This window comes from Aquitalea magnusonii (assembly GCF_002217795.2).
In the GTDB taxonomy this organism is placed as follows: domain Bacteria; phylum Pseudomonadota; class Gammaproteobacteria; order Burkholderiales; family Chromobacteriaceae; genus Aquitalea; species Aquitalea magnusonii_B.
This window is the reverse complement of record NZ_AP018823.1, coordinates 342345-457687: the sequence shown is the minus strand read 5'-3', so window position 1 is coordinate 457687 and position 115343 is coordinate 342345. Positions and strand designations below refer to the sequence as shown.

The following is a 115343-nucleotide window of genomic DNA, read 5'->3' as shown; positions in this document are numbered from 1 at the left end:
TGCTGCCCATCCTGTTTGGCATCGACATCCCCGGTGTACTGACGGTGATTGCCGCCCTGGCACTGATTAACGCCGCCTATCTGAGCCAGTCAGTGCTGGCCGGGATTGAGGCCATCGGCAAGGGCCAATGGCTGGCTGGTGCGGCACTGGGCATGAACCGCTGGCAGACCTTGCGCTACATCATCCTGCCGCCGGCCTTGCGCCATATGCTGCCCTCCTTCGTCAACCAGTGGATCACCCTGCTGAAGGACAGTTCGCTCGCCTATGTGGTTGGCGTGGCGGAGTTCACCTTTGTCGCCACCCAGATCAATAACCGCGAACAGGTATACCCCCTGCAGGTATTCGGCATTGTTGCCATTGCCTACCTGCTGCTGTGCTCCACGCTGGAGTGGACAGGACGCCGACTGGCCAGAGCCCATCCCTGATTGGCCTGGCGGTTGCGGCAGTCCGGCCTTTACCTGGCGCATATCAGCGCTCCCTGCCAGGACTATCATGGTGCGGATGCACAAACCAGGCCGGAGCGACGGTACACTACCGGCATCCGCAGGTCGTCACTGCGGCGCGATGTCGCGCCATCGGCTACACTGCAAAGGGCTTCATGCCGCACCTTTGCAAGGGGAGACACATGCACGTCAAGGTTCTGGGATCATCATCCGGCCACGGTCAGGCAACACGCACCACCTGCTTTGTGGTGGATGACAATTGCCTGCTCGATTGTGGCAGCGGCATTGTCGATCTGGATGCACAGGCACTACTGCAAATCGACACCGTGCTGCTCACCCATAGCCATCTGGATCATTGCAGCGGCCTGCCCCTGCTGGCGGATACCCATATCAGCCATGGTGGGCGCGGCGTGGATGTCTATACCCAGCAGGAAACCATCGATGCGCTGAAGCAACAGATGTTCAACAGCCAGCAATGGCCGGACTACACCAAGGCGGCAGCGGGCAATGTGCCCTGGCTGCGTCTGCATGCGGTGGAGGTGGGAGATGCGGTTTCGCTGCCGGACGGAATTGCCACCGCCTTGCCGGCAGAGCATAAGGTGCCGACAGTCGGCTGGCTGCTGGAAGGACCATGGCGGGCGCTGGCGTTTACCGGAGATTCCGGGCCTTGCCTGCCGTTCTGGCACTGGATCAGTCATGTGCCTTCACTGACCGATGTGATCTGCGAGCTGAGCTATCTGAATGAGAACTCCAGCAAGGCCATGGTGGATGGCCACATGTCACCGGCCTTGCTGATTCCCATGCTGGAAATCCTGCCGCCCAATGTCCACGTCTGGATTACCCATACCGACAACAGGCAGCGCACCCAGTTGCTGGAACAGGTACGCAAGGAGCTGCCATCGCTGCTGCATCTGCACCCGCTGGAACAGGGCATCAGCATCGAACTGTAGCCGGGCGGCCTGTTCAGCGGCCATAGATGCGGTTAAGCGGGGCCATGATCCGTGCCAGACTGCCATTGCGCCGGGTTTGCTCGAAGCCTTCCCGCACTTTCTGCACCAGCGCATCGCTGGTATCACGGTTGAACACCATGTACAGCGCCGACTCCAGCTCACCCAGCACATACACCGGCTCGATGCCACTGCAATCCAGTCCGTGTGGCGCACATTTGGCCAGGCCCAGCGGCACCAGATCGATACGGCCGGCATGCAGCATGGGTAGTAACAGATCGCTGGAACTCACCACCATCAAAGACTTGCCATCCACATCGCTAAAACCCTTGCGGCGCAGATATTCTTCGCGGAAGTCCATATTGACCACGCCAATGCGGTAACGCCGGGCATCATCCAGGCTGTGTACCACCACGTCGCTGCGCCCCTTCTTGCGGAACAAGGCAATGCGGTTGGCCACCAGCGGGCCTATCCACTTGAACTTGTTTTCCCGCTCCGGTGTCCGGGCGATGGGAAACATCAGTGTCCCCGGTTTGGACAAGGTGGTGGTGTAAATGCGCGCCCAGGGCTGGATATCAATCTGGTATGGCAAACGGGCGACATCCAGCGCGGCGCGCACCGCCTCGGTGCAATAGCCTTGTATGCTGGCATCCTGCCGGTAAGAGAAAGGCAGGTTTTCCTCAGCCAGTACCGACAGGGCTGCTGCCTGTGCCGCATGGCATGCCATGACCAGGCCGCAGCAGGCGGCCAGCCTTCCAATCCAGATACCCATTATCGCTTCATGTCACGGCGCTGTAGCGCTGCTGTATAAATGAAGATGCCGGCCTGAAGACCGGCATCCTTGATGACGAGAGTATAAGTGTTTCTACGCTATGCGGGTACTGATTCTGTCAGTTGGCCGCCACGACATCAAAGCCAGCGTCTTCCACCGCGGCAGCCAGCTCTTGCGGCGAAACCGTGGCCGCATCGTAAACGATGCTGGCAGCCTTGTCCTGCAGGCTGACTTCGGCGCTGCTGACGCCAGCCATGGTGGAAAGCACCTTGCTGATGCTGTTGGCGCAGCCGCCGCAGGTCATGCCTTCGATTTTCAGTTTCAGTTCGCTCATGATTATTCCTTTCCGTTTATTTCCAGCGGCGCAGCAGCAGGGAGTTGCTGACGACCGACACCGAACTCATCGCCATGGCAGCCCCCGCCACCACCGGGTTCAACAAGCCCAGCGCAGCCAGCGGAATACCCAGCACATTGTAGAAAAAGGCAAAAAACAGGTTTTGCCGGATCTTGCCCAGCGTAGCCCGTGACAGGCGGATGGCATCCGCCACATGCAGCACATCACCCTGCATCAGCGTGATGTCGGCGGTTTCGATGGCCACATCAGAACCCGCCCCCATGGCAAAGCTGACATCGGCAGCAGCCAGTGCCGGCGCATCGTTGACACCGTCGCCCAGCATGGCCACCTTATGGCCAGCCGCCTGCAACTGCGCAATCTCCGCGGCCTTGTCTTGCGGCCGCAGCCCGGCCCGGTAATCGGCAATGCCGGCCTCGGCGGCGATCGCCGCGGCGGTTGACGGGTTATCACCGGTCAGCATGATGACCTGCACCCCCATCTGCTGCAAGGTTTTTACCGCCTGTGCCGCGCCGGGGCGCAAGGTGTCGGCAATCGCCAGCAGCCCTAACAGCCGCTTAGCATCAGCCAGCGCAATCATGCTTTGCCCAGGCAGTGGCCAGCCGGCGGGCAAGGCCGCGGTGCTGGCCCAGTCCGGTCGTCCCAAGCGCAGGCTGCCATGGCCGTCGATGGTTGCCATCACGCCCTGCCCTACCTCGGCCCGGAACGACTGCACGGACAACAGGCTGACACCACGCTCGGCGGCTTGCTGCACAATGGCGCGGGCCAGCGGATGTTCTGAGCCGCTTTCCATGCTGGCAGCCAGTTGCAGCACCCGGTCTTCAGCGCCGTCCGCCGCCCAGATGGCCGTCACCACCGGCTTGCCCGCAGTCAGGGTGCCGGTCTTGTCCACCACCAGGGTATCGATACGTCCGGCGGTTTCCAGCGCAGCAGCATTGCGGAACAGCACGCCGCGCCCGGCCCCCTTGCCCACGCCCATCATGATGGCGGTGGGGGTTGCCAATCCCAGCGCGCAGGGGCAGGCAATCACCAGCACCGCCACGGCACGGATCAAGGCCTGGCTCCAGTCGCCCAGCCACCAGCCGTTGAGCAGCAGGGTCAACAGCGCGATGGCGGCCACCACCGGCACGAACACGCCGGCAATGCGGTCGGCCAAACGCTGGATGGGTGCTTTAGAGCCTTGTGCCAGCCCCACCAGCCGGATGATTTCGGCCAACTGGGTCTGGCTGCCGACACTGCTGGCCCGCACCTTGAGCATGCCTTGCTGATTGCGCGTGGCGGCAAATACCTTGTCACCCACGCTTTTGCTGACCGGCAGGCTTTCGCCGGTGAGCATGCTTTCGTCGAGGGCGGCCTGCCCTTCCACCACCACGCCATCCACCGGCAGGCTTTCGCCGTGGCGTACCACCACCACATCGCCCACTTGCAACTGTTCAACCGCAATATCCTGCAACTGGCCGTCACGCTCGATACGCGCCTGACGCGGTGCCAGCCGGATCAGGCTGGCAATGGCACCGGATGTCTTGCCGCGCGCGCGCGCCTCCAGCAGCTTGCCCAGCAACACCAGCGTAATGACTGCCGCACTGGCTTCAAAATACACATGCTGTTGCTGCCAGCCGCTAAGCGTAACCACGGTGGACAACAGCCAGGCCATGCTGGTACCCAGTGCCACCAGTACATCCATATTGGCACCGCCAGTCCTGAGCGCATGCCATGCACCGCGATAAAAACGCCAGCCGATGATGAACTGCACCGGGGTGGCCAGCGCCAGTTGCAGGCTGCGCGGCAGCATCAGCTGATGCCAGCCAAACAACATGGCCAGCATTTCCAACAGGAAAGGCAGGGTAAGCAGCAGCGACAGGCCAAACCAGCCCAGTTCGCGGCGGTACTGGCGTGCGTGCTGCTGTTGCAGCTCGTCGTGCGAGGCGTGCTGAGGCGGGCTGGCCGTGAAACCGGCTTTGCGCACCACCGCCAGTGCATCCGCCAGTTGCAGCGTGCCGGCTGCGTACTGCAACTGGGCAGAGTGGGTGGCAAAATTCACCTGCGCACTAACTCCCGGCAAGCGATTGAGCACCTTTTCCAGCCGCACCGCACAGGCAGCGCAGCTCATGCCCTCGATCTCCAGCGACATCTGCTGTTGTGGCACGGCGAAACCGGCTTTGACGATGGCATCCTGAATTTGCTGCAAGCTACTTTGTGACGGGGCATAGCTGATTTGCGCCTGTTCGCTGGCAAAGCTGACGCTGGCGCTGACACCATCCAGCTTGCCCAATACCTTTTCCAGCCGCGCGGCACAGGCGGCACAGTGCATGCCGGCAATCGGCAGGGTAATGACGGTTTGGCTCATGATGAACTCCTTGCCTGCAGTATATACCCCCAAGGGGTATATGAAAACCATCCATCCTCCGCCACGGGCGTAAAAAAGCCGCAGCACCCAAGGCGCTGCGGCTATAGGGAATGCACAGGCGGATCAGATCCAGTTGCGCCGGGAAAACAGCCAGATCAGCCCGATGGCAATGCTTGCCATCAAACCCAATACCGCAAAATAGCCATAGTGCCAGTGCAGCTCCGGCATGTTTTCAAAGTTCATGCCGTAGATGCCGGCAATCAGGGTGAGCGGCATGAAGATCATGCTGAATACGGTCAGCACCCGCATCTGCAGGTTCAACCGGTGGGATTGGGTGGAAAGGTACAAGTCCAGCATGTCAGACACCATCTCACGCGACATTTCCAGAGATTCGATGACATGCATGGTGTGGTCGTAAGCATCACGCAGATAAACCTGGGTATCCGGCTGGATCAGCCGGTATTCACCACGCATCATCGTCAGCAGGATTTCGCGCAGCGGCAGAATCGAGCGGCGCAGCTTGAGGCAGTCGTGCTTGAGGCGTTGCACCTTGTGCAGCACGCCCTGTTCGTGGCCATGCAGCAGCATCTGGTCGGTGCGCTCCACGTGCTCGGTAAATTGACTGAGCACACCGAAGTAGTCATCGATAATGGCATCGATCAGGCCGTAGGCCAGGTAATCCGCACCTTTACTGCGCAGGGCGCCGCGACAGCTACGCAGACGCTCACGCACCGCTTCGAATACTCCGGTGGGCTTTTCCTGAAAGGAAAGCACGAAATCCTTGCCGATCACCAAGTACATCTGGTTGTAGCGCAAGCGACCGCCATTGGGCGGAAAGTCGAATACCCGAGTGGCGATGAACAGATAGTCGCCGTAGTCTTCCAGCTTGGGGCGCTGCCGGTTGTTCAGAATGTCCTCCTGCACCAGCGGGTGCAGGCCAAAACGCTCGCCAATGGCCTGCATCACGCCAACATCGTGCAGGCCATATACATTCAGCCAGCGCACTGGCTGACTTGACTGGTGGGCCAGCCCCGCGGCCACCGACTCAAACCGGGTTTCGCACAGCTCCTGTGGGCCGAATTCCAGCAGGGTGATGCTGCTGGCTTCCACTTTGGCGTCCCCGACAGGCAGGAGGGTTCCTGGCGGTTCACCCAGCGTAGGCACCCGCTGTTTTACCTTGGCATGGCGCATGGTCAGATCTGGTTGATTTCGAGTTCGAAACCAACATTCTTCCACTGCAGCACTTCCTGGCGGAAGGCACTGGCCGTCAGCGGATTATCTTTCAGCCAATTCTTGCTGACGCTCAGCACGAAACCTTTGGCTGCCGACTTCAGATCCAGCAGATCGGACAGCGGTATCGGATGGCGGCTGCGATAGAACAGCACCGCCAGTCGAAGCGCCACCACGGCCTGCCACAGCGCGGAGTCATGCACCACCTGCTGCATTTTGCCCATGTCCCCACGATGCCCCAGCACAATGGTGGCCAGCATGGCCTGCTCACGCTTGGAAAAGCCCGGCATGTCGGCATTCTGCAGGATGTAGGCCGAATGCTTGTGATAGGCGGTGTGGGCGATGGTCAGGCCGATTTCATGCAGCCGTGCAGCCCAGACCAGGCGCTTGAGCATGTCCTGGTCGATATCCTCGCCAGCCACCATGCGGTACAAACGTTCGGCCAGCAATTGCACCCGTTCGCTCTGCTGCACATCAACGTGGTAGCGGCGTTTGAATAGCTGCACCGTGCTTTCACGCATGTCCTTTTCACGCTGGCGACCCAACAGGTCGTACAGCACACCATCGCGCAGCGCACCTTCAGCCACCGTCATCTTGCTCACTCCCAGTTCTTCGAAGATGGCAATCATGATGGCCAGCCCGCCAGGCAGTACCGGCAGGCGGTCTGCCTTCAGACCATTGAGGCTGACATTTTTCAGGTTTTCCCGCTTGATGAGTTCGGCTCGCAATTGCAGCATGCCATCCAGCGTGATATCCGATGCCGACCAGTCGTTGATTTCCAGGATGTCACGCAGGGAACGGGCGGTGCCGGAAGTGCCGACCGCCAGTTGCCATTCCTCCGGGCGGTACTCGCTGGCAATGCGCTGGATTTCGTTGCGCGCGGCCAGGGTGGCATCGGCAAAATTGCTACGGCTCAGCTTGCCGTCGGCAAAGTAGCGCAGGCTGAAGCTGACACAGCCAAGCGGCAGGCTTTCCGTCACATGCGCCTTGAACTGGCTGCCAATGACAAATTCGGTAGAGCCGCCACCGATGTCCACCACCAGGCGTCTTTCCTTGGTGGCGGGCAGGGAATGGGCGGCACCGATATACACCAGCCGTGCTTCTTCGCGACCGGCAATGATTTCAATCGGAAAGCCCAGCAGCGCCTCAGCCCGCTGGATGAATTCGGCCGAGTTCTTCGCCACGCGCAGGGTGTTGGTGCCCACAATACGCACCTGCCGCGGACTGAAGCCGCGCAGACGTTCGCCAAAGCGTGCCATGCAGGCCAGCGCCTTTTCTTGTGTGACATCGTCCAGGTATTTGTCGGCAGTCAGGCCGGCCCCCAGGCGGACGGTTTCTTTCATCGCATCCAGCGGGTAGAGCTGGTCTTCTACAACACGTGACACTTGCAGGCGGAAGGTGTTGGACCCCAGATCGACCGTGGCCAGCACATCAGGGGTGGGCAGGGTTGTGGTCAAAGGCTAGCCTTTTCCAATATGGTTTGCTGCGGAGTCAGGACGGACTGCATGGTCTGGGCACTGCTCCGCCATGGATTATTCAATAAAAAATGGCAGTAACATCCGGGATGTTACCGCCATTTGTGCAATTGCGTCATTGCGCTTGATCAGTGACCCAGCGTTTCCCGCTTGATGGTTTCCAGCGAGGTATGACGGATGTCCTTGCCCTTCACCAGATACACCACATATTCCGAGATGTTCTTGGCGTGGTCGCCAATGCGCTCGATGGCCTTGGAAATGAACAGGGTGTCGATGGACATGCTGATGGTGCGCGGGTCTTCCATCATGAAGGTAATCAACTGGCGCAGTTCGGCGGCGAAATCGTCGTCCAGTCGCATGTCTTCTTCGGCCAGCTCCAGCGCTGCGGTGGCATCCAGCCGCGCAAACGCATCCAGTGCGCGGCGCAGCATGGCCAGCGCCACTTCCGCCATCTTGCGGATTTCGCGGAAGCGCGGCATCTGGTAACGCTCGGACTGATAGATGGTTTTACCCATGCGGGCAATCTTTTGCGCTTCATCACCAATGCGTTCCAGATCGGTAATGGTCTTGATCACGGTGATGATGATGCGCAGGTCGCTGGCGGCCGGCTGGCGACGGGCGATGATGTGCTGACAGTCGTCATCGATGGCCACTTCCATGGAGTTGACCAGCGCGTCTTCGGCAATCACCTTGTCAAACTTGGCGATGTCACCGGACATGAGCGCATCGATAGCAGACAGGATCTGTTGTTCCACCAGGCCACCCATTTGCAGTACGCGGGTACGGATGGTTTCCAGTTCCATGTCGAACTGCTTGGAGATGTGTTCTGCCATGTCTGCCTCTTGAACGAATGCGAAATTCAGGTAAAGGGGGATGATAAGCTGGCCAGATGACAGGCTGATGACATTTAATCAAGACGGGCCTGTCAGGCTGCTGACAAAGTAAGTTGGTACGATTGCACTTGACCCGGCAAAGCCGGGCCTTTCCACTTGCTTATTTCTTCCGCAGCCTACCCATCTATTCCCAATCCCCCCGCCCTTTCCTTGCAAGCGAGATGGGCTTGGTCAATAAGCTGAACAGGTCCACAGCGGTGCGGCATTAACGGATCACTTCCACACCGTTCTGGCGGCCCAGCACCAGCACGTCGGCGCGACGGCGGGCAAACAGACCACAGGTGACGACACCGGCGATATGGTTGATGGCTTCTTCCAGCTCCACCGGCGTGTTGATGGTGAGGCCGTGTACGTCAAGAATCAGATTGCCGTTGTCGGTGACGACGCCCTGGCGCAGTTCCGGATGGCCACCCAGCGCCACCAACTGACGGGCCACCGAGCTGCGTGCCATCGGAATGACTTCGATGGGCAGCGGAAACGCACCCAGCTTCAGCACATACTTGCTTTCATCGGCAATGCAGACAAACTGTTCGGCCACGCTGGCAACAATCTTCTCACGCGTCAGCGCCGCGCCACCGCCCTTGATCATGTGCAGGTGATGGTTGATTTCATCGGCACCATCGATATACACCTCCAGTTTTTCCACGTCATTCAGCTCGAAAACCGGAATGTGGTGCGCCTTCAGCCGGGCAGTGGAGGCTTCCGAACTGGATACGGCCCCCTTGATGCGGCCCTTGATGCTGGCCAGTTCTTCAATGAAGAGGTTCACCGTGCTGCCGGTGCCCACACCGATGATGCAGTCGTCCGGCACGAATTCCAGCGCCTGTTTGGCGACAGCCAGCTTGAGTTGGTCTTGGGTCAGCATGTTGATACCTCCATCAGTAAGTTCGATTGCACATCCTGCGGTGGATTATCCCACATCAGCTTGCATCTGTCGGGTGAAACGCCATCAAGCCAAGGGCATCAACAGGCAGATGGCTTGCGCCTCTATGGCCTCGGCTCGGCCAAGATAGCCCAGCTTTTCGTTGGTCTTGCCTTTCACATTGACCGCCTTCACCGCAATCCCCAGATCGGCGGCAATCGTCGCGCACATGGCATCGATATGCGGTGCCAGCTTGGGTTGCTGGGCAATCAGCGTGGCGTCCACATTCACCACCTGCCAACCTGCGGCGCGCACACGGGCAACGGCTTCGCGCAGCAGCACGCGGCTGTCAGCCCCTTTGAACCGTTCGTCAGTATCTGGGAAATGACGGCCAATATCGCCCAGGGCCGCCGCGCCCAATACCGCGTCGGTAATGGCGTGCAACAGGGCGTCGGCATCGGAATGGCCCAGCAGGCCGTGGCTGTGCGGAATCGTCACCCCACCCAGGATCAGCGGGCGGCCTGCCACCAGTTGGTGTACATCGTAACCTTGTCCAACTCGGAACATGGGGTTCAGTCCTTTCGTGAAGCCAGGATCGCCCGGGCCAAGGCCAGGTCGCGCGGGTAAGTCACCTTGAAGTTCTGTGCATCGCCTTCCACCAGGCGTGGCTTGTGTCCATGCCGTTCGATGGCCGAGGCTTCGTCAGTCACTTCATCCGCCACACTGCCGGCCAGCGCGCGCGCCAGCAGGCCGGCACGGAACATCTGCGGGGTTTGGGCCAGCCACAGGCCCTGGCGCGGCACGGTGGCGCTGATGCGCCCCTCGGCATCGGCACGCTTGACCGTATCGGGCACCGGTAAGGCCAGCAGGCCACCCACCTGGTCATCTGCCAGCGTGGCAATCAGCCGCTCTACCGCCGCCACCGACAGGCAACAGCGGGCGGCATCGTGTACCAGCACCCAATCTTGCTCACCAGCCGCCATGGCTTCCAGTCCGTTGCGCACGCTTTCCGCCCTGCTCGCCCCGCCTACCCGGTGTACCCGCAACTTGGGCAGGTCCCAGTCAAAGTCGTCAAACCACTCATCACCCGGCGACAACACCAGCACCACTTCGCTGATGGCCTCAACCTGGCTGAGTGCTTGCAAGGTATGCCACATCAGTGGGCGACCATTGAGCTGCAGATACTGTTTGGGGCTGGGGCCGCCAAAGCGGCTGCCAGAGCCGGCAGCGGGCACCAATGCCAGATAGCGCGTCATGCAGCATCTCCTGCAGGTGGGTTTTCCAGGGTGCGCCACAGGCAGCTACCCTTGACCGCCTTGTCCAACTCACCCAGATAAGCCTGATGCGCAGCCAGCTCTTCCGCGCTGGCACGTTTGACCAATAGCGGCTTGCGCTCGAACTGGATATCACCGCCCTGCGCATTGCCGGTATCCACGTCGATATCCATCACCAGGCTTTCCTGGCCACGGGTCATCCACAAATACACTTCGGACAGCAGTTCGCAGTCGATCAGCGCGCCGTGCAGGGTACGGTTGGAACGGTCGATATCAAAACGGTCACACAGGGCATCCAGGCTGTTACGCTTGCCGGGAAACTGGTCACGCGCCATGGCCAGGGTGTCGGTCACCTGGGCAACCAGCTGATTGATTTTGGGCAGGCCCAGCCGGTCAAACTCGGCGTTGAGGAATTTGACGTCAAATGGCGCGTTGTGAATGATCAATTCGGCATCACGCATGAAATCAGCCATCTGCTCTGCCACCTGGGCAAAGCGCGGCTTGCCTTCCAGCGAAGCCAGCGAGATGCCGTGTACCCGCTCGGCATCCGGATCGATATCACGCTCGGGGTGGATATATAGATGCAGGTGCTGGCCGGTGAGCTTGCGGTTGATCATTTCCAGACCGGCAAATTCGATGATGCGATGGCCCTGGTCCGGGTCAAGACCGGTAGTTTCAGTATCGAGAATAATCTGTCTCATGCTGCTTTCTGGCGGACCGGCTTGCACCGGTCCCAATCAATAAGGAGGCAAAACGGTTTACAGGGATTCAACACCACGGTTGGCCAACTGGTCGGCCCGTTCGTTGAATTCGTGGCCGGCATGGCCTTTGACCCAGCGCCAATCCACATGGGTGTGGCGGTTACGCTCGGCGTCCAGCATCTGCCACAGATCGGCGTTCTTTACCGGTTCCTTGGCTGCCGTTTTCCAACCACGGGCCTTCCAGCCATGAATCCACTCCGAAATACCCTTCTGAACATATTGCGAGTCGGTATAGACCACCACATGACAGGGCCGGTTCAGTGCCGCCAGGCCGCGGATAACGGCCAGTAGCTCCATACGGTTATTGGTGGTGCCGCGTTCGCCGCCAAACAACTCCTTCTCCTTGCCCTTGAAGCGCAACAGCGCGCCCCAGCCACCGGGACCGGGATTTCCTTTGCAGGCACCATCGGTATAAATCTCGACACAGTCTTCAGTTGTCATGTTTCTCTGTTCTGTTGGCCCCACCCATCAAGGGCTGGGCTGATTCAATCAGGTCCGTTCAATCCTGATCACCGCCAACCTGGCGATGGCTGGATGGCGTTTGCCTGCGGCTGGGGTGACGTTCATTGCCTCCGGCCACCACCAGTCCCTTGGCCGGCTTGGCGGTCTTCCACGCCGGCGTGAGCAGACGCATGCCACGCTGGCGCTTGACCGCTTCTATCCCGTACACACCAGCGGCCAGCGGCCACCATTTGTCCCCGGCACGCTCCATAAAGCCAAAGCGCTCCAGCCAGCCTTGTTGCGACAACGGCGGGGCATAAGCCATGAAGCAACCGGCAACCGGTTCGAGGTCCAGCAGCTTCAGCCAGTCGCGAATGCGGATCAAGGGGAAAAAATTGCCACGCCACGGGGTATCTGCGCGCCCCTGAATCAGACGCCGCACGCCCCACAAGGATACCGGGTTGAAACCGGTCATCAGTAAACGTCCCTCCGGCATCAGTACACGCTCCACCTCGCGCAGAACCTGATGCGGCTCGGTGGTAAAATCCAGCAGATGGGGCATCACCAGCAAGTCCAGGCTGCGCGATTCAAACGGCAACTGCGTCGGCTGGCAGATGATCTGCGCCTTGCCGCCCTCGGCGGCATGGCATTGCCAGGGAATGCGGTTGGCGGCAAGGAAGTCCACCTCGGGCAGGCCCATCTGTACAGCATGAAAACCGAAAATATCGGCGACCGCCCGATCGAAAAATGCCTGTTCACACTGCAGCAGGTAATGTCCCAGCTCGGTTGTGGTCAGCCACGTGGAAAACGCTTGCATCATTGAAGGAGTCCGATCCGACCATGTTTACCGTTACCCCCGTTCGGGCATTTGCCGACAATTATATCTGGGTTTTGCAACAGGGCACCGGTGCACTTGCAGTCGACCCGGGAGAAGCCGCGCCGCTGATCACCGTTCTGGAGCAACGCGGCCTGGCACTACAAACCATTCTCATCACCCACCACCATGCCGATCATTGCGGCGGCTTGGCTGAACTGTTGCAACGCTGGCCACAAGCACGGGTGTATGGCCCGGCGGGCATTGCCGGCGTCAACCAGCCCGTGATGGAAGGTGCCACGGTGCATTGGCATGGCTATGCATTTGAAGTGCTGGCCCTGCCCGGCCATACGCTGGATCACCTGGGCTATTACGGTCATGGCCAACTGTTTTGCGGTGACACCCTGTTTGGCGCTGGCTGTGGCAGGCTGTTTGAGGGTAGCCCGGCACAAATGCTGGCTTCGCTGGACAAGCTGGCCGCATTACCGGATACCACCCGCTTTTACCCGGCGCACGAATACACCTTGTCCAATCTCAAATTCGCCCTTGCCGTGGAGCCGGACAATGACGAAATCCAGCTCAGGCAGTTGCTGGACCAGAAACAAATTGCCATGGGCCTGCCCACCCTGCCCACCGAACTGGGACTGGAAAAAACCACCAACCCCTTTATGCGCAGCGGTATCAGCAGCGTACAAGACATGGCCAGCCGCCATGCCGGACAAGCGCTTTCCCAACGGGTCGAGGTGTTTGCGGTGTTGCGCGAATGGAAGAACAATTTCCGCTGACATGCATTCCGGGTAGATCATTCTTAACAAAAGCCTGACCGCTGTAATCAATTATCAGCAAGGACCTATTCGCGCAAAGCTCATGAAATGATTTGTCTTTTTTCATTGACACACCATGGGGTGGTGTTTAGCATCGGCCCAGATCAGAAATCCGGGCCGGCCAGATGAAAAGAATCACCCCATTGGCACTTTCGCTGTCATTTGCATTTTCCTTGCCATCGTTGGCGCATGCCGATTCCGGCGCATTTCGCCAGTCGGTAGGGGTGGATGAAGCCCAGGCGGCAGGCCTGGACATGATGCTGCTCAACTCCAGTTTGCTGCGTAATGGCGACAACGTCTGGGAACGCGCACGCGAAGGTTTCCAGCTGCCGGAAGTCAATGCCGAGATCGTGCGCAAGCAGGAACGCCTGTACAGCAGCAAGCCGGAATACTTCAAACGCATTCTTGATCGCAGCCACAAATACTTGTTCCACATCATGAATGAAGTGGAACGACGCGGCATGCCGACCGAAATTGCTTTCCTGCCGGTGGTGGAAAGCGCTTTTGTCCCTACCGCCAATTCGCCGGTAGGCGCTGCCGGCCTGTGGCAATTCATGCCAGCTACTGGCCGTCACTATGGCCTGGAACAAACCTGGTGGTATGACGGCCGCCGCGACATCATGGAAGCCACCCGCGCCGCGCTGGACTACCTGCAAAACCTGTATGCGCAGTTTGGCGACTGGAATCTGGCACTGGCCGCCTACAACTGGGGCGAAGGCAATCTGGCACGCGCCATTGCACGCGCCCAGGCTGCCGGACTGGAGCCGACCTACGAAAACATCAAGATGCCGAACGAAACCCGCAATTACGCGCCCAAGCTGATTGCCGTTCGCAACATCCTCAGCCAGCCGGAAAAATACGGTATCCGGCTGGATAAATTCCCCAACAAGCCCTACTTCATTGCGGTATCCACCGGGCGTCACATGGATATCGAAGTGGCCGCCAAGATGGCAGGCATGTCGGTCGCCGAATTCAAGGAGCTGAACCCGGCTTTCAATCTGCCGGTCTATGCCCACAAGCCAGGCCGCCAGATGCTGATTCCGCTGGCCAAGGCCGACAAGTTCGATTACAACCTGTCGCACTGGGACAAGCCACTGCTGAGCTGGCAGGTATATACCCCGACGGCGGATGAAAACGTAGCCAGTGTGGCCGAACGCTATGGCATGAGTCCGGGTGAACTGCAAAACGTCAACAAGCTCGGTTCGCGTAATCTCACCGCAGGCCGCCCGGTGCTGGTTGCGCTGCGCGGCAAGAGCGATGGTGCCACCCCGCTTGCAACCCCGCTTGATGGTACCGACAACAATCTGGCAGCCAGTGACAGCCTGATTGCCAGCGCCAAGCCGCAACCAGTCACCGCAGTTGCCATGCAAGCCAAGCCTGTTACGGTTGCCGTGAGCACTCCGGCAGTAACCAAGCCGCAAACCCTGGTGGCCAGCATTCGTCCGGTGGCGCAAACCAGCAGCCCAGCCATTACTATCGCATCGGCTGACAAGAGCGTGACGCCGAGCACATCAACGGTAGCCGCGGCAAGCACCAGCGCCACTCCGGCTGCCAATACGGTCGCCACTGCAGCGGCCAGCACGGCTGATGTGGCAGAAGCCGCTGCGGCAAACCCTGCTAGCAAGCCGCTGGTAGTGGCCAAGGCCGAAGCACCCAGCCTGCCGTCCAGCACCACCCCGCCGCCCAAGCCGCTGGAAGCGCGCCTGGCCAGTGTCAACCCGGCAGCCAGCCAACACACCGTGGTCAGTGGCGATACCCTGTTCAATATCTCGCGTCGTTACAATGTGAGCGTGGCTGATCTCAAGTCCTACAACAACCTGAGTGACAGCACGGTGAAACTGGGCCAAACCATCCGCGTCAAGCCCAACCCGCTGGCCAGCAACACCATGCTGGCCGAGGCGGTGGCAGCACCGTCCGCGCAGGATGAAGCGCTGGTCAAGGTCAGCAGTGGCACGACGGCGGCCACCGGTGCCGTGCCGGCCGAATATGTCGTGCAACGTGGCGACACCGTATACAGCATTGCGCGTCGATTTGGTGTGAACCATGCCGACATCCAGCGCTGGAACGATGCCAACCAGCTCACCCGCCTGCAGCCGGGACAGCGCGTCCGCATCGAGACCCAGGGCCTGTAATCCCTTGACCACCATCCATGAAAAAACCCGCCTTGGCGGGTTTTTTATTTCCGTTCAGCCAGTCCTGCGCTCAGGCACTTATTCCGGATTCCGGCTGTCCAGCAAAATGGTGACCGGGCCGTCATTCACCAGACTCACCTTCATATCTGCCCCAAAAATCCCCGTCGGCACCACGCGGCCAATCGCCCGGCTCAGACTGTCAACAAACTGTTCGAACACGGGACGGGAAATATCACCACGCGCAGCACGGCTGTAGGACGGGCGATTGCCCTTGCGGGTAGAGGCAAACAGGGTGAACTGGCTGACCGCCAGCGCCTCTGCACCACAGTCCAGCAGGGAAAGATTCATCACCCCTGCATCATCATTGAAAATCCGCAACTGGCTGATCTTGCGCACCAGCCAGTCGATATCCTGCTGCGTATCCACTTCTTCCACCCCCACCAGCAATAGCAGGCCGGCAGCAATCTGCCCGCATGTTTCACCTGCCACTGTCACCTTCGCTTCGCTTACCCGTTGAACAAGCACCCGCATGCCCACATCTCCTGAAATCTGACGTGCCATTCTACCCGGCGGGAGCCTGTGATGAATATTCTGAAGATTGCCGCATTTTCCGATGGCGACAGCGGTGGCAACCCGGCCGGTGTAGTGCTCCAGCCCAGCCTGCCCAGTGATCGCGAAATGCAAAGTATTGCCGCACGACTGGGCTTCTCGGAAACCGTATTTGCCATGCCGCAAGGCCAGGGCTGGCGGGTGCGCTATTTTTCACCAGAAGCAGAAGTCCCGTTTTGCGGCCATGCCACCATTGCACTGGGAGCGGCGTTGGCCATGCAATACGGTAATGGGGATTTTCCCTTGCAACTGAATCAGGCCAATATCAGCGTCAGTGGCCAATACCAGGCAGGCCAGCTCAGCGCCGCCCTGCAATCGCCACCGACACGCAGTACTGCGGCACCTGCAGCCTTACTGCAAGAAGCACTCGACCTGTTCGGACTAAGCGCCGACCAGCTCTGCCCAAAGCTGCCTCCTGCCCTGATCCATGCCGGAGCAGACCACTTGCTGCTCGCGGTACAAGAGCGTGCCACGCTATCCGCCATGCGCTACGCGCAACTGGCAGGCCGCGACTTGATGCGCCGTGCCGGTCTCACCACCATCCTGCTGCTGTGGGCAGAGAACCGGCAACGCTTTCACAGCCGCAATGCCTTTGCTGCCGGCGGCGTCTATGAAGACCCGGCCACCGGAGCGGCCACCGCCGCCCTGGCTGGTTATCTGCGCGATATTGGCTGGGAGCATGGCGGCCATATCGCGGTGATACAAGGCGAGGACATGGGCCAGCGCTCTTGCCTGCATGCCGCCATTCCAGCAGCACAAGGCAGCTCGATTCGCGTGTCCGGCACCGCCAGACTCATGGAAGCGGCGCACTAAGCCGCCGTCTCCGCTACAATCCCACCTTACTTCGCTGCAAGGATTTGCCTCATGTTGATGGTACTCTCGCCAGCCAAAACGCTGGACTACACCACGCCACCACACACCACGCGCTACAGTCAGCCAGATTTTCTGGCCGACAGTCAGCAACTGATCACGGTATTGCGCGAAAAAAGCCCGGCGGATATTGCCCGCCTGATGAGCATCAGCGATGCGCTGGCCACACTGAATGTAGGCCGCTATCACGACTGGACTCCCGACTTTACACCTGACAATGCCAAGCAAGCCGTACTGGCCTTTATGGGGGATGTTTACGAGGGACTGGATGCCGCCAGCCTGAACGAAGCCCAGTTGGAGTATCTGCAAAACCATCTGCGCATTCTATCCGGCCTGTATGGCCTGCTGCGGCCACTGGACCTGATGCAACCCTACCGCCTGGAGATGGGAACCAAACTGGCCAATCCGGGCGGTGCCAACCTGTATGCTTTCTGGGGCCAGCGCATTACCAATGCACTGAACACGCTGCTGGATGGGTCGGACAAGCCGGTGCTGGTGAATCTGGCATCCGATGAATACTTCAAATCGGTCAAGACGGACAAACTGCATGGCCGCCTGATCACCCCGGTATTCCAGGACTTCAAGAACGGCCAGTACAAGATCATCAGCTTTTATGCCAAACAAGCGCGCGGACTGATGGCACGCTGGGCAGCCCTACATGCGGTAGACACGCCAGAAGCGCTGCAGGACTTCAAGCTCGCGGGCTATCAATTCGACAGCAGCGAATCGGACACACAGCGCTGGGTGTTCCGGCGCAGGCAGGACTGAGCGCCAGCCAGCTCAAACCTTGTTATCGAGCTGACTGCCCCGCTCGAAAGCCGTCGCATTCGCCAGTGTGGTTTCGGCGATATTGTCCAGCGCCTCACGTGTCAGAAATCCCTGATGTGCTGTCACCAGCACATTGGGGAAGGTGAGCAGGCGGGCCAGTTGATCATCTTGCAGACCAACTTCGGAGTGGTTCTCAAAAAACACGCCCTCCTCCATCTCATACACATCCAGCCCCACGCCCGCCAGGCGTCCATCCTTCAACGCGGCAATCAGCGCTGCGGTTTCAATCAGTCCGCCGCGGCTGGTATTGATCAGCACTGCGCCGGGCTTCATGCCGGCCAGTGAGGTGGTATTGATCATGTGTTGTGTCTCTGCCGTCAGTGGCAAATGCAGGCTGACCACATCACACTCGGCCAGCAAGCGCGGCAGCGAAACATATTCAAAGCCCAGCTTCTCATCCAGCCCGGCCTGCGGGTACACATCAAATGCCAGCACCCGCATGCCAAAGCCCTTGGCAATGGCAATCGTGGCCTGGCCAATGCGCCCGGTGCCGACCACGCCAATGGTCTTGCGGTACAAATCAAAGCCCACCAGCCCGTCCAGCGAGAAATCCATTTCACGCACCCGGACATAGGATTTGTGAATACGCCGCACCACGGCCAGCAACAGCGCAAACGCATGCTCAGCCACAGCATGGGGTGAATAAGCGGGAACGCGCGTCACCGTGATGCCATGCTGACGACATGCCGCCAGATCCACCCCATTGAAACCGGCACAGCGCAAGGTAATGAGGCGCACGCCACGCGCAGCCAGACTGGCAATCACTTCGGCATCCAGCCTGTCATTGACAAAAGGGCAGACCGCATCCACACCGTGTACCAGCTCCAGCGTGTCACGGTTCAAGCGGGGCTCGAAATAGCTCAGTTGATGACCGAACTGCTGATTGGCACCATCCAGGCTTTGGCGGTCGTAATTTTTGGTATCGAAAACAGCAATGCGCATGGTGGTTATGCCTGAAAGTGGGAGAACTTTCAGTATAACGCGGACCGCACGCCACCCCGGAAGCAGGCTGCCTTGATGGAAGGCCGACAGGCATGGCCAGGAGCAATGAAAAAGCCCCGGCAAGCATTGCTTGTCGGGGCTTTTTCTACCATGCAGCACGCTGCAGGGAATTGGTTGCGGGAGCAGGATTCGAACCTACGACCTTCGGGTTATGAGCCCGACGAGCTACCAGACTGCTCCATCCCGCGTCAGTGTTCTGTCGCTGTCTTCTGCGTCTTTGCTTCAGAAGAGGAGTGCATAGTACAAGTTGCCGCATGTGCTGTCAACAATTTCTTAAAATTTTTTTAATATGACAGCCGACTCATTTGTAAAACTTATTAACATTTGCCCGGATGCCTGACACATCTCCTCAATATCCCTGGCCTAAAGTACGTATTGTGTTACCGCCAGTCACTTCTGCCCCATGAGTGACTAGCAGCCTGCCACACATCCCGTCGTCTTCCCCGTAGGCGAACGTGCAGCAGACAGGTAGCCAGTGCAGTTTGAATCGTTCTGCGCCCACTCAGGTGATGTGCAGCGCGTATTCTCCTAAGTGTTCATCACGGAAATTCAAGGCCGCCTCCCCGGGCGGCCTCTTTTTTTGTGCTTGCTCCATCATGCCGGTGCAGCCTGTGCGCGCAACAGCAGACGCCCGCGCCAGGTCAACAGCAGCATGACGCCCATCAGGCCATAGCTGACCAAGGGCGACAACAACAGAAAACGCTCCACCGGCATGCTAGAGACCATCACGGCACGCAAGGCGGTTTCCAGTGTCAGGCCACACCCCCACAGCAGCGTCATCAGCCGGATGCCGCGACGAAAGCCCGCCTCCTGCCAACGCTGTTCAAAACGGCGTAGTCCCTCATCCGACTCGCGCGCCACCGTGGCGCGCGCCAGGTAGAACACCAGCGGCTTGCCACCCAGCAAGGACAGCAGAAAAGCCACGCCAAACAGTCCGGACAGCAAGGACTCCCGCATCAGCAGAACACGCGGACTGCCGCCCAGCAACATGGCCAGCAAGGACAGCAGGATGCCGGCCAGTACCAGCAGGCTGAGCGCATCAACACGACGAAAACGCAGTAACTCGATGCCACTCCACAACAAGGGCGGCATGGTGGATGCAATCAGCGCACCGACCTCCCCCCATTGCGGCAAGGCCCAGCGGTAACACAACCAGGGCAACAGAAAATTGGCAATCAGCTCGGGCAGCAGTGGGCGCAAACGGGACATGGTCGGGCAAATTGATCAAAAGGCAATGATAAGGCAGAAGCGGCGGCGGCAACATGCAAGGCTTGCGGCCTGCCAGAATACAAAACCCCGCCAGCGGCGGGGTGGGTTGAATTGTTTTGACCCGATGGAGTCGGGTCCTTGCCGAATCAGGCGGCGGCGTGAATAAAGCCGTTGGCCGGATAAAAGGCAGAAGCCAGACCAAGTACGGACTGGAAGGTGACTTCGAACATCTTGCCTACCTGGCGGATACTGACCACGGTGTAGTGGACGATGTCGCCACTGTCTTTATGCTCAAGTACGGTGTAACCCGGTTTCAGTTGAGAGATTTGCATTTTTATATTTCCTTGTTTTTTTTATCATTGCGACAAAATTTTAGTTTGATCTAAAGGTTTAACACGTTATTGACAAATAAGCCAACAATATAGTTCCACATCGTTATGAGGAATCACTCTAACAGTCCGAAATGACAGGTTCGTGACGTTTTTCTGGCACAGCAAAGAAAAAAGCCCTGCCACATCAAGGGCAGGGCTGTATGGGGGCGAAACGCAGTCCGCTTAACCGATACGCATGCCGGGTGCCGCGCCCTGATCCACATCCAGCAGGAACAAGCCGGAATTGTCGTCGGCACCGGAGGCGCAGACGATCATGCCTTGCGACACGCCAAAGCGCATCTTGCGCTCGGCCAGATTGGCCACCACCACCACATTGCGGCCCACCAGCTTTTCCGGCTCCTGATAGGCGGAGCGGATGCCGGAGAAGATGTTGCGCTGTTCAAAGCCCAGGTCCACGGTGAACTGCAGCAGCTTGTCCGAACCTTCAACAAAGTTGCAGGCCAGTACCTTGCCGATACGCAGGTCTACCTTGGCAAAGTCGTCGATCTTGATGGTATCGGCCAGCGGCTCGTAAGCAGCGGCAGCCGGGGCGTTGCTGGTGGCTTGCATATTCTGTTTGTTTGCTTCGATCAGTTTGTCGATCAGCGCCGGGTCGATGCGCTGCATCAGGTGCTGATAGGTGTTGATGGTGTTGCCCAACAGCAGGCTGTCGGCATCGGACCAGGCCAGCGGGGCCACGCCGAGGAAGGCTTCCACGCCTTCGGCCAGCTTGGGCAGTACCGGCTTGAGGTAGATGGTGAGCAGGCGGAAGGCGTTGATCAGCACGGTGCAGACTTCCTGCAGACGCGCATCCTGCCCTTCCTGCTTGGCCAGCTCCCACGGCTTGTTGGCGTCGACATAGGCATTTACCTCGTCGGCCAGCGCCATCACGTCGCGCAGTGCCTTGGCGTATTCGCGGGCTTCAAACGCGGCAGCCAGTTCCGGCGCAGCCGCTTGCAGCTTGTGCAGGATGGCGGTGTCCGCCACGCTGTCGGCCAGCTTGCCGCCAAAGCGCTTGCTGATGAAACCGGCAGAGCGGCTGGCGATGTTGACGTACTTGCCCACCAGGTCGGAATTCACCCGTGCCACGAAGTCATTGAGGTTGAGGTCGATGTCTTCGATACGGCCATTGAGCTTGGCGGCCATGTAGTAGCGCATCCACTCCGGGTTCAGGCCGCAGTCCAGATAGCTCTTGGCCTGGATGAAGGTGCCGCGCGACTTGGACATTTTCTGCCCGTCCACGGTGAGGAAGCCGTGGGCAAACACGCCGGTGGGCGCGCGCAAGCCGGAGTAATGCAGCATGGCCGGCCAGAACAGTGCGTGGAAGTACAGGATGTCCTTGCCGATGAAGTGATACATCTCGGCGTCCGAATCCGGTTTGAACCAGGCGTCAAAATCGATGCCCTTGCTGTCGCACAGGTGCTTGAAGCTGGCCATGTAACCAATCGGCGCATCCAGCCACACATAGAAGTACTTGCCCGGCGCATCCGGAATCTCAAAACCGAAATACGGTGCATCACGGCTGATGTCCCAGTCCTGCAGGCCGCCTTCGATCCACTCGTTCATCTTGTTGAGCGACTCGGGCTGCAGGTGCGGCTGGCTCTCGCCATCGGCACGGGTGCTACTGCCGCTGGTCCAGCCCTTGAGGAAGTCGGCACACTCGCCCAGGCGGAAGAAGTAGTGCTCGGAGGTTTTCAGTACCGGCTTGGCACCGGACACCGCCGAGTACGGGTTTTTCAGTTCGGTCGGGTTGTAAGTAGCACCGCACACTTCACAGTTGTCACCATACTGGTCCTTGGCGGCGCACTTGGGGCATTCGCCCTTGACGAAGCGGTCCGGCAGGAACATCTGTTTTTCCGGATCGAACAATTGCTCGATGGTGCGGCTGGAAATCTTGTCATCCGCCCGCAGGGCCTTGTACACCTGCTCGGCAAATGCCTTGTTTTCCGGACTGTTGGTGCTGTAGTAGTTGTCGTGGCCAATCAGGAAGCCCTGCGAATCGGCCAGGTGCAGTTCGCGTACTGCATCCACCAGCTGGGTCGGGGTGATGCCCTGCTTTTCGGCGGCCAGCATGATGGGGGCGCCGTGGGTGTCGTCCGCGCACACGTAATAGCATTCGTGCCCGCGCATTTTCTGGAAACGCACCCAGACGTCGGTCTGGATCTGTTCCAGCATGTGGCCCAGATGCAGCCCCGCGTTGGCGTAAGGCAGTGCACTGGTTACCAGAATCTTGCGTTTGCTCATTGTGGGTGTTCCTGATGGTAAGCGATCTCAAGCCGTCGATTATAGAGCCGTATCGCCTTACCGGTCACGGCACTGTTCGGCAAAAACCCGGTGGATGGACGACAAAAGCCATCACACCGGGTGCCTGGAGAGAGAAAATCGTGGTTCAGCTGTTCTGGCCCTGCAACTCCAGCGGCAGGTAATCAGCCGGTGCGGCGCGCTCGGCCATGGCCTGCGGCACGGTACGGCGCGCCAGCAGCACGAACAACACGGCAGTCAGTACCGAGCAAGCAGCAAAGCCGGCAATGCCGCCAGCCATGTAGGCTAGACGGAACAGCTCGATGCCCAGCGCATAACCCGCCATCGATAGCATGCTCATGGCGGCCGATACCGTGCCCTTGGCCACTGGCGAGGACATCAGGGCAAAGCGGTACAGCACGCCAAAGCTCAGTCCTTCGCCAAAACTCATCAGGCTCATGCCGGCCACCATCAGCCACACCGGTTCGGCGGTAAACAGCACCCCGCAGAGCATCAAGAGCAGGCCGCCAACAATCGGCCCCATGCCGACAAAGACCGAACGCCCCAGCGGCCAGCGTTCCGCCAGCAACACCAGCGCAAAATTGCCGCCGATCAAACCACCAAACACCGGCAGTTGCATCAGGCCGTATTGCAGGGTGCTCATGCCCAGGTCCTGCACCAGCAAGACCGGCGAGAGGGCAATCCAGCCCATCAGCGGCAGTGCCAGCAGCGGAATGCACAGCGCAGACAGCACAAAGCGCGACTGTTTGAGCAAGCGCAGGTAATCCGCCCCCATCTGCGCCAAGGGCTGGCGGTTTTGCCCCGGCACCACGGTTTCCGGCATTTTCCACACCAGCCCCAGCAGGGCCAGGCCGGCCATGAGCGCAATCAGCAGGAAGCAACTACGCCAGGGGGCGATTTCCACCAGCGCGGCACCGGCCAGCGGCCCCACCAGCGGCGCAATCAACGCCACATTGGCCATCAATGCAGTCACCTTGACTGCCGCGGTTTCCTCAAACGCCTCTTGCACGGCGGCATAGCCCACCGCATTGATAAAGCACAGCCCCATGCCCTGCACCACACGCAGGGCAATGAAGCCTTCGATGGAATGGACCAGATAAGTGGCCAGGCAGGACAGCATGAAAAAGCCGACGCCGAACAACAGTACCGGGCGACGGCCGATGCGGTCGGACAAGGGGCCGGTCAGCCAGGGCAGCAAGGCACCGCCAACCAGAAAGGCCGTCATGGAGGTGGGAACCCAGCTACTGCCCACCATGAACTCACGGGTGACTTGCAACATGGCGGGCTGCACCATGTCGTTGGCAATGTAAACAGCGAACTCGAACAGGACCAGTGCCAGCGGAAACAGCAAATTGGCCGCACTGAGGGAAACATGTTTGGACTGCAAGACAACAACCTTTCTTGACAACAAAGAACGCAGCCACGGCCTGACAGGACCGAGCCCGGGCTTGCGGCAGCTTTTGAGAACAGCCGCGCCAGCGCGAAAAAAGCCGTAAATTCTACATAGATCAAGTGCTTGCGGCAAATTATTTCAAGATGAAGCGATTATTGCAGCAACAACTTGCCCAGGGCCAAGCCCATAGCCAGCGCCAGCAGGCGGGAGTAACATGCCCTCTTCCGGGAGGGACAACACAGCTGTCCCAAAAACATAGTAAAATTGTCGGGTATTCACCCACTTCCATCGCCCCCATGCTCTCCAAACTGACCAAGCTGTTCGGCAACAAGCCGGACGCAGATAGCGCAGCCGATACCATGACCCTGACCGACGCCCAAGTGCTGGAGGCCGTTGCCGGCCTGACCGACAGCAATACCGGTAAAACCTATGCTGCCGCCAAGGCAGTGAAGAAGATCCAGATCAGCGCGGATCAACTGGCGCTGGAGGTGGTACTCGCCTACCCGGCAGCCAGCCAGTTTGCGCTGATTCGCAGCCAGTTTGAAAGCGCGCTGCAAGCCATTGCAGCAGGCCGTACCCTGCAGGTGACGGTACGCAGCCAGATCACCAGCCACGCCGCCCAGCGCGGCGTTCCCCTGTTGCCTGGCGTGAAAAACGTGATTGCGGTGGCATCCGGCAAGGGCGGTGTGGGCAAATCCACCACCGCCGTCAACCTTGCCCTGGCCTTGCAAGCCGAAGGCGCACGCGTTGGCATTCTGGATGCTGACATCTATGGCCCCTCGCAACCGCTGATGCTGGGCCTGCAAGGCCAGCGTCCGGAAACACCTGATGGCAAAAGCCTGCAACCCATCATCAATTACGGCATCCAGACCATGTCCATCGGCTATCTGGTAGATGCCGATCAGGCCATGGTGTGGCGCGGCCCCATGGTGAGCCAGGCACTGCAACAACTGCTGAATGACACCCGCTGGGACAATCTGGATTATCTGGTCATCGACATGCCGCCGGGTACCGGTGACATCCAGCTCACCCTGTCGCAAAAAGTGCCGGTGACGGGGGCCTTGATTGTCACCACGCCGCAAGACATTGCCCTGCTGGATGCCCGCAAGGGTGTCACCATGTTCCAGAAAGTGGGCGTACCCATTCTGGGCATGGTGGAAAACATGGCCATCCATATTTGCAGCAACTGCGGTCATGCCGAACACATCTTCGGCGAAGGCGGTGCAGCGCGCATGGCGGCCGACTTTGGCGTGGAGGTGTTGGGCTCGCTGCCGCTGGACATGGGGATCCGCCTGGCGGTAGACCAGGGCAAACCCACCGTCGCCGCCGATCCGGATGGCGGCGTGGCTGCCTTGTACAAGGACATTGCCCGCAAGCTGGCGGTGAAGGTGGGCGAAAAAGCCCAGGACTTCTCCGGCAAGTTCCCCAAGATCGTCATCCAGAACAACTGATTGCTGCCGTATGATCGCTATGCACGACTCCGGCCTGGGCGGGCTGTCCATCTGGCGCGCGGTGCGCGCCGCCCTACCCGACTGGCCGATTACCTATCTGGCCGACCAGGCCTACTGCCCCTACGGTCCACGCAGTCGGCAGCAGATCATCGACCGCAGTCTGGCCATCGGCCATTACCTGATGAGCCAGGGTGCCACCATTCTGGTGGTGGCCTGCAATACCGCCACCACCGCCGCCATCAGTGCCTTGCGGCGTGAACTGCCCATTCCCATCGTGGGGGTGGAGCCCGCCATCAAGCCGGCCGCCGCCGCCAGCCGTACCGGTCGCATCGCGGTACTGGCCACCCAGGCCACCCTGGCCAGCGAACGGGTTCAGACCCTGCTGGACACCCATGCCAACGGAGTGGAAGTCCTGCGCCGCCCCGGTCATGGCTGGGTTGAGCAGGTAGAGGCGGGCGAACTGGATAGCACGCTCACCCGTCAGCTTGTTGCCGATGTGGTGCTACCGCTGTTGACGCAAAACATCGACCATATCGCCCTGGGCTGCACCCACTATCCATTTTTGGCACCGGTGATCCGCGAACTGACCGGCGAGCAGATTGCGCTGTACGACCCGGCCGAGGCCATTGCCCGGCGCGTGGTGTCGCAACTGCAGCAGCATGGCAGTGACTGTCAGGCTGATGCCAGCTACCGCTTCATCACCACCGCAGCGGACACCCTGCCCATGGCCAGCATGCTGCCATTGCTGATCGGTGACAGGTATGCTGTCGAATCCCTGATGCTGGAGTAAATCATGTCGCTACGCTGCATTATCCAAGGGGTGCTGCTGGCCACCCTGCTTGTTCCTGCCGCCCAGGCCCTGCCGCTGTGCAGCACAGTCGCCGCCAGCATCAATCAGCAGACTGGCAATAAACTGGACACTGCAGAACTGGGCGGGGTGCTGCAATCGCTGACCCATAGCGGCCAGTTGCCTGACAAATTCATCAGCAAGCGCCAGGCGCAGGCGGCCGGCTGGCAGCCCGGTCGCAAGCTATGGAGCGTTCCGGGCCTGCAAGGCAAATCGATAGGTGGCGACCGCTTCGGCAATTACGAGCAGCAACTGCCCAAGGGGCAATGGCAGGAGGCAGACTTGAACTATAAAGGAGGGAAGCGCGGTGCCTACCGGCTGGTATTCTCCCGCACAGGTCAGCGCTTTGTCTCTGTCGACCATTACCAGCGTTTTATCGAGGTGCCTGCATGCCAGTAACCGTTTGCCAGTTGCAACACATCACTTCGCTCGAACAGTTTTACGACGAAATCACTTACCAGTTGCACCTGCCCGCCCACTTTGGCCGCAATCTGGATGCACTGTACGACACGCTCAGCAGCGATGTGCGTGGCCCGTATGAGATTGTGTGGCGCAATACTGAGCAATCGCGTCACATGCTGGGTGCCGACCTGTACGCCACCTTGCTGGAAATCCTGCAATCCGTGGCCGAAGAGCGTGGCGACGTCACGCTGGACATTCATCATTAAAATCCGGCGCAGCCAAACAGCCGGCCACAGCATGCAAGCACAAGCAGTACCTTAACTGTTGGCTGTTGACGGTTCTGCTCTGGCTGGGACGCGGCCAACATCGCCTGGCCTGCATCGCGGCGGCTTGCCAGCGCCGCGGACTCAAGCACCTGCCTTATGACAAGCTAGCCATGCCGTTTGCGGTGGTGAGCAGGCGTACGCCTGCGGAGGTGGCCAAAGCAATGTCATGTATATCAGGCACCCAGCCCTGCGCCGGATGACGCAAGGCCCTTGCGCGACATACCTGCAGCTCATTGAGCAAACAGGAAACATGACCGACATATTCCCTGCCAAGCCTCAGCGCTTGCATGCGCCGCCACGCCCACACCACACCGGCGTAATCAGGCTGCGCCAGATACCAACAGCCTTAGCGGTATACCTGGATCATCTCCACGGTTTTCAGCGCAGATAGATCGCGGCCACCGGCATAGCTCACCGAGGACTGCAGATCTTCCTTCAGTTCGCGCAGCAGCTTGCCGATGCTGCCCTTGTATTCCACCAGGATCTTCTTGCCTTCCACATTGACATAGGCGCCCTTGTTGAACTGCGAGGCACTGCCAAAGTATTCCTTGTAATGCTTGCCGTTGATTTCAACAATCTCGCCCGCCGACTCGTCATACCCGGCAAACAAGGAACCCGCCATGATCATGCTGGCACCGCAAGCCAAGGCCTTGGCCATGTCACCGTGCTCCACGATGCCACCATCGGCAATGACCGGCACGCTGACGGCTGTTGCACAGTCACGCACGGTGGAAACCATCGGGCGATGAAAACCGGTCTTGTTCTTGGTAATGCACACCCGGCCACCAGCAATGCCAGCCTTGATGGCATCGCAGCCCCAGCTTTCCAGGTCGCGCGCGGCCTCTGCCGTGGCAATATTGCCGCCAATCAGAAAACTGCCAGGAAAGGCATCCTTGATGTGCTTGATCATGCGCTCGGCCTTGACGCACCAGGCATTGGCCACGTCCAGGGTAATGTACTCTGGCGTCAGACCGGCAGCCTTCAGCTCGGCCAATTGCTGCAGGGTATCTTCGTTAACGCCGACACTGATGGAGGCGAACAGGCCCTCTTCCTGCATGGCGGCGGTAAAGCGGCAAGCATCCACATTGAAGCGGTGCATGGTGTAGAACCAGCCCAGGCGGGCAAATGCGGCACAGGTTTCTTCATCCACCACCGACTTCATATTGGACGGATAGATGGGCATGTCGAAACGGCGGGGCCCGAATTGCACCGAGGTATCGCATTCCTTGCGGCTGTCGACAATGGTTTTTCTGGGGACGAGATACACGTCGCCATAGTTCAGTTCGGTAGTCATCATGCAAGTATTCCCTTCAGGCGGTAGATGATAAAAATGCAGGGGCCCCAATAAAAAGCGGGAGCCACATGGGCTCCCGCTTACGGATTCTCCTGCGCCGCCGTCGTTTGGCTCGCACGCAATTACCGGACGAATCTACGCTCACACTATCTTCACGTCAAGCATTTATTTCTTCATGTGAAGATTTATTTATCAAACCAGCACGCCTCATCCGGTTCACCCAGCCAGCGCAGGATGGGCTGCCAGGCATCCCTATCCTTCTGGGTGCGCGATGCGGGCAGATCAAACAGCGTCATGCCCGATGCCGCGGCCTGCACGTATAACTGGGTGTCTCGCAGCCAACTGAGCACCGGCACATCATGATCGGCCAGAAAACGTTCCAGCTCTCGGGCCGAACGGGTACGCGGATCAACCCGCATCCCCACCACGGCCATGAACACCTTGTTTTTGCGCACAGCCTTTTCCGCCAGCAACTGCTCAAAAAACTCACCACTGGCCCACATATCAAAAGGAGATGGCTGAATGGGGATGATAATGCGTTCCACCCGAGACACCAGCGTCGCCATCTTCTTGCCATGCAGGCCAGCACCGCTATCCAGAATCACCACCTCGGTTCCCTTGGGCGGCTTGGCAGCCTCCCCGGCAGCCACTTCCCAGCCCTGAATGCGCGGCAGGCTGGTAGAACGCTGCTGCAGCCAGCGTAGTGACGATTGCTGGCGATCCACGTCGCCCAGCATGACGTTGCGACCGGAACTGGCAAAGTAACCGGCCAGATTGGTGGCTAGAGTGGACTTGCCACTCCCGCCCTTGGGATTCGCTACCAGCACAGACTGCACAAGGACTCCTGATTGCTTGGTGATCAGGCCACTATACCAGAGTCATTACCCTTGCAGGCAGCCGCCTGCCGCATTAGGCTGACACCCTGGAGGAAAGCAAAGCAATGAAACCAAGCATGCAAGCCATTCTGTTTGATATGGATGGACTGATGATCGACACCGAGAGCATCAGCGGTCAATCCTGGCTGCGCGCCGCCGCCGAGGTGGGTGTGGAGATTCCCGAAGCGGTGATCCTGGGCATGGTAGGCCTGTCGGTCACCAAGAGCCTGGACTATGTGGCCGCGCATTTTCAGGACCGCACCCTGGCAGAAACCCTCAGCCAGCACTGCCGCCGCCATTACCGAGAACTGCTGACCCATGGGGAACTCAAGCTCAAGCCTGGCATCATCGAGGTGCTCGATTGGGTGGAAAGCCGCGCCCTTCCCCACGCCGTGGCTACCTCTACCCAACGCCAGATGTGTGATCTCAAGCTGCGGCGCAGCGGGCTGGGACCGTATTTCCAGCACACGGTTGCCGGCGACGAAGTGGCCAATACCAAGCCGGCACCGGACGTCTATCTGGCAGCCGCCGCACGGCTCAACATCCAGCCGGCAAACTGTATTGTGCTGGAAGACTCGCTCACCGGCATGCAGGCCGGCCTCGCAGCCGGCATGCGGGTGATCCTGGTTCCCGATATGGAGAAACCGGAGGCACACCAGACCAGTGATGCACTGGCTGTCTGCGATGATCTGCACCAAGCGCTTCAACTGCTCAAAACGCTGTCACACCCCGCCAAATAAGGGGCTGCAACAAAACCAGATACCCGGCGCGCGCCTGCTTGGTCAACACCGGCAGGCATCCTTCCAGCCGCCTGATTGATTCCCGCCAACCAACTACACCATCCCGCCAATGCGCCGTACCGCTTCGGCCAAACGTTCGCTATCCGTGGTGTAGGCCACCCGGACATGTTGTGCCGCACAGAACTGGCCAAAATCCGCACCGGGGGTGATCGCAACATTCACCTCCTCCAGCAGACGCGCACAATAAGCAAAACTGTCGTCCGTTACCGCGCTGACATCGGCATACAGATAAAACGCCCCTTCCGGCTGTACCGGCAGCTTCCAGCCCAGTTGCGGCAAGGCCTGCAGCAGATAGTCGCGGCGGCGGCCAAACTCGGCGCGGCGCTGTTCCAGCTCGGCAATCACCGGCGGCTGGAAAGCCGCCAAAGCCGCATATTGCGCCATGGCCGGCGGGCACAGAAACAGGTTCTGCGCCAGGCGCAATGCCGGTTCGACATAATCATCCGGCACCACCAGCCAACCCAGCCGCCAGCCCGTCATCTGGAAATACTTGGAGAAGCTGTTGATCACAAATACATCCGGGTCCACCGCCAGCGCAGTGGCCGCATCACAGCCATAAGTCAGGCCATGATAGATTTCGTCCACAATCAGGCTGCCGCCATGGCGCTTGCAACTGGCACTCAGCGCCGCCAGCTCCGCGGCACTCAACAGCGTGCCGGTCGGGTTGGCGGGGCTGGCCACCATGGCTGCCACCGTTCGCTCGGACCAGGCAGCATCCACACCATCGGCCAGCAACTGATAGCGAGTCTCTGGCCCCACCGGCAGGCAAACCGGCTCACCCCCCAACAGGCTGACAAAATGCCGGTTACAGGGATAGGTGGGGTCGGCCATCAACACCTGATCATCCTGATTCACCAGCAAGGACAAGGCAATCTGCAAAGCACCCGAGGCCCCCGGCGTCACGATGATGCGGCGCGCATCCACCGCCACGCCATAGCGCTGCTGATAAAAGCCGGCAATCGCCTCACGCAATTGCGGCAGCCCCTGGGCCGCGGTATAGAAGGTGTGGCCATCGGCCAAGGCCTGCCGCCCGGCCTCGACAATGGCCTTTGGCGTGGCAAAATCCGGCTCGCCCACTTCCAGATGAATCACATCACGGCCTTCTGCCTGCAAGGCACGCGCCCGCTCCAGAATGGCCATCACCTGAAACGGTGCCACGCCATCCATTCTGCTTGATAGTTTCACTGCCATCCCCTGTGCTGCAGCCTGCTTTCTCGGCAGCTGCCTGATAAGCCGCTGAGTGTAGCAAGCCCACTGCAAGCCCACCACCAAGAGGTCCGAGCGGCATCCGCCGGGGCCACTACCCGCCACCGGCACAGCCCTTTCATGCAGATACTATTGACAGGAAGCACCTCCACCAATAAACTGCGCATCTCTGAGTCGGAGAGGTGGCAGAGTGGTCGAATGTACCTGACTCGAAATCAGGCGTACGTGCGAGCGTACCGAGGGTTCGAATCCCTCCCTCTCCGCCAGACCCATCTAAAGTGTTGTTTTTACAGTAAATTCAGGTTCTGCAAGGCTTTTTTGCCCCTGAGTTCTACACAACACTCCTACACATTGGCGGTAATGAGTTCAGTTTTCTTCCTGGTTCCCTATACTCTGGATCGGAACTACATGAACCATGCCAATGTTACCTACCGGCCTGCAACGCCACCCCCAATCCGGCACCTACTATCTTCGTCGTCGCATCCCGACTGACATTCTTGTTTGCTATCCCGGCAAAAAAGAAATCACGTTTTCGCTACGCACCAAAGACTACCGCACTGCTGTCGCGCGCCATCGCGCCGAAGAAGCCCGTCTGACCTCTGAGTGGGAGGAAAAACGACAGCGGCAGGCGGAGCGTTACGCACGTACGCAACTCGCCGCCATCACTCACATCGACGCACTCACCCCCGAAGCCATCGACGCCATCTGCCTGCATGCAGAGTCGGCCAGCCTGGCTGGGGATGAAGCACGCCGCGAAAACGGCCACTACACGCTGGACGAAATTGAGGAATACCAGACCGGCTACACCGAGGCCAATCGCATTCTCAAGGGTGCAGTAGCCATTGGTGACTACGAGCTACTGCGTGGCCCACTGGAACAATTCCTGCGGCTGTACCGCTACCAGCTCAAAGCCACCGAGCCGGAAATGCGCCGCTTGGCACTGGCCTATGGCCGCATGGCCATCCGCACCAACGAAAAGCTGCTCAGTCGCTATGACGGCAAGGAAGTGCCGACGCCAGTCATGGCTCAGCGGCTGGAAACGCCGATGCTGTCGGAGGTGACCCAAAGCTATCTGGCCTACTATCAGAAGCTGGACAAGGTGGCGATGCTGCGCAAGGTCACGGCGGTGATGCCGCTGCTGGTGGATATCATCGGTGACAAGCCCATCGGCCTGCTCAAGCAAACCGACCTTGAGGCCTACTTCGAAGCGGTGCAAACCCTGCCCCCACGCTGGAAAGACATCTGCCGTCAGGAAAAACTGCGCCCACTGGAACTGGCCAAACAGCAACGCGGCGAGATGAGCAAAGGGACCTTCGACGGCACCTACCTTGCAGTCATGACCCCATTTATCAAATACTGCCGCCGTAAGTGGCAGGACCATGGCTGGCCGATGACACTCACCACCGAAGGCGTGCAATACCTCGGCTCTCGCCGTGACCCCGAAGGCGGGCAACGCGCTTTTGAGTCCTCTGAGCTGAAGCGCCTGTTTGAAGGCCCGGAAATGGCACGCTTTGCCCGACGGCCAGCCATGGCACATAAATACTGGCTACCCCATCTGGGCCTGTTCACCGGCGCACGGGTCAATGAGCTGTGCCAACTGAATCCACAAGTCGATATCACGCAGGATGCCCAGACTGGTACCTGGTATATGGACATTACCGACGAATCCGAAGGCGATGCCCGCATCGACAAGTCAGTGAAAACGGGCGGCTCGAAGCGCAAGCTGCCCATCCATCCCAAACTGATTGAGCTGGGTTTCCTCGACTATGTGGCAGCAGCCAAGAAACGTGGCGACACTTTGCTGTTCCAAGCCTTCCCGACCGCCGCTGGCCGTGCCTCGCCCAAGGCAATGAAGTGGTTCACCGAATTCCTGCAGGAAATCGGCCTGCGCGACGAAACCCCGAATGCCCGCATTGTCGGCATGCATGCTTTCCGCTCCACCTTCCTGCACCGGGCGATGGTGCTGGGCGTGGTGAGCGCGGAAACCATCACCGGCCATGCCAGCAATATCACCAGCATTGAGACCATTCAGAACGGGCAGGTGAATCAGGAAGCGTCAGCAGTGGTGAAGAAATACCGGGGTGAACTGCCGGTCGACAAGAAGCTGGAAATCCTGTCGCGCATCACCTTCCCGGAGGTGGAGTTCATTCGGGCGGACAAGCCGTAGAGATGAACCAGTGAAGATACTGCTTTTCCCATACATCAAGTGCCCTAGCCTGACCTAACAACGAACGGATGCTAGATGTCTGCCAAGAACGAAATTCGACTGACCTACTAACATCTATTTCTTCTCTTGGAAATGATATGATGAACATTCCTGATGAATATCATTTACCATACAAATATTCGCTTAGATGGCTTAAAAATGAACAAAAACAGCTCTGAAAAATTAATATTCATATGCAATCGCACACTTTCAAACTGCGATGTTTATTTTAGAAAAAACAAAAACATCCTAATCCCAAAAAATGAGGATGTAGCCATACTATCAACATTCATTTCCGGCGATTTATTACCAGAACACAAGAGAAGAGTTATAGAGGATGAAATTCATCACTTAATAACAGACGATATAAAGTCAGAACTAACCAACACCGAAGATAGCAACAAAAGAAAATTATCTGAAATTGAAATTATTTCACTAGCAAAGGCATTGCACTCAAGAATTACCAGCTATCCCAATAAATATAAAATCACCGTTCCGATTTGCACTGCAAAAAATATTGCATTTAAAAATACAGTAAAAATTTCAAACAATATTGAATTCCACCCAAGCAAAGACACGAACGGAGAAGACACATCAAACATTTCATTTATCTACACAGGGGCGATAGGAGGTTATGACTTTTCGGAAGTAGAGGATTACATCGGGACTTGCATATACATACTGAGAATGCTAGGAATTCTAAGAGCAAATTTTAGTAATTTGCGATACATGTTCGAAAAAAGAAATGACGAATATACAATACAAAATATCACCTGCAATAGAATTATTGCGAATTTAATTCAACCAGCACACCTATTCCACTTCCATCACAATTTAAACTTAAATAATTCATCAATAAATAAAGAAAATGAATTATTGCTAACAAAATACTTTAGCATAAATGAAACTCATGCAACTCAAATCAATAATTCAATAAAATGGCAAATCGAAGCCAATAGCAACTTAAATTCTTTCGGCATAATTCAAACGTCAATTGCACTAGAAACACTGTTCACACGCCCAGAAGATAATGAAAACAACGCCACCTCAATCAAGAGAATTCTAGCAAGCAGATGCGCCTACTCGGCAAAAAACAAAACCGAGAGGGACCGCGTATATCATAACATTCTAAGCCTATACGATTTACGTAATAAAATTGTACATGGCAAGAAAGTAAAATTAAACAAGGAAGACATTATGACTCTTAGAATTGCTCGCGACATTCTAAAAGGCGTAACAGAAAATGAAATTCGCGCACTGTGCAATAGCTAAAATATAGATCAATTGCAATTCAAAAATCACCACGAAAATGTTCATTGTTTTCCATGAAAATCTAGGGAGTAAACCTGCAACTTGGAATTCAATCTTGTACGGATAGCAGTATGACTACCACCATCAAGTCAATGAGTACTATATTCTGATTATATGGACCATCCTATAAAACGTCAGCTTTTCAGGCTATCCCACTATAAGCCGCTCCCCATGACTTATCTTTTGCACAAAGAACAGATGCGGCAGCGGGCCATCATATCTACGCTGTAGCGCAGCCTGACATAGCGCCCATGACTGGGCTCGTACGCCATGGAAACCAGGCTGTCTGGCGATGCGCTCCAGCGTTTCCGTTATCGCGGCTGTGTTTTTCCGGTTCGCCTGCATAGCAATCAGGGCATGCAGTTCTTCCATTTCCTGTTTTGACCGTCGCCATGTCCACACAGCCCTGCCTCGGCTGGGTTGGCGTACCAGTTCATACCCAAGCCATTTGAAGTGCGGCTTATTTCCGACATCCCGCAAGGTTTCCTGCTCGAGGCCTTCCCCATCTGTTGCCAGCAGTAGCCACTCCACTTTTTCTGCAGCCAAAGGCCAGTACATGACCAACACGGCATTGGCCAGCCCTTTCCCCTTACGCGTCAGTCGCTGAGCTGACGAGCAGCCAATCCCGTACAAAGCATGAAATTTCCTCGCCAAGGCTTCTGCTTTGCTCGGGGCAACCGTGCCATACATGTAGCGGTGATAGCCTTTCGGAACACTGTCCACGATGCGGACCAGTGCTGCGGTTTTGTTGCGAGCGATGGGTGTTGAAGCAGACATACAGGTTTTCTCATTCAGTTGGTGATGCTCTGTATAGCGAAGAAAAAGTACGTCCTTGCAATGTGATTCGGTAGCTGCGACTTGCACGTAATGATGTTCCAAGATTTTCAGAGCATTTCGCTATACACCATCAGGAACGATGTGTTTTCAGGGCAGGCAGCCAGGTGAGAGTCTGGTCGGCTCGCATGCACGGTGTTCTGCGTTTTGCCCCTTTATGCTGATGAGGAGGCAAAACGCAGGACGCCAACCTGCAAACACACACATGTCGAAAGACACGCGAAAAGCTGCCAACTTTTCGTACACCGCCTTAGCTGCATGCCGGGTAACGCTGGCTGGTGCGGCTGAAACGGGCGCTAGTGGCAGACATGCCATGTTCGACCCGATCCTCCTTCGAGGTTGGGCGACACGGAAACGGGAGCTGCGGTAACGCAGACCAACCCTGCTGATATGTGAACCGGTGAAAATCCGGGCTTTGGGACGTTTGGAAATGAACGGCGTGACAAAGACTGCGCGTGTAGGCTGCTGATGCGTCAGAAATGGCGTAGGTGTACCGGGGTAAAAATAAGCAGAAGATATCAACTTCTGTCCTGGGTACATGGCACCTTCGTAATGGAAGGGTCGCTGGATAGCTTAAGCATGTAAATAGGGGTGAGAGTCCCCTTTATCGCAGTAAGAAACCTTGGGTACGCCCTGTATGGGGTGATTCATTGATGACGAGTGATGGCGGGTAAGTTGCGGCTATGGAACATCGCGCGACAGAAACCGGGCAACCGGGTAAGCGTATGCGATGCCTTCACTCTGAAATGACGTATTCCTAAATCGTGGTTTCGACACAATCAGCTAACGTGGGAATCTCTGACGGCCATTTGACCGGGCTGGCACTCGGAACGGTACAAGAGAGGGAGCGGCGGAGAGTAGAGTTTGAGCAAATCTCGAGACCTAATCAGTCAAGGGAGGCGTGAACCGGGCAACCGGTACTCGAAAACTGCCAGCGGTGGAAAAATGTGTGCACCCCTACGGGGGAAGGGCTTGGCGGCCCATTGCAGTGATGTGCCGTGTTCTCCGCTTGGCGGCGGGGGGCACGACAACTGGTCTTGGCGGATCAGTGAGCGGGATAAGGTAATGTTTCTTAGGAAATTGTTCTCTCTCAAGACCGGGCATCATGCTCGATGCCCGGTCTATCTTGACTATTCGTGCTTGCCACTCAGTTCATAGCAGACACTATGGACTTAAGGCGGCATACACCATCTTACGCTAGTGTCCACTGAGAGCGAGAAAGAGCATACATCTGTGCTTTTACATCAAACTCTTAAATCGAATTTCAAGAGTTCCAATATTATCATGCTTTTCCCAACCGTTTTTCCAACTGACCAAGAAGATAAAAGGAATCCCCAACAGTGTCGTTGTACTTGGTTAGTTGTAACTCTTCAAAAAATTTTCCGCACTCTCGAATGTGTTCCTCCCGAAGAGTCACGCCCATCTTACTAAAAGATTTATACATAATGGCCATATTTTTTGCTCGGTTGCTGAACAATAGATATCTTTCATTGCTTCTGGTATAGCCCAGAGTTCTATCTATCACAGTGGCCAACAACGTCACCGTACCATATAAAACCAAGCCGGCAATAATAGAATGCTCATAGACCAGCAAACACTTAAATGTAATCAAAATCGACAATCCAAGTAGGAGTGAAAAAAACTCCTCGCACCATTTGCTTTTACCATTAAGAATCATCAAAACAAAGCGAAGAAATAACAATCCACAAAAACTAAAAAACTGTGTAACAATAAAATCCTTCACATCCAAAATCCACTCACTTACAGACTCCATTCCAATTTCATTAGAAAATGAAGTCAGCAAACACAATGCAAAGAAAATTAAGCCTGCACTAGCATACAATGGAATTCTGCGAAATATATAACGCATCACCCTAGTTTCCCCAGCCTTTTTCTCCAACGATTTTTCAGTCTTATGCATTAATTTTGTCAAATCATCAATATTGGAAATTGAATCTTCGTCAAATAGATTTTTTTTATCTGTATTTATTTTATTCAATTTATCCTGCATATTCATCTTTCTCATTTCGTATCAAATACAGTCAGATGGTTTTGGTAAAATTGCTCGATACCATAGCGCCTTAATCTTTCCAACCATTCTTCCGCCACTGTCCTGGCTATACCCAAATCTGTAGCAGCCTCTCGTAGTAGCGAAAATTCCGTTCGCAAAGTTGTTGGCATAATTCCAGGATCATCAGTATTTACCAAAACTTTGACCGGACCGCGGCGCAAGCCATAGCGATTGTAACTCGCCCCAACAGCAAGTACCGACTCATCTGGTGGATTCCAGCGGAATATCGGATGTTCGCTATGTTTTTCCAACCGGGCTATATAGACATTTGATGTCGGATTGGTTTCAATAATCAGCCCCATCTGGTCATACTTGTCGAGCAAATAATCCTGTAGAGCAAGCATGAAGTCCAACTCTGGGGCGGAATCTATATCATCGATAATTTCCTTTCGTTCGACAGGCAGACCAAGCAGTGCCTGACAGTCCCATTCGCAGCCGCTCCTTACAACGACTAACGGTAGCTTGCTACCCGCAACCAGATGCTGATGTCGATTGTGATAAAGACTTGCAGCCACATCTTCCTGATTACTCAATACAGCGGCATCAGGCAACGCGCATTTTTCCCTCGCGCTCCTAGGCAGATCTCCATGCAGTTTTTTCCAATGAAAATGACAGTTGCGACGTAAGAGCCATGCATCAAAGAGCTCAGATGGCGATACCATTTTCGGTTTGGGCATAGACCGATAATCAAAGCAACGTTCTTTCTGACACATATCTATCTCTGGCGGCTCGTACCAACGTGTCAAGGGGAAAAGCCGGGCAATACGCCTTTCAATCACCGCCTGAACCTGTTGCGCCAACGGTAAACGACCACTGAGCACAGTAGAGTAATGCCAAAGCCAGACCAAGTTATCCAGATGCTCATCCAGCGGCACAATCATTTCACCCTGCCTTGAAACCCATTGTGCGGGGGTAATACCTAATGCCAATGCGTGCCCTAGCCGATCGCCAGCTCGCATTCCACAAAAACGTACGGTCTCGTCAATATGGCGCATACCAGATAAAGGGTGCGCATAGTCCTCCCCTGCATGAATACTGAAATGAAAGCCACTGCTAGCCTGCTCGCCATCGGGACGTGCAATAAACCCCCGTCGTAACCAGCGCAAGATGGGTGCAAACCATTCGATACGTAGATCGTTTTCATCACCCGCCACATCCAGACCACGAAACCAACGTGCGGGCTGGAAGCGAAAATGCGGATTCATATGTCCACCGAAAAACTCTGGCCGACTCCAGCCGGCATGCCTTGTCAAATTAGTCAGCAGCTCCTCTGCTGTTTTCCAGAGTTCTGGCATGTCAGCACGAGGATCGTCCCTACGAACTTTTTTTACCGACCTAGAAAAATGGCCGCAAAACTGCCAGCGTTCCATCGCCAGCAAATCCTGTTTTTCAATCTTGACGGTATCAATTTCATGCTCACCAAAGATGTATGGTGGCCTGAAACTGAACGACTGGGTTTGCTTAACAATCATCTCAGACAACTTGGCCACGCCGGCAGGCGAGAAAGCACTAGGAAGAGCCTTGATCTCTGCCACATCTCGATTACCCACGAGCAGACGTCTCACATTGTCTTGCAGTACGGAACTTCCTCCTCGCCGCAGCGGATTTTGAAAGTAGCGCTCCACAAAGCGGGTGAGCCCCTGACCATCCATGATCATCCGCCGCCGTACATCATTGAGAGTTTGAATCCAACACAAGATGGCAATACGATACTGTGGTGATGTCTCGGACTGCCGATATAAGCAGCATATATAAAGAAGTAACCACAACCAGCTGCTGGTACAGCCACGAGACATTGCTTGCGCAAACTGTCCACACACCCAATTAGCCGATGCAACTGGAGCAGAAGCATGGCTTGCGGCCAATAAGTGCCAGTCCGGTAAGGCATTATGATCGTCCATCAGATCAGATAGCACTTTGACAATGTCATCCCCGTCCGCTAAGGCTTTCGGGTTATACATGTCTCTACCGACATCTCTCTCACTTGCGTAAGCCAGTAAAAGCTTCAATAGCTTGCGTAAACGTAGAAGCTGCTTGAGCTGGTCAGTTGAGTTGCTATTTAATTTGTCTTGACTATCTTCTTTGAGTAGATAGCCGCTCAAAACAACACTCTCACTAGTAATACCACCCAAATGAACATGGCCTTCAGCAAAAGACAAGACCGGATTGGGTGGTGGTGCAAAGAATGGTGTTTGAGCAGACACCACACGGCATATATCCCCTTGCATTGGTTGCGGGCTTTCCTGTAGCCAACCACTTAAATGCCAAGCAACCAAGAGGGTCGGATCAAGCTCGGCAGCCAGTCGGACATAAGCTTGTACCTCAGTGTCGCGATAGCACACCAAGTCGCCGTTACGCAGCATCAACTGATGGAATAAAACATCTAGCCATGGCAAGTCGGGAGAGAGAAACAAACGAGCATCACACAGTCGGTCCATTAATCTGCGAATGTCGTTCAAGCGATAGCGGCGCGGGTAGCGGGTATCGACAACATTCACCAACTGTTGATAACAGTCATCCTGCAAGAATTGCAATCTGCCCTGATCAATTCTCAGTTGAGGCTGGAGCAATGTACCCCACAAGCGTACTGCCAGCTGTTCACTGCCATAAAAGCATCCACTAGCATGTTCAGTAAGAGTACGGTTTAGCATCAGCTTTGTATATTAGCCAAGGTGTTGTACGCTTTCTTTAGTAAATCCAATTGATTAGCTTTAGGATAGAGGTTGGCCATGGCTTTGATAAGTTGATCACGCTGTTCCACGGCAATCGCACCTAACTCTTCCACCAAACGCTTCTGAGTCAATGTAACGGTAGCCGCAATACCAAATTGTTCACATAACCATTGTTTCGCGGTTTTTCTATCCTTTTTTATACTATCTTTCACTGTCACAGAGGCACTAGCTACACCTTTTTTATTAACTAGTTGTGCTACAGGAATTTCATCCAACCAGATTCGCAGAGGATGATTTGCAAGGTAGTAGCTGGCAGTACGCGAACTTTCACCAAATGCCTTTTTATCTTGGTACGCCTGATGCTCTTGCTCAATCTGGCTAGTAGTTAGTGAAAACGGCAAGATATTCACACGAAAATGGTCATTTTGTTCAAAATTTCGTGGCGAATTCAAATTAACAGTAGCCACCACATCCGGCAAACCAAACAGACCACCTTTTTCAAAACTACCAAATGCTGACCAGGTTGCATAGAACACCATGCCAACCATTTCCAATGCAGTACCAATATTAGTCATACCTGTAGATAATGACTTCGAACTCGCCACTTGGCTGTAAACCTTATTAAACACTTTATAGATGAGCCATGGAGAGAAGCGTACATTATCAAGTTCGTGAACTTCGCGCCATTTTGATATTTCTCGTTGAAACTCTACTAGCTGTGTATTCAGCATATCAAAAACATAATCAGGCCTATTTTCGACATCATCGTCACCTTCGCCAATAACCAATACTTTACTTGGCTTATTCTCTAGTTCAAGTGTCTTGGTTGGTGCCAATGCACTGGTTGAATAAAATGGTGCTTCCTGAACAATACCTTGCAGGGTTGGAAAATGCAACGGACCAACAAGACTGGCAATTAGTAGCTCGAAGATGCGGCCCACATTCAACATCATGCTTTGTTTGGCCTCTGTGTAGTAATTATTATGACTTAGTAATGAAATAAGAAAAGTAGCTTTATGCTGTACACTTTCAGATGCCTGAATACGAGTGCAGTCCTCCCAATACTTCCATTTCATTGAGGAATTTACCCCCACCTCCGCGACAGGATAGGGTAGCAAGGTTTTTCTTGCATCCAGCCTTGAGAGCCAACTCTCAGGCAACTTTCCTTTCAAACGATCTTTCCAATCAGCAAGGTCCGCTTCCTTGTCGAACTGAGCTAAGTTTGCTGCATCGTGCCGTAATGGCTGGAAAAGTGGAGTATCGAAAATACTGGCTTGACGCTCATTGCTCCCAGCCAAACTCTGCCAGTGCTGATATGCCTGTAGCACTAGATAAACCGCTCCAGCCTGTGGCTCGTAACGAAAGTAGTCAATTAATGTCTTTTCCCAGCGTTTAATCTCGTCTTTACCCAGTACACTACTTACGGGTACTTGCTGACCAGCCAGCTCATTAGCCAAAACTCTATAGGCTGGCCCATATTCACGTTTCATCTCTTTACCCAGCTCTTGGTGCCTCAGATGAAATGCCTCGATTACCTCCGGTCTAAGCTTGGGCATCTGCCAAACTCGGCGAACTTGTAAAGGACTTTCAGCCTTTCGCACGGAAAGCGGTAGCTCAGGAATAAGAGCAGAACAACGATTGACTAGCTGGGTCAACGCACGCACAGAAGGAATGGGAACTGCTAAATCACTACCCTCTCGGCCATTGACCGGCCCGGCAAGAAAAATACTGAGCCAAGCATGGAAGTTAGGTAACGAGATGATGCCATTGTCTACCTTACCCAGCGTGATGTTTTGATCCTGTAGGTATTCATGCACTGGCGGCATGTTCAGCCGACGTGGTGGTGGCAATACCTTGCGCTGGTATTCATTGGCCAGATCAAGTGCTATTTCGTATGCCTCGTGCGTCCGATAATTGGAATCCTTGGTCAATCGGCCGTGAAAGTCACGCCAGGTAACCTCACGGTATAGCTCGCGATCGCCACTGACAATGGGCAACACATAAGGTGTTGTCAGATAACGACGAACAATTTCCAAATTCTCGAAAGCACGGTTGAGTGAGGTATCAACATCATCAATCGGCAACACAAGCAGCTTTTTTTCTAGCAAAACTAGTGCAGCCTTGAAAAAGTCTTGCACGCAATCTGCCAGATGCTTATTGCCGAACAGCGCCCGCAGCTTGTCCATGCCGCGCTCTTCCTTTTGCCGCTCTACCGACTCCAAAGCGTGTGCAAGTTTTTCCAATGCTTGATTCAGCCGTTTTCCAGCATCTGGATTGAAACTCTGTGACTGCTTCACCCTCTCATCTGACAGCACTGCAGCCACGATTACATGCAAGAATAACGATTCGTGGTCTTCAAGTAGGGTAGGGTCTACTGGCTCTAGAATATGGATCTGCTTTAGCGCTTCCTTATGTTCATTTTCGAGATATCTTTTCAAATTGACCAGTACCGAGGTCTTGCCGGTGCCACGCTCACCATCAATGGACACCGCATTATGACTTCGCACTTCATTGACTTTGCTTGTGAAATTAAGAGCACTTGTTCTTTGTAAGGCCTCATTGATCAGACGCGCCAAGTCTTGGTACACCGCCAAGGGAAGCAAGGTCTTTACATCAGTGAGGTTTGCAGACTCAGGGGCATCGAGAGGGATATAACGAGCCGTTGGCGTAGACATATAGAACCTTATGCATCTCTAAAATATGAAAGATGACAACATTTTACTTCAATTGCATAAAAGCTAGAAATGCAATGAAGACATATGAAGTGCTATTGATCGGATTACGTGCAAACGGCGTTACATGAGGAAGCTGTCGCTCTTCACATAAATGCCCAGTGCCTCCAAGGGCATCAACATGTCGACCATTACTCACTGCTCTACCCTAGCTTAGACTCCAAGTTGTCCAAGTAGCCTTACCTGACGTGAATACATCAGCTACAATTACATAATCAGTCCTACACAAAGGCTCTCATCTACGTGTGTAGAAGTACTGAAAAGTGCCAGGAAAACAGGGGGTTATGCGGTGAAATCCCGAATCCCTCCCTCTCCGCCAGACCAAACAGCTAAGCCCTTGAGCAATCAAGGGCTTTTTTGTTTTTCCCTTTTCCAGAACGCCGTTTTTTCTCCCTAACTGCCTTCTAATACTTCTACAAATCTGCTAATAAAGCCGTCCACGGCGCATTACAACACACTGATTTTCACGAAATTTTCTTCTGAAAATCAATCAGCTACATTTCAACAGCCACTAGCCCCATCCAACCTTCCCCCAAGCAACAGCGTCAGGCGGAGCGTTACGCGCGTAAGCAGCTTGCCACCATCACCCGTATCAACGCACTCTCGCCTGAAGCCTCCACATCATCTGCCTGCATGCCGGGTCGGTCAGCCTGGCTGGGGAGGAAGCAGGCCGCGAAAGTGGTTAGTACACGCTGGCCGCAATGCAGGATTACCAGAGCGGCGATGCCGAGCCCACCCGCTGTTGTCGTGAAGCTATTCGCTAATGCTTACAAGGCTAGCCCTTGCTCCTGCCGCAGAATCTACGCCACCCCATGACCAATCAATGAAATCGGCATAATCTAGTGCCAATGTTCTGTTAAACGCCATTGGAGTATCCATGGATGACTTTTCCCCTGCCGATCTCAAAACCATTCTGCATTCCAAGCGGGCGCATCTGTATTACCTGGAGCACTGCCACGTGCTGGTCAACGGTGGCCGGGTTGAATATGTAACGGATCAGGGCAAGCAGTCACTGTACTGGAACATCCCCATTGCCAACACCACCACCCTGCTACTGGGAACCGGCACGTCCATCACCCAGGCCGCCATGCGCGAGCTGGCCAAGGCAGGGGTGATGGTTGGCTTTTGTGGTGGTGGCGGCACGCCACTGTTTACTGCGGGCGAGCGCGAACTGGATATCGCCTGGCAATCTCCCCAATCCGAATACCGGCCAACCGAATATTTGCAATACTGGGTTGGCTTCTGGTTTGACGAGTCCAAACGGCTGGCCGCGGCCAAGCAGTTGCAACTGGCCAGGCTGGAACGCATCTGCGGGCAATGGTCGGATAACCGCCAGTTACGTGAAGCGGGCTTTAGCATTGATGAAACCCGCCTGAGCGAAGCACTGCAGGCCTCGGCGCATGCCATCACCCAGGCCGTGGACCACACCGGCCTGCTGACCGAGGAAGCCCGCCTTTCCAAACTGCTGTTTCGCCTGGCAGCCCAAGCCAGCCACTACGGCGAATTCACCCGCGCCAAGCGCGGCAACGGCAGCGACCCGGCCAACCGCTTTCTGGACCATGGCAATTACCTCGCCTATGGCCTGGGCGCCACCGCCACCTGGGTGCTGGGCTTGCCGCATGGACTGGCCATCCTGCATGGCAAAACGCGTCGAGGTGGCCTGGTGTTTGACGCGGCCGACCTGGTCAAGGACGCCATCATCCTGCCGCAAGCCTTTGTCAGCGCCATGCGTGGCGACGACGAACAAAGCTTTCGCCAATGCTGTATCGAACAGCTACTGCGCAGCGAGGCACTGGATTTCATGATTGATCAACTGAAAACCATTGCCACAACACAAGGCCGGGCCAGCGCATGAATATCCTGCTTATTTCCCAATGCGACAAACGCGCGCTGACTGAAACACGCCGTATTCTGGACCAGTTTGCCGAACGCAAGGGCGACCGCAGCTGGCAAACCCCCATCACCCAGGCCGGGCTGGAAACCTTGCACCGCCTGCTACGCAAAACCGCGCGCAAGAATACTGCCGTGGCCTGCCATTGGCTGCGCGGCCGGGACCACGCAGAACTGCTGTGGATTGTCGGCGATGCCCGTCGCTTCAATGCGCAAGGTGCCACCCCCACCAATACCACGCAGCGTAATGTGCTCAGGGCACAAGACGAAAATGATTGGTTGAGCGGCGAGGATATCCGGCTGATGGCCGGGCTGGCCGCGCTATTTCACGACCTGGGCAAAGCCTGTCAGGCATTTCAACAGCGGCTGCGCAGTGACAAGCCTCAACCCGCCAATCTCTACCGGCATGAATGGGTGTCCTTGCGCCTGCTACAGGGCTTTGTCGGCAGCGACGACGACGCTGGCTGGCTGACACGCCTGCAAAACCCCTCACAGATGACAACCGCTGTCTGGGAAAGCTGCTTGCAACAAGCCGGTTTACGCGATGGCATGGATCCGGGCGCAGCAGACAAGCAGCCGTTTCAGCCGGGGGCATTGCCACCGCTGGCCGCCGCCATCGCCTGGCTGGTGCTCAGCCACCACCGCCTGCCACTGACTAATACTGAGCCCATCACCGCCAATCAACTTGGCACCGGCCTGCAGGCACTCGATCACAACTGGAATCAGCCTTGCGACCCGGTCAGCAAAACCGACGCCACACCGTATTGGTACTTTCCCTACGGCCTGCCCTGCAACGACAGCACATGGTGTACACGGGTGGCCAAACTGGCCGGGCAACTTGCCGCCAGACCAAGCGGCACCATCTGGCTGGACGAGGTGTACCCGCTGCATCTGGCACGCCTCACCCTGATGCTGGCCGACCACCATTTTTCCAGCCAAACCGTCAAGCAAAGCTGGCAGAGCGCACAGGAAAAAAAGATTGCCTTTGCCAACACCCTGCGCCGCGACCCTGCCTTGCCAGCGGGGACGTGCCGCCGCTTCAACCAGACCCTGCCGGAGCACCTGACCGGCGTTGCCCGCCATGCCTTGCATGCCGCTGCGGCCTTGCCTGATGTCGCCCGCGCCCTGCCAGCACTGGGTCGCTGCCGGGCTTTGCTAAAGCGCAGCACCGACCCACGCTTTAGCTGGCAGAACAAGGCCCATGACATGGCCAGCAGCCTGCGCCAGCGCGCCGCCAGCCAAGGGGCTTTCATCGTCAACCTGGCCTCCACCGGCGGCGGCAAAACCCTGGGCAATGCCCGCATCATGCATGCACTGGCTAATCCGGATACCGGCATGCGCTGTGCCTTTGCCCTTGGCCTGCGCACCCTCACCCTGCAAACCGGCCAGGCCTTTCGCGAACGGCTGCAACTGAGCACAGAGCAACTGGCTATCCGCGTTGGCGGCAGCGCCAGCCGGGAATTGTTTGAACTGCAAGCGCAGGAAGCGGAAGCCAGTGGCTCGGCATCAAGCCAGCCACTGCTGGACGAAGAAAATCCGGTGCTGTTTGATGGCCAGCCCGATCACCCCTTGTTGCAACAGCTCAGTCACGATCCGCAATTCAACGCCCTGCTGGCCGCCCCGGTACTGGTGTGCACCATCGACCACCTCACCCCGGCCACCGAAGCCACGCGCGGCGGGCGACAAATCGCCCCCATGCTGCGGCTGATGAGTTCCGATCTGGTGCTGGACGAACCGGATGACTTTTCGGTGGAAGACCTGCCCGCCCTCACCCGGCTGGTTTACTGGGCCGGACTGCTGGGCAGCCGGGTGCTGCTGTCTTCCGCCACCCTGCCCCCGGCACTGGTGCAATGCCTGTTTGATGCCTATCAGGCCGGACGCCATCAATTTCAACGTCACCGTGGCATGCCGGGCCAGGCGCTCAACATTTGCTGCCTGTGGGTGGATGAGCAAAACTGCCATGCGGCAGACTGCCCGGATAGCACCAGTTTTGCCGCCAGCCATCAGCAGTTTGCCGCCAACCGTGCCCACTGGCTGGCAGGCCAGGCGGTACGCCGCAATGCAGTACTAATGTCACTTGCAGGCATTCCGCGTCAACACAGCGAGATGTTTGAACCACTGGCCAGCCTGCTACGCCAGCAATCCATACAGCTACATACACACAACCACGACACCGACCCTGTCAGCGGCAAACGGGTCAGCATCGGGCTGATCCGCCTGGCTAATATCAGCACTATTTATCCGCTGGCCCAGGCACTGTACGCGCAAGACGCACCGGATGGCGTGCAGCTTCATCTGTGTGTTTACCACGCGCAATACCCATTGCTGCTGCGCTCTGCCATAGAACGGCAGCTGGACGCCGCCCTCACCCGGCACAACCCGCAAGCACTGTTCACGCTGCCGGACATCCGCCACCGGCTGGATGGCAGCAGCGCTGCCGACCACGTATTCATTGTGCTGTCGTCCCCAGTCAGCGAAGTGGGCCGCGACCACTGCTACAACTGGGCGATTGCCGAACCCTCCTCCATGCGCTCGCTCATCCAACTGGCAGGCCGGGTGCGCCGCCACTGGCCACAGCCATGGAGCGAAGGCAATCTGCTGATATTGCAATACAACCTGGCCGCCTGGCAGGGAAAGAAACCGGCCTATTGCCGCCCCGGCTTCGAAAACAAGGATTTCCCCCTGGATGAAACGGACCTGAGCATCTTGCTGCGCGCCGAAGAATACCAGCACCCGGACTCCCGCCCGCGCCTGCTGGCCCGCCCCGAGGCAGAACAGCGCCCCACCCACAGCCTGACAGACCTGGAACACCACCGCCTGCAAGTCGACCTCAACCAGACCCACACACCGGGGCTGCGCCGCAACAGCACTGGCGAACCAAGGCTATGCGCCGCCACCTGCTGGCAATGGCCGCATGCCATGCTGCACGCCGCCCTGCAACGCAAGCAGCCCTTCCGCCTGAGCCATGGCGACGAATGGGAACTGGCATTGCTACCGGATGAAGACAGCGCCAGCGGCCTCAGCCTGTTGCGCCTGGAACAAGGCAAGCAGCGCGACCCGATCAGCTGGCTGCAAAGCAATCACCTGCTGCACCTCATTGCCGATCACACCCTGCTGTGCGGCAAGGGCATCCGCCCCTGGGGCAGCAGCGACTATCTGACCGAGCTGGAACAACTGGCCAGCACACTGGACATGCCACTGGAAGATTGCGCCCGGCGCTACGGCAGGCTGCGTTTGCGCGCCGACAAGGACAGCGATAAAGGCTGGCTGTTTCATCCGGCACTGGGGTTTGGGCGCAAACGCTAGGCACATTCAGATAAACAGCCGGCTGATCGTCGCTTTAATCCACATCAATTCCTGCCTTCATACAGATGCATCTTGCTTGAGAACATGCCAATCGGATGTTAATTTCACCTGCAAATGCCAAAGACATTGGCAGCAATACAGGCTTATCCCTCATAACCAACAGGTGGAGGCTATGGAGCAAGCACCCCCGCGCAGTCAGGCCTTGCAGCAATTGATTGCTGCATTTATCGGCAGCCGCCTTAACGACAAGCTGGACAAACTCTCCCCCGACGACCCCAAACGCAGCGAACTGAACGCACAGTATCAGCCGCACAACTGGCTGGCCGATGCCGCCCGGCGCGTAAGCCAGTTGCAACTGGTAACACACCCGCAAAAATCCACGCACCCGGATGCCCGCGGCAGCAGCCTGTTTGCTCCCCCCGACAGCCTGCCCTCCAGGCTGGAAATCGGCACCCACTGCCTGAGTGACTTTGCCAGTGACGTGGTGGGTAATGCCGCCGCGCTGGATGTCTACAAATTCCTCAAACTGGAATACCAAGGCCAAACCCTGTTGCAGATGCTGCAAGCAGACGATGCCGATCTGTTGCAGGCCCTGCATCACGACAACACAGTCGCCAGTCAGTGGCGTGCCGCCTTTTGCAGCATTACCGAGCCGGCAGGCGGCCCTGCCTCCCATGTGCTGGCCAAACAAATCTACTGGCCGGTATCGCCAGACGACTTTCCTGCCGACGCCAATGACGACAGCCATTACCACCTGCTGTCCATCCTCAACTCCAGCGCGCTCAGCCATTGGCTGTATGGCCGCATTCAGGAACACCGCTTTGGCGACGCCGCCAAGGCCGCACGCCAGGCGAAGCGCGACGGCAACAACCATCCGCACGGCTACCACGACTACCCGCAACTGGCGGAAGAGAAAAAAGGCGGCACCAAACCGCAGAATATCTCGCAACTCAACAGCGAACGCCGTGGCAGCAATTACCTGCTGGCCAGCCTCCCGCCACATTGGGACAGCACGGAAATCCGCCCGCTTTACCAACTGGACAACACCTTCCGCCGCTTTGGCAAACGCCAGCCAGTGCGCACCTTGCTGCGCGAATTTGGTGACTTCCTCAGCCACCTCAAACCAGAGCACAACAACATCCATATCCGGCAGCGGCGTGAGCGCTATCTGGCCGAGCTGTTTGACGAACTGCTGCAATTTGGCGCTGCCTACAGCAACAGCCTGTCACCAGGCTGGACTGACCACCCCGACTGCCTGCTACCCCTCGCGCAACAATGCTGGCTGGACCCCTACCGCGCCGAACAGGACGCCGACTTCAAGCAGCAATTCGAATGCCAGGACTGGCCACAACAACTGGCAACAGACTTTGCCTATTGGCTGAACCGCCACCTGGAAGGCAAAGGCCTGCAGCTGGCCGAGGCGGAATTCGACTACTGGCGGCGCGAACTGGCCCAGGACGCTGGCTGGCAAAGCCAGCTGGACCGCCTGCAACAAGGAGTACCGGCATGACGCCACACCGCCTGCCCGACATTAACGCCCTGCTGCACATTCCCCACCTGCGCATACAAAACGCCAATGCCATCAGCGGCCCGCACAGTTGGGGCCACCCCGGCCCCACTGCCTTTACCGGCCTGATGACTGCGCTGCGGCGCAAGCTGGGGCCGGAACTGGACCTGGACATGGTTGGTGTGGGCATCATCAACCACCACTACCAGGCGCAAACCAATGGCGACTACGTGCAGCGCTTCAACCTCAGCCGCAACCCGCTGAACAAGGACGGCAGCACCGCCGCCATTGTGGAAGAAGGCCACATTCACCTGGAGCTATCCCTGGTATTTGGCCTGGCACTGGGAAATACACTGTCCGGTGCCAGCCAGGCAGAGCTGGATCAACTTGCCACCCGTATCCAGCAAACACTGCACACCCTGCGCGTGGCGGGCGGCAGCATACTGCCCGGCCGCAGCCGCTTGCAGCCCAGGCTGAAACACCTGCCAGAATCGACAGAAGAGCAACAAGGCCAATTCCGCCAACTGCGCCGCTGGCTGATGCCCGGCTATGCGCTGCTGGCCCGCGACGATCTGCTACCAGCACCAGCCCAGCCGGGCGAGGCTGCCGACGGTAGCCGGCTGGACGCATGGCTGGACCAGTGCCGCCTGAACCACTACCCGGTAGCCGATGAACAAGGCCAGGTAAGCTGGCAGCACTCACGCCAGCAAGGCCAAGGCTGGATTGTGCCGCTGCCGGTGGGCTATGGCGCGCTTACGCCGCTATACCCGCCCGGCAGCGTGGCCCATTGCCGCGACGAAACCACGCCGGTGCGCTTTGTCGAAAGCCTGTATTCGCTGGGCGAATGGCTCAGCCCGCACCGCCTCACCGACTACCGACAACTGCTGTGGTACCCCAGCCACGACGCCAGCAGCGGGGTATACCGCTGCCACAACGACTACCACCTTACCCGCGCCGCCGAACCAGCCATTTTGGGAGAACTCGCATGAGCAAACTGGAAAACGCCTCCGTCCTCGCATTCGAACGCAAACTGGACCCATCCGATGCGCTGTTTTACGCCGGCCAATGGGAAGAACGCACAGCAAGCCAGCGCTGGCCACACGTGGAAGTGCGGGAAAAATCGGTGCGCGGCACCATCTCCAACCGCCTGAAAACCAAGGATCAGGACCCGCTCAAACTGGATGCCATGATTGAAAACCCCAATCTGCAAACCGTGGACGTGGCCACCCTGCCCCATGATGCCGACACCCTGAAAGTCAGCTTCACCCTGCGCGTACTGGGCGGCGTAGGCGAACCTTCGGCCTGCAACAAGGCCGACTACCGCAGCAAACTGCTGCAAACCATAGACGGCTACCGTCAGGAACACGGCTTTGGCGAACTGGCACGCCGCTATGCCACCAACCTGGCCAATGGCCGCTTCCTGTGGCGCAACCGCGTGGGCGCCGAGCAAGTAGAGATTCACATTGCCCAATGGCAAGACGGCACCGCCGTACAAAGCTGGCACTTCGACGCCCTTGCCCTCAGCCTGCGCAGCCTGGAGCGCAATGAACAAATCGACAGCCTGGGCGCATTGATTGCCGAAGGGCTGGCCGGCAGCCAGCACGTGCTGCTGCACATCGACGCCTACGTGCGCAGCGGCAACGGCCAGGAAGTATTTCCCAGCCAGGAACTGATTCTGGACCGGGGCCGTGGCGACAAAAGCAAAACCCTCTACCTGGTGCAACAAGGTAATGCCCGCATTGCCGCCATCCACTCGCAGAAAATCGGCAACGCCCTGCGCACCATCGACACCTGGTATCCGGAAGCCGCCGACAACGGCCCCATCGCCATCGAACCCTACGGCTCCGTCACCACCCAGGGCAAAGCCTACCGCCAGCCCAAACAAAAGCAGGACTTCTACACCCTGCTGGACAACTGGGTGCTGAAAGACAGTAAACCGGACACCGAGCAACAGCACTTTGTCATCGCCACCCTGATTCGTGGCGGCGTATTTGGCGAGGCCGGCTGATGGACCACTACCTGGATATCCGCCTGCTGCCGGATGCCGACTTCAACGCCACGGTTTTGCTGGCAGCCCTGTACGCCAAGCTGCACCGCGTGCTGAGCAAGCAGCAACGCCGCGACATTGGCGTCAGCTTTCCCGGCTATAGCACCGGCCAGCAGCAAGACAAAGACCCAGCCCCGCCCAGCCTGGGCGCAACCCTGCGCCTGCATGGCAGCGCCGCCGCACTGGACAGCCTGATGGCCAGCCAGTGGGCCAGCGGCTTTGCCGATTACGCGCTGATTGGCAACATCCGCCCGGTACCCGCCACCACCCAAGTCATTCGCGTACAGCGGCGGCAAGCCAAAAGCAACCCGGCACGCGAACGCGCCCGACTGATGCGCCGCAAAAACATGGATAGCGCCGAAGCATACCGCCTTATCCCTGACAGCAAGGCACGACGCCTGCCACTGCCCTACATCACCCTGGACAGCAGCAGCACCGGCCAACGCTTCTTGCTGTTTATCGACCAGCATGTAGTCACACAAGCGGTGAGCGGTGAGTTCAACAGCTACGGCCTGAGCAGCAGCGCCACCCTGCCCAGTTGGTGACACGAGGGCTTGCTGCCGGAGAACGGCGGCAACCCTTTTTTTCACGCGGCTCCGCGATCTTTAAAAATCAATCAGTTACAACACAGCAGCAAAGAAAGGTTTGCGAAGCCAGAATGGCCCACAGCCAGACTGGCCAAGCAAACCAGCGTAAAGTGGTCTAGTTCACTGCCGGATAGGCAGCTCAGAAATGCAAATCGTAGATTTACATCATGGGGCGTTCGTTCACTGCCGGATAGGCAGCTCAGAAATTGTTGGGAACGAGTAACTGGGCAATGGACATGTTCACTGCCGGATAGGCAGCTCAGAAAGCAGTCGCACCTGAACAGCCAGATGGCCCGTTGTTCACTGCCGGATAGGCAGCTCAGAAATGGTTGCGGTAGTCCATGAACATCGAGGCAAAGTTCACTGCCGGATAGGCAGCTCAGAAACTCCCAACTCTTGCAAGACGTGCATCGGTGTTGTTCACTGCCGGATAGGCAGCTCAGAAATGATTACAAGTCTCAAGGACGCGATACAAAACGTTCACTGCCGGATAGGCAGCTCAGAAAAACAGGCGAAGGCTGAAGCAGGGAAGCAGGGCGTTCACTGCCGGATAGGCAGCTCAGAAATTGCTGGGTGCCACAAAGCTATTCGGCATACCGTTCACTGCCGGATAGGCAGCTCAGAAAATTTGAGCCGCCGCGATGATCTCCATGCCCTGGTTCACTGCCGGATAGGCAGCTCAGAAAAGTTGCTCAAGTGGCGGCTACTCAAGAGTTTGGTTCACTGCCGGATAGGCAGCTCAGAAATTGCAAAGTCATTCACTATGATCAGTAATGGTGTTCACTGCCGGATAGGCAGCTCAGAAATCTTCCCCTGGCATCGATGACCCTTCTAAATGGTTCACTGCCGGATAGGCAGCTCAGAAACTGCACCAATGGCAGACTGACAGCCTGGATGCGTTCACTGCCGGATAGGCAGCTCAGAAATTTTGGTAGCCGGCGATCACCTCTGACAGCGGGTTCACTGCCGGATAGGCAGCTCAGAAAATATACGCAGCCATGATCGCCAAAGCCCCGCAGTTCACTGCCGGATAGGCAGCTCAGAAAATATTCGAGGCCAATGCATACGAGTACAAAACGTTCACTGCCGGATAGGCAGCTCAGAAAAGGTTTCGCGGTAGTCGCATGGGATGAATGAAGTTCACTGCCGGATAGGCAGCTCAGAAAGGTTCCATTGCAGTTGCGACATTTCACATCAGGTTCACTGCCGGATAGGCAGCTCAGAAAATTCAATTTCCAAGTATTTGAGGAAACGGATTGTTCACTGCCGGATAGGCAGCTCAGAAACAATCGCGCGTTGATTGCTGGCCGCATCAAAGGTTCACTGCCGGATAGGCAGCTCAGAAATTGCCATGCCCAATAGCGGCCAGTGGCATGATGTTCACTGCCGGATAGGCAGCTCAGAAATGACTGCGGCAATCAAACGCTGGATCAAGCGTGTTCACTGCCGGATAGGCAGCTCAGAAATTGTCGATGCCAAATTCCTTCACGACTTCGCCGTTCACTGCCGGATAGGCAGCTCAGAAAGTGCAAGGAGTTGATCGCGGTATTGCCCAGTGGTTCACTGCCGGATAGGCAGCTCAGAAACAGCCTTCCAGGCCGCGCAGTTGACGGGCAGTGTTCACTGCCGGATAGGCAGCTCAGAAACTCGCTGGGCATTCATTCTGCTATCTGGCCGCGTTCACTGCCGGATAGGCAGCTCAGAAAATGGTGTGAATTCAACTGCAGCCCTGCCGATCGTTCACTGCCGGATAGGCAGCTCAGAAAGTTGAGGTACCCGCTCAGCGCTTGCTTGCTCAGTTCACTGCCGGATAGGCAGCTCAGAAAATAATAAAAAAGGGAGCCGAAGGCCCCCTCCTCGTTCACTGCCGGATAGGCAGCTCAGAAAATAAAGAAAACCCTTGCCTGCATTTTTTAAAAGTTCACTGCCGGATAGGCAGCTCAGAAAGGCAAAAAAATCCACGTTCAAGTTTGAAGGCAGTTCACTGCCGGATAGGCAGCTCAGAAAATCGCCGCAGCCGAGGCGCGGGAGGGGTGCCGGTTCACTGCCGGATAGGCAGCTCAGAAAATCCCGCGCGCCATCCACCTGTTTGGCCACGCGTTCACTGCCGGATAGGCAGCTCAGAAAAACAGCCCCTGCAAGCGCGACGGGTTTACCACGTTCACTGCCGGATAGGCAGCTCAGAAAATCCCGCGCGCCATCCACCTGTTTGGCCACGCGTTCACTGCCGGATAGGCAGCTCAGAAATTGTCCTGGACAACTTGACCAGCAGGTGCGGAGTTCACTGCCGGATAGGCAGCTCAGAAATGAGAGGCCTTCATTGCCGCTTCGATTATTTGGTTCACTGCCGGATAGGCAGCTCAGAAATTGATCAGCGCCATGGCCGGGGGTGGGCTCACGTTCACTGCAGGATAGGCAGCTCAGAAAATCATTGTGCTAACTCCAGAATGCTGCGAGTGGTTCACTGCCGGACAGGCAGCTCAGAAAATTAGAGTGCCGTCGAATAATCCATGGTTGAAGTTCACTGCCGGACAGGCTGCTCATAAAGCCCCGCCCGCACAGGTACAGGATGGATGGCCCTTCACTGCCGGACAGGCAGCCCCCAATCAACCGCGCCCGGAGACTGGACATGCACCGATGACTCACCGAAGAACGGATTACCGGCGTGCCGCGCAAAACAGAGGCAATGCGCTAGCACAGGTGGGGCCTGCTTGCCGGCAAGCTGCTGCAGTAATCTGTAGCCGCATGTGCTGGCTGGCGCCTCAGTGCGTCTGTGGCTGGGTGACAAAGGTGATGCGGTTGACACCTGCCTGCTGTGCCAGCGCCATCACGGCGGCAATGGCTTGATAAGGCGTGGCTTGATCGGCTTGCAGTTGCAGTTCCGCTTTGGCTGCGCGATCTGCCTGCAGCCGCTGGGCCAGGGCTTGCTGGCTGATGCCCTGGCCGTCCAGGTGAAGGCTGCCGTCGCGTGCCAGTGTCAGTTGCAGTACCTGCGGATGCGCGGTGGCTTGGGTCGCCACCGTGCGGGGCAGATCGATGCCGATGGCCTGCTGAAACAGTGGTGCGGTAATCAGGAAGACCACCAGCAACACCAGCATCACATCCACCAGCGGGGTGGTATTGATTTCCGCCATGGGCTGTCCCAGTTGGCTGGAGGTGGAAAAACCGTTGAATGCCATGGTTCACACTCCGCGGGCGGCAGCGGCAGTTTGTCGGGCAGCCGCTGCTGGTGTAGTGGTCTGGTACTGGCGGACCCCGGCCACCAGATAGGCATGCAGGCCATGGGCAAAACCTTCCAAGCCGGCCAGCATCAGCCGGTTGCTGCGCGTGCAGGCGTTATAGGCCAGCACGGCGGGGATGGCGACGAACAAGCCGATGGCGGTCATGACCAGCGCCTCGCCCACCGGGCCGGCCACCTGGTCTATCGTCATCTGGCTGCGGCCGGACAAGCCGATCAAGGCGTGATAAATGCCCCACACCGTGCCAAACAGGCCGATGAAGGGCGCGGTGGCACCAATGGAGGCCAGTACGGTGAGGCCCTGCTCCAGCCGCGACTGCGCTTGCAGCAAAGCCTGTTGCAGCATGCGTCCCAGATACGCTCCCGCATCCAGCTCTCCACCCAGGCCAAGGCCGGATTTGGCGGCATAGGCCTGCGCCGCCTGCGCGGCCTCGGCGGCCAGCCCGGCCACCAGGCCGCTGCCATCGTGTGCCAGCAACGCCTGTTGGGCGGCCTGTTGGCTGCCGGCCTGCCAGAAGGCTGGCACGGCATGACGCAGGGCCTGGCGCACACGCCACTGTTCCAGCAGCTTGATGGTCAACAGGCTCCAACTGGCAACCGACATCAGTAACAGAATGATGGCCAAGGCATGCGATACCACATCCCCTTGCTGCCAGAAATGGGCCAGACCCAGTTGTTTATCCATGAGGTGTCCTTGCGATGAGTCTGCCCTGGTCATGCATGGCCAAGGCGAAAAGTAATGGGAACGATCACACTGGAGGCAATGGCCACTGCGCCACGCCGCGCCGGGGTGAAGCGCCAGTTGGCTACGGTCTCCCTGGCGGCCTCGTCCAGCCGGATGAATCCGCTGCTGCGGTGGATTTCCACGGTTTCAGCCTGCCCTTGCGCCGATACGTGTACCCGCAGCAACACCTTGCCTTCTTCCCCATTGCGCCGTGCGGCCGCGGGGTAGGCCGGTGCCGGATTGTGCAGGTAGTCGGCACTGAAACCAGGCTCGGTACTGACCGGCGAATGCGCTTCGACCGGGCTGGGCGACGGGGCTGCCACTGACGCAGCCTGATGCGTGGCCATGGCATCCGTGGCACGGATGGTCTGCACGGCCTGGGCAAGCGGCGGGGATGATGGCTGGGGAGTCACGGGCGCAGGCCGCACTGGGGCGGACTTTGCCGCAGCTTGATGGCGGGGCTGGTGGCTGGGCTGCTGCGGCATGGCAGCAGCAGACTTGGCCACAGCAGGCAGCGGCACCGGCTGGGCGGGTAGCCATTGCACCGCAATGCTGGTGGCCAGGGTGCGGGCAGGCGGCATCTGCGCCAAGCTGGCCAGCCAACTGGCAAGGCCGCCATGCAGCAGAACCACCACCAGCACAATCACGGTGCGCTCGGGCTTGCATCTGGCCGCGGGCTCAATCACAGGCACCCACTCTTCTCCCCTGCTGTCAGGCAAGCACCGCGCCTGCCTATCCGGGTGCCACCTTAGCAGGATTCCACGCCCACCCCGTGCGACCAATTGCCGCAGCAGGCAAAGTTCCTTACTGCGGCAATTGGTCGCATTCCAGCCGGGATACGCGCCGGGCATCATCCACGCCGCTTAACAAAATCTGACGTCTTCAAAACAAGAGCGAGCCTTCCTGATGAGACACTGCGCAGCGTTTTCCCGTAACCGGCTGGTACTGGCCGTCACCCTGGCCCTGGGGCAGATCAGCCTGGCCCATGCCGACAATACCGACAAGCAATTGGCCGAAGTCACCGTGCAATCGCAGGCCGACAGCAGCCTGCCGGACAACCTGCCCGCCACCACCAGCAGCATGCGTGCCGACAGGATTGCCCAGACCACCAATGTCACCAGCACCGAAGACACGGTGAAATACCTGCCGGATGTCCAGGTGCGCCGCCGTTACATTGGCGACCAGAACAGCATCATCGCCACCCGCACCTCCGGCCAGACCAGCAGCGCCCGTGCCCTGCTGTATGCCGACGACATCCTGCTGTCCAACCTGCTGGGCAACAGCTACGCCTACCCGCCGCGCTGGAACCTGGTCAGCCCCGAAGAAATCAGCCAGGTCAATGCCATCTACGGCCCGTTCTCGGCCGAATATCCGGGCAACGCCATTGGCAGCGTCATCGTGCTGAGCACGCGCATGCCGGACAAATTCGAAGCCCATGCCAGCAGCACCCTGTTTGACGAAAGCTTCAGCCAGTACAAGACCAGCCAGCATTTCACCGGCAGCAAGAATGCCGCCATGCTGGGCAGCCGCGCGGACCGGCTGGCCTGGATGATTGAAGCCGGGCATCTGGATAGCCTGGGCCACCCGGCCAGCTTTGCCGCCAACCCCAACAAGTACACTGGTGCCAGCGCGGCCACCACGGTGAGCGGTGCGGTGAGCGATGTGGACACCACCGGTGCCAAACGGCTGATTGTCGGTGCCACCGGTGCCGAGCATTCGATACAGGACAATGCCAACCTCAAGCTGTCCTACGACCTTACCCCGACGCTGAAACTCAACTACACGCTGGGCTACTGGCAAAACAATTCCACGGTGTCGGTCAACAGCTATCTGCGCGATGCTGCCGGTAATCCGGTTTACACCGGCATCGTCAGCATTGACGGTCAGAAATACAATCTGGCCAATGCCTTCCAGCCCAGCAAAAAGCAGCAGGAACACCTGCTCAACGCGCTGTCCTTCAAGACCAGCACTGACGGCAGCTGGGACTGGCAGGGCAATATCAGCATTTATGATTTCAGCAAGGACAGGCAGCGCAGCGCCACTGCCGGGCTGACCGGTGCCGGCACCATTAGCGACCTGGCCGGCACCGGCTGGCAGACGGTGGACCTGAAAGGCGACTGGCGTCCTGACGGCGGCCTGGCCAGCACACACCAGCTACGCTTTGGCTATCACTACGACCATTACGCGCTGAACAGCCACAGCTATGCCACCAGCGACTGGCAGTCCGGCACGCAGGGCAGCCAGACCGCCGCCTTTGTCGGCAATACCCAGATTCACGCCCTGTTTGCCCAGGATAGCTGGCGGCTGCAACCCGGCGTGCAGCTGATTGCCGGTGGGCGTTACGAGTGGTGGTCTGCCTTTGGTGGGGCCACCAGCAGCGGCCAGAACACCTACCACGACCCGGCGCGCAGCCAGCAGTTCTTCTCGCCCAAGGCCGCGGTGGTGTTGGACCTGAACGATAAATGGTCGCTGCGTACCGCCTATGGCCGCGGCTACCGCACCCCGACCGTGGCCGAGCTGTTCCAGGGTTCAGTGCCCAGCAGCAATACCATCGTCAACAACAACCCCAATCTGAAAGCCGAGCGGGCCGATACCGGCGAAGTCACCGCCACGCGCCAACTGCAAGGCGGCACCCTGCGCCTGACCGCCTTCCGCGAGCAAGTAAGCGATGCCCTGCTGTCGCAGACCAACACCACCGTCACCCCCAATGTCACCAATATCCAGAACATTGACCGGGTAGTGACCAACGGGCTGGAAGTGGCCTTCGAGCAAACCGACATCGGCCTGCGCGGGCTGGATTTCAGCGGCAACATCACTTATGCCAAGTCGCAAATCCGCGCCAACAGCAATAACCCGGCCTCGGTGGGCAATCCCTTCCCCGGCATCCCGCGCTGGCGTGCCACGGCAGTGCTGAGCTACCGCCAGAGCGACAAGCTGTCGTACTCGCTGGCCGCGCGCTACAGCAGCTTCCAGAGTTCGGATGTGGGCAACACGGTGATCAATGGCGGGGTATATGGTGCCAACAGTGCCTATCTCATCATGGACACGCGCATCAGCTACCGGCTGGACCGCCAGTTCACCGTGGCGCTGGGCGTGGACAATCTCAACAACGACAAGAGCTTTGCCTACCACCCCATGCCACAGCGCACCAGCTATGCACAGCTGAAATTCGACTACTGAGCCGGCAGCGGGCTTGGCCTATGGCGGGAATCTGGCGGCGTTTGGCTACGCCGCTGCCGGCGTCTGGATCTAGCCAGCGGCGCTGGAGGCCAGGCTGCCGCTGCCGGTCAATAGCGCCATGATTTCCTTGTCACTGCGCGGCAGCGGCATATCAGCCGCCAGCAAACCGCTGCGGATGGCAAATTCCACCAGTTGTAGCAATAAAGACGGCTGCAGCTTGGCGGCTGCCAGTTGGCGGCGGTCCTGCAGGATGCGGCCCCGTTCGCCAAAGCCAATCAAGCGGCCGACACAAAACAAGGCAATGTCATCGGCCAGGCGGCATGCCAGGTCAACATCATGGGTGGAAAACACGATGGTGATGCCTTGCTGCATCAGCTTATCCAGCAGGTCGATCAGTTGCATGATGCCTTCGTGATCCAGCCCCGCCGTTGGCTCGTCCAGCAGCAATACCTCGGGAGCCATCGCCAGTGCGCCGGCAATGGCCACCCGCTTTTTCTGCCCGCCGGAAAGCAGGTGCGGTGGACGTTGTTCCAGCCCTGCCAAACCCATTGCCTGAATCGCATCAACCACGCGCTTGCTGGCGGTTTGCTGGTCCAGACCCTGGTTTAGCGGGCCAAAGGAAATGTCTTCAAACACCGAGGCGGCAAAAAGCTGGTCATCGGCATCCTGCAGCACCAGGCCCACTTTACTGCGCAGACGGTTCAAACCGTCGCGGCGGTAAGAAACTGGCTCCCCGCCCAGGAAAACCGTTCCCTGCCCGGGGCGCAAGCTGCCATTGAGATGCTGCAGCAAGGTGCTTTTGCCCGAGCCGTTAGGCCCAAGCAAAGCCAGGCATCTTCCCTGGCGGATGTCCAGATTGATGTCGCAGAGGGCCACAACATCGCCTGGGAAGCTAAAGCCCAGTTGTTCCACCCTGAGAATGGTGCTCATGCGTAGAAAACTCCCACCAGCAAGAGCAGCCCCAGCAGCAGGCTGATCCACGCCAGACGAATGAAGGACGATGGCTGCGCCGCTTGCAAAACATGAAACTCACCACTCCAGCCGCGCGCCGCCAAGCCATGTTCCATCCTGCAGGCCTTGCTCATCACACGGGGAAACAGATTGGCCAGCAGCAGCCCCAGGGAGCGCAGTTGCTGCTTGCGGTCATGCTGTCCCAGCCGTGCCGCCTGCGCCATATTCATGGCGTTGGCTGTCTCCAGCACCAGAAAAACCAGGCGGTACATCAGCAGGCTGATCTCAACGATTTCAATAGGCATGCCCAGCTTGCGCAGGGCTGACAGCAAATCGCCCAGCGGCGTGGTGAGCGCAAAAAACAACAGGCAACAGATGGCCGCAAAGGAGCGCAACAACAGGCCCAGTACCGGCTGCAGGCTGCTGGGTGCATAACTGATGCCATGGCTGGAGATGACAAACATCATGGAGAGTCCGGCGGTCAGCAGAAAACCGGCGGGTATCGACACAAACCGCAGCCATGCGCCCAGCGACACCCTGGCACCACGCAGGGTCAGCAGGGTCATGACGATGATGATGCACGGCGCAAGCGGAAAGGGTGGCAGGGAAAGGGCCAGCGCCAGCATGCCAAAAGCCAGCAAGGCTTTTTCACGCACCGGCCACTCCCGCCACGGACTCAGATGGGCATACAGGTCAATGCTTATCTTCATGGCGTGCAGCCAGGCCCTGACGCTTGCCGATTACATAGCCGATCACGCCAGCACCGATTGCTGCCTGCAAGGCAAACAGCAGGCTCTCCACTTCACCGCTTGGTGGTTCCCAAAGCGGCTCAAACCATGGCTTGTAGCCAGGCTGCGCATGGGCAATCGCTTCACTGGCCTGATCATCCGAACCGGTAAACTTTCCCCCACCTATAACCAGAGGCAGCACAACCAGTGCAACGGTGCCAAGCAACAGCCATTTGCTGCGAGATGGTTTGGACATTCAGCGTCCCTCCCCGGCCAGGATGCTGACTTTCTTGATATCCGCAACCTTACCCGCCAGTGCGTCCATCACCACAACAGTCAACATGCCCTCCGCAATCGCCAGCGGGACCTGCGTAAGCGCAAAGATGCCACCGAACTTGATGACGGAAGCCACAAACCCGCCAACCGGATCCGGATACGCCAGCGCCAGTTGAACGGAGGTCGTGACATAAGTGGCCAGATCACCCAGCGCAGCCGCCAGAAACATGGAAACAGCAACCGACAGGCCCAGTTTTTGACCTAATTTCCACAAGGCAAAGCTGACCCAGGGTCCGACGATGGCCATGGAAAACAGATTGGCCCCAAGCGTGGTCAGGCCACCGTGCGCCAGCAGCAGCGCCTGAAACAACAGCACAATGGCCCCCAGCACCGCCATGACGGCAGGCCCGAAAACAACCGCACCAAACCCAGTTCCGGTTGGATGAGAACATGAGCCCGTGACACTGGGTAGCTTGAGCGCAGACAAAACGAATGCGAACGCCCCTGCCGCAGCCAGGTTCATTCTGGCCTGAGGGCGCTCGGCAAGAATCTTCCTGATACGCCAGACGCCGCCGACAAAAAACGGAGCAGAAACAGAATACCAAGCAAGACAATGCTTGGCAGGCAAATAGCCTTCCATGATATGCATGATGATTACCCACGATGAAGGTGATGCGGACTCTGCAGCAAGCCCCCCGGCTTGATGACTAGCGCAATCACAAACATGGATGGCAGGTCTCCTGACTTACGGTTCAAGCAGCCTCATTCGTCTTCCCGGTTCACCGACTTGTTGGTGGATGCAGACAAGTCAACCAGTGACATCATGAATAAAGCCTCGCCGAATACAGTTGCGGGGGCAGTTGCAGCCTTTCACTGCATTCCCTTTTCACCGGTGATACCGGCACCATCGCAGGCAAGAGAATACGGCAAGTATTCAGGGCAGGCCAGCTTGCCGGGTTTATCTCCAGCCCGATCCCGCCTGCGCACAGGGGATTTTCATCTATATTCCACCTCCCCAGTTCCAGGCAGCCGGCAGTTGGCTGCGCACCCGGCACGCAGCCGCCACTTGGCAAAGCCGCGCCGCCAGCGGCCGCTTTATCCCAACCCGCACGGCATTCCGCTCCACACGCAATTTTATTGCGCATTTTTTGGTGGCGACAGCGCAGACCTATGCATTCATGCCACGCACCAGCAGGACGCATGACACAGGCCGCGCTGCACCGATTCCCGCAAATGAGGCGACAAATCGGGGCAAAACCAGGGGAAAACACCGCAGCCTGGCGGCGAAACCTGTCTTTCTTTAAACAAAATCGCCATATCCAAGCGCTTTTTTCATCAAAAACAGTGATGGATTATTTTTATTTCACAATGTGCGCTTGCAGCATAAATTCAAGAATACCTTCAATAAGAGCAGAAAATGCCACAGTGTTGCGCACTGCCAACAAAAATGGAATCGTGCTGGCTGCAAGGAATTCATGAAATTTACTAGTAACGAATACCAAGCAGACGCCATATTCCACCAGCAAATTGTGTAGTTAAATTACTACATACATAGGTGTAAGTATGTAGCAAATGCACTACATAAAATGCGTTTGACCGCCAATGACACAGAAATTAACAATGTCCCTGCTTTTGCGGTGGTCAAGTCGGGAATCACCAGCAAGCACCAAGCAAAATAAAAGTAGCAAAACAACAAACGAGACAATTTGGAGAAGACAAGATGCAAAACAAATACATTGCCCTGGCCGTGATGGCTGCCTGCGCCGGCTACGCCCATGCGGATGATGGCGTGACCATTTCCGGTTTCGTCCGTGCCGGCGTACTGCAATACAGCGCCGCAGCCAACAGCTCCTGGGGCTACACCACCAATCCCGCAGCGGCATCCACCACCAATGTGGCAGGCCGCGGCCAGATCAACTTCAATGGCGAAGAAAACCTGGGTAACGGCCTGAGCGCCATCTTCCAGGTGAACAACCGCTTTTCCCCTACCGGCAGCGGCTATGACGAAATGGGCAAGCAGGCGAATATCTTTGCCAGCGATGACAGCTTCGTCGGCCTGAAAGGCAGCTTTGGTATGATTCGCGCCGGCAAGGGCACCGGCAACGTGGAAGACGGCAAATTCGATTACAGCGTCTGGGCCGGCCCGGACAACCACCTGGGCTGGTACGGTGGCGTTACCGGCAACAATATGGTGCGCTACGACCTGCCGGGCAATCTGGGTGGCTTCTATGGTGGCGTGCAGTTCTCCACCGATGAAAACAAGACCACCAGCAATAGCGGCACCAATCGCTATTCGGTACTGGCAGGTTTCAGTGGCGGCAACTGGACGGTTTCCGCCAACTATGGTGCTTCCAGCAACACCACCAATAGCAATGCCAACAACACCAGCCAACTGGGTAGTAACCGCCAGCTACACCTGACTGCCAACTACAAGCCGATTGATGCGCTGGAACTGGCGGTGGAATACCAACGTAACAAGCTGGCTGATGACAGCGTGGTGAACGCTACCTCGCTCTATGCCTACTACACCATCGGCAATACCCAGTTGGGCCTGCAAACCGGGGTGCGCAAAGACAACTCCCCGGCGCTGGTACAAGGCACGGAGAAATACGTCAACCTGCTGCTGCATTACAACCTGAGCAAGCGCACCATGGCCTACATCGAGCTGTCGCATGACAAGCCGCAAGCGGGTGGCAGCGCGCGCAATGGCGAACTGATCGGCCTGTCCAAGAGCTTCTGATTTCCCAGCTTTCCCTCAAGTCAGTCAATCCTTTCGGGCCTGCATCATGCAGGCCTTTTTTCTGCACGGCGCGCTGCCATCCGCTGCTAGAATTCAAGCGCAATCCACAGGGTGTCTGCACTGGTGTTTGCTGGCACAGTAAATCACCCTCACAGGAAAGCCGCTCATCATGACACCCGCTCACCCAAACCGCCCCTGCACAGAACAAGACCCGCGCTGGCAGCAAGTATTGCAACGCAGTCCGGCGGCAGATGGACGCTTTGTCTATGCCGTCCGCACCACCGGGATTTACTGCCGGGCAAGCTGTCCGTCGCGGCTACCCAAACCGGAAAACGTGCTGTTCTTTGCTGATGGCCAAGCCGCCCGCGCCGCCGGCTTTCGCCCCTGCTTGCGCTGCACCCCAGATCAGCCTTCCCTCGGGCAACGGCAGGCCGCATTGATTGCACAGGCCTGTCAGCACATTGCCAGCACGGATGTCCCACCCAGCCTGCAGGCGTTGGCGGCAGAGGCAGGCATCAGCCGCTACCACTTCCATCGCCTGTTCAAGAACATCACCGGCCTGACTCCACATGCCTATGCCATGGCAATTCGCCACCAGAAACTGCAACAACAGCTGACAACTGCCCCCAGCATCACCGATGCCATTTATGATGCCGGCTATCAATCCAGCAGCCGCTTTTATGCGGAATCACGTCATCGGCTGGGCATGACGCCAGGCCATTACCGTGCGGGAGGAAGCCAGACCACCATTCACTTCGCCATTGCACAGTGCAGCCTGGGTGCCATCCTGCTTGCCCAGAGCCAGCTTGGCATCTGCGCCATTTTCCTTGGCGATGATCCGGGGGCACTGCTGCAACAATTGCAGGACCAGTTTCCCCATGCCGATTTACAGGGAGATGAACAGGTATTTGAGCAAAAGATGGCCGCCGTCATCGCGATGATAGACAACCCGCGTCAGGGGCTGGATCTCCCGCTGGACATTCGCGGCACCGCTTTTCAGCAACGTGTATGGCAAGCACTGCGCGACATTCCGCCAGGCCAGACCATGAGCTATGCCGAACTGGCAGCAAAAATAGGCCAACCCAGTGCCGCCAGGGCCGTTGCCCGAGCCTGTGCCGCCAACACCCTGGCGGTAGCCGTGCCTTGCCATCGGGTGATTCGCCAGAATGGAGAACTGTCTGGCTATCGCTGGGGCCTGGCACGCAAGCAGGCGCTGCTGGAACGTGAGGAGGACAATGAATGACAAGGATACATGCACATGCAGGATGATCTTTTTCCAGACAGCTGGCAGCGCCCTGCGCAGCAGATCCGCGACGGCGTCATCCACCTGCCCGGGCATGCCCAAGCAAGCGCCAGCCTGATCTGGCAGCAAGTGCAAACCATCTTGCAACAAGCACCATTACGCCAGATGCAGACGCCAGGCGGCAGGACGATGTCCGTATCGATGAGCAACTGCGGCACGCTGGGCTGGGTAAGCGCTTACGGCGGCTACCACTACTGCGCTACCGATCCGGCCAATGGTCTGCCATGGCCGGCCATGCCGACACAACTTGCCGCCCTGGCCAGACAGTGGGCGGCGGAGGCTGGCTTCAATGATTTCGACAGCAATGCCTGCCTGATCAACAACTATGTACCAGGCAGCAAAATGTCATTGCACCAGGACCGGGACGAGCGCGACTTCTCCCATCCCATCGTCACCCTGTCGCTCGGCCTGCCGGCCCGCTTCATGCTGGGCGGCCTGCAACGCAACAATCCCTGCCAGCACATCCCCTTGCTGCATGGCGACATTCTGGTGTTCGGTGGCCCGGCCAGGCTGTGCTTTCACGGCATCATGCCGCTGGCAGAAGGCAATCATCCCTTGCTGGGCCGGCGGCGCATCAGCCTGACTTTCCGACGAGCGTGAATGATCAGCCACAAAAAAGCCCGCCAAAGCGGGCTTGATCCTGCGGTGGTGTTTAGCGCGGCCAGGCCTGCAATACGAGGCTGGCATTGCTGCCACCAAAGGCAAAAGAATTACTGATGGCCGCCTGCAACTGCGGCGCAGCCACACCCTTGCCAAATACATGCTGTACCCGGCAGTTTTCATCCGGCTGCTGGCAGTTTGCCGTAGGAGGCAGTTGGTGGTGATGCAATGCCAGCGCCGTGATGGCGGCCTCCAACCCACCCGTCGCCCCCAGCAGATGACCATGCATGGACTTGGTGGCACTCACCTGCAAGCCAGGCGTCCCCTCTCCCCAGATTTGCTGCAGCGCCTCGCACTCCACCACATCACCCACCTGGGTGGCGGTGCCGTGGCTATTGCAATAGGCAATCTGCTGCGGTGTCAGGCCGGCATCTGCCATGGCAGCACGCATGGTGCGCACCTGGCCGGCAACGTCAGGCTTGGTGATATGCGCGGCATCACTGCGGCACGCATAGCCATCCAGCGTGGCGTAAATGCGGGCACCACGCGCCATCGCATCGTCCAGCCGTTCCAGAATCAGGAAAGCAGCCCCTTCCGCCAGCACCAGGCCGCTACGGGTCTTGTCGTAGGGACGGCAAGCCTGCTCCGGATGATCACCTTCCGGACTGGCCAGTACCTGCATGGATTGCCAGGCGTTGATGATGCCTGGCAGCAACATGGCCTCAGCACCGCCAGCAATCGCCTGGCGGATTTCGCCGTTGCGAATCGCCCGCATCGCTTCACCCAGTGCAATGGCAGAGGAGGCACACGCCACCGAGTAATTCACCGATGGGCCGGTAATGCCAAAGCGCATGCTGATATGCCCGGCCGGGGCATTGGCCATGCTGGCAATCACCGACAGAGGAGAAACGCGGGTACCGGTCTGGTAGAAATTCTGAAAGCCTTTGTCCAGCGCGGTACTGCCACCCATGGCACACCCCACATAGACTCCGACCTGCTCCTTGTCTTCCGGCAAGGCCAGTGCGGCATCATCCAGCGCCTGGGTGGCAGCGGCCACCGCCATCTGGCTGACACGATCCACACCTGACAGCTGCAAGCGGGTAAACCAGTTGGCCGGATCAAAATCCACCGCACCCACTACGGCAGGCTTGCAGCCGGTTTGATCACATGCCAGCCGCCGGATACCAGACACACCATCCATCAGCTTGGCAAATACCTCATCCAGCTGATTGCCAAGCGGTGAAATAAGACCAATGCCGGTGATGGCAACTAAGGTCTTCATTGCTTGACCGCCATATAGCGATCTACCAGATCGGCCAGTTCCTGCAGATTGGCCACATGGGCTTCTTCTTCAGGAATGGAAACCGCAAAGTGCTCTTCGATGGCAAACAAGAGTTCGATTTGACCAAGAGAATCAAGGCCATATTCGCTCAGGGCACGTTCTGCCTGAATCTCGTCGGCCTTCACACCGAATTTTTCTACAATCAACTGCTGGATCTGCTCGATAGTGTTCATCACATTGCCTTACCCGCACAGTCCGGCATCAAGATTGCGCATGGGGTTATATTTTTCATGTGGAGCCATTGTATGCCGCCCCTTCATGAAAATTTATGGTGTTTGTTGTCTACTTTTATGCCAGTTGTTGACAGGCGACAACTGTCCTGGTCAACACGCTGTCATCCGTTTGACACCGCCTAACTCATCGCTACTATAGTGTCATTACAAGATTTTACGCGATCATGAAAAAAGCCAGCACCCCGTGCTGGCCTTCAACTACCGATGGCAAGATCTAGACTGCTTCTACGTCGTTGTGTACATCGCTTTCACGCAAAACTTCCTGCGCCCATACCACCGAATCGATGTAATACCGGCAGGTATGCTCCACCTCAAAGTCCAGTACCTTGCACAGGGCATTGATACGCTGGTCATCGCCTTGTTCGCAGGCAAGCGCCAGGGCCAGATAGGGGCTGAACATGCCCTTGTTCTCGACCACCGCATCACGCACGGTCGGGGGTAATTCCAGCGGATCCAGCACATCGGGGAATGGCTGGTTGAGCAGCACATCCAGCAAAGAGAACATCCCGGTCAGGAACAAGTGCTCGGCCTCCAGCTTGTTGCCACGATAGGCCCCCAGACGCTCCAGGAAGCGGGCGCGGATGAGCGACTTTTCCAGCAAGGCCAAGGCGGTTCCGTCTTCCTTCTTGGCGGTGAACAACAGCATGGACAACCATTTGAACAGGGTTTCCCGTCCAAGCAGCAGCAAGGTTTCCTCAATGGTCTGCACCTTGCGCGCCAGCCCATTGACCGGTGAATTGATGAAGCGCAGCAGCTTGAACAGCAGCACCGAATCCAGCTTGAACTGGGCCTCCAGTTCACGCGGTTCGGCATTGGCCCGCAGCATGCGCATGATCTGCAGCACCCTGGTCTGGTTGCTATCCACCTTGCCGCTTTCCAGGCTGCGCACGGTGGCAATGAAGGGGCCGTGGAACAAGGCAAAGCGGTTGCTGCCTGGCGCACGCAGGCAGATGTCCAGATCCTCGGCCGTACCTACATTGCGCGCCATCCAGCGCGCATTGGGGTAACGGCGTGGCAATTGGTCCAGAATGGGAGCCAATACGCGGGTGGAGGGGGCGGCAAAGTCCAGCAGCATGAAATCCATGCGGTTGAACAGTTCGGGCTGCAGGCGCTCCACCAGAACCTGGGCATCAAAAGCCGCCGGTTCCAGCGCAAAACGCAGGCCCTTGCTGCGCAAATCATCCAGTATCGGCATGATTTCCACGGTTACGGGCTGCGCCAGGTCGGGCTCCAGCACGAATATCACGCTTTTGGCCGGCATCTGCAGCAGCAGGGGCTCGGAGAGCGAACTGATGGAGATATGCACCAGTGCGCGTCGGTAGGCCAGCAGGCGGAACACTTCCATGTTCTGCAGCGTGGTCAGCATCAGGCGGTCAAAGTCCTGCTGCTTGCCACCTTTTACCGTGGCTCCAGATTTGACGAAGAATTCGTAGGCCACCACGCGATGCTGGCGGTCCATCACCGGCTGGTGAGCCACGAAGCCAAGCGTGGGCGGCAACTGGTCAATCGGCTCTGGCTCGGCGCTGTGTTTGACCGGCGAGGCTTCCAGTTCTTTTTCAACAGCGGCGATTTCGTCAGCCTGGCTTTCTTCGTTTTTTTTCAGGCGACCGGCCAAACCGCCAATCAGGTTTTTAAACATGGTGTGCTCTCTCTTGATGCCCGGCTGTCATACAGTCTCGTTTCAGTCTAGCTGATTCGACCTGGGATTTGCGGGGTTTCCACCGCCACATCTCCACACTGGGCGCGATGGCGCAGCGCATGATCCATCAATACCAGCGCCAGCATCGCTTCTGCGATGGGGGTGGCGCGGATGCCCACGCAGGGATCATGACGGCCATGGGTTTCCATCACAATCGGATTGCCCTGTTTGTCGATGGAGCGCCGTGGCTGGGCAATGGATGAGGTGGGCTTGATTGCCATTGACACTTCGATATCCTGCCCGGTGGAGATCCCACCCAGGATGCCTCCAGCATGATTGCTGGCAAAGCCTTCTGGCGTCAGTTCATCGCCATGCTCACTACCTCGCTGGGTAACACAAGCAAAACCGGCGCCGATTTCCACTCCCTTGACCGCATTGATACTCATCATGGCATGGGCAATGTCGGCATCAAGACGGTCAAACACCGGCTCGCCCCAGCCAACCGGCACGTTTTCTGCCACCACTCGCAAACGCGCGCCAACGGAATCCAGGCTCTTGCGGATGGAGTCCATGTAGTCCTCCAACTGCGGCACCACGCTGTCATCAGCGGCGAAGAAGGGATTGGTATTGACTACATCCCAGCTCTTGAACGGAATGGCTACTTCGCCAATCTGGGTCATGTGTCCGCGAATCACTACCCCGTAACGCTGTTGCAGCCACTTCTTGGCAATCGCACCGGCGGCCACCCGCACCGCGGTCTCGCGGGCGCTGGAGCGGCCTCCGCCACGCGGATCGCGTACGCCGTACTTATGCCAGTAAGTGTAATCGGCATGACCGGGGCGGAAGGTCTCGGCGATATTGCCATAGTCCTTGGAGCGCTGGTCGGTGTTGCGAATCAGCAAGGCAATCGGTGTGCCGGTGGTCCTGCCTTCGTAGACGCCGGACAGGATTTCCACGGCATCAGGCTCGCGGCGCTGGGTGACATGCCGGCTGGTGCCAGGCTTGCGACGATCCAGTTCCTGCTGGATTTCCTCTGCAGAGATGGCCAGCCCGGGCGGGCAGCCATCCACCACGCAGCCAATGGCCGGTCCGTGGCTTTCGCCGAAGGAAGTAACAGTAAACAGCAGTCCCGTGGTGTTGCCTGACATCTTGATTCGTCCCTTGTCATTTCATCTGGTTTGGCCTGATTCTAGCACGGCATAACCGGACTACGATGACCAAGCTAAACCGGGCTGACGCCGGCGGAACCAGCCGGTAACCGACAAGCGCTGCTGCGTCGCCGGCAGCACTTCATGCCAGAAGCGGTCGGACAGGAACAACACCAGGGTCCCGGCGCGAGGGACGACATCCAGCGATTGCGTACAGTCGGCATCCAGATACAGCCGCATCTGGCCACCTGCCGCGTCGGGCCAGTCTTCATTCAGATACAGCACTGCAGTCAGGGTACGGGCATCGTCGTCGCGGAAACGGTCCAGATGCTTTTTATAAAAGCTACCGGGCGGATAAACGGCAAAATGGGATTCCAGATCCTCCAGCCCCAGGTAAAAGGCTTGGTTCACCGCCTGCCGCACCTGATCCAGAGTGGAAAAATAATGTGCAACAGCGGGGTGGGCATCGGCCGGTTCCAGCCAGAGTACCGAGTCGGAACGGATTTCGCTGCGGCGCCCCTGCTGTTCGGCCCGCCCGACTGCAGCTTCGTGGAAACGCCCTTCCTGCCATTGTGCCAGACAGCACTGCTGCAACTGGCGGATGGCTTGGGCGCTGAACAGCGTGTTATCCACTACCCAGCCATGCTCGGCCAGTTGCTCGATGATCTTATCCAGGCTGGCGGGTAGGATGTCGGTTTGTTGATTCATTGATGCGTTCTCCACTAGAGGCCGCAGTTCTACCACAGCGCCATTTGCGCGGGAATGACCTTGGTCAGTAATTCTCGATCACCTTGTCGTATCGACCGGCCAGCCACTCCAACAGCAGTGGAAAGTGATCGGCCGGGGCATCCGGGTGTGTCAGTAGCGAAACATGGTCGTAATCATGCCAATGCCCGGCCGCACGCCCCAGCAGACGCAGACGCGAAAGATGAGGACCGCTTTCATCACGAAAGCGTCGCACATCATCGGCATGCCCGCGGCACGGGTCGTTCCGGGCCGCAAAATATAGCGTGGGTGGCAGGGAGACATGGCGCGCCGCGGCACCATAATCAAAGCCATCATCACTATCCACCCAGGGGCGGCGCTGAGCCCAGCACTTGCTCTGTCGATGACTTTTTTCCGTTTCATCATCGGCTCCCAGCCCGATGCGCCTGGCCGGCAGATAGCCAAACATCCTGATCAGCCAGCGCGCCAGCACATTCCATACCAGATCGACTTCCAGAAATTTGCGCCAGTTACGCACCGCTATGCTGCGCTTGCTGCCGAAATAAACCAGAGATGCCACTTGTGAAGCCAGCCGGGGATGACGCAGCAGGCAGCTGCTCATGTGTACCCCGCCCCAGGAGTGCGCCATCCAGTGTACGGCCACCTCCCCTTTCAGGCGGCGGATCGCGCCATGCAGCGCGGGCAGATCGCGGCAGATGATTTCCGTCTGACCATGCTGGCTGGCGGCGCTGATTTTCGGGGTACTCTGGCCGCGACCACGCAGATCAGCCACAAAAACGTCGAAGCCGGCAGCGGCCAGATAATGCGCCAACCCCTTGCCGCTGTCGGTGTAAAAGATGCGGCCATTGGCCATTACGCCGTGGATCAGCAACACCGGTGCGCCTGCTGCATCCTGCCAGATACGCCGAATGTGCAGGACTTCGCCATCATCCAGGGACAATTGCCAATCCCGCTGCTGTGTTGCTGTCATGCTGCTGGCTCCGCCGGAACAATTCAAACGAATGTATGATTCCGACAAGCCAAGAGCAGGTCAATCTCCTTGCTTGGAATGGCGCAAAAAAAACGGGCTGCCGCAGCAACCCGTCTTATCTCGTCCACAAGCCGGCTCAGGCGTTGAGGTTCTTGTAGACAATCTCGTAAACATCCTTGGACAGCTTGCTGTTCAGCATGCGTTCCAGCTCGGCCTTCATCAGACCCTGCCGCACCGGCTCCAGCTTTTTCCAGCGATTGAAGGCGCGCACAAGGCGGCTGGCCACTTGCGGATTGATGACATCCAGCGCCAGTACCTGATCGGCCAGAAAGCGGTAACCACTGCCATCGACAGCATGGAAGTGGGCCATATTGTTGCCAAAAGTGCCAATCAGCGCACGCGCCTTGTTCGGGTTCTTCAGGCTGAATGCGGGATGCTCCATCGCGGCGCGGACATGGTCGAGCGTGCCTGCCAACTGGCTGGAGGCCAGCAACATGAAGAACTTGTCCATGACCAGAGCATCGCGCTGCCAGCGGGCGGCAAACGCGGTATAGCATTCGTCCCGCTCTTCACCGTCATGATCGCGCAGGGCAAGCATGGCGCCCATCTGGTCCGACATATTGTCGGCCTCCAGCGCCTGCTTGCGCGCGGCCTCTGCCGGCCAGGCCACGCTCAGGCGGGTCAACATTTGCAGGGTGCGGTTTTTCAGGTCGCGCTTGCCGGCATCTTCCGGCTTGTACTCGCGGGTCTGGTGAAGATGGTAGGCCTCATGCCATTCACCGCGCAGTGATTCGGCCAGTTGATCGAGCACAAAGTCGCGTACTTGATGAATGATGGCCGGATCAGCCACATCGACCATCTCCAGGATTTCCGCTTCGGACGGCAAGCCCAGCATCAGGGCGCGCAGCGCAGGATCGGCCGCATGGTCTTTCAACACGGCACGGAAGGCGGCAATAAAGGTTTCCGGCAATAGCAGCGGCTTGCCGGCAGCAACAGCATCAATCAACTGACGGAACAGGCGCTCGGCGAGCGTTTGACCGGCTTCCCAGCGGCAGAAGCTGTCGCTGTCGTTCGCCATCAGGAAGGCAAGCTGATCGTCGCGCCAGTCGTACTCCAGCTTCACCGGGGCGGAGAAGCCACGCAGCAACGAAGGTACTGGTTCTTCAGTCACATTGAGAAAAACAAAGGTCTGTTCGTCCTGCTTGATGTCCAGCACACGCGTACCGGTCAGCGCCAGATCCTCACCCTCCAGTTGGAGGGGCAGATCGCGGCCATCCGCGCCGACCAGGCCAAGCGCCAGCGGAATGTGCAGCGCTTGCGGGGCGGGCAGGCCGGCAATCGCACGGCAGGACTGCTTGACCGTCAGGGCGTAGCGTTGCGCGGCAGCATCGTACTGGCTGCTCACCTGCAGCAACGGGGTACCCGCCTGGCTGTACCACAAGGCAAACTGTTCCAGATCCACCCCGTTGGCGTCGGCCATGGCGGCACGGAAGTCGTCGCAGGTTACCGCCTGGCCATCATGGCGCTTGAAGTACAGGTCCATGCCCTTGCGGAAGCCTTCTTCACCCAGCAGGGTGTGATACATGCGCACCACTTCTGCACCCTTTTCATACACCGTCATGGTGTAGAAATTGTTCATCTCGATGTAGGAGTCCGGACGAATCGGATGCGCCGTCGGGCCGGCATCTTCCGGGAACTGCATGGCACGCAAGCTTTTGACATCGTCGATGCGTTTGACAGCCCGGCTACCCAGATCAGAGCTGAATTCCTGGTCGCGGAATACGGTGAGCCCTTCCTTGAGCGACAGTTGGAACCAGTCGCGGCAGGTCACTCGGTTACCCGTCCAGTTATGGAAGTATTCGTGGGCAATGATGGCTTCCACCCGCTGGAATTCTGCGTCGGTGCGGGTATCCTTGCGCGCCAGCACGGCCGAGGTGTTGAAAATGTTGAGGCCCTTGTTTTCCATGGCCCCCATATTGAAATCGCTGACCGCCACGATCATGTAGATATCCAGATCGTACTCCAGGCCAAAGCGCTGCTCGTCCCACTTCATCGCGCGCTTGACCGCCCCCATGGCAAAAGCCACTTTGTCCTGGTCGGCAGGCTCGGTCCAGATTTCCAGCGTCACTTCGCGTCCGCGCTGGGTAAGGAACTTGTCGCGCGCCGCCACCAGCTTGCCGGCCACCAGGGCAAACAGGTAGGCAGGTTTGCGGTAAGGGTCCACCCATTTTACCCAGTGGCGCTTCTTGTCCAGCACGCCTTCACCCACCTTGTTGCCATTGGACAGCAGCACCGGGTATTTCTGCTTGTCGGCCACAATGGTGGTGGTGAACTTGGCCATCACATCTGGCCGGTCCATGTAAAAGGTAATCTTGCGAAAACCCTCCGGCTCGCATTGGGTGAACAGATTGCCATTGGAAGCATACAAGCCCATCAGGCTGGTATTGGCCAGCGGATCCAGCCCGGTTTCCACTTCCAGGATGAAACTGTCCGGCACTCCGGGAATCAGCAGGCCATCTTCATTCAGCTGATAGCTGCCAGGAGCAAGACGCTCCCCGTCCAGGGTGAGGCTTAACAGGGTGGCCGAACCGTCCAGCCACAAATTGCCAGGCGCAGCAGACTTTTCATTACGCTTGATGACCAGACGGGAGTGCACACGCGTCTGCGCCTCCTCGATTTCGAACTTCAAATCCACCCGATCTACCAGATAAGCAGGAACGGTATAGTCTTTCAGATAGTTCACTTGAGGCTGCTGCGCCATTTTCGTCTCTCTAATTTTCAGGTCATTGCCGGTTAGTGCCGGTCTTGGTGATGAACCGTGCGGGATCACCGCCCCGGTTCGCTATCGATACACATCTTGTTGCTGCTACCTGCAGATCACGCTTGGGTGGCCGCCAGCCAGTCACCGCCGCCGGACTGCACATGCAGACGGCAGGTTGCTGCAGGCTGTGCCTGCAAGACCACCTCACGCACCAGCAGTTCATCACGCCGGAACAAATGCAGGGTAATCTGCTCTCCCACGCGATAACGCGCCAACATCTTGTCCAGATCGCCAGCCTTCAGGCCATCCAGCGCCAGCAGTACATCACCACCGGCCAAACCTGCCTGCTGGGCAGCGCTGCCATCCAGTACATTGACCAAGCGCAGGCCTAGCGGATCTGCAGCCGTTTTCACGCCCAGGCTGGCACGCGGCTTACGACCGGCAGCAGGCTGACCAATGCCACCAGCATCGCCGGCATGATCCGCGTAGTCCCAGCACATGTCTACCCCCTGCGTGGCCAACAGGGCTGGCAAGGGCAAGTCTGCGGTAGAGCGCAGGGCATGGTCAAAGAAGTCCTGCAGTGACAGCCCGCTCACTTGCTGGGCAATGCGCTCCCATTCATCTTCAGCCAGACCCTGGCCATCCGCCAGCCACTTTTGCCACAAGGCACGCATGACATCATCCAGCGACGTTTTGCCAGCACTGGCTTGACGCAGGGTCAGATCCAGCGCCAGTGCGGCCAGCGCTCCCTTGGTGTAATAGCTGACAATGCTGTTGGGACTGTTTTCATCCTGGCGGTAGTATTTGGTCCAGGCATCAAAGCTGGACTCTTCCAGCGTCTGCTTGAGACGACCGGCACCGCGCTGCACGCCACTGATGGTTTGTGCCAGCAAGCCCAGATAACGCTGTTGGTCTATCAGGCCACAGCGCAGCAGGGTCAAGTCGTCGTAATAGGAAGTGATGCCCTCAAACGCCCACAGCAACCGGGTATACGCCTCTTGTGACAGATCATAAGGACTGAAGGCCGCCGGCTTGATGCGCTTGACGTTCCAGCTATGGAAATACTCATGGCTGATCAAACCAAGCAGCTTCAGATAACCATCGCTGATGGCCGACTCGCCTTGCGCTGGCAAATCGTCACGGTTGGCCACCAGCGCAGTTGAGGCACGATGCTCCAGCCCACCGTAAATGTCCTTGCCCACATAGAGCATGAACACATAGCGCTCGAATGGCGCAGGGGTGCCAAACAGTTTGATTTGGTATTCGCAGATTTTCTTGGTATCGCGCACCAGGCGCTTGAGGTCGCCACGGAAACGGCCAGACACCACAAACTGATGCGGCACGCCGCAGGCTTTGAAACTGAGCGACTGGAAGTCTCCCAGCTCAACCGGGTGGTCCAGCAATTCGTCGTAACTCTCGGCACGGTAATGACCAAAGCCACTCTTCTTCACATCCCGCGCTGGCAGTGCCGTGGCAACCTTCCACTCGGCAAAATGCTTGCCCTTGGGTGCCAGTATCTGCACATCACAAGGTGCCGACTCGTAGCCATCCACGGCCAGAAACACGCTGCTGGCATTAAAGAAACCACGCGTTTCATCCAGATAAGCCCCACGCACCGACAAATCATATGCATAAACCTGATACACCAGGGTCAGGCTGCCACTCACCGGCTCTGCCTGCCAGGTGTGCTTGTCCAGTTTGCAGATCTGCACTTCCTTGCCAGCACAACTGGCCTGAATGCTGATGATGTGGCGGGAGAACTCCCGAATCAGGTAGCTGCCGGGAATCCAGGCCGGCAAGGTAAAGACTTGGCCTTTCCGGGCTGGCTTGGTTACCTTGAGCGTAATTTCAAAACAATGGCTAGCCGGAGAGCACGGACGAATGGAATAGAGGACGGGCGCGGTCATGATATGCCTGCAAAAAGGGCGAAAACAGCAGATTCTAGCACCGGGTCCACAGCACGGGGGCTGCCGATGACGATTTGACCTAAGTCAAGGGCTTGGACAGGCATGACAATATAATCCCCAGTAAGCGGCATCAGGCTAAGCGCCTGTTGCCTGCTCGCTTGAAATCAAGAAAATGGTGGACGTAAAAATCCCGCAGGCATACTAATCAACTGGCCCGTCATGGGTATTTGCTTTAGAATGCCTTGCTGAATAAATGGGGAAAAAGTGTGTGCCAAGCAGCGCTTTGTCAGGGGTTTTGGCAGATTGTTGTCAGCACGGGTCAAACACTTTGCTAGTCTGAAAAGTCAGCTTCCCCTGCGGCTTTCCTGCCACCTACAGTTTGGGGCAGTGGGCAGGAAATCAAGTCGCCATGGTTTGTCACGTTCTAAGTTAGCAACCTTGGAGAAAACCCTAAATGGAAACGCAATCCACTTATAACTATAAGGTGGTGCGCCAGTTTGCCATCATGACCGTAGTATGGGGCATTGTAGGCATGCTGGTGGGCGTCATCATTGCGGCCCAATTGGTGTGGCCGGAGCTCAATTTTGGGCCCTGGTTCCACTTTGGCCGCTTGCGCCCGCTGCACACCAACGCCGTAATTTTCGCCTTTGGCGGTTGCGGCCTGTTTGCAACTTCCTACTACGTCGTGCAGCGCACCTGTAACGTACGACTGATCTCGGACAAACTGGCCGCCTTTACCTTCTGGGCCTGGCAGCTGATCATTGTCCTTGCTGCCATCACCCTGCCGCTGGGTTACACCTTCGGCAAGGAGTATGCCGAACTGGAATGGCCGATCAAGCTGATGATCGCCGTGACCTGGGTGGTGTATGCCATCGTATTCTTCGGCACCATCGCCATTCGCAAGGTTAAACACATCTATGTAGCCAACTGGTTCTACGGTGCGTTCATCCTGGCAGTTGCCCTGCTGCACATCGTCAACAGCGCCTTTGTACCGGTTTCCCTGACCAAGTCCTACTCCGTGTACGCCGGTGCCGTGGATGCCATGGTGCAATGGTGGTATGGCCACAATGCCGTAGGCTTCTTCCTGACCGCCGCCTTCCTGGGCATGATGTACTACTTCGTGCCGAAGCAAGCTGGCCGTCCGGTTTACTCCTATCGCCTGTCCGTGGTTCACTTCTGGGCGCTGATCTTCACCTATATGTGGGCTGGTCCTCACCACCTGCACTACACTGCCCTGCCTGACTGGACCCAGTCGCTGGGTATGGTGTTCTCCCTGGTACTGCTGGCTCCGAGCTGGGGTGGCATGATCAACGGCATCATGACCCTGTCCGGCGCATGGCACAAACTGCGTACCGACCCGGTACTGAAGTTCCTGGTGGTTTCCCTGTCCTTCTACGGTATGTCCACCTTCGAAGGCCCGATGATGTCCATCAAGTCCGTGAATGCCCTGTCGCACTACACTGACTGGACCATCGGTCACGTACACTCCGGCGCTCTGGGCTGGGTTGGCTTCATCACCATCGGTTCCATGTACTACCTGCTGCCGCGCCTGTTCGGTCGTGAATCCATGCACAGCACCAAGCTGATCGAGGCTCACTTCTGGCTGGCTACCGTCGGTGTGGTTCTCTACATCGCCGCACTGTGGATCTCCGGTGTGACCCAGGGTCTGATGTGGCGTGCCCTGAATGCCGACGGCACCCTGACTTATGCCTTTGTGGAAGCAGTGAAAGCAACCTACCCCTACCACTTCGTGCGTTTCCTGGGTGGTACGCTGTACCTGACCGGTATGCTGCTGATGGCTTACAACACCTTCCGCACCGTTGCCAGTGGCAAGGCTGTTGACGCCAAGATTCCGGCCGTCAACGCATCGGCTCACGCTTAAGCGGATAAAGGTAGAAGAACATGGAAAAGATCCAGAAACTGATTGAAGAGCACGTTGGTTACCTCATCGTGTTCACCCTGATCGTGATCAGCTTTGCCGGCCTGGTGGAAATCCTGCCGCTGGCATTCCAGAAGTCCACGACCCAGCCCGTTGCCGGCGTCAAGCCGTACACCGCGCTGCAACTGGCAGGTCGCGATATCTACATCCGTGAAGGCTGCTACAACTGCCACTCCCAGATGATCCGTCCCTTCCGCGCCGAAACCGAGCGCTATGGTCACTACTCCGTTGCGGGTGAGTCGGTATACGACCATCCCTTCCAGTGGGGCTCCAAGCGTACCGGTCCGGATCTGGCCCGTGTAGGTGGTCGCTATTCCGACGAATGGCACCGTGTTCACCTGACCAATCCGCGTGACGTGGTACCGGAATCCAACATGCCGGCCTTCCCGTGGCTGTCGAAAAACCTGGCCGATGCCGAAATCATGCCGAAGAAAATGGAAGCCCTGCGCGCTGTAGGTGTTCCGTATACCGACAAGGATATCGCTGAAGCCAAGGCTCAAGTCGAAGGCAAGTCGGAAATGGATGCCCTGATTGCATATCTGCAGGGCTTGGGTCTCGCACTGAAGAACGTTCGCTAAGTCATGGACTGGGTAACGATTGGGCGTTCCGCCTTCACCGTAATGTGCTTCACCTTCTTCATTCTGGTGTTGTTCATTGCCTACAGCAGACGCTCGAAGAACCGGTACGATGAAGCGGCCAATGTGCCCTTTCTCGACGACGACAAGGTGCAGGAGGCCGATAACCATGATTCGGCTTCTAACGGAGCAAAACAATGAGTGATTTCGTAAGCGATTTCTGGGGCATCTGGATCACGGCCATCGTGGTTGCAGGTTTTGTTGGCCTGACCCTGCTGTTGTTCACCCAATCCAAGACCACGGTCAAGAAGGGTGAGCAGGTTGAAACCATGGGCCATGTATGGGATGGCGACCTCGAAGAGTACAACCACCCGCTGCCGCGCTGGTGGATGCTGATGTTCTACATCACACTGATCTTCGGTGCCTGCTACCTGGTTCTCTACCCCGGCCTTGGCAAATGGCAAGGTATTCGTGGCTGGACTTCCGTAGGTCAGTACAAGGAAGAACGCGCCCAGGCAGAAGCCAAGTACCAGCCGCTGTATGACAACTACCTGAAGCAGGACCTGAAGGCAGTTGCGGCTGATCCCAAGGCGCAGGAAATGGGCAAACGCCTGTTCCAGACCTACTGCGTACAGTGCCATGGCTCTGATGCACGTGGTGCCAAGGGTTTCCCCAACCTGACCGACAACGACTGGCTATGGGGCGGTGATCCGAAAACCATCGAAGCCACCATCCAGAATGGTCGTCACGGTCAAATGCCGGCCTGGGGTTCTGCGCTGGGTGAAGAGAAGGTCAAGGATGTTGCCAACTACGTGATGTCGCTGTCCGGCAAGAAACATGATGCCGAACGCGCCACCCGTGGCAAGGAAACCTTCACCACCATCTGCGCAGCCTGCCACGGCCCGGATGGCAAGGGTAACCAGCAACTGGGCGCACCGAACCTGACTGACAACATCTGGCTGTACGGTGGTACTGAGAAGACCATCATCGAGACCATCACCAATGGTCGCAACAACCAGATGCCGGCCTGGAAGGACTTCCTGGGCGATGCCAAGGTTCACCTGCTGTCTGCCTATGTATGGGGGTTGTCCAACAACGCCAAGGCGCAGTAAGCCTTAGCCAACATACTGCCCGCGCAAGCGGGCAGTATGCTTTATGACAAATATTATATCTATCTATATAATGAAACATCGGAAGATGCTTGCGCAAAGTTCATCCTTACAGTGAACTTTGCGAAATCCTCTTCAGGAAAACACCATGTCTGATTCGTTAAAAGATATACCGGTTAAAGTTGAACACACCCCCCCCTCCCCCAAGTCCGGTCAGGAAACCGTGTCCTTGTACGAGGCCCAGAAAAAGATCTACCCGCGTAGCGTGAAAGGGATCTTCAACAACTGGCGTATTCTTTTCGTGCTGGGCACCCAACTGGTTTTCCTCGGCTTACCATGGCTGACCTGGAATGGACGGCAGGCTGTGTTCTTTGACATGGTCAACCGCAAGTTCTTCATCTTCGGGCTGACCATCTGGCCGCAAGACTTTGTCTATCTTGCCGCCCTGCTGATGAGCTGTGCCTTCGGCTTGTTTGTCTGGACCACCATTGCCGGGCGACTATGGTGTGGCTATTCCTGTCCGCAAACCGTCTACACCGAAATCATGCTGTGGATAGAACAGTTGGTAGAGGGGGACCGCAACAAGCGCATGAAGCTGGACAAGGAGCCGATGAGTCTGCGCAAGGCCAGGCTGAAGCTGACCACGCACAGCCTGATGATCCTGTTCTGCCTGTGGACCGGCTTCTCGCTGGTTGGGTACTTCACCCCCATCCGCGATCTGGTCAAGGCCATGCCCACTTTTGATTACGGTCCTTGGGAAAGCTTCTGGATCTTCTTCTACGCCGGTTTTACCTACCTGCTGGCAGGCTTCATGCGCGAGCAAGTGTGCAAGTATATGTGTCCTTATGCCCGCTTCCAGAGCGTGATGTTTGATGCCGACACCCTGATCATTTCTTACGACGAAGCTCGCGGCGAACCGCGCGGCGCACGCAAGAAAGGGGTGGATTTCAAGCAACAGGGCCTGGGCTCCTGTGTCAACTGCGGTATCTGTGTACAGGTTTGCCCGGTAGGGATTGATATCCGCAACGGCCTGCAATACGAATGTATCGGCTGTGCCGCCTGCATCGATGCCTGCGATGAGGTGATGGACAAGGTAGGCTACCCGCGTGGCCTCATCCGCTACACCACGGAAAACGCACTGGAAGGCAAGTATCCGGAGAAGGATATCGTCAAGCACCTGCGCCGGCCACGCGTCATCATGTATACCGTTGTGCTGCTGATCGTACTGGGCGCGGCGCTGGGTTCGCTGGCCATGCGCAAGCCCTTCAAGGTGGACATATTGCGTGATCGTGCATCACTGGTGAAGGAGACAGATGAAGGCTTGCTGGAAAATGCCTACACCATCAAGATCATCAACACCACAGAACGTGATCAAGAGTTTAAAATCTCGGCAGACGGCCTGCCTGACCTGAAACTGGTCAGCGACAGCAAGCACATCAAGGTCAAGGCGACGGAAACCGAAAGCTTTGGCGTGCGCCTGCAGGCTGATCCGCAGGTTGCCACCAAGGGCAGTCACGAGATCCACTTCAAGGTAGAAACGGTAAGTACTCCGGTTCTGCATGTGGAAGAAAAATCCAGCTTCATCGGAGAGTAAATCATGCAACTGAGCCACCACGTTTCCCGCCCCTGGTATAAAGAACCCTGGGTATGGTTTCTGATCAGCTTTCCGCTGGCCGCAGTGATTGTCGGGTCATTTTTTATCACCACCGCCATCAGGACGGATGACGGCTTGGTCACTGACGATTACTACAACAAAGGCAAGGCCATCAATATGGAGCTGCGCCGCGATACGGCGGCGGCTGCATTGGGCATTACTGCGCAGGTCATGCTCAGCAGCGATGGCCGCAGTGTCACCGTCAACACCACCAGCAAGCAGGCCTTGCCGGATACGCTGACCCTGAAGCTGATCCATCCCGCCCAAGACGACTACGACGTCAGCACGGACTTGCACAAGCTGGCGGCCAACCAGTACAGCGGCAGCTTCAATAAGGAGCTGGTCAAGGCCAACCACTGGTACGTGCAACTGGAAGACAAGGGCAACCAGTGGCGCGTGCAGGCTGAATGGAAGCCGGAGCAAGGCCCGGTGGTGATGCTGGGGCAACCCAAGCTGGAGGCGGTGGAGTGAGCGCCCCGCTGCTACGCCGCAGCATGCTGGCGGCCAGCATGCTCGCCACCCTGGCTGGCTGTGCCAGCCAGCAGTACCAGCCGCAATATCTCAATGGCCAGGTAGTGCTCAAACAGGCGGCTTCCTTGCCACTGACCACCACACTGGTGCGCGTTCGCTTGCTAGATGACAATACCCAGGCCGATGCACCGGCCCGCCTGCTGGCGGAGCAGACGCTGGAAAAGCCGGCAGCATTTCCGCTGAACTTCTCGCTGTGCTACGACAAGCATGCCATCCAGCCGGGTGGCAGCTACAGCCTGCAAGCTCAGGTTTATGTTGATGGTGAATTGCGCCTGCAAAACACAGGCCGCATCAATGCCTTCAGCGTCAAGCAGCCGCAGCTGCAAGTTGAACTGATCAAGTAACCCTGCTGGGTGACAAAAAAATGGCTGCCTTGGGCAGCCATTTTTTTGCCGGACAGGCCAGCTTCAGCGCAGTGGTTTCAGTCGTGCAGTGAAATGACGCAGGATGGGCGGTTCATAGTCAAAGCCCAGACCACCAATGCTGGCTGCGCGCTGCTTCACATCGATCAGGCAGTCTGCAATGTAGTCCATATGGTCATTGGTGTAGACCCGGCGCGGAATGGTCAGGCGCAGCAACTCCAGCGGCGAGGGCTCCTGCTCCCCAGTCTGCGGATTGCGCCCCAGCAGCAAGGAGCCGATTTCCACACCACGCACCCCACCCTCCAGATACAACTCGCAAGCCAGGGCGTGAGCAGGAAACTGCTCGGCAGGGATATGCGGCAACAGGCGCTTGGCATCGACAAACACCGCATGACCACCGGTTGGATACTGGATGGGCACACCACCTGCCCGCAAACGTTCGCCCAGATACTCTACCTGGCTGATGCGGTAGGTCAGATAAGCCGGATCCAGCCCTTCCTTCAGCCCAATAGCCAGCGCCTCCATATCACGCCCGGCCAGACCGCCATAAGTGACAAAACCTTCCATCGGCACACAGCGCACCTGCACGGCGCGGAAGAGGTCGACATCATCCTTGAAGCAGCACAGGCCACCGATATTCACCAGCCCATCCTTCTTGGCCGACATGGTCAGCATGTCACCATGGCTGAACATCTCCATCACGATGGCTTCAATGCTGTGCGTGGCATAGTCCGGGTCTCGCTGCCGAATAAACCAGGCATTCTCGGCAAAACGGGCGGCATCGATAATCACCGGAATCCCATGCTGGCGTGCCAGTGCGCTGGCGGCACGCATATTGGGCATGGACACCGGCTGGCCCCCCGCGCTATTGCAGGTGACGGTAATGATCAGGCCGGCCACATTATGTGCGCCCTCACTGGCAATCACCTCCTCCAGCCTGGCCAGGTCAAAGTCTCCCTTCCAGTCATAGGCCGCTTCGGTATCCAGCGCCCTGGGGGTCAGCACGTTGATGGCACGGGCACCGGCGATCTCGACGTGTGCCTTGGTGGTATCAAAGTGATAGTTGGAAATGAACACCGGCTGATCACCACGACAGCGTTTCACCAGTTCCGGAAACAGGATCTGCTCGGCACCCCGTCCCTGGTGCGTGGGGATGGTGTGTTCGTAGGCGAATAGCTGTTTTACCGTATCGGCCAGGTGAAAGTAGTTGCGGCTGCCAGCATAGGCTTCGTCACCCATCATCAGGCCAGCCCATTGACGATCCGACATGGCACCCGTGCCACTGTCGGTCAGCAAATCGATATACACATCCTCGCCGCGCAGCAGGAAGGGGTTCCAGCCGGCTTCCGCCAGCGCCTGGCGGCGGTATTCCGGTGTGGTTTGCTTGATGGGTTCCACCATCTTGATGCGGAAAGGTTCAGGAATGCGTCGTGCCATGCGTAATACTCCCTTTGTGTCCTGGCCACGAAACCGGCGCACCAATACGGCTCCGCCATGCGGAATACCGGCGCAACCAAGCCAGAACAGATGATTCAATTGGAAAAAATGAATGCAGCAGAACGCAGCCGGTACGAATCGGCTACGTGGGGAGATCAGCGACGGGGGAAGTCGTAAGCCAGTACGATGTCGAGGGTAAACCAGTTTTTGGGCAGGCTACCATGGTTGGCAGCCGTCCGGGTCAAGCATGCCAACGTGTTCATGTGCAAACACCTCAGTAGAAACAATGCCGGATGGCGCGGCCAGATTACCTGTTGCCATTTTTCCTCGCAAGCAGATTGTCAATCATCCATCCAGACAGCTCAGACACTGTATCCATGCCGCCACGCAGGCTAAACAGATAGTCCCACCGCCAACGCTCTTACCGTTCCATCGGCCAGCACATGAGCGGCGCGCCAAGCGCTAGCCTGCAGTCTTGTCCAGCAGGCAGGGCAGCAAACAAGCCTGCAGACACAGAAAGGGAGCCTATCTTGCGCCGGGGCCACCCGGCACAAGCGCCTGCCCATGGCTTGGGAATGCAGAAAAATTCCCTTTCCATTGAAATACTTGCCCAATATCAAACATGGAATATTAAAAAATACTTATACTTTGCATTAACGGAAAAACCCGGCAAAAAAAGTTCCACAAAAACCTTTTTAGCCGCTACTATCGCCGCCTGCCGAAAAAAACCGGCAATAAAACACTACAACAAGCCATCAGAAATCCGGCTTCCCAAGCTGCACAAGGAAATCGTTATGACCACCCGATCCCATCCCAAAGGGCTGTATCTGCTCTTTGTCACGGAGATGTGGGAGCGCTTCAGCTACTACGGCATGCGCGCCATCTTTGTCCTGTTCATGATCAAGGCCCTGCTGTTCGACAAAGCCCACGCGGCCGACATCTACGGCAGCTATACCGGCCTGATTTATCTCACCCCGCTGATTGGTGGCTATATTGCCGACCGCTACTGGGGTAATCGTCGCTCCATCCTGGCCGGTGGTGTGCTAATGGCCGGTGGCCAGTTCCTGCTGTTCTGCTCCGGTGGCCTGCATGCCAGCAATGTGCCGCTGGCTTCCAGCTTGCTATATGCCGGCCTGGGTCTGCTGATTGCCGGTAACGGCCTGTTCAAACCCAATATTTCTTCCATGGTGGGTCAGCTCTATGCCAAGGATGACAAGCGGGTGGACTCGGCCTTCACCATTTTCTACATGGGCATCAACGCCGGTTCGCTGATGGCCCCGCTCATTTGCGGCACCCTGGGTGATACCGGCAATCCGGATGACTTCAAATGGGGCTTTCTGGCCGCAGGCTGCGGTATGTTGCTCAGCTTGCTGGTATTCAGCCTGTTCAAGAACAAATATTTGGTTACCCCGGAAGGCAAGCCGATTGGCCTGGCACCACAACGCCACCACGCCAGCGGTGCGAAAGTGGTGCATGCACCACTGACCCGAGTGGAAAAAGAGCGGTTGGCGGTGATTCTGATTGTGTCGGCCTTTGTGATTTTCTTCTGGTCGGCATTCGAACAGGCAGGCGCTTCGCTCACCTTCTTTGCAGAAGAGCAAACCAATCGCAATCTGCTGGGCTTTACCGTGCCCGCCTCCTACTTCCAGTCCATCAACCCGATTTCCGTGGTGATTTTTGCCCCACTGTTTGCCATGCTGTGGACCACCCTTGGCAAGCAGGGACGTGAACCGACATCGCCTGCCAAGATGGCATTTGGCCTGCTGTTCCTGGCCATCGGTTATCTGGTCATCGCCTTTGGCGTGGATGGCCTGGAACCTGGCGTCAAGGTCAGCATGCTGTGGCTGGTCAGCCTGTACATGCTGCACACCTTTGGCGAGCTGTGCCTGTCGCCCATCGGTCTGTCGCTGGTGGTCAAGCTGTCGCCGGCACGCTTTACCAGCCTGATGATGGGCATCTGGTTCCTGTCCAATGCCGCCGCCAACAAGCTGGCCGGTACCTTGTCCGAGCTGTATCCGGACTCGGCCAAGCCCGCCCCGCAACTGCTGGGATATACCATCAACAATCTGCATGATTTTTTCATGGTATTCGTGGCCATGGCGGGTATTGCTGCGCTGATTCTGTTCCTGCTGTCCAGCAAGCTGAAAAAGATGACGCACGACCTGCAATAGCAACGCCCATCCTGCCTTGCAGACACGCCGCCTACGGGCGGCGTTTTGCATCAAACCGCAGTGCTGCTTAAGACTAAAACAAGGCTGGCATGGTAAGCTGTGCGGGTTTTTTCCGACTTTGCCCGGCCGCCCGTGGCGTGCTGACTGGACTTCATGAAACCGTCCTCCAACTCCAAATGGCAACGCCTTGCCATCTATGCTCTGCTTGCCCTGCTGCTGATTCGCCTGCTGGCGATGTGGGCCATCCCCCTGACCGACACCACCGAAGCGCGCTATGCAGAAATTGCCCGCAAGATGCTGGAGACCGGTAACTGGGTGACCCTGTGGCACGACTATGGCATTCCCTTCTGGGCCAAGCCGCCGCTTTCCACCTGGACCTCCGCCGCCAGCATGGGCTTGTTTGGTGTCCATCCGCTGGCGGCACGGCTGCCGGCCTTGCTGCTCTCCATGGCGGTTTTGTGGCTGGTGGCCGATGCCGCCCGCCAACGGCTGGGGCGTGACGCCGCACTGGCTTCTGCCCTGATACTGGCAGGCAGCCTGCTGTTTTTCGCGGCCGCAGGAACGGTGATGACCGACCCGGCGCTGATGTTTTGCGTCGCCTTGTCCCAACTGGCGTTCTGGCATGCCATGCAGGGGCGTGGCACACGCTGGGGCTATCTGTTTTTTGCCGGGCTGGGACTAGGCCTGCTGGCCAAGGGGCCGCTGGCGATTGTGCTGGTTGGCATGCCGATTTTCTGCTGGGTATTGCTGCGCAATGGCTGGAAAGCCATGTGGCAACGCCTGCCGTGGATCAGCGGCAGCCTGCTGATGCTGGCCATTGCCCTGCCCTGGTATCTGCTGGCGGAATACCGCACGCCGGGCTTCCTCAATTACTTCATCATGGGCGAGCATGTCAGCCGCTTTCTGGACCCGGGCTGGAAGGGTGACAAATACGGCTATGCCCATGCCACCCCACGCGGCATGATCTGGCTGTACTGGCTGGGGGCTATCTTTCCCTGGTCACTGGCCATGCTGGTCTGGCTGGCGCGTCATGGCAAAAACATGCTCAAGCGCAGTGCCGACAACGATGGCTGGCGCCTGTACGTGCTGCTGTGGAGCCTGATGACGCTGCTGTTCTTCAGCATTTCCGGCAACATCATTTTCCCCTACCCACTGCCCATGCTGCCGGGCTGCGCCCTGCTGTTTGTCACGCTGTGGCATGGCAGCCGCCAGCCACAGCAAGGCAGCAGCCTGCCCTGGCTGGCCATGGTGTCTGGCGTTCTGTTGTTGTTGGGCGTTGGCCTGCAGTGGACACAAGGCCAGCGCTATTTCCGCACCCAACAGCTAGTGATTGCCGCCTGGCAGCAACAACAGCCGGCCCCAGGCAGCACGCTGATTTTCTGGGACAGCCGGCGCGAGTTTTCTGCCGAGTTCTATAGTGGAGGTAAGGTCAAAACCACACAAAAGCCGCAGGAACTGCAGCAACTGCTGGCCGCTGGTAACAGCCACTTCATTGTTACCGAGCAACGTGACCTGCCCAGCCTGCCCGCCGACATCAAGCAGCGTTTCCAACCCATTGCCCGCTTCGAGGTGATGAAGGACCAGATGCTGCTGCTGCGCGAACGCGTCGGCAAGCTAACACCATAAACATCAGGAGACGCCGATGACCACAACGCCACCCAGCGCCTTCGTTCCACCCTTTTTACTACAGCAACGTGCTGCGGAGCGCCCCGCCAACCCGCTGGTCAGCTGCATCCTGCCGGCCTACAACGAGAGCGAAAACATCGTCCCCATGCTGCAAACGCTGCATGACTTGCTGACTGAGGCGGGCTTTCGCCATGAACTGATTGTGGTGGATGACGGCAGCCGCGACGACACCGTGGCACAGGTGATGAGCCAGATCAGCCTGTTGCCGGTAACGCTGATCCAGTTGTCGCGCAATTTTGGCAAGGAACTGGCGCTCACCGCCGGTATCGACCACGCCAAAGGCGACGTTGCCGTGCTGATCGACAGCGACTTCCAGCATCCGCCGGCCATGGTGCCGGAATTCCTGCGCCAGTGGCGTGCCGGCTACGACATGGTGTATAGCGTCCGTGCCAGCCGCGACAGCGAAACCCTGGGCAAGCGCCTGTTCACCCGCGTGTTCTACACCCTGCTCAACAGCGGAGCGCGTCACAAGATTCCGGAAAACACGCAGGATTTCCGCGTGATGGACCGTTGCGTGCTTGAAGCGCTGCGCCAGATGCCGGAGCGCAATCGCTTTATGAAGGGCCTGTATAACTGGGTGGGCTTTACCCAATTGCCAATGGAAACCCATACCGCCGAGCGCCGAGCCGGCAAAAGCAGCTTCAACTTCTTCAGCCTGCTAAACCTGGGGCTGACCGGTCTGACCGCCTTCTCCAATGTGCCGCTGCGCATGTGGACGCTGATTGGCAGTGCCATCTCGCTGGCGTCCATCCTGTATGCCGCCTGGGAGTTGCTGCACACCCTGCTGTTTGGCAACGACCAGCCCGGCTGGCCCACGCTGGCGGTGGCCGTGTCCTTTCTGGGTGGCGTACAACTGCTATCCATCGGCATTCTGGGCGAGTATATCGGCCGCATCTTCAGCGAAGTGAAACAGCGCCCGATTTATCTGATCAGCCGCATCAGCAGCGCTCCCCAGGACCAACCATGAACCGTGAGTTGCTCTGGTTTGGTATCGTCGGTGTCAGTGCCATGCTGCTGCACTTTCTGCTGGTGGCCGTGATACTGGTACCGTTTGGCCTGCCTCCGCTGCTGGCCAATATCCTGGCCTTCCTGCTGGCCTTCCAGGTGAGTTACTGGGGGCATCGGCACAAGACATTCGAAGCCGTCCACGTACCACACCGTCAAGCGCTGCCACGCTTTTTCATGGTGGCCTGCCTGAGCTTTGCGCTGAATGAAGCCATGTATTTCGTGCTGCTGCGCTTCACCCCGCTGGATTACCGTCTGGCCCTGCTGCTTGTCCTGGCCGCCGTCGCCGTGTTCACCTTTGTCTTCAGCAAGCTGTGGGCCTTTGCCGGCAAGGAGCAGGCTGCATGACGCCGCGCCGCCTTACCCTGTGTGCCGATGACTATGCCCAATCGCCCGCCATCAGCCAGGGCATTCTGCACTTGTTGCAACGCGGCCGCCTGTCTGCCACCAGCGTGATGACGCAGTCGCCGCACTGGCCGGCGCTGGCAGCGCCTTTGCGCGAGATGGAACAACAAGCCGACATCGGCCTGCATTTCAATCTGACTCACGATTTTGCCGACGGGCCGCAGTTGATCAAGCCCTTGTCGCACTGGCTGCTGCTCAGCCAGTTGCGCTGTTTGTCCCATACCGCCTTACGCGACAGCCTGCTGCGCCAGATCGACCTGTTCAGCCAGCATCTGGGCCGGCTGCCGGACTTCATTGATGGCCACCAACATGTGCATGCCTTCCCCCAGGTGCGCGACGCGCTGTTTGATGCCATCGCCCTGCGCTGGACTACAAACAGCAAGCCCTATCTGCGCGCACCGGACCGGCTGGGGCATCCGGGTGACAGCAAGCTGAAGGCGGCGGTGCTGCGGCAGGCATGCCGTGGCTTTGCCGCCGCAGCCGAGCAAAACGGCCTGCGCTGCAATCCGTGGTTTGCCGGACTGTATGCCCTACAGCCGCAAGCCGGCTTTGCCACGCTGATGCAGCAGTGGCTGCAGGCATGTCCGGATGGTGGCCTGATGATGTGCCATCCTGGCCTGCCGGCAGACGACGCCAGCGACCCTATCGCCCCTGCCCGTGCGCTTGAGTATCGCCACCTGGGCAGCCAGGCCTTTGCCGAGGCTTGCCAGCAGGCCGGCGTGCAACTTGGCAGGTTCCAGGCTTAAACACGTGGCCAGGGCAAGGCCCAGGGTTGGGCTGCCTCATGCTGCAGGCAGTCTCGCAGTGCCGGGCTGAGGAAGTGTTCGCCCTGATCGGGCGGGCAGACAAATGAAAACGCCTCGCCGTCCAGGCGGAAACGCAAGGCATAGGCGTGCAGATAGCCACGATCCGCCGCGCTGCCGCCATACAGGGTGTCGCCCAGAATCGGTGCCGACTGCGACTTCAGCGCCACCCGCAACTGGTGGGTCTTGCCGCTGTGTGGCCGCAACAGGAACAGACGCAAGCCCGGTTGTACCGAAAAACTGAAAAACTGGGTAATGGCCGGATTGTGCATGGTGGGGAGCAAGCGCCATGCGCCGCCCCGCCCTTTTTCCATATCGCCCTTGATCAGGCCCTGCTTCTTTTGCGGCTTGCGATCCGACAGCGCCAGATAGTATTTCTCCACCGCATGTTCGGCAAAGGCGCTGCCAAACTGGCTGGCCACCTGACTGGAACGCGCCAGCAGAATCAGCCCGGAGGTCAGCCGGTCCAGGCGGTGTACCGGCCACACAGCGTCATCCTGCAAGCCTGCACGCACCGCGTCCAGCAAGCCCTCTTCCTCCCCTTCCCGGTGAAAACTCACACCGGGATGCTTGTTGATCAGATAAAAGCGCGGGTCGCTGTACAGCAGGGTAAACATGGGGTGGCTACCTGGATGAATGGGCAAGGCGGCGATTCTACGCGCTCAGCAGGGATCGCTGGTTTTTTGCTGCGCTTCCATGCGCAATTTCTTGCGGATTTCCGCATCACGGAAACGTTTTTTCTGTTCATCCGTTTCCAGACTCAAGGGCGGCACGGCCACCGCCTTGCCGTTTTCAAACGCCACCATGGTGAAATAGCAGCTATTGGTATGGCGTACCGAGCGCTGCTGGATGTCTTCAGCCACCACCTTGATGCCGATTTCCATCGAGGTACGGCCTACATGGTTGACACTGGCCATGAAAGTGACCAGCTCCCCCACATGGATGGGCTGCTTGAACAGCACCTGATCCACCGACAAGGTCACCACATAGCAGCCGGCATAGCGACTGGCACAGGCATACGCCACCTGGTCCAGCAACTTGAGCAATACGCCACCATGGACATTGCCGGAAAAATTGGCCATATCCGGCATCATCAATACTGACATCACCAGCTCACGCTGGTTTTCCTGGCTTACCTGCTGTTGCATCGTCTTGCTTTCCTGGCTGTTCATCATGACACTGGCCGTCATTCTGCCGCAGCGCCCGCCGGCTGTCTTGCCAGAATAAGCCGTCAGCCCATCCCCCATCGATAAAGACAGCACCTTGCACGCTGCTTGCCGGTCGCTAACACCCGGCAGACAAACCCCGAAAAAATGCTTTAATTCAAGGCATTGGCTGAAAACATGCACTAGACTGAAAAGGTTCAGGATGGTGTGACATCATGAGTATTGCTTCCATCAGCAGCAGCAGCAGCAGTGTCTATAGCAGCAGCGGACTGCAGCACGGGCCAAGCTGCAACTGTCCGTCGTGCAGCACGGCACGCATGGCCGCCATTGCCACCCCGGTTCCTGGGGTGACTCCCCCCTCAGCTTCCGCCATCTATAGCGGATCCCCGCTCACGCCTGAGCAGCAAAAACAGCTGGACGCCCTGCGTTCGCGCGATGCCGATGTGCGTCAGCACGAACAGGCGCACATGGCCGCAGGCGGCGCACTGGTCAGCGGCGGGGCAAACTACAGCTATCAGGAAGGGCCGGACGGCAAGCAATATGCGATCGGCGGAGAAGTCAGCATCCGCTTGGCCAGCGGGCAGAGCGCAGAAGAAACCCTGGCCAATGCCCGGCAAGTGGCGGCAGCCGCGCTGGCACCGGTCGATCCATCCGGACAGGACCGCTCGGTGGCCGCAGCAGCCCAACAAATGGCACGCGCAGCCCAGGCCGAAATCGACAAGCAGCAGCGTGAGAAACTGCAGCAGGCGCAGCACAATCCTGCACTGGCCACCACCAAGGCCATCTTTGCCGCCATCGCGCATTCTGCCGACAGTAGCAAAGGCAGCAGTGTGGATACCTTTGCTTGATTCTCAAGCGACAAAAAAAATGGGCTGACCGGATAGGGTCAGCCCGAACAACGCTCGTTTTGGGAGTACAACAAGAGGAGAGACACCACACACCACTCCCGATGGCATGGGCTTACTACAGAGAAATCTTCAATCCGGTGCGTCTTAGACGAACCAGGCAATCAGTGGGGCGGCAAACACCGTGGCAATGCCACCCAGCATCATGGTCAGGCTGGCAACCACGCCTTCTTCCGCTCCCAGTTCGTTGGCTTTGGCGGTGCCGGCACCATGTGCGGCAGCACCCAGCAAAGCCCCCTTGGCCAGACGCGAACGCAGGGGCAATAGCATCAACATCAGCTCACCCAGCAACATGCCGGCCACACCGGTAATCACCACAAACACCGCGGTCAAATCCGGTGAAGCACCAATGCTCGATGCAGTGGCCATGGCAAACGGCGTACTGATGGAGCGCGGTGCCAGGCTTTTTTGCAACATTTCAGACAAACCAAAAGCCCGTGCCAGCCATACCGAACTCATCACGGCCACCGGCATCGCCACCAGCACACCGCAGCTCAGTGACAGCGCATGCTTGCGTATCACCTGGCGCTGCTCGTAAATCGGGATGGCAAATGCCACCGTGGCCGGGCCAAGCAGCCAGCTCAACCAATGCGTATCCTGAAAATAAGTGTGGTAAGGAATATGTCCCACCACCACCGCGCCAATCACCAGCAAGGGCACCGCCAACAAGGGCGCAGTCCACCAGTTGCCAGTACGGCGGTACAATTTCTTTGCCAGCCAGTACAGCGCCAGCGTCAATACCAGACAGCCAAAAGCCAGCAGGTTTTCCATCTCACAACACCCCGTGCTGTCGCTTGCGACGCTTCAGCAGGATTTCAAACTTGTAACCGGCATCCACCACCAGCGAAGTGACGGTCATCACCAGCACGGTAGACAGCAGGATCACCAGCACGATACGCAGACCAATGCTGCCCATCAGTTGCGGGTACTGCACCACGGCCACCGTGGCCGGAATGAAAAACAGCAGCATCTCCGCCAATAGCCAGCGTGCTCCGCTCTTGCACCAGGACAAGGGCAGCCAGCCCAGGGCCAACGCGGCAAGCACCAGAAACATCCCCAGTACCCCAGCCGGAATTTCCGGCAAGAAGGCATGGCTCAAGCGACTGGCCAGCAGCCACACCAGGCAGAGCATGCACACCTGCAATACAGTGGCCAGGCTTTGCTTTACCGCAGGATTGGACAGGCTTTTCATGGTGCGCTCACTCCATCAGCAGCAACGAGTACCGAGTATAGTCGCGCCCATTTCATTCAAAAAATGAATTAAAATTATCCTACTCATTCTCAAAAGGAATCGATTATGGACATCCGTGCGCTGCGTTACTTTGTGGAAGTAGTCAAACGCCATAGCTTTACCAAGGCTGCCGATGCGCTGTTTGTCACCCAACCCACCATCAGCAAGATGGTGAAACAGTTGGAGGAAGAACTGGGCACACCGCTGATCATCCGCGAAGGCCGCAGCTTCCGGCTGAGCGATGCCGGCAAGGTGGCCTTCGAGCGTGGCATGGATGTGCTGTCCGCCATGAACCAGTTGAAAAACGAACTGAACGATCTGGCCGGCCTCACCCGCGGTGAACTGGTGGTCGGCCTGCCGCCCATGGTGGGCGTGGCCTTTTTTGCGCCGGTAGTAGGCGCATTCCGCGAGCGCTACCCCGGCATCGAGCTGAAGATGGTGGAAGACGGCGCGCTGGCCATCGAAAACAGCGTGCGTAGCGGCGAACTGGAAATCGGTGTTGCCGTATTGCCAGTGGACAACAGTTTCTTTCAGCAATTTGCCGTGGTGCGCGACCCCTTATGCCTGATTGCCCCTGCCGGCTCCCCCTGGCATGGCCGCTCCACCGTTACCCTGCCGGAAATCGCCGACCAGAACTTTGTGCTGTATCCGGAGGACTTCACCCTGTCCAGCCGCATCAGCCATGCCTTCCGCGAAATGGGCAAGCCGCTGAATATTGTCGGCCGCAGCGCGCACTGGGACTTCATTGTCGAACTGGTGAATGCCAGACTGGGCATCACCCTGCTGCCTCGCTCGGTGGTGGAACGGCTGGACCGCAGCCAATATGATGTGATTCCGGTGTCCAACCCCTGGCTGATCTGGCATCTGGCGCTCATCTGGCAGCAGGGCGGCTATCTGTCCCATGCCGCCCGCGCCTGGATCGCCGTCACGCAGGAAGTACTGGGAGGACTGCAATGAAACGCCATGACTTGCTCAGACTGATCACACTCTTGCTTTGCCTGTGGCTAAGCGGCTGCGGCACCTTTGGACTGAAAAAACCGCAAGTCAGCCTGGTGGATATCCGCCCGGCAGCCTCTACCCTGCTGGAACAGAATTTCGACCTCACCCTGCGTTTGCAGAACCCCAACACCGTGCCATTGCGTGCCAGCGGGCTCAGTTTTGAACTGAGCGTAGCCGGCCAACACATGGCCAGCGGGGTAAGCAATCAGGCGATCAATGTGGCCGCGCTGGGCGAAAGCGAAATCCAAGTCCGGGTGCATACCTCGCTGGGCAGTTGGCTAAAGCAACTGGGCAAGGCCGTGCAGGGCGATGGCAAACTGGAATACCAGCTGCAAGGCCGGCTGGAGGATTTGCAAGGCGTCGCCAGTCTGCCGTTCAGCAGCAGTGGCGAGTGGAAGCTGCCGTAAGCGGCTTAGCGTCGCTGACAAAAATGCTGCCGCGGTGTTGCGCCGCCTTGGCGTACGGATGCTACTGTCTGCACAGGCGCGGCTGCTCCAGGGGGGCTACCCTGTTTTGTCAGCCGCTCTTATTGCCGTGGGACTGCCACACAGTCATTGCCTTCAAAGCTGACCGATTCAATCAGCTGGGTCTTGGCATTGACCACAAAATTGGTGGTGCAGCTATAGTGCATGACACCACCACCGATGCTGCCATCGTAAACCCAGCGCCCCGGTGTTTCGATCACCCGGCTCTGACCGTTTTCCGTCACGGTAAAGCGACTGCCCGGCTCGAAGCGGCGGTTGTCAAAATACGGCTGCTGCTGGGTATAGGACTTGCTGTAGGTGTATAGCGTGTTGCCATTGGGCATGGGCATGCTCTTGCTGGGCGCACCCCATTGTGCCAACAAGGCATTGGCGTCCTTGCCCTGCCAGTAATACGCCTTTTGTGCATAGCCCTCGCGGGTGGGGAAACTGCTGCAGGCGCTGGTAAGCAGCACCAACAGACAAAGCCATTTACGCATCACATTCCTTTCCTCGTTCACTTGCTTGCCCTTGCTGTCCGACCAGGCAGCAGATGCCAAGTTCTAGCATAAATCGCCGGCTGACAGCAGTCCGGCATGACATGCCGCGACTGACCATAAAAAAACGCCACCCGGAGGTGGCGTTTTTGCTGCAGCAAGTGAAACCTGCAATCAGATCATGCCCTTGGACTTCAGCAGTTCGAACATGGTCTTGCCGATTTCGGCCGGGCTGCGGGTGTAGGCGATGCCAGCCTTTTCGAAGGCCTTGAACTTCTCTTCGGCAGTACCCTTGCCGCCAGAGATGATGGCACCGGCGTGGCCCATGCGCTTGCCCTTGGGAGCAGTCACACCGGCGATGTAGCCCACTACCGGCTTGGTCACGTAGGCCTTGGCAAATTCAGCCGCTTCTTCTTCGGCGGTACCACCGATTTCACCGATCATCACGATGGCGTCGGTATCCGGATCGTCCTGGAACAGTTTCAGGGCATCGATGTGGCTGGTACCCGGAATCGGGTCGCCGCCGATACCGATGCAGGTGGACTGACCCAGACCCAGGGCGGTGGTTTGTGCCACGGCTTCGTAGGTCAGGGTGCCGGAACGGGACACGATACCGATGCGGCCCGGATTGTGGATGTGCCACGGCATGATGCCGATCTTGCACTCACCCGGGGTGATGATACCCGGGCAGTTCGGGCCGATCAGGCGGATGCCGGCTTCGTCCACGGCTTTTTTCACGTACAGCATGTCCAGGGTGGGCACGCCTTCGGTGATGCAGACAATCAGCTTCACGCCGCTGTCGATGGCTTCCAGAATGGAATCCTTGGCAAACGCTGCCGGTACGTAGATCACCGAGGCATCAGCCTGGGTTTGACGCACGGCGTCCTTCATGGTGTTGAACACCGGCAGGCCCAGATGCTCGGAACCGCCCTTGCCCGGAGTTACACCACCCACTACCTTGGTGCCAACCTTCAGCGCCTGTTCGGCGTGGAAGGTACCATTCTTGCCGGTGAAACCTTGCACCAGCACTTTGGTGTCTTTGTTTACCAATACGCTCATTTTGAAATCCTTATGCGGTGCAGGTGATTAAAGCGCAGCAACGGCAGCAACGATCTTCTCGGCTGCGTCGTTCAGGCCCTGGGCGGAAACCAGCTTCAGGCCGGATTCGTCCAGAATCTTGGCGCCCAGCTCGGCGTTGTTGCCTTCCAGCCGCACAACCACCGGCACGGTCACGTTCACTTCCTTCACCGCGGCGATGATGGCTTCGGCAATCATGTCGCAACGTACGATGCCGCCGAAGATGTTGATCAGCACGCCCTTGACCGAATCATCGGCCAGGATCAGCTTGAAGGCTTCGATCACGCGATCCTTGGTGGCACCACCACCCACGTCCAGGAAGTTGGCCGGCTGGCCACCCTTCAGCTTGATGATGTCCATGGTGGCCATGGCCAGGCCGGCACCGTTCACCATGCAGCCGATATTGCCTTCCAGGGCCACGTAGTTCAGGTCGAATTCGGAAGCTTTCACTTCGCGTTCGTTTTCCTGCGACTTGTCGCGCTGGGCCAGCAGGGCCGGGTGACGGTACAGGGCGTTGGAGTCCAGGTTGATCTTGCCATCAACGCAGGCCAGTTCGCCGTTTTCACGCAGCGCCAGCGGGTTTACTTCGAACAGGGCGAAGTCGTTTTCCACGAAAGCCTGATAAGCACCCAGCATCAGCTTGCTGAAGGCGGCGATTTGCGAACCGGACAGACCCAGGGCAAACGCGGCATCACGCGCCTGGAACGGCTGCATGCCAACCAGCGGGTTGATTTCGATCTTGATGATCTTTTCCGGGGTTTCTTCGGCTACTTTTTCGACTTCCACGCCGCCTTCGGTGGACACCATGAACACAACGCGCTGGCTGCCACGGTCCACTACGGCGCCCAGGTACAGTTCGCGCTGTACCGGGTACATGTCTTCGCATACCAATACGCTGTTGACCGGCTGGCCGGCTGCGTCGGTCTGATAGGTCACCAGGTTGGTGCCGATCAGGCTCTTGGCGACTTCAGCGGCTTCTTCGCGGGTCTTTACCACTTTGACACCACCGGCCTTGCCACGGCCACCGGCATGCACCTGGGCCTTGACGACGGCAAACTTGCCGCCCAGTTGGTCATAAGCGGCAGCGGCTTCTTCCGGCGTGGTGGCCAGAATGCCCTTTTGTACCGGCAAGCCGTATTTGGCCAGCAGCTCTTTCGCTTGGTATTCGTGCAGGTTCATCTATGGTTTCCTTTCGGTGGAAATGATGGCGGGCCCTGTCTGGCCAACGTCTCTATTCCTTGGTCGCTTCCTCAACCCTAATGTATCGGGGCGGAACTGTTCTCGCGGCAGTCCCTGCTCCCATACCCTCTTTGCAAATCTGCCCGGCTGTTACCGGACAGATTTATGGGGCCGTGTGATTGTACACGGCCCCGCAGCACTTAGCCGTGCAATGCGCGCTTGTCAGCGGCCAGTGCAGCTTCGTGTACCACTTCCGACAGGCTGGGGTGGGCGTGGACAATGCGGGCCAGGTCTTCGCTGGCGGCCTTGAATTCCATCGACACCACGCCTTCGGTCACCAGCTCGGACACCATCGGGCCGATCATGTGCAAGCCCAGGATGCGGTCGGTCTTGGCATCGGCCAGAATCTTCACCGTGCCTTGTGCCTGACCCAGACCCAGCGCGCGACCGTTGGCAGCAAAACCGGAAGTCCCCTTCTTGTATTCGATGCCTTCAGCCTTGAGCTGTTCTTCGGTCTTGCCCACCCAGGCGATTTCCGGCGAGGTGTAAATCACCCACGGAATCACGCCGAAATCGACATGCGGTTTCTGGCCGGCAATGCGTTCTGCCACGGCAACGCCTTCTTCGGAAGCCTTGTGCGCCAGCATCGGGCCACGCACCACGTCGCCAATCGCCCAGATGCCCGGCAGATTGGTGTGGCAGTGGTCGTCCACGGCAACAAAGCCACGCTCGTCCAGTTGCAGGCCAACCGCTTCGGCACCCAGACCGGAGGTGTTCGGCACGCGACCGATGGAGACGATCAGCTTGTCAAATTCGGCAGCCACGGCTTCGCCGTTCAGCTCGTAGTTGACGGTAACGTGCTTCTTGGTGGCCTTGATTTCGCCAATCTTCACGCCCAGCTTGATGTCCAGACCGGTATCTTTGGTCAGGGTCTTGAAGGCTTCCTTGGCGATTTGCTGGTCGGCAGCGGCCAGGAAGGTCGGTGCGGCTTCCAGAATGGTCACTTCCGCGCCCAGACGCTTCCACACGCTACCCATTTCCAGACCGATCACACCGGCACCGATCACGCCCAGACGCTTCGGTACGGCGGAGAGTGCCAGAGCGCCTTCGTTGTCCAGCACCATGTGGTTGTCGGTGGCCAGGCCCGGCAGCTGACGCGGGCTGGAACCGGTGGCGATGATGACGTTGGTGGCTTCCAGCGTGTCAACCACTGCACCGTTGTCGGTGACTTCGATCAGCCACTTGTCGCCCTGACGGCCCTTGAGGGCGGCCAGACCGTGGATGTTGGCAACCTTGTTCTTCTTGAACAGGAAGCTGATACCGGCGGCGTTCTTGCTGATGATGCCGGTCTTGCGTTCCAGCATGGCGGCGACGTCCATCTTGGCACCGGACACGCTGATGCCGTGCTTGGCAAAGTCGTGTTGTACCGCGTGGAAGTTTTCCGAGGACTGCAGCAGTGCCTTGGACGGGATGCAACCCACGTTCAGGCAGGTACCACCCAGCGAAGGCTTGCCTTCCGGGTTTTTGAATGCATCGACGCAAGCGGTGTTGAAACCCAGTTGGGCAGCACGAATGGCAGCCACATAACCGCCAGGGCCGCCACCAATCACAACTACATCAAACTGTTGGCTCATTGATTTTCCTTGATCAGGATTTACCGACCTTGAACAGCAAGATCCCGAAAGCAATCATGAACACGGCAATGATGAGCTTGCCCACCAGGGTGTAACGGTCCTCGCGAATACCGCGTTGCTGCTTCTTCCAGGTCAGTACCGCAATGGCGACCCCAGCCAGGATGGAAGCTACCGCATACAGCCAGTCAGGCAAAATCATCATTTCTCCGTTCACATTATTCAAAGTGGCCGCAAGCACGCTTGCGGCCAGCAGACATTACAGACCCGGTATTACAGGTCCAGGATCAGGCGGGCCGGATCTTCAATGGCGTCCTTGATGGCCACCAGGCTCAGTACCGCTTCGCGACCATCGATGATGCGGTGGTCGTACGACTGGGCAAGGTACATCATCGGGCGCACGACAACTTGACCATTCTCAACCACTGCGCGCTCCTTGGTAGCGTGCATGCCCAGAATGGCGGATTGCGGCGGGTTGATGATGGGGGTGGACATCATGGAACCGAAAGTACCGCCGTTGGAGATGGTGTAAGTACCACCGGTCAGTTCTTCCACGGTCAGCTTGCCTTCCTGGGCGCGCTTGCCGAAGTCGGCGATCTGTTTTTCGATCTCGGCCAGGCTCAGTTGGTCGGCATTGCGGATGACCGGCACCACCAGACCACGCGGGCTGCCAACGGCCACGCCGATGTCGAAGTAACCGTGATAGATGATGTTGTTGCCATCAACGGAGGCATTGACGATGGGGTATTTCTTCAGCGCGGCAACCACGGCCTTGACGAAGAAGCCCATGAAGCCCAGCTTCACGCCGTGCTCTTTCTCGAAGCGGTCCTTGTAACGGGCGCGCAGGTCCATCACCGGCTTCATGTTCACTTCGTTGAAGGTGGTGAGGATGGCGTTGGTTTGCTGGCTCATCACCAGACGCTCGGCCACGCGCTGACGCAGGCGGGACATCGGCACGCTTTGTTCCGGACGGTCGCCCAGCACGGCAGCCACGTTGACGGCAGCCGGGGTGGCGGCCAGGGCCACACCGGTATTGCTGGCAGCAGCCAGTACCGGGCCGGCTTGCGACGGTGCAGCGGCAGCAGCCTGTACGTCTTCTTTCAGCACACGACCATCACGGCCGGTGCCGGTCACGTTGGCCAGGTTCACGCCGGTTTCGGCAGCCAGCTTGGCAGCGGACGGCATGGCAGCGCCACCCGGTGCAGCAGCCGGAGCAGCCTGTACCGGAGCCGGAGCGGCAGCAGCCGGGGCAGCCGCAACGGCAGCCGGGGCATCGCCAGCCTTGGCGGCGGTGTCGATGCGGGCGATCAGCTGACCGGAAACCACGGTAGCGCCATCCTGTTCGATGATTTCAACAATCACGCCAGCCTGCGGTGCCGGCAGTTCCAGCACAACCTTGTCGGTTTCCAGATCGATGACGTTTTCGTCGCGATTGACGAAATCGCCAGCTTTCTTGTGCCAGGTCATCAGCGTGGCTTCGGAAACGGACTCGGGCAGTTGGGGGACTTTGACTTCAATAATCATGTTCTTCTCCAGAGCGGGGCGGTCATCCTGCCGCCCCCGTCAGTGTAATCGTTGTGTTGGCGTGTACTTACTTGGCAATCGTCATGGCTTCTTCGACGAAGGCCTTGAGCTGGGCAACGTGCTTGCTCATGTAGCCTACGGCCGGGGAAGCGGAAGACGGACGACCAGCGAACGACAAGAACTGCTTGCCGATCAACAGACCTTCCAGGCGATGGCGGATCTGGTACCAGGCACCCTGGTTACGCGGCTCTTCCTGCACCCACATCACTTCCTTGGCTTGCGGGAAGCGTGCCAGTTCGGCGGCTACCTGCTCGGTCGGGAAGGGATACAACTGCTCGATGCGCACGATGGCGATGTCGTCTTCCAGGCCCTTTTCCTTGCGGCCGGCAGCCAGGTCGTAATACACCTGACCGGCACACAGCAGCACGCGCTTCACTTTCTTCGGATCCTGTACCACGGCATCGCCGATCACCGGGCGGAAGCTGCCGTTGGTGAAGTCTTCGATCGGGCTCATGGAGTCCTTGAAACGCAGCAGGCGCTTGGACAGGAAGATCACCAGCGGCTTGCGGTACGGACGCAGCACCTGACGGCGCAGCATGTGGAACATCTGGCTGGCTTCGGACGGCATCACGATCTGCATATTGTGCTCGGCGCACAGTTGCAGCCAGCGTTCCAGACGGGCGGAGGAGTGCTCCGGACCCTGGCCATCGTAGCCGTGCGGCAGGATGGTGGTCAGGCCGCACAGACGGCCCCACTTGGTTTCGCCGGAGGAAATGAACTGGTCAATCGCCACCTGGGCGCCGTTGGCGAAGTCGCCGAACTGGGCTTCCCAGATCACCAACTGATCCGGTGCGGAGCAGGCGTAGCCGTATTCGTAGGCCAGTACCGCTTCTTCGTTCAGGATGGAGTCGATCACCAGGAATTCAGCCTGGTTGTCGGACATATTGCGCAGCGGCACGTAGGAGCCTTGGTCCCAGCGTTCGCGGTTCTGGTCGTGCAGCACGGCGTGACGGTGGGAGAAAGTACCTCGGCCGGAGTCTTCACCGGACAGGCGGACACCGAAGCCATTGGTCACCAGACTTGCATAGGCCAGGGTCTCGGCCATGCCCCAGTCGGCATTCTGTTCACCGGCAGCCATGGCCTTGCGTGCAGCCAGCACCTTTTGCACGGTGGGGTGCAGCTTGAAGCCTTCCGGCAGGGTGGTGAACTTCTCGGTCAGGCGCTGGATGTCGGCGCGCGGCAGCGAGGTGTCGGTGGGGTGCGCCCAGTGGGTGCCCATGTACTGGCTCCAGTCCAGGGCATGTTCGCGCTTGTAGTTGGTGAGCGCGGTCTGTTCCACGTGCTCGCCCTTGTCCAGCGCGTCACGGTAGGCCTGGATCAGTGCTTCGGCTTCTTCTGCCTTCAGCACGCCTTCCTGTACCAGACGCTCGGCATACATGGCGCGCACGCCCTGATGCTTGGCAATCTTCTTGTACATCATCGGCTGGGTCAGGAAGGGATCATCACCTTCGTTGTGACCCAGTTTGCGGTAGCAGACCAGATCGATGACCACGTCCTTGTTGAACTGCATGCGGTAGTCCAGCGCAGCCTGCATCACGTAGCAGACGGCTTCCGGATCATCACCGTTGACGTGGAAAATCGGCGCTTCAACCATCTTGGCCACGTCGGTACAGTACAGGGTGGAACGCATGTCGCGCGTGTCCGAGGTGGTGAAACCCACCTGGTTGTTGATCACGATGTGGATGGTGCCACCGGTACCGTAGCCGCGGGTCTGCGACAGGTTGAAAGTACCCTGGTTGACACCCAGGCCGCCAAAGGCGGAGTCACCGTGAATCAGTACCGGCACGGCGCACTTGCGCTCGCTGTCCTTGCGGCGGTCCTGACGGGCACGTACCGAGCCTTCCACTACCGGGTTGACGATTTCCAGGTGCGACGGGTTGAACGCCAGCGACACATGCATCGGACCACTGGCGGTGGGGATGTCGGAGGAGAAGCCCATGTGGTACTTGACGTCGCCGGAGGCCATTTGCTGGGCGGCCTTGCCTTCGAATTCGGCAAACAGGTCACGCGGCTGCTTGCCCAGGGTGTTCACCAGCACGTTCAGACGGCCACGGTGGGCCATGCCGATGATCAGCTCTTGCACACCAACGGCAGTGGCGTTGTGGATCAGGTGGTCCAGTGCGGCGATAGTGGATTCGCCACCTTCCAGCGAGAAGCGCTTCTGGCCAACGTATTTGGTATGCAGATAGCGTTCCAGGGTCTCGGCCGCGGTGATCTGCTTGAGGATGCGCATTTTCTTGGCGGCATCGTAGCGCGGGGTGGACAGATCGCCTTCAAAGCGCTTCTGTACCCAGTGCTTTTCGTCCGACTTGGTGATGTGCATGAATTCCAGACCGATATTGCCGCAGTAGGTCTGTTTCAGACGCGACAGGATATCGGACAGCGGCAGCTTTTGCGGGGCCACCAGCGAGCCCACATTGAACTGCACCGCCATGTCGGCATCGGTCAGACCGTGCTTGTGCGGGTCCAGCTCTTGCAGGGTAGCCTGATCCATGCGCTTGAGCGGGTCGAGGTTGGCCTGACGGGAACCCAGTACGCGATAGGCCGAAATCAGTTTCAGCACACCCACTTGCTTCTGCATGGTTTCCCATTCGCCGCCGGTGCTGTTGCGCGGGCCGCTGGCCGGTTTCTTGGCCAGTTGAATGAAGGATTCCTGGATGGGCATGTGCGGTACATCGCGCTCAGCCGCGCCCGGTGCCTGGGCCAGCTTGTCGAAGTATTCACGCCATTCGGCCGGAACCGAATTCGCATCAGCGAGGTACTGTTCGTACAGTTCCTCGATGAACGGTGCATTCCCACCGAACAGGTAGGAATGACTGTACATGGATTGCATCATTATTCGACCCTTTGTTATCTACGTACGTGTCTACGTTTGGCTACATTGCAGCGTGGAGAAAGCGTTGTGGAAAAGACGCAAGAAGGGCTTTGGCAGGGCAAATCCGTCTCCGTTCTTTTCCGCAGCGCTCTGTCGGCGTCTGTCGTGAAACTGCTGACTGTATTCTGTAAGACAAGGTAAAAAGTTGGCCGAAACGTGTCCGGCCAACTTGTCACTGCCTGATTAACGCTTGTCGATATCGACAATGTCGCGACGCGGCGCGCCGGTGTACAGCTGACGCGGACGGCCGATCTTCATGGCCGGATCGGCGATCATCTCGCTCCAGTGCGCAATCCAGCCCACGGTACGTGCCAGGGCGAAGATCGGGGTGAACATCGAAACCGGAATGCCAATGGCAGACAGCACGATGCCGGAGTAGAAGTCGACGTTCGGGTACAGCTTGCGCTCGATGAAGTACGGGTCTTCCAGGGCGATCTTTTCCAGTGCCATGGCCAGCTTGAACTTCGGATCGTTGTGCAGGCCCAGTTCGTTCAGCACTTCGTCGCAGGTCTGCTTCATGATGGCGGCGCGCGGGTCCATGTTCTTGTACACGCGGTGGCCAAAGCCCATCAGCTTGTAGCGCTTGTCCTTCACGCCCTGCATGAAGTCGGCCACGTTGTCCACGCTGCCGATTTCATCCAGCATTTTCAGTACGGCTTCGTTGGCGCCACCGTGGGACGGGCCCCACAGGCAGGCGATACCGGCAGCGATACATGCGAACGGGTTGGCACCGGAGGAACCAGCCAGACGGACGGTGGAGGTGGAAGCGTTCTGCTCGTGGTCGGCATGCAGGGTGAAGATACGGTCCAGCGCGCGGGCCAGTACCGGGTTCACCTTGTATTCTTCACACGGGGTGGAGAACATCATGTGCAGGAAGTTTTCCGCATAGGTCAGGCCGTTTTTCGGGTAGGAGAACGGCAGGCCCTTGTTGTAGCGGTAGGCTTGTGCGGCGATGGTCGGCAGCTTGGCCACCAGACGGTGGGCAGAGATGCGACGGTGTTCCGGATTGGTGATGTCCAGCGAATCGTGGTAGAAGGCGGACAGCGCGCCCACCACACCCACCATCACGGCCATCGGATGTGCGTCACGACGGAAGCCCTTGAACAGGCTCATCAACTGGTCGTGCAGCATGTTGTGGCGCATTACGCCGCGTTCGAATTCCTTGCGCTGGGCTGCGGTCGGCAGTTCGCCGTTCAGCAGCAGGTAGCACACTTCCAGATAATCGCTCTTCTCAGCCAGCTGCTCGATCGGATAGCCGCGGTAGTAGAGCTGACCCAGATCACCGTCGATGAAGGTGATGGCGGACTCGCAGCTGGCGGTGGCCAGGAAGCCCGGGTCAAAGGTGAACATGCCGGTCTTGGAGAAGGCACGGATATCAACGACATCCGGACCCAGAGTGCCGGACAGTACCGGCATGTCCAGTGTGTCCTTGCCCTCGTTGTAAGCGAGCGTCACTTTGCGGTTAGTTTCCACAGCAATACTCCCAGTCAGTTTTGTGGTGTTGTAATCGTTTTGGGCCCTGCAGCCTGCAACTCAAACCGAGCGCAGGATCTCGATGATGGCGGCTTCTTCCGGATCGTCCAGGTCAGCCTTGCCGTTCACCACATCCAGGAAGTCGGTGTCGGGCAAATCGAGAATACGCTTGTAGGCGTCGATCTCCGCCGGGGAGAGTGCATCGAAGCGCTGGGCAAAAAACCGCTCCAGCACCAGATCCAGCTCCAGCAAGCCCCGGCGGGACCGCCAACGGATCCGCTTGAGTTCAATCGGATCGTAGGCGGTCATACTGCACGCTTGACCATCAGGTCTTTGATCTTGCCGATTGCCTTGGTGGGGTTCAGGCCCTTGGGGCAGACATCGACACAGTTCATGATGGTGTGGCAACGGAACAGACGGTACGGATCTTCCAGATTGTCCAGACGTTCGTTGATGGCGGTGTCGCGGGTATCGGCAATGAAGCGATAGGCTGCGAGCAGGCCGGCCGGGCCAACGAATTTGTCCGGATTCCACCAGAACGACGGGCAACTGGTGGAGCAGCAGGCGCACAGAATGCACTCGTACAGGCCGTTGAGTTCTTCACGGTCTTCCGGGCTTTGCAGGCGCTCGCGTTCCGGCGGCGGCGTGTCGTTGATCACGTACGGCTTGATCGAGTGGTATTGCTTGAAGAACTGGGTCATGTCGACGATCAGGTCGCGCACCACCGGCAGACCCGGCAGCGGACGCAGCTCGATCGGCTGTTTCAGATCGCGGAAATCGGTCAGACAGGCCAGACCATTCTTGCCGTTGATGTTCATGGCGTCAGAGCCACACACACCCTCGCGGCAGGAACGACGGAAGGTGATGGTGTCGTCCTTCACCTTCAGCTTGGTCAGCGCATCCAGCAACTTGCGGTCGGTGGAATCCAGCTCCACGCTGATGTCCTGCATGTAGGGCTTGGCATCCTTGTCCGGATCGTAACGGTAGATGCGGAATTTGACGGTTTCGGTAGTCATCTTGTTCAAGCCCTTAGTAGGAACGTGTCTTCAGAGCAATGGTGTCGACAGTCAGCGGCTGCAGGTTCACCGGCTTGTATTCCAGACGGTTGCCTTCGCGGCTCCACAGGGTGTGCTTCAGCCAGTTGGCATCGTCACGACCGTTCGGGGTTTCCGGCGTATCCGGTGCATCGTCACGCACGTGCGCGCCGCGTGATTCGGTACGGGCATTGGCCGAGATCATGGTGGCCTTGGCCACTTCGATCAGGTTTTCCAGCTCCAGTGCCTCGATGCGGGCCATGTTGAACACGCTGGACTTGTCGGAAATTTCGGTCTGTTGAACCATCTTTTCCACTTCCAAAATCTTCTCAACACCTTCGGCCAGCATGTCCTTGAAGCGGAACACGCCGCAATGCGCCTGCATGGTGCGCTGCATGGCGGTACGGGCATCGTTGACGGCCACACCGTTGGTTTGCTTGTTCAGGCGTTCCACACGGGCAACGGCACGATCCACATCGGCAGTGGCCAGTGTCGGCAGTTCCAGCGGCTGTTGCTTGATGAAGTCGATCATCGAGTTGGCCGAGCTCTTGCCGAACACCAGCAGGTCGAGCAGGGAGTTGGTACCCAGGCGATTGGCACCGTGTACCGAGGCGCAAGCGCATTCGCCAGCGGCGTAGAAGCCATGTACCGGCTTGCCTTCCACCACCACTTCGCCGTGGTAGTTGGTGGGGATGCCACCCATCTGGTAGTGACAGGTCGGCACTACCGGAATCGGGGCCTTGATCGGGTCCACACCGGCAAACTTGATGGAAATTTCACGGATGCCCGGCAGCTTGGACATGATCACTTCGGGGTCGAGGTGAGTGATGTCCAGCAGCACGTGATCCTTGTTCGGGCCGCAACCACGGCCTTCGTTGATCTCGGTCACCATGGCACGGGACACCACGTCGCGCGAAGCCAGATCCTTGGCGTTCGGCGCATAGCGTTCCATGAAGCGTTCACCCGCGCTGTTGCGCAGGATGCCGCCTTCGCCACGGACACCTTCGGTAATCAGTACACCGGCACCAGCAACGCCAGTGGGGTGGAATTGCCAGAATTCCATGTCTTCCAGCGGGATGCCGGCACGAGCGGCCATGCCCAGGCCATCACCGGTATTGATGAAGGCATTGGTGGAAGAAGCATAGATACGACCGGCACCGCCAGTCGCAAACAGGGTGGCCTTGGCCTGGAATACCACGATTTCCGAGGTTTCCATTTCCATGGCAACAACGCCTTGCACATTGCCGTCGGCGTCGCGAATCAGGTCCAGCGCCATCCACTCGACAAAGAAGTGGGTATTGGCACGCACATTGCGCTGATACAGCGCGTGCAGCATGGCATGACCGGTACGGTCGGCGGCAGCACAGGCGCGACGCACCGGCTTTTCACCGAAGTTGGACATGTGACCGCCGAACGGACGCTGGTAGATGGTGCCGTCAGCGTTACGGTCAAACGGCATGCCGTAGTGTTCCAGTTCGGTCACCACCTTCGGTGCCTCGCGGCACATGAATTCGATGGCATCCTGATCACCCAGCCAGTCCGAACCCTTTACGGTGTCGTACATGTGCCAGGTCCAGTGATCTTCCTCGGAATTACCCAGCGAGGCGGAAACACCACCTTGCGCAGCCACGGTGTGGGAGCGAGTGGGGAATACCTTGGACAGGACGGCAGTCTTCAGACCAGCTTCGGACAGTTGCAGGGCGGCACGCATGCCGGCACCACCTGCGCCAACGATTACTGCATCAAAATGACGAACAGGTACGCCCATTACAGCCCCCAGACAACTTTAACGGAATAGATGAAACAGGACACCAGCCACACGATGGTGAAGGAGTGCAGCGCCAGGCGCAGGCCGGTCGGCTTGATGTAGTCCATCCACACATCGCGAATCCCCACCCATACATGCAGGAACACTGCCAGCAAAGTGGTCTGGGTCAGTACCTGCACCCAGGTCTGTGCGAAGAAGTCTTTCCAGCCGGCATAGCTGGACGGCATGGTCAGCAGGAACAGTGCCAGAGCTACGGTATAGATCACCATGATGGTGGCCGTCACGCGCTGCATGACCCAGTCGCGCAAACCGTAGTGAGCGCCGATGACAGAGCGGTTTACCATAGTGCTACTCCCAGAATCAGAGTCAGAGCCAGGCTCACCACCACCACAGTCTTGGCGGTAGCGCGAGCGGTTTGCAGTTCCAGACCCTTATGGATATCCAGGAACAGGAAACGGATACCGGCACAGAAGTGATGCATGTAGGCCCACAGCAAGCCGATGAGGATGATCTTCATCAGCGGGTGCGCGACTACGGCACGGTAGGTTTCAAAGGACTCTGCTGAACTGAGCGAACCATGTAGGAGGTAGATCAACAGCGGGAGGGAAAAGAAGAGCGCCACACCACTGACCCGGTGCAAGATCGAGACGATGCCCGGGATGGGCAGTCTGATCGTGGCCAGATCCAGGTGCTTCGGTCGTTGCTTCTGCATATGGCTTCCTTGGATGTATTTGAACCAAGTGGTTATCTCCGGGCCCCTGTCTGGAAGCCCGCCTGAAAGGTCCGCCCTTGTAGAAACCGGGTGGTCCCCTTCAATACTTAACATCATGCTGCCCGATGCTGCAGGGCAATATGATCTGGAAATTCTAGCAAAAATCACCCGGCTGCTGCCCGTTTTTTGCCTTGCAAGCGACATTTGCATGCCGGCAAGCGACCTCAGCCAGCCTTTTGCAGCAAGGCCAGATCCCGACTCAGGCAATAGCGCTGCCGCCACTCAACCCGCTCTCCAACAGACGAAACAGACAGTCGGAGCAAACTGAGCACCGGCTCTTCCAACGCCGCGCCAGACAGACCAAGCAAGTTGGCATCCTCACGCGGCAGCATCACTGCGCGGTACTGCTCGCGGCGTTCAACCACCCGCACGCCAAAGCGCTGCTGCAAGGTGGCATACACCCCCACTCCGGAGCGGAACCAGCGTGCCTCCATGCCATCAAAGCGCTCGGCAGGCAGGTAGGCCTCATCCAGCGCCACCGGCCTGCCCTGCCCGCGCCACAACTGGCGCACCCGGAACATCGGCGCATGCCGGCGCAACTGCAAGGCCACGGCCATGTCGTCGCTGGCATTCATCCGGGAGATGGCCAGAAACTCACAACTGAGCCGATCCGGCAATTCATCAAACACACCAGGTGACTGCAACAGGGCATTACCCCAATCGCTCAGCACCGGGGCAACAAAGGTTCCCTTGCCTTGCTGACGGTAAAGCAGGCCATCAGCCACCAGTTCGGTGAGCGCCTTGCGGACCGTTCCCTGGCTGACGGACATCTCATCGGCCAAGTCCCACTCACTGGGTAAGGCATCATGCTCCAACCACTCGCCTTCGGCGATACGGCGCAGTAAAAACTGCTTGATCTGCACATACAGCGGCTGTCGACGTGGGGCATTTGCAATCATGTAGTGGCTTTGTATCATCAAACAAATCAAGCGTAAATAGATGTCTTATATAAGACACAAGAGTTTAACCAGCATATCAGAATTTCTGATGGGGATTCCAGCCCCACATGGTCTACACTCCGTGATACACTCGCTTCACACTTATAGTGCAGAGCAACATCTGCTATTTGAGACAGTCTCGGATATCTAAAGGAGAGTCCACCAATGAAAGCTCCCGTTCGCGTTGCCGTTACCGGCGCTGCTGGTCAGATTGGCTACAGCCTGCTGTTCCGTATCGCCAGTGGTGAAATGCTGGGCAAAGACCAGCCGGTCATCCTGCAACTGCTCGACCTGCCGCAAGCCCAGACCGCCGTTAAAGGCGTGATGATGGAACTGGAAGACTGTGCCTTCCCGCTGCTGGCCGGCATGGTTGCCACCGACGATCCGAACGTCGCTTTCAAGGACGCTCAAGTAGCCCTGCTGGTGGGCGCTCGTCCGCGTAGCAAAGGCATGGAACGCAAGGACCTGCTGGAAGCCAACGGCGCCATCTTCACCGTTCAGGGCAAGGCACTGAACGACCACGCTGACCGCAATGTACGCGTTCTGGTGGTTGGCAACCCGGCCAACACCAATGCCTGGATCGCCATGAAGAGCGCTCCGGACCTGAACCCGAAAAATTTCACCGCCATGTTGCGTCTGGACCACAACCGCGCCCTGTCGCAAATCGCTGCCAAGACTGGCAAGCCGGTTGCTGCGATCAAGGACCTGGCGGTATGGGGCAACCACTCCCCCACCATGTACGCCGACTACCGCTTCGCCACCATCGATGGCCAGTCGGTAAAAGCCATGATCAACGACGAAGCCTGGAACCGTGACGTATTCCTGCCGACCGTTGGCAAGCGTGGTGCCGCCATCATCGAAGCACGTGGCCTGTCCTCTGCTGCTTCCGCTGCCAACGCCGCCATCGACCACATCCACGACTGGGTGCTGGGCAGCAATGGCAAGTGGGTGACCATGGGCATTCCGTCCGACGGTTCCTACGGCATTCCGGAAGGCGTGATGTACGGCTTCCCGGTTGTATGCGAAAATGGCGAATACAAGATCGTTCAAGGCTTGGAAGTGGACGAGTTCAGCCGCGAACGCATGAACTTCACCCTGGCCGAGCTGGAAGAAGAGCGCGCAGCTGTCGCTCATCTGTTTGGCTAAGTTCTAGCCGGATCAGCGAAAAGCGCACCGCATGGTGCGCTTTTTGTGTTTGATCAATACCGCCAAGCATATTTGAATTTACTAATACAGACTGCTAACTGGAGCAAGAGCATGATTGAAGTTGAAGTCCTGAACCAGATCGCGGCCACGATTGAAAACCTGGCCGAACGCGCCGCCGATATTCGGGGGTATCTTTGACTACGACGGTAAAAAAGACCGTCTGGAAGAAGTAAGCCGCCTTACCGAAGACCCTGATATCTGGAACGACCCCAAGCGCGCCCAGGAACTGGGCCGCGAACGCAAGCAGCTGGAAGACGTGGTACTGGTGCTGGACAGCATCAATGCCAGCATTGCCGATGGCCGCGAACTGCTGGAAATGGGCAAGAGCGAAGAGGATGACGAAACCATTCTCGCCGTGCAGTCCGACATGGAAGAAGTCGAAGCCAAGGTGGCCAAGATGGAATTCCGCCGCATGTTCCACGACCCGATGGACCCGAACAACTGCTTCCTGGACATCCAGGCTGGTGCCGGTGGCACCGAGGCACAGGACTGGGCCGGCATGCTGTTGCGCATGTACACCCGCTATGCCGAACGCAAGGGCTTCAAGGTTGACGTGCTGGAAGTATCCGAAGGCGAAGTGGCCGGCATCAGCAGCGCCACGCTGAAGATCGAGGGCGAATACGCCTACGGCCTGCTGCGTACCGAAGTGGGCGTACACCGCCTGGTGCGCGTATCGCCGTTTGACTCCAACGCCCGTCGCCACACCTCGTTCTCCTCGGTATTCGTATACCCGGAAGTGGACGACAGCTTCGAGATCGACATCAACCCGGCTGATCTGCGTATCGACACCTATCGCGCCTCCGGTGCCGGTGGTCAGCACATTAACAAGACGGACTCGGCCGTACGTATCACCCACTTGCCCACCAATACCGTGGTGCAGTGCCAGAACGACCGCTCGCAGCACCGCAACCGCGACGAAGCCATGCAGATGCTGCGCGCCAAGCTGTACGAGCTGGAGCTGAAAAAGCGTAACGAAGCCAAGCAGGCGCTGGAAGACACCAAGACCGATGTGGGCTGGGGTCACCAGATCCGCTCCTACGTGTTCGACCAGTCCCGCATCAAGGACCTGCGTACCAGCTACGAAGTGGGCAATATCAAGGGCGTCATGGATGGCGACCTGGACGGCTTTATCGAAGCCAGTCTGAAACAGGGCGTGTAAACGTCCGGGCCGGCAGTCACTGCCGGCCTGCATTACAGCAGCGTAAAACCTTAATTGTTGGCCGATGAGGCCTGGCGGGGGAATGGCCCCCTGCCCTTACCGCAGTAGTCAACGGAGTCATCATGTCTGAACGTGAACAAGCATCATCCCTGAGTCAGGACGAAAACCAGATCATGGCGGAACGCCGCCAGAAGCTGAAGAGCATCCGCGAAAAACGCGTCGCTTTCCCCAACGATTTCAAACGCAGCCACTTTGCCAAGGATCTTCAGGAAAAACACGCGGGTAAAGACAAGGAAGCTCTGGAAGCCGAGAAGATCGAGGTTGCCGTTGCCGGCCGCATGATGCTCAAGCGCGTCATGGGCAAGGCCAGCTTTGCCACCCTGCAGGATGGCAGCGGTCGCATTCAGGCCTACATCGCCAACGACGGTGTCGGCGTAGAAGCCCATGCCGAGTTCAAGCACTTCGACCTGGGCGACATCATCGCCATCCGCGGCGTGCTGTTCAAGACCAAGACCGGCGAACTGACGGTACAGGCCAGCGAAGTGCGCCTGCTGTCCAAGAACATCCGTCCGCTGCCGGAAAAATTCCACGGCATGACCGATCAGGAACAAAAGTACCGTCAGCGCTACGCCGACCTGATCATGAGCGAAGAAAGCCGCACCACCTTCATCAAGCGTTCGCAGATCGTGCAGAAAATCCGCGACGTGATGGTGAGCGAAGGCTATCTGGAAGTGGAAACCCCGATGATGCACCCCATCCCGGGCGGTGCCACGGCCAAACCGTTCGTGACCCACCACAACGCGCTGGACATGCCGCTGTACCTGCGCATTGCACCGGAACTGTATCTGAAGCGTCTGGTAGTGGGCGGTCTGGAACGCGTGTTCGAGATCAACCGCAACTTCCGTAACGAGGGGATGAGCACACGCCACAACCCCGAGTTCACCATGATCGAGTTTTACGAAGCCTACAGCGATTACCAGCGCATGATGGAGATGACCGAAAACATCATCCGTCGCTGTGCCGAAACCGTGTGTGGCAGCACCACCATCAGCTACAACGGCAAGGAAGTGGAACTGGGCAAACCGTTCGACCGCTTCACCATTGTTGGTGCCATCAAGCACTACAACCCGCAGTACACCGACGAACAACTGGCCGACGCAGCCTGGGTTGCCAGCGAAATCAAGCGCCTGGGTGGCAAGCTGCCGCCGGCACCGGGCCTGGGCAGCCTGCAACTGGCCCTGTTCGAGGAATGTGCCGAAGGCCTGCTGTGGAACCCGACCTTCATCATCGACTATCCGGTGGAAGTGTCCCCGCTGGCCCGTGGTTCCGATGCTGACCCGTCCATCACCGAACGCTTCGAACTGTTCATCGTGGGCCGCGAGCACGCCAACGGTTACTCCGAGTTGAACGACCCGGAAGACCAGGCCGCCCGCTTCATGTCCCAGGTGGCCCAGAAGGACGCCGGTGACGACGAAGCCATGCACTATGATGCCGACTACATCCGCGCCATGGAATACGGCCTGCCGCCGACCGGTGGTTGCGGTATCGGCATCGACCGTCTGGTGATGCTGCTGACCGACGCCCCGTCCATCCGCGACGTTATCCTGTTCCCGCAAATGCGCCCGGAGTAAACAGCCGCTGGCTACAAAAAAACCTGTAGGTTTGCAGAGGATGCAAAGAATTTGAGCATCTAACCTGTAATTCAAACGGTCGCATAAACGGCCCAGCCTTTAAACTAAGGCTGGGCCGTTTTCATTTGCAAATTTCGCAGAATAGGCACTCTGCAAAAAACATCATCCAATACCTCCGTTTTATAAACAAACAAAAGTCAAAAATACCCTTATTAGCTCCACAATAGCGCAGATATTTAATAATATCGCTGTCTTAAAACAACCACACCACGCCGCGCGATAACCTTGTAAAACATAAGAATTTTTAGAAATCCATCTACCAAGCTGATGACCATATAAACATAAAACCATCCAATTTCCTTGGATGTTGAATTAATTTATGCAAAACTGTCATTGCAGAAAAACTTACCTATACTCATAGATGGCAGGCAGAAGCCCTGCTGCTTTAAAGCAACGTGCGCATGTCGCACGTCAAACAGGAGGATGGATATCGAGATTGAAGTAGAGACTTTGGATTTCGCAGGACGACAAACAAGAAAGGGCGGTAGCTTTCGCAACCGCCCCACTTGACTGTAGGTTACCGAGAGGCTCTCGATACTCACACAGGATTCGCACCCTGAGTATCGACCCTCTCCTCCCCCGCGGTCAAGACCCCGTTTGTCATTTATTTGCCAACTCGTTATGCCGAGAGGCCCCCACTCGCCCTCGCGCCAACGAACCGGGGAATTACCATGACACAGCACACCTATGACCCTGGCCCTTGGTCAGGCCGTCTTAAGAAGACACACCACCCTGCCCGCCAAGTTGTTGCACCGACAGGCGTCTGTATCCGCGCTCGTTTCCCATCCGTCAAAGCCAGGAGGATGGTCTCGTGCGAGCAATTGCTAGAGCGAGACATGCTCTACCTATGCGAATTTGCATCACAGGTCATCGACATTAGGGAGCAGCCGTTCAAGCTTCAGTACGCCATGGGCAACAAGGTTCGGCGCTACACCCCGGACTTTGCCCTCACCATGGCAGATGGCTCTATTTTGATCATCGAAGTAAAACCGGCCGACTCTCTCGCCAAGCCGGATGTCCGGGAAAAGCTTCTGCATGTCAAAGACGCAATGCAACGCCAGGGGCGCCAATTCATTGTG

The 115343-nt window shown here is 57.9% G+C and carries 102 protein-coding genes, 2 tRNA genes, 1 CRISPR repeat array and 1 riboswitch (2 of these 106 cut by a window edge); of the genes, 44 read left to right on the top strand and 60 right to left on the bottom strand.

All coding sequences use genetic code 11. The features are described from left to right. Together DLM_RS02225 and DLM_RS02220 are read left to right on the top strand one after the other, a co-directional pair. Positions 1-425, top strand: partial view of an amino acid ABC transporter permease gene (locus DLM_RS02225; protein WP_089084987.1) — the 3' portion only. 250 nt of this gene lie to the left of the window's left edge; the window shows 425 of its 675 coding nt (coding positions 251-675); its start codon lies beyond the left edge, outside the window; the stop codon is at positions 423-425. Positions 426-625: 200 nt separating this feature from the next. Beyond that, positions 626-1393 (top strand): 3',5'-cyclic-nucleotide phosphodiesterase, encoded by a 768-nt coding sequence (locus DLM_RS02220; RefSeq protein WP_089084988.1) that lies wholly within the window; start codon positions 626-628, stop codon positions 1391-1393. Positions 1394-1406: 13 nt separating this feature from the next. On the opposite strand, the gene DLM_RS02215 is transcribed toward DLM_RS02220, so the two are convergent. From DLM_RS02215 to DLM_RS02160, 12 genes are all read right to left on the bottom strand, one after another. Then, positions 1407-2162, bottom strand: coding sequence for a substrate-binding periplasmic protein (locus tag DLM_RS02215; protein ID WP_089084989.1), 756 nt, complete (start codon positions 2160-2162; stop codon positions 1407-1409). A gap of 118 nt (positions 2163-2280) precedes the next feature. Next, positions 2281-2496, bottom strand: coding sequence for a heavy-metal-associated domain-containing protein (locus DLM_RS02210; protein ID WP_089084990.1), 216 nt, complete (start codon positions 2494-2496; stop codon positions 2281-2283). 16 nt (positions 2497-2512) lie between these two features. Next, positions 2513-4861: a heavy metal translocating P-type ATPase gene (locus tag DLM_RS02205; protein WP_089085096.1), complete on the bottom strand. Its 2349-nt coding sequence runs from the start codon at positions 4859-4861 to the stop codon at positions 2513-2515. 123 nt (positions 4862-4984) lie between these two features. After that, on the bottom strand, positions 4985-6052 hold the full coding sequence (gene corA / locus DLM_RS02200) for a magnesium/cobalt transporter CorA (RefSeq protein ID WP_089084991.1): 1068 nt from the start codon (positions 6050-6052) through the stop codon (positions 4985-4987). 2 nt (positions 6053-6054) lie between these two features. After that, the gene (ppx, locus tag DLM_RS02195; RefSeq protein ID WP_089085097.1) at positions 6055-7521 is read right to left on the bottom strand and encodes an exopolyphosphatase; all 1467 of its coding nucleotides are present in this window, start codon (positions 7519-7521) and stop codon (positions 6055-6057) included. A 173-nt stretch (positions 7522-7694) separates the two neighbouring features. After that, positions 7695-8399 carry a phosphate signaling complex protein PhoU gene (phoU, locus tag DLM_RS02190; protein ID WP_089084992.1) on the bottom strand — a complete coding sequence of 235 codons (705 nt, stop codon included), beginning with the start codon at positions 8397-8399 and terminating at the stop codon, positions 7695-7697. Positions 8400-8664: 265 nt separating this feature from the next. Then, a complete protein-coding gene (rpiA, locus tag DLM_RS02185) occupies positions 8665-9324 on the bottom strand; it encodes a ribose-5-phosphate isomerase RpiA (RefSeq protein WP_089084993.1) in 660 nt (219 codons plus the stop codon). 84 nt (positions 9325-9408) lie between these two features. After that, positions 9409-9888 carry a 2-C-methyl-D-erythritol 2,4-cyclodiphosphate synthase gene (ispF, locus tag DLM_RS02180; protein WP_089084994.1) on the bottom strand — a complete coding sequence of 160 codons (480 nt, stop codon included), beginning with the start codon at positions 9886-9888 and terminating at the stop codon, positions 9409-9411. A gap of 5 nt (positions 9889-9893) precedes the next feature. Next, positions 9894-10577: a 2-C-methyl-D-erythritol 4-phosphate cytidylyltransferase gene (ispD, locus tag DLM_RS02175; protein ID WP_089084995.1), complete on the bottom strand. Its 684-nt coding sequence runs from the start codon at positions 10575-10577 to the stop codon at positions 9894-9896. Further along, positions 10574-11296, bottom strand: a complete 723-nt coding sequence (gene dnaQ / locus DLM_RS02170; protein ID WP_089084996.1) for a DNA polymerase III subunit epsilon — start codon at positions 11294-11296, stop codon at positions 10574-10576. The genes ispD and dnaQ overlap by 4 nt, the downstream gene beginning before the upstream one ends. 57 nt (positions 11297-11353) lie before the next feature. Continuing rightward, positions 11354-11797 (bottom strand): ribonuclease HI, encoded by a 444-nt coding sequence (rnhA, locus tag DLM_RS02165; protein WP_089084997.1) that lies wholly within the window; start codon positions 11795-11797, stop codon positions 11354-11356. A gap of 58 nt (positions 11798-11855) precedes the next feature. Then, positions 11856-12617, bottom strand: a complete 762-nt coding sequence (locus DLM_RS02160) for a class I SAM-dependent methyltransferase (RefSeq protein WP_089084998.1) — start codon at positions 12615-12617, stop codon at positions 11856-11858. A gap of 20 nt (positions 12618-12637) precedes the next feature. Here DLM_RS02160 and gloB point away from each other — a divergent pair, with 20 nt between their 5' ends. Both gloB and DLM_RS02150 read left to right on the top strand, forming a co-directional pair. Next, a complete protein-coding gene (gloB, locus tag DLM_RS02155) occupies positions 12638-13396 on the top strand; it encodes a hydroxyacylglutathione hydrolase (RefSeq protein ID WP_089085098.1) in 759 nt (252 codons plus the stop codon). A 164-nt stretch (positions 13397-13560) separates the two neighbouring features. Continuing rightward, on the top strand, positions 13561-15567 hold the full coding sequence (locus tag DLM_RS02150) for a LysM peptidoglycan-binding domain-containing protein (protein WP_089084999.1): 2007 nt from the start codon (positions 13561-13563) through the stop codon (positions 15565-15567). A gap of 78 nt (positions 15568-15645) precedes the next feature. Here DLM_RS02150 and dtd read toward each other — a convergent pair whose 3' ends face one another. Next, positions 15646-16098 carry a D-aminoacyl-tRNA deacylase gene (gene dtd, locus DLM_RS02145; RefSeq protein WP_089085000.1) on the bottom strand — a complete coding sequence of 151 codons (453 nt, stop codon included), beginning with the start codon at positions 16096-16098 and terminating at the stop codon, positions 15646-15648. 51 nt (positions 16099-16149) lie between these two features. Here dtd and DLM_RS02140 point away from each other — a divergent pair, with 51 nt between their 5' ends. Together DLM_RS02140 and yaaA are read left to right on the top strand one after the other, a co-directional pair. Continuing rightward, positions 16150-16989 (top strand): PhzF family phenazine biosynthesis protein, encoded by an 840-nt coding sequence (locus DLM_RS02140; RefSeq protein ID WP_089085001.1) that lies wholly within the window; start codon positions 16150-16152, stop codon positions 16987-16989. A 51-nt stretch (positions 16990-17040) separates the two neighbouring features. Further along, a complete protein-coding gene (gene yaaA, locus DLM_RS02135; RefSeq protein WP_089085002.1) occupies positions 17041-17814 on the top strand; it encodes a peroxide stress protein YaaA in 774 nt (257 codons plus the stop codon). Between the two features lie 12 nt (positions 17815-17826). Here the strand turns inward: yaaA and DLM_RS02130 are convergent, their stop codons facing one another. From DLM_RS02130 to DLM_RS02105, 6 genes are all read right to left on the bottom strand, one after another. After that, positions 17827-18816 (bottom strand): 2-hydroxyacid dehydrogenase, encoded by a 990-nt coding sequence (locus DLM_RS02130; RefSeq protein ID WP_089085003.1) that lies wholly within the window; start codon positions 18814-18816, stop codon positions 17827-17829. 171 nt (positions 18817-18987) lie between these two features. Then, positions 18988-19064 (bottom strand) — tRNA-Met (locus DLM_RS02125). 406 nt (positions 19065-19470) lie between these two features. Next, entirely contained in the window at positions 19471-20085 is a 615-nt protein-coding gene (locus DLM_RS02120) for a VC0807 family protein (RefSeq protein WP_089085004.1), read from the bottom strand. Between the two features lie 146 nt (positions 20086-20231). Beyond that, on the bottom strand, positions 20232-20417 hold the full coding sequence (locus DLM_RS02115) for a hypothetical protein (RefSeq protein WP_045845657.1): 186 nt from the start codon (positions 20415-20417) through the stop codon (positions 20232-20234). Between the two features lie 222 nt (positions 20418-20639). Then, complete coding sequence (gene metG, locus DLM_RS02110; protein WP_089085005.1) at positions 20640-22700, bottom strand: methionine--tRNA ligase; 2061 nt, start codon at positions 22698-22700, stop codon at positions 20640-20642. A 145-nt stretch (positions 22701-22845) separates the two neighbouring features. After that, the gene (locus DLM_RS02105) at positions 22846-24105 is read right to left on the bottom strand and encodes an MFS transporter (protein WP_089085006.1); all 1260 of its coding nucleotides are present in this window, start codon (positions 24103-24105) and stop codon (positions 22846-22848) included. 365 nt (positions 24106-24470) lie between these two features. Here DLM_RS02105 and apbC point away from each other — a divergent pair, with 365 nt between their 5' ends. Genes apbC through DLM_RS02085 form a run of 4 tightly spaced genes read left to right on the top strand, consistent with a single transcriptional unit; the run spans position 24471 to position 27077 of the window. After that, entirely contained in the window at positions 24471-25562 is a 1092-nt protein-coding gene (gene apbC, locus DLM_RS02100; RefSeq protein ID WP_231960161.1) for an iron-sulfur cluster carrier protein ApbC, read from the top strand. 10 nt (positions 25563-25572) lie between these two features. Next, positions 25573-26352, top strand: coding sequence for a glutamate racemase (gene murI / locus DLM_RS02095; RefSeq protein ID WP_089085008.1), 780 nt, complete (start codon positions 25573-25575; stop codon positions 26350-26352). Between the two features lie 3 nt (positions 26353-26355). Further along, on the top strand, positions 26356-26808 hold the full coding sequence (locus tag DLM_RS02090; RefSeq protein WP_089085009.1) for a ribonuclease domain-containing protein: 453 nt from the start codon (positions 26356-26358) through the stop codon (positions 26806-26808). Further along, a complete protein-coding gene (locus DLM_RS02085) occupies positions 26799-27077 on the top strand; it encodes a barstar family protein (protein WP_089085010.1) in 279 nt (92 codons plus the stop codon). Before DLM_RS02090 ends, DLM_RS02085 begins: the two co-directional genes overlap by 10 nt. A 406-nt stretch (positions 27078-27483) precedes the next feature. Here the strand turns inward: DLM_RS02085 and DLM_RS02080 are convergent, their stop codons facing one another. Both DLM_RS02080 and DLM_RS02075 read right to left on the bottom strand, forming a co-directional pair. Continuing rightward, positions 27484-28434, bottom strand: coding sequence for a GMP reductase (locus tag DLM_RS02080; protein ID WP_089085011.1), 951 nt, complete (start codon positions 28432-28434; stop codon positions 27484-27486). Between the two features lie 182 nt (positions 28435-28616). Further along, positions 28617-29267, bottom strand: a complete 651-nt coding sequence (locus DLM_RS02075; RefSeq protein WP_197715487.1) for a ParA family protein — start codon at positions 29265-29267, stop codon at positions 28617-28619. A 104-nt stretch (positions 29268-29371) separates the two neighbouring features. Between DLM_RS02075 and DLM_RS02070 the strand changes: the two genes are divergently transcribed. Then, entirely contained in the window at positions 29372-30046 is a 675-nt protein-coding gene (locus DLM_RS02070) for an HAD family hydrolase (protein ID WP_089085013.1), read from the top strand. A 93-nt stretch (positions 30047-30139) separates the two neighbouring features. On the opposite strand, the gene DLM_RS02065 is transcribed toward DLM_RS02070, so the two are convergent. Then, entirely contained in the window at positions 30140-31291 is a 1152-nt protein-coding gene (locus DLM_RS02065; RefSeq protein ID WP_197715486.1) for a pyridoxal phosphate-dependent aminotransferase, read from the bottom strand. A gap of 197 nt (positions 31292-31488) precedes the next feature. On the opposite strand from DLM_RS02065, the gene DLM_RS02060 reads away from it, so the two are divergent. From DLM_RS02060 to DLM_RS22900, 3 genes are all read left to right on the top strand, one after another. Then, positions 31489-31578: transfer RNA gene (locus DLM_RS02060), tRNA-Ser, on the top strand. Positions 31579-31727: 149 nt separating this feature from the next. Further along, on the top strand, positions 31728-33479 hold the full coding sequence (locus DLM_RS02055) for a site-specific integrase (RefSeq protein WP_089085015.1): 1752 nt from the start codon (positions 31728-31730) through the stop codon (positions 33477-33479). Between the two features lie 153 nt (positions 33480-33632). After that, positions 33633-34790, top strand: a complete 1158-nt coding sequence (locus tag DLM_RS22900) for a HEPN domain-containing protein (RefSeq protein ID WP_145985750.1) — start codon at positions 33633-33635, stop codon at positions 34788-34790. 186 nt (positions 34791-34976) lie between these two features. Here DLM_RS22900 and DLM_RS02050 read toward each other — a convergent pair whose 3' ends face one another. The 4 genes from DLM_RS02050 to rdrA form a co-directional block, all read right to left on the bottom strand. Next, the gene (locus DLM_RS02050; protein WP_231959998.1) at positions 34977-35708 is read right to left on the bottom strand and encodes a hypothetical protein; all 732 of its coding nucleotides are present in this window, start codon (positions 35706-35708) and stop codon (positions 34977-34979) included. Between the two features lie 1237 nt (positions 35709-36945). After that, positions 36946-37680 carry a hypothetical protein gene (locus tag DLM_RS02045; protein WP_145985749.1) on the bottom strand — a complete coding sequence of 245 codons (735 nt, stop codon included), beginning with the start codon at positions 37678-37680 and terminating at the stop codon, positions 36946-36948. A 5-nt stretch (positions 37681-37685) separates the two neighbouring features. Then, on the bottom strand, positions 37686-40385 hold the full coding sequence (rdrB, locus tag DLM_RS02040; RefSeq protein WP_089085018.1) for an antiviral RADAR system adenosine deaminase RdrB: 2700 nt from the start codon (positions 40383-40385) through the stop codon (positions 37686-37688). Next, positions 40385-43081 carry an antiviral RADAR system adenosine triphosphatase RdrA gene (gene rdrA, locus DLM_RS02035; RefSeq protein WP_089085019.1) on the bottom strand — a complete coding sequence of 899 codons (2697 nt, stop codon included), beginning with the start codon at positions 43079-43081 and terminating at the stop codon, positions 40385-40387. The genes rdrB and rdrA overlap by 1 nt, the downstream gene beginning before the upstream one ends. Before the next feature lie 934 nt (positions 43082-44015). On the opposite strand from rdrA, the gene cas1f reads away from it, so the two are divergent. The 6 genes from cas1f to cas6f all read left to right on the top strand — a co-directional run bounded on the left by cas1f (position 44016) and on the right by cas6f (position 52433). Then, entirely contained in the window at positions 44016-44993 is a 978-nt protein-coding gene (gene cas1f, locus DLM_RS02030; protein ID WP_089085020.1) for a type I-F CRISPR-associated endonuclease Cas1f, read from the top strand. Next, a complete protein-coding gene (cas3f, locus tag DLM_RS02025; protein ID WP_089085021.1) occupies positions 44990-48334 on the top strand; it encodes a type I-F CRISPR-associated helicase Cas3f in 3345 nt (1114 codons plus the stop codon). Before cas1f ends, cas3f begins: the two co-directional genes overlap by 4 nt. 172 nt (positions 48335-48506) lie before the next feature. Next, positions 48507-49844 (top strand): type I-F CRISPR-associated protein Csy1, encoded by a 1338-nt coding sequence (csy1, locus tag DLM_RS02020; RefSeq protein WP_089085022.1) that lies wholly within the window; start codon positions 48507-48509, stop codon positions 49842-49844. Continuing rightward, positions 49841-50830: a type I-F CRISPR-associated protein Csy2 gene (gene csy2 / locus DLM_RS02015; protein WP_089085023.1), complete on the top strand. Its 990-nt coding sequence runs from the start codon at positions 49841-49843 to the stop codon at positions 50828-50830. The genes csy1 and csy2 overlap by 4 nt, the downstream gene beginning before the upstream one ends. Further along, positions 50827-51849, top strand: coding sequence for a type I-F CRISPR-associated protein Csy3 (csy3, locus tag DLM_RS02010; protein WP_089085024.1), 1023 nt, complete (start codon positions 50827-50829; stop codon positions 51847-51849). Before csy2 ends, csy3 begins: the two co-directional genes overlap by 4 nt. Next, complete coding sequence (gene cas6f / locus DLM_RS02005; RefSeq protein WP_089085025.1) at positions 51849-52433, top strand: type I-F CRISPR-associated endoribonuclease Cas6/Csy4; 585 nt, start codon at positions 51849-51851, stop codon at positions 52431-52433. The genes csy3 and cas6f overlap by 1 nt, the downstream gene beginning before the upstream one ends. A 160-nt stretch (positions 52434-52593) precedes the next feature. After that, positions 52594-55022: a CRISPR direct-repeat array (repeat unit 28 nt; unit sequence GTTCACTGCCGGATAGGCAGCTCAGAAA). A 215-nt stretch (positions 55023-55237) separates the two neighbouring features. Here the strand turns inward: cas6f and DLM_RS02000 are convergent. Genes DLM_RS02000 through DLM_RS01990 form a run of 3 tightly spaced genes read right to left on the bottom strand, consistent with a single transcriptional unit; the run spans position 55238 to position 57123 of the window. Further along, complete coding sequence (locus DLM_RS02000; protein ID WP_089085026.1) at positions 55238-55654, bottom strand: ExbD/TolR family protein; 417 nt, start codon at positions 55652-55654, stop codon at positions 55238-55240. A gap of 3 nt (positions 55655-55657) precedes the next feature. Further along, positions 55658-56398 carry a MotA/TolQ/ExbB proton channel family protein gene (locus DLM_RS01995; RefSeq protein ID WP_089085027.1) on the bottom strand — a complete coding sequence of 247 codons (741 nt, stop codon included), beginning with the start codon at positions 56396-56398 and terminating at the stop codon, positions 55658-55660. Positions 56399-56427: 29 nt separating this feature from the next. Continuing rightward, the gene (locus DLM_RS01990; RefSeq protein WP_167467022.1) at positions 56428-57123 is read right to left on the bottom strand and encodes an energy transducer TonB; all 696 of its coding nucleotides are present in this window, start codon (positions 57121-57123) and stop codon (positions 56428-56430) included. A 220-nt stretch (positions 57124-57343) separates the two neighbouring features. Here DLM_RS01990 and DLM_RS01985 point away from each other — a divergent pair, with 220 nt between their 5' ends. After that, positions 57344-59617 (top strand): TonB-dependent receptor, encoded by a 2274-nt coding sequence (locus DLM_RS01985; protein WP_089085029.1) that lies wholly within the window; start codon positions 57344-57346, stop codon positions 59615-59617. Positions 59618-59686: 69 nt separating this feature from the next. Here the strand turns inward: DLM_RS01985 and DLM_RS01980 are convergent, their stop codons facing one another. The 4 genes from DLM_RS01980 to DLM_RS01965 are packed head-to-tail and all read right to left on the bottom strand — an operon-like array spanning position 59687 to position 62221. Then, entirely contained in the window at positions 59687-60547 is an 861-nt protein-coding gene (locus DLM_RS01980; protein ID WP_089085030.1) for an energy-coupling factor ABC transporter ATP-binding protein, read from the bottom strand. After that, a complete protein-coding gene (cbiQ, locus tag DLM_RS01975; protein ID WP_089085031.1) occupies positions 60544-61278 on the bottom strand; it encodes a cobalt ECF transporter T component CbiQ in 735 nt (244 codons plus the stop codon). The genes DLM_RS01980 and cbiQ overlap by 4 nt, the downstream gene beginning before the upstream one ends. Next, complete coding sequence (locus tag DLM_RS01970; RefSeq protein WP_089085032.1) at positions 61262-61552, bottom strand: energy-coupling factor ABC transporter substrate-binding protein; 291 nt, start codon at positions 61550-61552, stop codon at positions 61262-61264. Before DLM_RS01970 ends, cbiQ begins: the two co-directional genes overlap by 17 nt. Then, positions 61553-62221, bottom strand: a complete 669-nt coding sequence (locus DLM_RS01965) for an energy-coupling factor ABC transporter permease (protein ID WP_089085033.1) — start codon at positions 62219-62221, stop codon at positions 61553-61555. A gap of 63 nt (positions 62222-62284) precedes the next feature. Next, positions 62285-62496: riboswitch (cobalamin riboswitch) on the bottom strand. Positions 62497-62772: 276 nt separating this feature from the next. Between DLM_RS01965 and DLM_RS22895 the strand changes: the two genes are divergently transcribed. The 4 genes from DLM_RS22895 (at position 62773) to alkB (ending at position 66215) form a co-directional block, all read left to right on the top strand. After that, the gene (locus DLM_RS22895) at positions 62773-63051 is read left to right on the top strand and encodes a hypothetical protein (RefSeq protein ID WP_145985748.1); all 279 of its coding nucleotides are present in this window, start codon (positions 62773-62775) and stop codon (positions 63049-63051) included. A 241-nt stretch (positions 63052-63292) separates the two neighbouring features. Next, entirely contained in the window at positions 63293-64312 is a 1020-nt protein-coding gene (locus DLM_RS01960; protein ID WP_089085034.1) for a porin, read from the top strand. Between the two features lie 169 nt (positions 64313-64481). Next, entirely contained in the window at positions 64482-65555 is a 1074-nt protein-coding gene (gene ada / locus DLM_RS01955) for a bifunctional DNA-binding transcriptional regulator/O6-methylguanine-DNA methyltransferase Ada (protein ID WP_089085035.1), read from the top strand. Positions 65556-65570: 15 nt separating this feature from the next. Then, positions 65571-66215 (top strand): DNA oxidative demethylase AlkB, encoded by a 645-nt coding sequence (gene alkB, locus DLM_RS01950; RefSeq protein ID WP_089085036.1) that lies wholly within the window; start codon positions 65571-65573, stop codon positions 66213-66215. 52 nt (positions 66216-66267) lie between these two features. On the opposite strand, the gene DLM_RS01945 is transcribed toward alkB, so the two are convergent. The 8 genes from DLM_RS01945 to DLM_RS01910 all read right to left on the bottom strand — a co-directional run bounded on the left by DLM_RS01945 (position 66268) and on the right by DLM_RS01910 (position 76941). Continuing rightward, the gene (locus DLM_RS01945) at positions 66268-67497 is read right to left on the bottom strand and encodes a beta-ketoacyl-[acyl-carrier-protein] synthase family protein (protein WP_089085037.1); all 1230 of its coding nucleotides are present in this window, start codon (positions 67495-67497) and stop codon (positions 66268-66270) included. After that, the gene (locus DLM_RS01940; RefSeq protein ID WP_089085038.1) at positions 67494-67730 is read right to left on the bottom strand and encodes an acyl carrier protein; all 237 of its coding nucleotides are present in this window, start codon (positions 67728-67730) and stop codon (positions 67494-67496) included. The genes DLM_RS01945 and DLM_RS01940 overlap by 4 nt, the downstream gene beginning before the upstream one ends. A gap of 274 nt (positions 67731-68004) precedes the next feature. Continuing rightward, entirely contained in the window at positions 68005-69429 is a 1425-nt protein-coding gene (locus DLM_RS01935; protein ID WP_089085039.1) for an EAL and HDOD domain-containing protein, read from the bottom strand. 47 nt (positions 69430-69476) lie between these two features. Further along, a complete protein-coding gene (gene aroC, locus DLM_RS01930; protein WP_089085040.1) occupies positions 69477-70577 on the bottom strand; it encodes a chorismate synthase in 1101 nt (366 codons plus the stop codon). A 60-nt stretch (positions 70578-70637) separates the two neighbouring features. Continuing rightward, a complete protein-coding gene (locus tag DLM_RS01925) occupies positions 70638-71285 on the bottom strand; it encodes a 2OG-Fe(II) oxygenase (protein ID WP_089085041.1) in 648 nt (215 codons plus the stop codon). Between the two features lie 64 nt (positions 71286-71349). Then, on the bottom strand, positions 71350-72273 hold the full coding sequence (locus DLM_RS01920; protein WP_089085042.1) for an alpha/beta fold hydrolase: 924 nt from the start codon (positions 72271-72273) through the stop codon (positions 71350-71352). Between the two features lie 136 nt (positions 72274-72409). Continuing rightward, the gene (gene pepN / locus DLM_RS01915; protein WP_089085043.1) at positions 72410-75034 is read right to left on the bottom strand and encodes an aminopeptidase N; all 2625 of its coding nucleotides are present in this window, start codon (positions 75032-75034) and stop codon (positions 72410-72412) included. A gap of 116 nt (positions 75035-75150) precedes the next feature. Beyond that, the gene (locus DLM_RS01910; protein WP_089085044.1) at positions 75151-76941 is read right to left on the bottom strand and encodes a M61 family metallopeptidase; all 1791 of its coding nucleotides are present in this window, start codon (positions 76939-76941) and stop codon (positions 75151-75153) included. A gap of 454 nt (positions 76942-77395) precedes the next feature. Between DLM_RS01910 and ccoN the strand changes: the two genes are divergently transcribed. The 7 genes from ccoN to DLM_RS01875 all read left to right on the top strand — a co-directional run bounded on the left by ccoN (position 77396) and on the right by DLM_RS01875 (position 83093). Further along, complete coding sequence (gene ccoN / locus DLM_RS01905) at positions 77396-78823, top strand: cytochrome-c oxidase, cbb3-type subunit I (protein ID WP_089085045.1); 1428 nt, start codon at positions 77396-77398, stop codon at positions 78821-78823. Between the two features lie 20 nt (positions 78824-78843). After that, the gene (gene ccoO / locus DLM_RS01900; protein WP_045845632.1) at positions 78844-79458 is read left to right on the top strand and encodes a cytochrome-c oxidase, cbb3-type subunit II; all 615 of its coding nucleotides are present in this window, start codon (positions 78844-78846) and stop codon (positions 79456-79458) included. A 3-nt stretch (positions 79459-79461) separates the two neighbouring features. Further along, positions 79462-79656, top strand: coding sequence for a cbb3-type cytochrome oxidase subunit 3 (locus DLM_RS01895; RefSeq protein ID WP_089085046.1), 195 nt, complete (start codon positions 79462-79464; stop codon positions 79654-79656). Further along, positions 79653-80567, top strand: a complete 915-nt coding sequence (gene ccoP, locus DLM_RS01890) for a cytochrome-c oxidase, cbb3-type subunit III (protein ID WP_089085047.1) — start codon at positions 79653-79655, stop codon at positions 80565-80567. The genes DLM_RS01895 and ccoP overlap by 4 nt, the downstream gene beginning before the upstream one ends. A gap of 145 nt (positions 80568-80712) precedes the next feature. Then, the gene (ccoG, locus tag DLM_RS01885) at positions 80713-82158 is read left to right on the top strand and encodes a cytochrome c oxidase accessory protein CcoG (protein WP_089085048.1); all 1446 of its coding nucleotides are present in this window, start codon (positions 80713-80715) and stop codon (positions 82156-82158) included. Positions 82159-82161: 3 nt separating this feature from the next. Beyond that, positions 82162-82689: a FixH family protein gene (locus DLM_RS01880; protein ID WP_089085049.1), complete on the top strand. Its 528-nt coding sequence runs from the start codon at positions 82162-82164 to the stop codon at positions 82687-82689. Then, on the top strand, positions 82686-83093 hold the full coding sequence (locus DLM_RS01875; RefSeq protein ID WP_167467021.1) for a YbaY family lipoprotein: 408 nt from the start codon (positions 82686-82688) through the stop codon (positions 83091-83093). Before DLM_RS01880 ends, DLM_RS01875 begins: the two co-directional genes overlap by 4 nt. Positions 83094-83156: 63 nt before the next feature. Here DLM_RS01875 and DLM_RS01870 read toward each other — a convergent pair whose 3' ends face one another. Beyond that, the gene (locus DLM_RS01870) at positions 83157-84548 is read right to left on the bottom strand and encodes a tryptophanase (protein WP_089085051.1); all 1392 of its coding nucleotides are present in this window, start codon (positions 84546-84548) and stop codon (positions 83157-83159) included. 794 nt (positions 84549-85342) lie between these two features. On the opposite strand from DLM_RS01870, the gene DLM_RS01865 reads away from it, so the two are divergent. The 5 genes from DLM_RS01865 to DLM_RS01845 all read left to right on the top strand — a co-directional run bounded on the left by DLM_RS01865 (position 85343) and on the right by DLM_RS01845 (position 90561). Further along, the gene (locus tag DLM_RS01865) at positions 85343-86719 is read left to right on the top strand and encodes a peptide MFS transporter (protein WP_089085052.1); all 1377 of its coding nucleotides are present in this window, start codon (positions 85343-85345) and stop codon (positions 86717-86719) included. A 153-nt stretch (positions 86720-86872) separates the two neighbouring features. Further along, complete coding sequence (locus tag DLM_RS01860) at positions 86873-88345, top strand: ArnT family glycosyltransferase (RefSeq protein ID WP_089085053.1); 1473 nt, start codon at positions 86873-86875, stop codon at positions 88343-88345. Positions 88346-88361: 16 nt separating this feature from the next. After that, positions 88362-89372: a glycosyltransferase family 2 protein gene (locus tag DLM_RS01855; protein ID WP_089085054.1), complete on the top strand. Its 1011-nt coding sequence runs from the start codon at positions 88362-88364 to the stop codon at positions 89370-89372. After that, a complete protein-coding gene (locus tag DLM_RS01850; RefSeq protein WP_089085055.1) occupies positions 89369-89758 on the top strand; it encodes a GtrA family protein in 390 nt (129 codons plus the stop codon). Before DLM_RS01855 ends, DLM_RS01850 begins: the two co-directional genes overlap by 4 nt. Further along, the gene (locus tag DLM_RS01845; RefSeq protein ID WP_089085056.1) at positions 89755-90561 is read left to right on the top strand and encodes a ChbG/HpnK family deacetylase; all 807 of its coding nucleotides are present in this window, start codon (positions 89755-89757) and stop codon (positions 90559-90561) included. Before DLM_RS01850 ends, DLM_RS01845 begins: the two co-directional genes overlap by 4 nt. On the opposite strand, the gene DLM_RS01840 is transcribed toward DLM_RS01845, so the two are convergent. Together DLM_RS01840 and DLM_RS01835 are read right to left on the bottom strand one after the other, a co-directional pair. Continuing rightward, entirely contained in the window at positions 90558-91235 is a 678-nt protein-coding gene (locus tag DLM_RS01840; RefSeq protein WP_089085057.1) for a TIGR01621 family pseudouridine synthase, read from the bottom strand. The two genes, DLM_RS01845 and DLM_RS01840, sit on opposite strands and share 4 nt — an antisense overlap. A 45-nt stretch (positions 91236-91280) precedes the next feature. Beyond that, entirely contained in the window at positions 91281-91766 is a 486-nt protein-coding gene (locus DLM_RS01835) for an acyl-CoA thioesterase (RefSeq protein ID WP_089085099.1), read from the bottom strand. Between the two features lie 233 nt (positions 91767-91999). Here DLM_RS01835 and DLM_RS01830 point away from each other — a divergent pair, with 233 nt between their 5' ends. Further along, a complete protein-coding gene (locus DLM_RS01830) occupies positions 92000-92632 on the top strand; it encodes a putative metalloprotease CJM1_0395 family protein (protein ID WP_197715485.1) in 633 nt (210 codons plus the stop codon). A 144-nt stretch (positions 92633-92776) separates the two neighbouring features. On the opposite strand, the gene DLM_RS01825 is transcribed toward DLM_RS01830, so the two are convergent. Both DLM_RS01825 and DLM_RS01820 read right to left on the bottom strand, forming a co-directional pair. Continuing rightward, the gene (locus DLM_RS01825) at positions 92777-93460 is read right to left on the bottom strand and encodes an LrgB family protein (protein ID WP_089085058.1); all 684 of its coding nucleotides are present in this window, start codon (positions 93458-93460) and stop codon (positions 92777-92779) included. A 1-nt stretch (position 93461) separates the two neighbouring features. Then, positions 93462-93881 carry a CidA/LrgA family protein gene (locus DLM_RS01820; RefSeq protein ID WP_089085059.1) on the bottom strand — a complete coding sequence of 140 codons (420 nt, stop codon included), beginning with the start codon at positions 93879-93881 and terminating at the stop codon, positions 93462-93464. Positions 93882-93986: 105 nt separating this feature from the next. Between DLM_RS01820 and DLM_RS01815 the strand changes: the two genes are divergently transcribed. Both DLM_RS01815 and DLM_RS01810 read left to right on the top strand, forming a co-directional pair. Further along, positions 93987-94877 (top strand): LysR family transcriptional regulator, encoded by an 891-nt coding sequence (locus DLM_RS01815; RefSeq protein WP_089085060.1) that lies wholly within the window; start codon positions 93987-93989, stop codon positions 94875-94877. Continuing rightward, on the top strand, positions 94874-95326 hold the full coding sequence (locus tag DLM_RS01810; protein ID WP_089085061.1) for an LEA type 2 family protein: 453 nt from the start codon (positions 94874-94876) through the stop codon (positions 95324-95326). Before DLM_RS01815 ends, DLM_RS01810 begins: the two co-directional genes overlap by 4 nt. Before the next feature lie 119 nt (positions 95327-95445). Here DLM_RS01810 and DLM_RS01805 read toward each other — a convergent pair whose 3' ends face one another. The 14 genes from DLM_RS01805 to DLM_RS01740 all read right to left on the bottom strand — a co-directional run bounded on the left by DLM_RS01805 (position 95446) and on the right by DLM_RS01740 (position 110169). Beyond that, on the bottom strand, positions 95446-95880 hold the full coding sequence (locus DLM_RS01805) for a hypothetical protein (RefSeq protein WP_089085062.1): 435 nt from the start codon (positions 95878-95880) through the stop codon (positions 95446-95448). 171 nt (positions 95881-96051) lie between these two features. Continuing rightward, positions 96052-96936 (bottom strand): succinate--CoA ligase subunit alpha, encoded by an 885-nt coding sequence (gene sucD, locus DLM_RS01800; RefSeq protein WP_045845617.1) that lies wholly within the window; start codon positions 96934-96936, stop codon positions 96052-96054. A 27-nt stretch (positions 96937-96963) separates the two neighbouring features. After that, on the bottom strand, positions 96964-98133 hold the full coding sequence (gene sucC, locus DLM_RS01795) for an ADP-forming succinate--CoA ligase subunit beta (protein ID WP_089085063.1): 1170 nt from the start codon (positions 98131-98133) through the stop codon (positions 96964-96966). A gap of 200 nt (positions 98134-98333) precedes the next feature. Beyond that, a complete protein-coding gene (lpdA, locus tag DLM_RS01790; RefSeq protein WP_089085064.1) occupies positions 98334-99767 on the bottom strand; it encodes a dihydrolipoyl dehydrogenase in 1434 nt (477 codons plus the stop codon). A gap of 13 nt (positions 99768-99780) precedes the next feature. Continuing rightward, on the bottom strand, positions 99781-99969 hold the full coding sequence (locus tag DLM_RS01785; protein WP_059287349.1) for a hypothetical protein: 189 nt from the start codon (positions 99967-99969) through the stop codon (positions 99781-99783). A 68-nt stretch (positions 99970-100037) separates the two neighbouring features. Then, positions 100038-101288 carry a 2-oxoglutarate dehydrogenase complex dihydrolipoyllysine-residue succinyltransferase gene (gene odhB, locus DLM_RS01780; RefSeq protein ID WP_089085065.1) on the bottom strand — a complete coding sequence of 417 codons (1251 nt, stop codon included), beginning with the start codon at positions 101286-101288 and terminating at the stop codon, positions 100038-100040. Positions 101289-101355: 67 nt separating this feature from the next. Continuing rightward, positions 101356-104184: a 2-oxoglutarate dehydrogenase E1 component gene (locus DLM_RS01775; protein WP_089085066.1), complete on the bottom strand. Its 2829-nt coding sequence runs from the start codon at positions 104182-104184 to the stop codon at positions 101356-101358. Positions 104185-104406: 222 nt separating this feature from the next. Further along, positions 104407-105696, bottom strand: coding sequence for a citrate synthase (gene gltA / locus DLM_RS01770; protein WP_089085067.1), 1290 nt, complete (start codon positions 105694-105696; stop codon positions 104407-104409). A 60-nt stretch (positions 105697-105756) separates the two neighbouring features. Beyond that, complete coding sequence (locus DLM_RS01765; RefSeq protein ID WP_089085068.1) at positions 105757-106005, bottom strand: succinate dehydrogenase assembly factor 2; 249 nt, start codon at positions 106003-106005, stop codon at positions 105757-105759. Next, complete coding sequence (locus DLM_RS01760; RefSeq protein WP_045845610.1) at positions 106002-106712, bottom strand: succinate dehydrogenase iron-sulfur subunit; 711 nt, start codon at positions 106710-106712, stop codon at positions 106002-106004. Before DLM_RS01760 ends, DLM_RS01765 begins: the two co-directional genes overlap by 4 nt. Before the next feature lie 13 nt (positions 106713-106725). After that, positions 106726-108498 carry a succinate dehydrogenase flavoprotein subunit gene (gene sdhA / locus DLM_RS01755; protein ID WP_089085069.1) on the bottom strand — a complete coding sequence of 591 codons (1773 nt, stop codon included), beginning with the start codon at positions 108496-108498 and terminating at the stop codon, positions 106726-106728. Continuing rightward, positions 108498-108842, bottom strand: coding sequence for a succinate dehydrogenase, hydrophobic membrane anchor protein (sdhD, locus tag DLM_RS01750; RefSeq protein ID WP_089085070.1), 345 nt, complete (start codon positions 108840-108842; stop codon positions 108498-108500). Before sdhD ends, sdhA begins: the two co-directional genes overlap by 1 nt. Then, complete coding sequence (gene sdhC / locus DLM_RS01745; protein WP_045845607.1) at positions 108836-109210, bottom strand: succinate dehydrogenase, cytochrome b556 subunit; 375 nt, start codon at positions 109208-109210, stop codon at positions 108836-108838. The genes sdhD and sdhC overlap by 7 nt, the downstream gene beginning before the upstream one ends. Positions 109211-109434: 224 nt before the next feature. Next, on the bottom strand, positions 109435-110169 hold the full coding sequence (locus tag DLM_RS01740; protein ID WP_089085101.1) for a GntR family transcriptional regulator: 735 nt from the start codon (positions 110167-110169) through the stop codon (positions 109435-109437). Positions 110170-110373: 204 nt separating this feature from the next. Between DLM_RS01740 and DLM_RS01735 the strand changes: the two genes are divergently transcribed. From DLM_RS01735 to DLM_RS01720, 4 genes are all read left to right on the top strand, one after another. Beyond that, entirely contained in the window at positions 110374-111354 is a 981-nt protein-coding gene (locus DLM_RS01735) for a malate dehydrogenase (RefSeq protein ID WP_089085071.1), read from the top strand. Between the two features lie 111 nt (positions 111355-111465). Next, a protein-coding gene (gene prfB / locus DLM_RS01730) for a peptide chain release factor 2 (RefSeq protein ID WP_119313182.1) occupies positions 111466-112573 on the top strand; the annotation gives its coding sequence in 2 pieces (ribosomal slippage) (positions 111466-111549 and positions 111551-112573; 1107 coding nt in all). 122 nt (positions 112574-112695) lie between these two features. Then, positions 112696-114204, top strand: a complete 1509-nt coding sequence (lysS, locus tag DLM_RS01725) for a lysine--tRNA ligase (RefSeq protein WP_089085073.1) — start codon at positions 112696-112698, stop codon at positions 114202-114204. A 731-nt stretch (positions 114205-114935) separates the two neighbouring features. Then, positions 114936-115343, top strand: the 5' portion of a protein-coding gene (locus tag DLM_RS01720; RefSeq protein WP_089085074.1) for a TnsA endonuclease N-terminal domain-containing protein. It continues 303 nt past the right edge of the window; 408 of the gene's 711 nt are visible here — the first part of the coding sequence; the start codon lies at positions 114936-114938; its stop codon lies beyond the right edge, outside the window.

Bases quoted from the DNA above. Each gene is read 5' to 3' on its own strand.
- DLM_RS01775 (WP_089085066.1), bottom strand. From the start codon at position 104,184: ATGATGCAATCCATGTACAGTCATTCCTACCTGTTCGGTGGGAATGCA.
- DLM_RS01995 (WP_089085027.1), bottom strand. From the start codon at position 56,398: ATGGATAAACAACTGGGTCTGGCCCATTTCTGGCAGCAAGGGGATGTG.
- rdrB (WP_089085018.1), bottom strand. From the start codon at position 40,385: ATGCTAAACCGTACTCTTACTGAACATGCTAGTGGATGCTTTTATGGC.
- odhB (WP_089085065.1), bottom strand. From the start codon at position 101,288: ATGATTATTGAAGTCAAAGTCCCCCAACTGCCCGAGTCCGTTTCCGAA.
- DLM_RS02150 (WP_089084999.1), top strand. From the start codon at position 13,561: ATGAAAAGAATCACCCCATTGGCACTTTCGCTGTCATTTGCATTTTCC.
- DLM_RS01910 (WP_089085044.1), bottom strand. From the start codon at position 76,941: ATGACCGCGCCCGTCCTCTATTCCATTCGTCCGTGCTCTCCGGCTAGC.
- DLM_RS01960 (WP_089085034.1), top strand. From the start codon at position 63,293: ATGCAAAACAAATACATTGCCCTGGCCGTGATGGCTGCCTGCGCCGGC.
- ispD (WP_089084995.1), bottom strand. From the start codon at position 10,577: ATGACGCGCTATCTGGCATTGGTGCCCGCTGCCGGCTCTGGCAGCCGC.
- rdrA (WP_089085019.1), bottom strand. From the start codon at position 43,081: ATGTCTACGCCAACGGCTCGTTATATCCCTCTCGATGCCCCTGAGTCT.
- csy2 (WP_089085023.1), top strand. From the start codon at position 49,841: ATGACGCCACACCGCCTGCCCGACATTAACGCCCTGCTGCACATTCCC.
- DLM_RS01765 (WP_089085068.1), bottom strand. From the start codon at position 106,005: ATGACCGCCTACGATCCGATTGAACTCAAGCGGATCCGTTGGCGGTCC.
- DLM_RS22900 (WP_145985750.1), top strand. From the start codon at position 33,633: ATGAATATCATTTACCATACAAATATTCGCTTAGATGGCTTAAAAATG.
- DLM_RS02215 (WP_089084989.1), bottom strand. From the start codon at position 2,162: ATGGGTATCTGGATTGGAAGGCTGGCCGCCTGCTGCGGCCTGGTCATG.
- DLM_RS01735 (WP_089085071.1), top strand. From the start codon at position 110,374: ATGAAAGCTCCCGTTCGCGTTGCCGTTACCGGCGCTGCTGGTCAGATT.
- DLM_RS01865 (WP_089085052.1), top strand. From the start codon at position 85,343: ATGACCACCCGATCCCATCCCAAAGGGCTGTATCTGCTCTTTGTCACG.
- DLM_RS01860 (WP_089085053.1), top strand. From the start codon at position 86,873: ATGAAACCGTCCTCCAACTCCAAATGGCAACGCCTTGCCATCTATGCT.
- DLM_RS01945 (WP_089085037.1), bottom strand. From the start codon at position 67,497: ATGAAGACCTTAGTTGCCATCACCGGCATTGGTCTTATTTCACCGCTT.
- DLM_RS02085 (WP_089085010.1), top strand. From the start codon at position 26,799: ATGCCAGTAACCGTTTGCCAGTTGCAACACATCACTTCGCTCGAACAG.
- ccoN (WP_089085045.1), top strand. From the start codon at position 77,396: ATGGAAACGCAATCCACTTATAACTATAAGGTGGTGCGCCAGTTTGCC.
- csy1 (WP_089085022.1), top strand. From the start codon at position 48,507: ATGGAGCAAGCACCCCCGCGCAGTCAGGCCTTGCAGCAATTGATTGCT.
- DLM_RS02090 (WP_089085009.1), top strand. From the start codon at position 26,356: ATGTCGCTACGCTGCATTATCCAAGGGGTGCTGCTGGCCACCCTGCTT.
- DLM_RS01820 (WP_089085059.1), bottom strand. From the start codon at position 93,881: ATGAAAAGCCTGTCCAATCCTGCGGTAAAGCAAAGCCTGGCCACTGTA.
- phoU (WP_089084992.1), bottom strand. From the start codon at position 8,399: ATGGCAGAACACATCTCCAAGCAGTTCGACATGGAACTGGAAACCATC.
- cas1f (WP_089085020.1), top strand. From the start codon at position 44,016: ATGGATGACTTTTCCCCTGCCGATCTCAAAACCATTCTGCATTCCAAG.
- DLM_RS02220 (WP_089084988.1), top strand. From the start codon at position 626: ATGCACGTCAAGGTTCTGGGATCATCATCCGGCCACGGTCAGGCAACA.
- DLM_RS01895 (WP_089085046.1), top strand. From the start codon at position 79,462: ATGGACTGGGTAACGATTGGGCGTTCCGCCTTCACCGTAATGTGCTTC.
- apbC (WP_231960161.1), top strand. From the start codon at position 24,471: ATGACCCTGACCGACGCCCAAGTGCTGGAGGCCGTTGCCGGCCTGACC.
- ccoP (WP_089085047.1), top strand. From the start codon at position 79,653: ATGAGTGATTTCGTAAGCGATTTCTGGGGCATCTGGATCACGGCCATC.
- sdhA (WP_089085069.1), bottom strand. From the start codon at position 108,498: ATGGGCGTACCTGTTCGTCATTTTGATGCAGTAATCGTTGGCGCAGGT.
- DLM_RS01965 (WP_089085033.1), bottom strand. From the start codon at position 62,221: ATGCATATCATGGAAGGCTATTTGCCTGCCAAGCATTGTCTTGCTTGG.
- DLM_RS01925 (WP_089085041.1), bottom strand. From the start codon at position 71,285: ATGAATCAACAAACCGACATCCTACCCGCCAGCCTGGATAAGATCATC.
- DLM_RS01830 (WP_197715485.1), top strand. From the start codon at position 92,000: ATGAGTATTGCTTCCATCAGCAGCAGCAGCAGCAGTGTCTATAGCAGC.
- dnaQ (WP_089084996.1), bottom strand. From the start codon at position 11,296: ATGAGACAGATTATTCTCGATACTGAAACTACCGGTCTTGACCCGGAC.
- DLM_RS02055 (WP_089085015.1), top strand. From the start codon at position 31,728: ATGCCAATGTTACCTACCGGCCTGCAACGCCACCCCCAATCCGGCACC.
- DLM_RS02130 (WP_089085003.1), bottom strand. From the start codon at position 18,816: ATGCGCATTGCTGTTTTCGATACCAAAAATTACGACCGCCAAAGCCTG.
- metG (WP_089085005.1), bottom strand. From the start codon at position 22,700: ATGAGCAAACGCAAGATTCTGGTAACCAGTGCACTGCCTTACGCCAAC.
- yaaA (WP_089085002.1), top strand. From the start codon at position 17,041: ATGTTGATGGTACTCTCGCCAGCCAAAACGCTGGACTACACCACGCCA.
- lpdA (WP_089085064.1), bottom strand. From the start codon at position 99,767: ATGAGCCAACAGTTTGATGTAGTTGTGATTGGTGGCGGCCCTGGCGGT.
- DLM_RS01880 (WP_089085049.1), top strand. From the start codon at position 82,162: ATGCAACTGAGCCACCACGTTTCCCGCCCCTGGTATAAAGAACCCTGG.
- DLM_RS02210 (WP_089084990.1), bottom strand. From the start codon at position 2,496: ATGAGCGAACTGAAACTGAAAATCGAAGGCATGACCTGCGGCGGCTGC.
- DLM_RS01920 (WP_089085042.1), bottom strand. From the start codon at position 72,273: ATGACAGCAACACAGCAGCGGGATTGGCAATTGTCCCTGGATGATGGC.
- cas6f (WP_089085025.1), top strand. From the start codon at position 51,849: ATGGACCACTACCTGGATATCCGCCTGCTGCCGGATGCCGACTTCAAC.
- DLM_RS02000 (WP_089085026.1), bottom strand. From the start codon at position 55,654: ATGGCATTCAACGGTTTTTCCACCTCCAGCCAACTGGGACAGCCCATG.
- DLM_RS02160 (WP_089084998.1), bottom strand. From the start codon at position 12,617: ATGATGCAAGCGTTTTCCACGTGGCTGACCACAACCGAGCTGGGACAT.
- DLM_RS01785 (WP_059287349.1), bottom strand. From the start codon at position 99,969: ATGATGATTTTGCCTGACTGGCTGTATGCGGTAGCTTCCATCCTGGCT.
- DLM_RS01840 (WP_089085057.1), bottom strand. From the start codon at position 91,235: ATGTTTACCCTGCTGTACAGCGACCCGCGCTTTTATCTGATCAACAAG.
- lysS (WP_089085073.1), top strand. From the start codon at position 112,696: ATGTCTGAACGTGAACAAGCATCATCCCTGAGTCAGGACGAAAACCAG.
- DLM_RS01810 (WP_089085061.1), top strand. From the start codon at position 94,874: ATGAAACGCCATGACTTGCTCAGACTGATCACACTCTTGCTTTGCCTG.
- murI (WP_089085008.1), top strand. From the start codon at position 25,573: ATGATCGCTATGCACGACTCCGGCCTGGGCGGGCTGTCCATCTGGCGC.
- DLM_RS02080 (WP_089085011.1), bottom strand. From the start codon at position 28,434: ATGATGACTACCGAACTGAACTATGGCGACGTGTATCTCGTCCCCAGA.
- DLM_RS01980 (WP_089085030.1), bottom strand. From the start codon at position 60,547: ATGAGCACCATTCTCAGGGTGGAACAACTGGGCTTTAGCTTCCCAGGC.
- DLM_RS02115 (WP_045845657.1), bottom strand. From the start codon at position 20,417: ATGCAAATCTCTCAACTGAAACCGGGTTACACCGTACTTGAGCATAAA.
- rpiA (WP_089084993.1), bottom strand. From the start codon at position 9,324: ATGCTGACCCAAGACCAACTCAAGCTGGCTGTCGCCAAACAGGCGCTG.
- ada (WP_089085035.1), top strand. From the start codon at position 64,482: ATGACACCCGCTCACCCAAACCGCCCCTGCACAGAACAAGACCCGCGC.
- DLM_RS01805 (WP_089085062.1), bottom strand. From the start codon at position 95,880: ATGCGTAAATGGCTTTGTCTGTTGGTGCTGCTTACCAGCGCCTGCAGC.
- csy3 (WP_089085024.1), top strand. From the start codon at position 50,827: ATGAGCAAACTGGAAAACGCCTCCGTCCTCGCATTCGAACGCAAACTG.
- DLM_RS02070 (WP_089085013.1), top strand. From the start codon at position 29,372: ATGAAACCAAGCATGCAAGCCATTCTGTTTGATATGGATGGACTGATG.
- DLM_RS01985 (WP_089085029.1), top strand. From the start codon at position 57,344: ATGAGACACTGCGCAGCGTTTTCCCGTAACCGGCTGGTACTGGCCGTC.
- ispF (WP_089084994.1), bottom strand. From the start codon at position 9,888: ATGTTCCGAGTTGGACAAGGTTACGATGTACACCAACTGGTGGCAGGC.
- cas3f (WP_089085021.1), top strand. From the start codon at position 44,990: ATGAATATCCTGCTTATTTCCCAATGCGACAAACGCGCGCTGACTGAA.
- DLM_RS02140 (WP_089085001.1), top strand. From the start codon at position 16,150: ATGAATATTCTGAAGATTGCCGCATTTTCCGATGGCGACAGCGGTGGC.
- DLM_RS01870 (WP_089085051.1), bottom strand. From the start codon at position 84,548: ATGGCACGACGCATTCCTGAACCTTTCCGCATCAAGATGGTGGAACCC.
- ccoG (WP_089085048.1), top strand. From the start codon at position 80,713: ATGTCTGATTCGTTAAAAGATATACCGGTTAAAGTTGAACACACCCCC.
- ccoO (WP_045845632.1), top strand. From the start codon at position 78,844: ATGGAAAAGATCCAGAAACTGATTGAAGAGCACGTTGGTTACCTCATC.
- DLM_RS01935 (WP_089085039.1), bottom strand. From the start codon at position 69,429: ATGTTTAAAAACCTGATTGGCGGTTTGGCCGGTCGCCTGAAAAAAAAC.
- DLM_RS01815 (WP_089085060.1), top strand. From the start codon at position 93,987: ATGGACATCCGTGCGCTGCGTTACTTTGTGGAAGTAGTCAAACGCCAT.
- cbiQ (WP_089085031.1), bottom strand. From the start codon at position 61,278: ATGAAGATAAGCATTGACCTGTATGCCCATCTGAGTCCGTGGCGGGAG.
- DLM_RS01740 (WP_089085101.1), bottom strand. From the start codon at position 110,169: ATGATTGCAAATGCCCCACGTCGACAGCCGCTGTATGTGCAGATCAAG.
- corA (WP_089084991.1), bottom strand. From the start codon at position 6,052: ATGCGCCATGCCAAGGTAAAACAGCGGGTGCCTACGCTGGGTGAACCG.
- DLM_RS01850 (WP_089085055.1), top strand. From the start codon at position 89,369: ATGAACCGTGAGTTGCTCTGGTTTGGTATCGTCGGTGTCAGTGCCATG.
- rnhA (WP_089084997.1), bottom strand. From the start codon at position 11,797: ATGACAACTGAAGACTGTGTCGAGATTTATACCGATGGTGCCTGCAAA.
- DLM_RS01940 (WP_089085038.1), bottom strand. From the start codon at position 67,730: ATGAACACTATCGAGCAGATCCAGCAGTTGATTGTAGAAAAATTCGGT.
- sdhC (WP_045845607.1), bottom strand. From the start codon at position 109,210: ATGCAGAAGCAACGACCGAAGCACCTGGATCTGGCCACGATCAGACTG.
- sdhD (WP_089085070.1), bottom strand. From the start codon at position 108,842: ATGGTAAACCGCTCTGTCATCGGCGCTCACTACGGTTTGCGCGACTGG.
- DLM_RS01970 (WP_089085032.1), bottom strand. From the start codon at position 61,552: ATGTCCAAACCATCTCGCAGCAAATGGCTGTTGCTTGGCACCGTTGCA.
- alkB (WP_089085036.1), top strand. From the start codon at position 65,571: ATGCAGGATGATCTTTTTCCAGACAGCTGGCAGCGCCCTGCGCAGCAG.
- gloB (WP_089085098.1), top strand. From the start codon at position 12,638: ATGTTTACCGTTACCCCCGTTCGGGCATTTGCCGACAATTATATCTGG.
- DLM_RS02120 (WP_089085004.1), bottom strand. From the start codon at position 20,085: ATGTCCCGTTTGCGCCCACTGCTGCCCGAGCTGATTGCCAATTTTCTG.
- DLM_RS22895 (WP_145985748.1), top strand. From the start codon at position 62,773: ATGACACAGGCCGCGCTGCACCGATTCCCGCAAATGAGGCGACAAATC.
- DLM_RS01835 (WP_089085099.1), bottom strand. From the start codon at position 91,766: ATGCAACAGCAGGTAAGCCAGGAAAACCAGCGTGAGCTGGTGATGTCA.
- DLM_RS02205 (WP_089085096.1), bottom strand. From the start codon at position 4,861: ATGAGCCAAACCGTCATTACCCTGCCGATTGCCGGCATGCACTGTGCC.
- sucC (WP_089085063.1), bottom strand. From the start codon at position 98,133: ATGAACCTGCACGAATACCAAGCGAAAGAGCTGCTGGCCAAATACGGC.
- DLM_RS02045 (WP_145985749.1), bottom strand. From the start codon at position 37,680: ATGAATATGCAGGATAAATTGAATAAAATAAATACAGATAAAAAAAAT.
- sucD (WP_045845617.1), bottom strand. From the start codon at position 96,936: ATGAGCGTATTGGTAAACAAAGACACCAAAGTGCTGGTGCAAGGTTTC.
- DLM_RS01825 (WP_089085058.1), bottom strand. From the start codon at position 93,460: ATGGAAAACCTGCTGGCTTTTGGCTGTCTGGTATTGACGCTGGCGCTG.
- DLM_RS01760 (WP_045845610.1), bottom strand. From the start codon at position 106,712: ATGACTACCGAAACCGTCAAATTCCGCATCTACCGTTACGATCCGGAC.
- pepN (WP_089085043.1), bottom strand. From the start codon at position 75,034: ATGGCGCAGCAGCCTCAAGTGAACTATCTGAAAGACTATACCGTTCCT.
- DLM_RS01845 (WP_089085056.1), top strand. From the start codon at position 89,755: ATGACGCCGCGCCGCCTTACCCTGTGTGCCGATGACTATGCCCAATCG.
- aroC (WP_089085040.1), bottom strand. From the start codon at position 70,577: ATGTCAGGCAACACCACGGGACTGCTGTTTACTGTTACTTCCTTCGGC.
- DLM_RS01855 (WP_089085054.1), top strand. From the start codon at position 88,362: ATGACCACAACGCCACCCAGCGCCTTCGTTCCACCCTTTTTACTACAG.
- dtd (WP_089085000.1), bottom strand. From the start codon at position 16,098: ATGCGGGTGCTTGTTCAACGGGTAAGCGAAGCGAAGGTGACAGTGGCA.